The sequence below is a fragment of the Bacillus sp. FSL K6-2869 genome (assembly GCF_040869405.1).
GTDB lineage: Bacteria > Bacillota > Bacilli > Bacillales > Bacillaceae > Bacillus > Bacillus altitudinis.
The window spans coordinates 2,961,098-3,076,440 of record NZ_CP152035.1; the positions used below are offsets into that span (position 1 = coordinate 2,961,098).

121 protein-coding genes, 1 pseudogene and 1 riboswitch (2 of these 123 running past the window's edge) are annotated in these 115,343 nt (G+C 41.3%); of the genes and pseudogenes, 32 read left to right on the plus strand and 90 right to left on the minus strand.

Annotated elements, in window-relative coordinates; genetic code table 11:
* The 4 genes from MHI58_RS15415 to degQ all read right to left on the minus strand — a co-directional run.
* Positions 1-1,663 carry the 5' portion of an ATP-binding protein gene (locus MHI58_RS15415; protein ID WP_041507704.1) on the minus strand. The gene continues 650 nt to the left of window position 1, outside the view, so 1,663 of the gene's 2,313 nt are visible here — the first part of the coding sequence; its start codon is at positions 1,661-1,663; the stop codon falls past the left edge of the window.
* A gap of 53 nt (positions 1,664-1,716) precedes the next feature.
* On the minus strand, positions 1,717-1,887 hold the full coding sequence (comX, locus tag MHI58_RS15420) for a competence pheromone ComX (protein ID WP_074041927.1): 171 nt from the start codon (positions 1,885-1,887) through the stop codon (positions 1,717-1,719).
* The gene (locus tag MHI58_RS15425) at positions 1,884-2,798 is read right to left on the minus strand and encodes a polyprenyl synthetase family protein (RefSeq protein WP_168948551.1); all 915 of its coding nucleotides are present in this window, start codon (positions 2,796-2,798) and stop codon (positions 1,884-1,886) included. Before MHI58_RS15425 ends, comX begins: the two co-directional genes overlap by 4 nt.
* Before the next feature lie 151 nt (positions 2,799-2,949).
* Positions 2,950-3,090 (minus strand): degradation enzyme regulation protein DegQ, encoded by a 141-nt coding sequence (degQ, locus tag MHI58_RS15430; protein WP_003213123.1) that lies wholly within the window; start codon positions 3,088-3,090, stop codon positions 2,950-2,952.
* Positions 3,091-3,595: 505 nt separating this feature from the next.
* On the opposite strand from degQ, the gene MHI58_RS15435 reads away from it, so the two are divergent.
* On the plus strand, positions 3,596-3,949 hold the full coding sequence (locus MHI58_RS15435) for a hypothetical protein (RefSeq protein ID WP_017367963.1): 354 nt from the start codon (positions 3,596-3,598) through the stop codon (positions 3,947-3,949).
* Positions 3,950-3,985: 36 nt separating this feature from the next.
* Here the strand turns inward: MHI58_RS15435 and MHI58_RS15440 are convergent, their stop codons facing one another.
* The 9 genes from MHI58_RS15440 to MHI58_RS15480 form a co-directional block, all read right to left on the minus strand.
* Positions 3,986-5,212, minus strand: coding sequence for an EAL and HDOD domain-containing protein (locus MHI58_RS15440; RefSeq protein WP_035701209.1), 1,227 nt, complete (start codon positions 5,210-5,212; stop codon positions 3,986-3,988).
* A 140-nt stretch (positions 5,213-5,352) separates the two neighbouring features.
* Positions 5,353-6,822, minus strand: coding sequence for a nicotinate phosphoribosyltransferase (locus MHI58_RS15445; protein ID WP_007500472.1), 1,470 nt, complete (start codon positions 6,820-6,822; stop codon positions 5,353-5,355).
* Between the two features lie 17 nt (positions 6,823-6,839).
* Positions 6,840-7,391 (minus strand): cysteine hydrolase family protein, encoded by a 552-nt coding sequence (locus MHI58_RS15450; protein ID WP_025207909.1) that lies wholly within the window; start codon positions 7,389-7,391, stop codon positions 6,840-6,842.
* Between the two features lie 60 nt (positions 7,392-7,451).
* Positions 7,452-7,859, minus strand: a complete 408-nt coding sequence (locus tag MHI58_RS15455) for a YueI family protein (RefSeq protein WP_007500468.1) — start codon at positions 7,857-7,859, stop codon at positions 7,452-7,454.
* A 27-nt stretch (positions 7,860-7,886) separates the two neighbouring features.
* On the minus strand, positions 7,887-8,135 hold the full coding sequence (locus MHI58_RS15460) for a YueH family protein (protein WP_110487405.1): 249 nt from the start codon (positions 8,133-8,135) through the stop codon (positions 7,887-7,889).
* A 94-nt stretch (positions 8,136-8,229) separates the two neighbouring features.
* A complete protein-coding gene (locus MHI58_RS15465) occupies positions 8,230-8,451 on the minus strand; it encodes a spore germination protein (protein WP_008345878.1) in 222 nt (73 codons plus the stop codon).
* A gap of 101 nt (positions 8,452-8,552) precedes the next feature.
* Positions 8,553-8,774, minus strand: coding sequence for a spore germination protein (locus MHI58_RS15470; RefSeq protein ID WP_008345880.1), 222 nt, complete (start codon positions 8,772-8,774; stop codon positions 8,553-8,555).
* Between the two features lie 68 nt (positions 8,775-8,842).
* Positions 8,843-9,946 (minus strand): AI-2E family transporter, encoded by a 1,104-nt coding sequence (locus MHI58_RS15475; protein ID WP_008345881.1) that lies wholly within the window; start codon positions 9,944-9,946, stop codon positions 8,843-8,845.
* A gap of 184 nt (positions 9,947-10,130) precedes the next feature.
* Positions 10,131-10,367 (minus strand): YuzF family protein, encoded by a 237-nt coding sequence (locus MHI58_RS15480; protein WP_003213721.1) that lies wholly within the window; start codon positions 10,365-10,367, stop codon positions 10,131-10,133.
* A 180-nt stretch (positions 10,368-10,547) separates the two neighbouring features.
* On the opposite strand from MHI58_RS15480, the gene MHI58_RS15485 reads away from it, so the two are divergent.
* Complete coding sequence (locus tag MHI58_RS15485; protein WP_045034544.1) at positions 10,548-12,032, plus strand: triacylglycerol lipase; 1,485 nt, start codon at positions 10,548-10,550, stop codon at positions 12,030-12,032.
* Here MHI58_RS15485 and MHI58_RS15490 read toward each other — a convergent pair.
* From MHI58_RS15490 to MHI58_RS15525, 8 genes are all read right to left on the minus strand, one after another.
* Positions 12,029-12,562, minus strand: coding sequence for an HD domain-containing protein (locus tag MHI58_RS15490; protein ID WP_007500462.1), 534 nt, complete (start codon positions 12,560-12,562; stop codon positions 12,029-12,031). The genes MHI58_RS15485 and MHI58_RS15490 overlap by 4 nt on opposite strands.
* 144 nt (positions 12,563-12,706) lie before the next feature.
* Entirely contained in the window at positions 12,707-13,450 is a 744-nt protein-coding gene (locus MHI58_RS15495) for a (S)-benzoin forming benzil reductase (protein WP_041508103.1), read from the minus strand.
* A 103-nt stretch (positions 13,451-13,553) separates the two neighbouring features.
* On the minus strand, positions 13,554-14,051 hold the full coding sequence (gene essA, locus MHI58_RS15500) for a type VII secretion protein EssA (protein ID WP_041507707.1): 498 nt from the start codon (positions 14,049-14,051) through the stop codon (positions 13,554-13,556).
* A complete protein-coding gene (gene esaA, locus MHI58_RS15505; RefSeq protein ID WP_045034545.1) occupies positions 14,032-16,929 on the minus strand; it encodes a type VII secretion protein EsaA in 2,898 nt (965 codons plus the stop codon). The genes essA and esaA overlap by 20 nt, the downstream gene beginning before the upstream one ends.
* On the minus strand, positions 16,926-21,401 hold the full coding sequence (gene essC / locus MHI58_RS15510) for a type VII secretion protein EssC (RefSeq protein WP_045034546.1): 4,476 nt from the start codon (positions 21,399-21,401) through the stop codon (positions 16,926-16,928). The genes esaA and essC overlap by 4 nt, the downstream gene beginning before the upstream one ends.
* 51 nt (positions 21,402-21,452) lie before the next feature.
* Positions 21,453-22,766, minus strand: a complete 1,314-nt coding sequence (essB, locus tag MHI58_RS15515; protein ID WP_045034547.1) for a type VII secretion protein EssB — start codon at positions 22,764-22,766, stop codon at positions 21,453-21,455.
* Positions 22,767-22,780: 14 nt separating this feature from the next.
* Positions 22,781-23,020, minus strand: coding sequence for an EsaB/YukD family protein (locus tag MHI58_RS15520; RefSeq protein ID WP_008345897.1), 240 nt, complete (start codon positions 23,018-23,020; stop codon positions 22,781-22,783).
* A 95-nt stretch (positions 23,021-23,115) separates the two neighbouring features.
* A complete protein-coding gene (locus tag MHI58_RS15525) occupies positions 23,116-23,409 on the minus strand; it encodes a WXG100 family type VII secretion target (RefSeq protein WP_003213769.1) in 294 nt (97 codons plus the stop codon).
* Positions 23,410-23,816: 407 nt separating this feature from the next.
* On the opposite strand from MHI58_RS15525, the gene MHI58_RS15530 reads away from it, so the two are divergent.
* From MHI58_RS15530 to MHI58_RS15540, 3 genes are all read left to right on the plus strand, one after another.
* Complete coding sequence (locus MHI58_RS15530; protein ID WP_007500450.1) at positions 23,817-25,046, plus strand: CdaR family transcriptional regulator; 1,230 nt, start codon at positions 23,817-23,819, stop codon at positions 25,044-25,046.
* 110 nt (positions 25,047-25,156) lie between these two features.
* Positions 25,157-26,293, plus strand: a complete 1,137-nt coding sequence (ald, locus tag MHI58_RS15535; RefSeq protein ID WP_008345903.1) for an alanine dehydrogenase — start codon at positions 25,157-25,159, stop codon at positions 26,291-26,293.
* A 116-nt stretch (positions 26,294-26,409) separates the two neighbouring features.
* On the plus strand, positions 26,410-27,006 hold the full coding sequence (locus MHI58_RS15540; RefSeq protein WP_045034548.1) for a biotin transporter BioY: 597 nt from the start codon (positions 26,410-26,412) through the stop codon (positions 27,004-27,006).
* Between the two features lie 47 nt (positions 27,007-27,053).
* On the opposite strand, the gene MHI58_RS15545 is transcribed toward MHI58_RS15540, so the two are convergent.
* On the minus strand, positions 27,054-28,382 hold the full coding sequence (locus tag MHI58_RS15545; RefSeq protein WP_045034549.1) for a Na+/H+ antiporter family protein: 1,329 nt from the start codon (positions 28,380-28,382) through the stop codon (positions 27,054-27,056).
* Positions 28,383-28,521: 139 nt separating this feature from the next.
* A complete protein-coding gene (locus tag MHI58_RS15550; protein WP_041507711.1) occupies positions 28,522-30,012 on the minus strand; it encodes a leucyl aminopeptidase in 1,491 nt (496 codons plus the stop codon).
* 326 nt (positions 30,013-30,338) lie between these two features.
* On the opposite strand from MHI58_RS15550, the gene MHI58_RS15555 reads away from it, so the two are divergent.
* On the plus strand, positions 30,339-30,815 hold the full coding sequence (locus MHI58_RS15555; RefSeq protein WP_024719744.1) for a divergent PAP2 family protein: 477 nt from the start codon (positions 30,339-30,341) through the stop codon (positions 30,813-30,815).
* 40 nt (positions 30,816-30,855) lie between these two features.
* On the opposite strand, the gene MHI58_RS15560 is transcribed toward MHI58_RS15555, so the two are convergent.
* The 4 genes from MHI58_RS15560 to MHI58_RS15575 form a co-directional block, all read right to left on the minus strand.
* Complete coding sequence (locus tag MHI58_RS15560) at positions 30,856-31,500, minus strand: 3D domain-containing protein (protein WP_041507712.1); 645 nt, start codon at positions 31,498-31,500, stop codon at positions 30,856-30,858.
* 98 nt (positions 31,501-31,598) lie between these two features.
* Positions 31,599-31,919 carry a YuiB family protein gene (locus MHI58_RS15565; RefSeq protein ID WP_003212933.1) on the minus strand — a complete coding sequence of 107 codons (321 nt, stop codon included), beginning with the start codon at positions 31,917-31,919 and terminating at the stop codon, positions 31,599-31,601.
* An 81-nt stretch (positions 31,920-32,000) separates the two neighbouring features.
* A complete protein-coding gene (locus MHI58_RS15570; protein ID WP_008346797.1) occupies positions 32,001-32,126 on the minus strand; it encodes a YuiA family protein in 126 nt (41 codons plus the stop codon).
* A gap of 135 nt (positions 32,127-32,261) precedes the next feature.
* Entirely contained in the window at positions 32,262-33,479 is a 1,218-nt protein-coding gene (locus MHI58_RS15575) for an NAD(P)/FAD-dependent oxidoreductase (RefSeq protein ID WP_160758061.1), read from the minus strand.
* A gap of 390 nt (positions 33,480-33,869) precedes the next feature.
* Between MHI58_RS15575 and yumC the strand changes: the two genes are divergently transcribed.
* Positions 33,870-34,868: a ferredoxin--NADP reductase 2 gene (yumC, locus tag MHI58_RS15580; protein WP_039181175.1), complete on the plus strand. Its 999-nt coding sequence runs from the start codon at positions 33,870-33,872 to the stop codon at positions 34,866-34,868.
* A gap of 46 nt (positions 34,869-34,914) precedes the next feature.
* Here yumC and MHI58_RS15585 read toward each other — a convergent pair whose 3' ends face one another.
* Positions 34,915-35,121 (minus strand): hypothetical protein, encoded by a 207-nt coding sequence (locus tag MHI58_RS15585; RefSeq protein ID WP_008346803.1) that lies wholly within the window; start codon positions 35,119-35,121, stop codon positions 34,915-34,917.
* Positions 35,122-35,323: 202 nt separating this feature from the next.
* Here MHI58_RS15585 and MHI58_RS15590 point away from each other — a divergent pair, with 202 nt between their 5' ends.
* The 3 genes from MHI58_RS15590 to MHI58_RS15600 all read left to right on the plus strand — a co-directional run bounded on the left by MHI58_RS15590 (position 35,324) and on the right by MHI58_RS15600 (position 37,506).
* On the plus strand, positions 35,324-35,740 hold the full coding sequence (locus MHI58_RS15590; RefSeq protein ID WP_041507713.1) for a hypothetical protein: 417 nt from the start codon (positions 35,324-35,326) through the stop codon (positions 35,738-35,740).
* A 117-nt stretch (positions 35,741-35,857) separates the two neighbouring features.
* Positions 35,858-36,610, plus strand: coding sequence for a MerR family transcriptional regulator (locus MHI58_RS15595; RefSeq protein WP_193803825.1), 753 nt, complete (start codon positions 35,858-35,860; stop codon positions 36,608-36,610).
* Positions 36,610-37,506: a DUF2268 domain-containing protein gene (locus MHI58_RS15600; protein ID WP_041507715.1), complete on the plus strand. Its 897-nt coding sequence runs from the start codon at positions 36,610-36,612 to the stop codon at positions 37,504-37,506. The genes MHI58_RS15595 and MHI58_RS15600 overlap by 1 nt, the downstream gene beginning before the upstream one ends.
* A gap of 231 nt (positions 37,507-37,737) precedes the next feature.
* Here the strand turns inward: MHI58_RS15600 and erpA are convergent, their stop codons facing one another.
* The 3 genes from erpA to MHI58_RS15615 all read right to left on the minus strand — a co-directional run bounded on the left by erpA (position 37,738) and on the right by MHI58_RS15615 (position 39,535).
* Positions 37,738-38,100 (minus strand): iron-sulfur cluster insertion protein ErpA, encoded by a 363-nt coding sequence (gene erpA / locus MHI58_RS15605; protein WP_008357254.1) that lies wholly within the window; start codon positions 38,098-38,100, stop codon positions 37,738-37,740.
* Positions 38,101-38,173: 73 nt separating this feature from the next.
* Entirely contained in the window at positions 38,174-39,028 is an 855-nt protein-coding gene (gene dapF, locus MHI58_RS15610) for a diaminopimelate epimerase (RefSeq protein ID WP_041507716.1), read from the minus strand.
* A gap of 270 nt (positions 39,029-39,298) precedes the next feature.
* Complete coding sequence (locus MHI58_RS15615; protein WP_041507717.1) at positions 39,299-39,535, minus strand: YuzB family protein; 237 nt, start codon at positions 39,533-39,535, stop codon at positions 39,299-39,301.
* Positions 39,536-39,790: 255 nt separating this feature from the next.
* Between MHI58_RS15615 and MHI58_RS15620 the strand changes: the two genes are divergently transcribed.
* Positions 39,791-40,858 (plus strand): NAD(P)/FAD-dependent oxidoreductase, encoded by a 1,068-nt coding sequence (locus MHI58_RS15620; RefSeq protein ID WP_045034551.1) that lies wholly within the window; start codon positions 39,791-39,793, stop codon positions 40,856-40,858.
* A 48-nt stretch (positions 40,859-40,906) separates the two neighbouring features.
* Here MHI58_RS15620 and MHI58_RS15625 read toward each other — a convergent pair whose 3' ends face one another.
* Together MHI58_RS15625 and MHI58_RS15630 are read right to left on the minus strand one after the other, a co-directional pair.
* Positions 40,907-41,137 carry a hypothetical protein gene (locus tag MHI58_RS15625; RefSeq protein WP_008346816.1) on the minus strand — a complete coding sequence of 77 codons (231 nt, stop codon included), beginning with the start codon at positions 41,135-41,137 and terminating at the stop codon, positions 40,907-40,909.
* Positions 41,138-41,237: 100 nt separating this feature from the next.
* Positions 41,238-41,567, minus strand: coding sequence for a YuzD family protein (locus MHI58_RS15630; protein ID WP_008346819.1), 330 nt, complete (start codon positions 41,565-41,567; stop codon positions 41,238-41,240).
* Between the two features lie 121 nt (positions 41,568-41,688).
* On the opposite strand from MHI58_RS15630, the pseudogene MHI58_RS15635 reads away from it, so the two are divergent.
* Positions 41,689-41,988: pseudogene (locus MHI58_RS15635) on the plus strand (NifU family protein).
* Between the two features lie 44 nt (positions 41,989-42,032).
* On the opposite strand, the gene MHI58_RS15640 reads toward MHI58_RS15635, so the two are convergent.
* The 6 genes from MHI58_RS15640 to yutH all read right to left on the minus strand — a co-directional run bounded on the left by MHI58_RS15640 (position 42,033) and on the right by yutH (position 49,706).
* Entirely contained in the window at positions 42,033-44,003 is a 1,971-nt protein-coding gene (locus MHI58_RS15640) for a S9 family peptidase (RefSeq protein WP_041507719.1), read from the minus strand.
* Between the two features lie 102 nt (positions 44,004-44,105).
* Positions 44,106-45,038 carry a homoserine kinase gene (gene thrB / locus MHI58_RS15645; protein ID WP_041507720.1) on the minus strand — a complete coding sequence of 311 codons (933 nt, stop codon included), beginning with the start codon at positions 45,036-45,038 and terminating at the stop codon, positions 44,106-44,108.
* Positions 45,035-46,099 carry a threonine synthase gene (gene thrC, locus MHI58_RS15650; RefSeq protein ID WP_041507721.1) on the minus strand — a complete coding sequence of 355 codons (1,065 nt, stop codon included), beginning with the start codon at positions 46,097-46,099 and terminating at the stop codon, positions 45,035-45,037. Before thrC ends, thrB begins: the two co-directional genes overlap by 4 nt.
* The gene (locus MHI58_RS15655) at positions 46,099-47,400 is read right to left on the minus strand and encodes a homoserine dehydrogenase (RefSeq protein WP_041507722.1); all 1,302 of its coding nucleotides are present in this window, start codon (positions 47,398-47,400) and stop codon (positions 46,099-46,101) included. The genes thrC and MHI58_RS15655 overlap by 1 nt, the downstream gene beginning before the upstream one ends.
* A 222-nt stretch (positions 47,401-47,622) precedes the next feature.
* On the minus strand, positions 47,623-48,591 hold the full coding sequence (locus MHI58_RS15660; protein WP_041507723.1) for a D-glycerate dehydrogenase: 969 nt from the start codon (positions 48,589-48,591) through the stop codon (positions 47,623-47,625).
* Between the two features lie 74 nt (positions 48,592-48,665).
* Positions 48,666-49,706: a spore coat putative kinase YutH gene (gene yutH / locus MHI58_RS15665; protein ID WP_035389301.1), complete on the minus strand. Its 1,041-nt coding sequence runs from the start codon at positions 49,704-49,706 to the stop codon at positions 48,666-48,668.
* A gap of 113 nt (positions 49,707-49,819) precedes the next feature.
* Here yutH and MHI58_RS15670 point away from each other — a divergent pair, with 113 nt between their 5' ends.
* Positions 49,820-50,320: a phosphatidylglycerophosphatase A gene (locus MHI58_RS15670; protein ID WP_024719755.1), complete on the plus strand. Its 501-nt coding sequence runs from the start codon at positions 49,820-49,822 to the stop codon at positions 50,318-50,320.
* Between the two features lie 42 nt (positions 50,321-50,362).
* Here MHI58_RS15670 and MHI58_RS15675 read toward each other — a convergent pair whose 3' ends face one another.
* Genes MHI58_RS15675 through MHI58_RS15685 form a run of 3 tightly spaced genes read right to left on the minus strand, consistent with a single transcriptional unit; the run spans position 50,363 to position 51,884 of the window.
* Positions 50,363-51,133 (minus strand): TIGR01457 family HAD-type hydrolase, encoded by a 771-nt coding sequence (locus MHI58_RS15675; protein ID WP_045034552.1) that lies wholly within the window; start codon positions 51,131-51,133, stop codon positions 50,363-50,365.
* Between the two features lie 21 nt (positions 51,134-51,154).
* A complete protein-coding gene (locus tag MHI58_RS15680) occupies positions 51,155-51,589 on the minus strand; it encodes a DUF86 domain-containing protein (RefSeq protein ID WP_017367989.1) in 435 nt (144 codons plus the stop codon).
* Between the two features lie 19 nt (positions 51,590-51,608).
* The gene (locus MHI58_RS15685; protein ID WP_008346837.1) at positions 51,609-51,884 is read right to left on the minus strand and encodes a YutD-like domain-containing protein; all 276 of its coding nucleotides are present in this window, start codon (positions 51,882-51,884) and stop codon (positions 51,609-51,611) included.
* Between the two features lie 120 nt (positions 51,885-52,004).
* On the opposite strand from MHI58_RS15685, the gene MHI58_RS15690 reads away from it, so the two are divergent.
* On the plus strand, positions 52,005-52,640 hold the full coding sequence (locus MHI58_RS15690) for a YhcN/YlaJ family sporulation lipoprotein (RefSeq protein WP_007500413.1): 636 nt from the start codon (positions 52,005-52,007) through the stop codon (positions 52,638-52,640).
* Between the two features lie 39 nt (positions 52,641-52,679).
* Here MHI58_RS15690 and lipA read toward each other — a convergent pair whose 3' ends face one another.
* The gene (lipA, locus tag MHI58_RS15695) at positions 52,680-53,576 is read right to left on the minus strand and encodes a lipoyl synthase (protein WP_008360456.1); all 897 of its coding nucleotides are present in this window, start codon (positions 53,574-53,576) and stop codon (positions 52,680-52,682) included.
* Positions 53,577-53,898: 322 nt separating this feature from the next.
* On the opposite strand from lipA, the gene MHI58_RS15700 reads away from it, so the two are divergent.
* Complete coding sequence (locus MHI58_RS15700) at positions 53,899-54,843, plus strand: M23 family metallopeptidase (protein WP_234710308.1); 945 nt, start codon at positions 53,899-53,901, stop codon at positions 54,841-54,843.
* An 81-nt stretch (positions 54,844-54,924) separates the two neighbouring features.
* Here the strand turns inward: MHI58_RS15700 and MHI58_RS15705 are convergent, their stop codons facing one another.
* Positions 54,925-55,155, minus strand: coding sequence for a hypothetical protein (locus tag MHI58_RS15705; protein WP_008346846.1), 231 nt, complete (start codon positions 55,153-55,155; stop codon positions 54,925-54,927).
* Positions 55,156-55,379: 224 nt separating this feature from the next.
* Here MHI58_RS15705 and MHI58_RS15710 point away from each other — a divergent pair, with 224 nt between their 5' ends.
* The gene (locus tag MHI58_RS15710; RefSeq protein WP_008346848.1) at positions 55,380-55,844 is read left to right on the plus strand and encodes a DUF2691 family protein; all 465 of its coding nucleotides are present in this window, start codon (positions 55,380-55,382) and stop codon (positions 55,842-55,844) included.
* A gap of 79 nt (positions 55,845-55,923) precedes the next feature.
* On the opposite strand, the gene yunB is transcribed toward MHI58_RS15710, so the two are convergent.
* The 4 genes from yunB to MHI58_RS15730 form a co-directional block, all read right to left on the minus strand.
* Positions 55,924-56,694 carry a sporulation protein YunB gene (gene yunB / locus MHI58_RS15715; RefSeq protein ID WP_216896130.1) on the minus strand — a complete coding sequence of 257 codons (771 nt, stop codon included), beginning with the start codon at positions 56,692-56,694 and terminating at the stop codon, positions 55,924-55,926.
* 69 nt (positions 56,695-56,763) lie between these two features.
* Complete coding sequence (locus tag MHI58_RS15720) at positions 56,764-57,069, minus strand: YunC family protein (RefSeq protein ID WP_007500404.1); 306 nt, start codon at positions 57,067-57,069, stop codon at positions 56,764-56,766.
* 67 nt (positions 57,070-57,136) lie between these two features.
* A complete protein-coding gene (locus MHI58_RS15725; RefSeq protein WP_041507727.1) occupies positions 57,137-58,510 on the minus strand; it encodes a bifunctional UDP-sugar hydrolase/5'-nucleotidase in 1,374 nt (457 codons plus the stop codon).
* Between the two features lie 63 nt (positions 58,511-58,573).
* Complete coding sequence (locus MHI58_RS15730) at positions 58,574-59,425, minus strand: DUF72 domain-containing protein (RefSeq protein ID WP_008346854.1); 852 nt, start codon at positions 59,423-59,425, stop codon at positions 58,574-58,576.
* A gap of 317 nt (positions 59,426-59,742) precedes the next feature.
* On the opposite strand from MHI58_RS15730, the gene MHI58_RS15735 reads away from it, so the two are divergent.
* Positions 59,743-60,915: a PucR family transcriptional regulator gene (locus MHI58_RS15735; protein ID WP_368004336.1), complete on the plus strand. Its 1,173-nt coding sequence runs from the start codon at positions 59,743-59,745 to the stop codon at positions 60,913-60,915.
* A 64-nt stretch (positions 60,916-60,979) separates the two neighbouring features.
* Positions 60,980-62,137, plus strand: coding sequence for an oxalate decarboxylase family bicupin (locus MHI58_RS15740; RefSeq protein WP_007500396.1), 1,158 nt, complete (start codon positions 60,980-60,982; stop codon positions 62,135-62,137).
* A gap of 48 nt (positions 62,138-62,185) precedes the next feature.
* Here the strand turns inward: MHI58_RS15740 and MHI58_RS15745 are convergent, their stop codons facing one another.
* Positions 62,186-63,379, minus strand: coding sequence for a tetracycline resistance MFS efflux pump (locus MHI58_RS15745; RefSeq protein WP_008346860.1), 1,194 nt, complete (start codon positions 63,377-63,379; stop codon positions 62,186-62,188).
* Positions 63,380-63,542: 163 nt separating this feature from the next.
* Positions 63,543-64,778, minus strand: a complete 1,236-nt coding sequence (locus tag MHI58_RS15750) for an alanine--glyoxylate aminotransferase family protein (RefSeq protein WP_045034592.1) — start codon at positions 64,776-64,778, stop codon at positions 63,543-63,545.
* Between the two features lie 173 nt (positions 64,779-64,951).
* Between MHI58_RS15750 and MHI58_RS15755 the strand changes: the two genes are divergently transcribed.
* On the plus strand, positions 64,952-65,830 hold the full coding sequence (locus MHI58_RS15755; protein WP_045034557.1) for an endonuclease I family protein: 879 nt from the start codon (positions 64,952-64,954) through the stop codon (positions 65,828-65,830).
* A gap of 15 nt (positions 65,831-65,845) precedes the next feature.
* Here the strand turns inward: MHI58_RS15755 and MHI58_RS15760 are convergent, their stop codons facing one another.
* The 9 genes from MHI58_RS15760 to MHI58_RS15800 form a co-directional block, all read right to left on the minus strand.
* Positions 65,846-66,589, minus strand: a complete 744-nt coding sequence (locus MHI58_RS15760; protein ID WP_045034558.1) for an IucA/IucC family C-terminal-domain containing protein — start codon at positions 66,587-66,589, stop codon at positions 65,846-65,848.
* Between the two features lie 21 nt (positions 66,590-66,610).
* Positions 66,611-67,648 carry an iron chelate uptake ABC transporter family permease subunit gene (locus MHI58_RS15765; protein WP_039168968.1) on the minus strand — a complete coding sequence of 346 codons (1,038 nt, stop codon included), beginning with the start codon at positions 67,646-67,648 and terminating at the stop codon, positions 66,611-66,613.
* Positions 67,641-68,657, minus strand: coding sequence for an iron ABC transporter permease (locus tag MHI58_RS15770; RefSeq protein ID WP_008346988.1), 1,017 nt, complete (start codon positions 68,655-68,657; stop codon positions 67,641-67,643). The genes MHI58_RS15765 and MHI58_RS15770 overlap by 8 nt, the downstream gene beginning before the upstream one ends.
* A gap of 70 nt (positions 68,658-68,727) precedes the next feature.
* Positions 68,728-69,681, minus strand: a complete 954-nt coding sequence (locus MHI58_RS15775) for an ABC transporter substrate-binding protein (protein WP_045034559.1) — start codon at positions 69,679-69,681, stop codon at positions 68,728-68,730.
* Positions 69,682-69,820: 139 nt separating this feature from the next.
* On the minus strand, positions 69,821-70,723 hold the full coding sequence (locus MHI58_RS15780) for an alpha/beta hydrolase (protein ID WP_045034560.1): 903 nt from the start codon (positions 70,721-70,723) through the stop codon (positions 69,821-69,823).
* Positions 70,724-70,794: 71 nt separating this feature from the next.
* Positions 70,795-71,706, minus strand: coding sequence for an alpha/beta hydrolase (locus MHI58_RS15785; RefSeq protein ID WP_045034561.1), 912 nt, complete (start codon positions 71,704-71,706; stop codon positions 70,795-70,797).
* Between the two features lie 291 nt (positions 71,707-71,997).
* Entirely contained in the window at positions 71,998-72,426 is a 429-nt protein-coding gene (gene psiE, locus MHI58_RS15790; protein ID WP_024719769.1) for a phosphate-starvation-inducible protein PsiE, read from the minus strand.
* Positions 72,427-72,463: 37 nt separating this feature from the next.
* The gene (locus MHI58_RS15795; protein WP_045034562.1) at positions 72,464-73,771 is read right to left on the minus strand and encodes a HAMP domain-containing sensor histidine kinase; all 1,308 of its coding nucleotides are present in this window, start codon (positions 73,769-73,771) and stop codon (positions 72,464-72,466) included.
* Positions 73,758-74,453 (minus strand): response regulator transcription factor, encoded by a 696-nt coding sequence (locus MHI58_RS15800; RefSeq protein WP_024719771.1) that lies wholly within the window; start codon positions 74,451-74,453, stop codon positions 73,758-73,760. Before MHI58_RS15800 ends, MHI58_RS15795 begins: the two co-directional genes overlap by 14 nt.
* A gap of 237 nt (positions 74,454-74,690) precedes the next feature.
* Here MHI58_RS15800 and MHI58_RS15805 point away from each other — a divergent pair, with 237 nt between their 5' ends.
* Positions 74,691-75,896 carry a DUF418 domain-containing protein gene (locus MHI58_RS15805; protein ID WP_045034563.1) on the plus strand — a complete coding sequence of 402 codons (1,206 nt, stop codon included), beginning with the start codon at positions 74,691-74,693 and terminating at the stop codon, positions 75,894-75,896.
* Between the two features lie 78 nt (positions 75,897-75,974).
* On the opposite strand, the gene MHI58_RS15810 is transcribed toward MHI58_RS15805, so the two are convergent.
* Entirely contained in the window at positions 75,975-76,913 is a 939-nt protein-coding gene (locus MHI58_RS15810; protein ID WP_045034593.1) for a YafY family protein, read from the minus strand.
* 83 nt (positions 76,914-76,996) lie between these two features.
* Here MHI58_RS15810 and MHI58_RS15815 point away from each other — a divergent pair, with 83 nt between their 5' ends.
* Positions 76,997-77,641 (plus strand): FMN-dependent NADH-azoreductase, encoded by a 645-nt coding sequence (locus MHI58_RS15815; RefSeq protein ID WP_041507737.1) that lies wholly within the window; start codon positions 76,997-76,999, stop codon positions 77,639-77,641.
* 1,368 nt (positions 77,642-79,009) lie between these two features.
* On the opposite strand, the gene MHI58_RS15820 is transcribed toward MHI58_RS15815, so the two are convergent.
* The 21 genes from MHI58_RS15820 to MHI58_RS15920 form a co-directional block, all read right to left on the minus strand.
* Complete coding sequence (locus tag MHI58_RS15820) at positions 79,010-80,878, minus strand: alpha/beta fold hydrolase (RefSeq protein WP_045034564.1); 1,869 nt, start codon at positions 80,876-80,878, stop codon at positions 79,010-79,012.
* 57 nt (positions 80,879-80,935) lie between these two features.
* Positions 80,936-81,502 carry a TetR/AcrR family transcriptional regulator gene (locus MHI58_RS15825; protein WP_045034565.1) on the minus strand — a complete coding sequence of 189 codons (567 nt, stop codon included), beginning with the start codon at positions 81,500-81,502 and terminating at the stop codon, positions 80,936-80,938.
* A 417-nt stretch (positions 81,503-81,919) separates the two neighbouring features.
* Complete coding sequence (sufB, locus tag MHI58_RS15830) at positions 81,920-83,317, minus strand: Fe-S cluster assembly protein SufB (protein ID WP_007500362.1); 1,398 nt, start codon at positions 83,315-83,317, stop codon at positions 81,920-81,922.
* Between the two features lie 17 nt (positions 83,318-83,334).
* On the minus strand, positions 83,335-83,781 hold the full coding sequence (sufU, locus tag MHI58_RS15835; protein ID WP_008347017.1) for a Fe-S cluster assembly sulfur transfer protein SufU: 447 nt from the start codon (positions 83,779-83,781) through the stop codon (positions 83,335-83,337).
* On the minus strand, positions 83,771-84,991 hold the full coding sequence (locus tag MHI58_RS15840) for a cysteine desulfurase (RefSeq protein ID WP_045034566.1): 1,221 nt from the start codon (positions 84,989-84,991) through the stop codon (positions 83,771-83,773). Before MHI58_RS15840 ends, sufU begins: the two co-directional genes overlap by 11 nt.
* Positions 84,991-86,304, minus strand: coding sequence for a Fe-S cluster assembly protein SufD (sufD, locus tag MHI58_RS15845; RefSeq protein WP_045034567.1), 1,314 nt, complete (start codon positions 86,302-86,304; stop codon positions 84,991-84,993). The genes MHI58_RS15840 and sufD overlap by 1 nt, the downstream gene beginning before the upstream one ends.
* 18 nt (positions 86,305-86,322) lie before the next feature.
* Positions 86,323-87,108, minus strand: coding sequence for a Fe-S cluster assembly ATPase SufC (sufC, locus tag MHI58_RS15850; protein WP_007500355.1), 786 nt, complete (start codon positions 87,106-87,108; stop codon positions 86,323-86,325).
* A gap of 211 nt (positions 87,109-87,319) precedes the next feature.
* Positions 87,320-87,457 (minus strand): hypothetical protein, encoded by a 138-nt coding sequence (locus MHI58_RS15855; protein WP_162835676.1) that lies wholly within the window; start codon positions 87,455-87,457, stop codon positions 87,320-87,322.
* Between the two features lie 215 nt (positions 87,458-87,672).
* Positions 87,673-88,041, minus strand: a complete 369-nt coding sequence (locus MHI58_RS15860; RefSeq protein WP_024719777.1) for a carboxymuconolactone decarboxylase family protein — start codon at positions 88,039-88,041, stop codon at positions 87,673-87,675.
* Between the two features lie 309 nt (positions 88,042-88,350).
* On the minus strand, positions 88,351-89,172 hold the full coding sequence (metQ, locus tag MHI58_RS15865; protein ID WP_007500351.1) for a methionine ABC transporter substrate-binding lipoprotein MetQ: 822 nt from the start codon (positions 89,170-89,172) through the stop codon (positions 88,351-88,353).
* 14 nt (positions 89,173-89,186) lie between these two features.
* The gene (locus MHI58_RS15870) at positions 89,187-89,855 is read right to left on the minus strand and encodes a methionine ABC transporter permease (RefSeq protein WP_008347031.1); all 669 of its coding nucleotides are present in this window, start codon (positions 89,853-89,855) and stop codon (positions 89,187-89,189) included.
* A complete protein-coding gene (locus MHI58_RS15875) occupies positions 89,848-90,873 on the minus strand; it encodes a methionine ABC transporter ATP-binding protein (protein WP_041508106.1) in 1,026 nt (341 codons plus the stop codon). The genes MHI58_RS15870 and MHI58_RS15875 overlap by 8 nt, the downstream gene beginning before the upstream one ends.
* A gap of 155 nt (positions 90,874-91,028) precedes the next feature.
* Positions 91,029-91,137, minus strand: a riboswitch (SAM riboswitch).
* Between the two features lie 102 nt (positions 91,138-91,239).
* Complete coding sequence (locus tag MHI58_RS15880) at positions 91,240-91,581, minus strand: SCP2 sterol-binding domain-containing protein (RefSeq protein WP_008347033.1); 342 nt, start codon at positions 91,579-91,581, stop codon at positions 91,240-91,242.
* Between the two features lie 120 nt (positions 91,582-91,701).
* A complete protein-coding gene (locus MHI58_RS15885) occupies positions 91,702-92,004 on the minus strand; it encodes a thioredoxin family protein (protein WP_007500346.1) in 303 nt (100 codons plus the stop codon).
* Between the two features lie 11 nt (positions 92,005-92,015).
* The gene (locus MHI58_RS15890) at positions 92,016-92,360 is read right to left on the minus strand and encodes a toprim domain-containing protein (protein ID WP_008347035.1); all 345 of its coding nucleotides are present in this window, start codon (positions 92,358-92,360) and stop codon (positions 92,016-92,018) included.
* A 127-nt stretch (positions 92,361-92,487) separates the two neighbouring features.
* Positions 92,488-92,724 (minus strand): YusG family protein, encoded by a 237-nt coding sequence (locus MHI58_RS15895; RefSeq protein ID WP_008347037.1) that lies wholly within the window; start codon positions 92,722-92,724, stop codon positions 92,488-92,490.
* A gap of 44 nt (positions 92,725-92,768) precedes the next feature.
* Positions 92,769-93,152 (minus strand): glycine cleavage system protein GcvH, encoded by a 384-nt coding sequence (gene gcvH, locus MHI58_RS15900; protein ID WP_008347039.1) that lies wholly within the window; start codon positions 93,150-93,152, stop codon positions 92,769-92,771.
* Between the two features lie 66 nt (positions 93,153-93,218).
* Positions 93,219-93,575 carry an arsenate reductase family protein gene (locus tag MHI58_RS15905; RefSeq protein ID WP_008356673.1) on the minus strand — a complete coding sequence of 119 codons (357 nt, stop codon included), beginning with the start codon at positions 93,573-93,575 and terminating at the stop codon, positions 93,219-93,221.
* A gap of 110 nt (positions 93,576-93,685) precedes the next feature.
* Positions 93,686-95,467 (minus strand): acyl-CoA dehydrogenase family protein, encoded by a 1,782-nt coding sequence (locus tag MHI58_RS15910; protein WP_144665976.1) that lies wholly within the window; start codon positions 95,465-95,467, stop codon positions 93,686-93,688.
* Positions 95,468-95,481: 14 nt separating this feature from the next.
* Complete coding sequence (locus MHI58_RS15915; protein WP_058336902.1) at positions 95,482-96,657, minus strand: acetyl-CoA C-acetyltransferase; 1,176 nt, start codon at positions 96,655-96,657, stop codon at positions 95,482-95,484.
* A 12-nt stretch (positions 96,658-96,669) separates the two neighbouring features.
* Positions 96,670-99,057: a 3-hydroxyacyl-CoA dehydrogenase/enoyl-CoA hydratase family protein gene (locus MHI58_RS15920; RefSeq protein WP_045034570.1), complete on the minus strand. Its 2,388-nt coding sequence runs from the start codon at positions 99,055-99,057 to the stop codon at positions 96,670-96,672.
* A 199-nt stretch (positions 99,058-99,256) separates the two neighbouring features.
* Between MHI58_RS15920 and MHI58_RS15925 the strand changes: the two genes are divergently transcribed.
* The 3 genes from MHI58_RS15925 to MHI58_RS15935 are packed head-to-tail and all read left to right on the plus strand — an operon-like array spanning position 99,257 to position 100,016.
* On the plus strand, positions 99,257-99,394 hold the full coding sequence (locus MHI58_RS15925) for a YuzL family protein (protein ID WP_008347049.1): 138 nt from the start codon (positions 99,257-99,259) through the stop codon (positions 99,392-99,394).
* Positions 99,395-99,404: 10 nt separating this feature from the next.
* Positions 99,405-99,656: a hypothetical protein gene (locus tag MHI58_RS15930; RefSeq protein WP_060698253.1), complete on the plus strand. Its 252-nt coding sequence runs from the start codon at positions 99,405-99,407 to the stop codon at positions 99,654-99,656.
* 12 nt (positions 99,657-99,668) lie between these two features.
* Positions 99,669-100,016 (plus strand): spore coat protein, encoded by a 348-nt coding sequence (locus MHI58_RS15935; RefSeq protein ID WP_007500333.1) that lies wholly within the window; start codon positions 99,669-99,671, stop codon positions 100,014-100,016.
* 31 nt (positions 100,017-100,047) lie between these two features.
* Here the strand turns inward: MHI58_RS15935 and MHI58_RS15940 are convergent, their stop codons facing one another.
* From MHI58_RS15940 to MHI58_RS15950, 3 genes are all read right to left on the minus strand, one after another.
* Complete coding sequence (locus MHI58_RS15940; RefSeq protein ID WP_017359282.1) at positions 100,048-100,299, minus strand: YusU family protein; 252 nt, start codon at positions 100,297-100,299, stop codon at positions 100,048-100,050.
* A 72-nt stretch (positions 100,300-100,371) separates the two neighbouring features.
* Complete coding sequence (locus MHI58_RS15945; protein WP_008347057.1) at positions 100,372-101,202, minus strand: ABC transporter ATP-binding protein; 831 nt, start codon at positions 101,200-101,202, stop codon at positions 100,372-100,374.
* 145 nt (positions 101,203-101,347) lie between these two features.
* The gene (locus MHI58_RS15950; protein WP_268363618.1) at positions 101,348-101,794 is read right to left on the minus strand and encodes a YusW family protein; all 447 of its coding nucleotides are present in this window, start codon (positions 101,792-101,794) and stop codon (positions 101,348-101,350) included.
* Positions 101,795-101,907: 113 nt separating this feature from the next.
* Here MHI58_RS15950 and MHI58_RS15955 point away from each other — a divergent pair, with 113 nt between their 5' ends.
* The gene (locus tag MHI58_RS15955; protein ID WP_082708285.1) at positions 101,908-102,750 is read left to right on the plus strand and encodes an SDR family oxidoreductase; all 843 of its coding nucleotides are present in this window, start codon (positions 101,908-101,910) and stop codon (positions 102,748-102,750) included.
* A 243-nt stretch (positions 102,751-102,993) separates the two neighbouring features.
* Here the strand turns inward: MHI58_RS15955 and MHI58_RS15960 are convergent, their stop codons facing one another.
* On the minus strand, positions 102,994-104,364 hold the full coding sequence (locus MHI58_RS15960) for a S1C family serine protease (protein ID WP_007500327.1): 1,371 nt from the start codon (positions 104,362-104,364) through the stop codon (positions 102,994-102,996).
* Positions 104,365-104,701: 337 nt separating this feature from the next.
* Here MHI58_RS15960 and MHI58_RS15965 point away from each other — a divergent pair, with 337 nt between their 5' ends.
* Both MHI58_RS15965 and MHI58_RS15970 read left to right on the plus strand, forming a co-directional pair.
* Positions 104,702-105,376, plus strand: a complete 675-nt coding sequence (locus MHI58_RS15965; protein WP_017359278.1) for a response regulator transcription factor — start codon at positions 104,702-104,704, stop codon at positions 105,374-105,376.
* A complete protein-coding gene (locus MHI58_RS15970; protein ID WP_017359277.1) occupies positions 105,373-106,704 on the plus strand; it encodes a HAMP domain-containing sensor histidine kinase in 1,332 nt (443 codons plus the stop codon). Before MHI58_RS15965 ends, MHI58_RS15970 begins: the two co-directional genes overlap by 4 nt.
* Positions 106,705-106,724: 20 nt before the next feature.
* Here MHI58_RS15970 and spxO read toward each other — a convergent pair whose 3' ends face one another.
* The gene (spxO, locus tag MHI58_RS15975) at positions 106,725-106,889 is read right to left on the minus strand and encodes an anti-adapter protein SpxO (RefSeq protein ID WP_096881830.1); all 165 of its coding nucleotides are present in this window, start codon (positions 106,887-106,889) and stop codon (positions 106,725-106,727) included.
* A 192-nt stretch (positions 106,890-107,081) separates the two neighbouring features.
* Between spxO and MHI58_RS15980 the strand changes: the two genes are divergently transcribed.
* Positions 107,082-107,960 carry a TetR/AcrR family transcriptional regulator gene (locus tag MHI58_RS15980; RefSeq protein ID WP_017359276.1) on the plus strand — a complete coding sequence of 293 codons (879 nt, stop codon included), beginning with the start codon at positions 107,082-107,084 and terminating at the stop codon, positions 107,958-107,960.
* A 113-nt stretch (positions 107,961-108,073) separates the two neighbouring features.
* Here MHI58_RS15980 and fumC read toward each other — a convergent pair whose 3' ends face one another.
* The gene (gene fumC, locus MHI58_RS15985) at positions 108,074-109,468 is read right to left on the minus strand and encodes a class II fumarate hydratase (RefSeq protein WP_008347076.1); all 1,395 of its coding nucleotides are present in this window, start codon (positions 109,466-109,468) and stop codon (positions 108,074-108,076) included.
* An 87-nt stretch (positions 109,469-109,555) separates the two neighbouring features.
* Positions 109,556-109,723: a YvzF family protein gene (locus MHI58_RS15990; protein ID WP_017359274.1), complete on the minus strand. Its 168-nt coding sequence runs from the start codon at positions 109,721-109,723 to the stop codon at positions 109,556-109,558.
* 113 nt (positions 109,724-109,836) lie between these two features.
* On the opposite strand from MHI58_RS15990, the gene MHI58_RS15995 reads away from it, so the two are divergent.
* From MHI58_RS15995 to MHI58_RS16010, 4 genes are read left to right on the plus strand one after another with little or no spacing between them, the layout of a single operon-like run.
* Positions 109,837-111,261 (plus strand): spore germination protein, encoded by a 1,425-nt coding sequence (locus tag MHI58_RS15995; RefSeq protein WP_368004337.1) that lies wholly within the window; start codon positions 109,837-109,839, stop codon positions 111,259-111,261.
* Complete coding sequence (locus MHI58_RS16000) at positions 111,248-112,342, plus strand: endospore germination permease (RefSeq protein WP_008347081.1); 1,095 nt, start codon at positions 111,248-111,250, stop codon at positions 112,340-112,342. The genes MHI58_RS15995 and MHI58_RS16000 overlap by 14 nt, the downstream gene beginning before the upstream one ends.
* The gene (locus tag MHI58_RS16005; RefSeq protein ID WP_368004338.1) at positions 112,339-113,460 is read left to right on the plus strand and encodes a Ger(x)C family spore germination protein; all 1,122 of its coding nucleotides are present in this window, start codon (positions 112,339-112,341) and stop codon (positions 113,458-113,460) included. The genes MHI58_RS16000 and MHI58_RS16005 overlap by 4 nt, the downstream gene beginning before the upstream one ends.
* 37 nt (positions 113,461-113,497) lie before the next feature.
* Positions 113,498-113,866, plus strand: a complete 369-nt coding sequence (locus MHI58_RS16010) for a hypothetical protein (protein WP_007500307.1) — start codon at positions 113,498-113,500, stop codon at positions 113,864-113,866.
* 42 nt (positions 113,867-113,908) lie between these two features.
* On the opposite strand, the gene MHI58_RS16015 is transcribed toward MHI58_RS16010, so the two are convergent.
* Positions 113,909-114,544 (minus strand): response regulator transcription factor, encoded by a 636-nt coding sequence (locus MHI58_RS16015; protein ID WP_007500305.1) that lies wholly within the window; start codon positions 114,542-114,544, stop codon positions 113,909-113,911.
* Positions 114,541-115,343, minus strand: the 3' portion of a protein-coding gene (gene liaS, locus MHI58_RS16020) for a two-component system sensor histidine kinase LiaS (RefSeq protein ID WP_007500303.1). The gene runs 262 nt beyond the window's last position; 803 of the gene's 1,065 nt are visible here — the last part of the coding sequence; its start codon lies off the right edge, out of view; the stop codon is at positions 114,541-114,543. The genes MHI58_RS16015 and liaS overlap by 4 nt, the downstream gene beginning before the upstream one ends.

The window sequence follows — 115,343 nt, forward strand, 5'->3', positions numbered from 1 at the left end:
CTGGATTGGCTTCCCGCTGTTTCAAATCCTCAAGATGCTCCATCAGTTCTTCGATCTTGACGACATTTTCTAAACTGACACTTGTGTAAAATGCCAATGTTTTCAGCCATGAGATTTCATCGCGGGTCAATTTCGGCGTCTGTATATTGGATAAGCAGCAAATCATAAACGAGTGACCGCCCCGCTCTCCAATTTTCATCATAAACCCTTTATCAAGCTCGATGATTTTCCCAACTTCACCTAAAATATCTTGAAATTGATCCACGTATTCTTTCCATAACTTACTATCATTTGTTGATTCATCAATTTCAATCATTTCTCCATTAGCCTTCACCTCTAGCACAAAGGCTTTATTCACAACGAGCACTTCTAAAATGGTGTATTTCAAATGATACAGTACTTGATGAAGTGATGACGCCTCACGAATAAGCTGCGTAAATTTAAACACGCTGTCTTGGTAATTATACTTCTCTGAAAAACGTTTCAAACGAAAACGGAAATCTAAAATTTCTTTAAAATAGAAAACAGCCAACATGAGTGTATATGTGATGAATGCGAGCTTCAGTGTGTACTTTAAATCTTCTGGTTTTTGCAGAATATAAAACGTGACAACAACTAAAATGGTCGGTGTAATAGCAATAAATCCATAGTATTTAAGTCTACTAATCAAGAAATCCATATTGTAAAGTTTGTTCGTCATGAATTGATACACGAGTGAAAAAGGAATGAGCAATACAAAAGAAGTTAAGAAAAAGGGATCTACAACATAAATACGAAACAAAACATATGGAATTGCAAATAAAAATATAAACGGACAAAATGCTATGATATTAATCATGACAAAAAACTTTAAAACAGACCCCTGCTCTGTCTCTTTATATTTCTGCATTCCATTAATAATGACTTTGAATGACATGATAATAGAAGCAAAAAAGAATAAAAGATTTAAACTCGGCATGTATCTGGCTATCGCCGAATCAATTGGAACAAACAGCTCTATTACTAGATTAGTTATAGGAAGACTATATAAAATATAAATTGTTTTTCGAGTCGTTATATGCAGGTCAAACTCTTTGAAATATTGATAAATGAAATGAATATAAAAGATAAATACACTTGATAAACAAAATGTGATGACATAATGGCTAAATCTATCACCAATACCCGAAGTACCTGCACTAAGATATCCGATACAAATCGTTAATAAAAATAAAACTAAAAGAAATGCTGATTTTCGTTGGACCTCTTTGTTAATACGAATGATAAAGAAGATACAAAATAAACATATTGAATACAGGATGAGAGGAATTATATAGACAAATAAACTTTCTTGACCAATCAATGTCTTATTTTTTAGGGTGATCATTTGGTTGCCTCTTTGAATATCAATTCTTTGCACATTCCTAAGCTCACCATTGATCAAATGATCTTTATTGTTAGCAGATTCTCCATTGATTTTAAGTATAATATCTCCTTCTTCTAATCCTGATGTGTAGGCTAAAGAAAGATATTCGACTTTGACAACTTCTGCTTGACCATTCTTGTTCTCCGCAACACGTGCTCCATTAAAAATATCAAATACATAAATATATGAAACATAGATCACAAATAAAAAAGACAGAAAAACCAAAAAAGCAGATAGTTTCGTATAAGTTATCTTCATGTATAAAACATCCTTAACTGGAGAACTTTTAAATCATTTTTAAATGAATAGTATCATTTATAGTACCATATATAATCTGCAGACATTTGCCCTTTTTTTATGCCTTGAATGATTGCTTTCATCGTTTCCTCATCTGTGTGAATTAAACTTGCATTCCCTAAGTCCAATTCATTCACAACACTAGGATTTTTCACTAAATATGCAATAACATTTTGAATGTTCAATCATTGCCCTCCTTTGTCATATATGCATATAATTGTTCCTTTTTCGTTTTAGGCAAATCAAGTTGTGCAATTCCTTGCTTCATTTTTAACAGCATAATCTCTCTCATCGATACCATGTACTGAGTCAAACCAGCTTCAAGTAACTTTTGCTTCAGTTGAAACGGCTTTTGCTCTGACTCATCCAGCCGGTTAGAAAAGAAGGAAAGAAGCTCTAGACTGACATCGTTAAAATGTCTTTGTAAATAACTAAATGCCAGCGTTTGTTTTTTTTGAAAATCTCCGTTTGTTTTTGAAAATAACGCAAAAAAATCGTTACTGATTTGTTCAGCAACACCATAATATATCGAATAAGATTCTACAGTGGCATTCATTTTTCTTGTCGCTAAATAAACACCTAGTACGCTAGAAAGAGCTGTTAAAGATCCAGATTTTTTCCTTAAAACCTCTACACACTCTTCTTCTGTTCCATACAAATGACTTAAATCCTCATGCTGCCCTTCCATAGACATTTTGATGAAGTGGAACAGTTTCTCTATTAGTTGAGAATTATTTTCACAAATTGATGTGATGAATTGGATACTCACCGTATACAAATACGTAGAAGCATTGATGGCCACTCCTTGGTTGACGTTCATCCAAGGATACGAATCATTATCCTGATCTTCAATATCATCTAATATATCGGCAGATAAGATGAGAAGTTCAATCCCTGCTGCCAGTTTTGTAATCGCTTGCTTGTCTTGTCCGCCAAATGCCTCATAATGTTGGTAAGCCAATTGCCCAAAAGGAAATTCATTCTTTATATCTGTAAATTCGAGAAGCAGCTTTTGTAAATCATTTTGCCTGACTGCATGTTGAATAAAATCAGACATTTTCTGCTTGATTTTTGTATTCTCTAGATAGTTTAGCATACTCGATCTTGATCCTCACCCTCTCGCCTCTTATTTTACTAAAAAGAAATAAGCAAATGTCCACTGACATCACTATTTAACAATTATATAATAATATATCCTTTTTTTGTATGTATTTGGATAAAAAAAAGACTTGATGGTTATCAAGTCTTTAAGAAATTTTCACATATTCATATTTGTCGTATTGATCAATGCTTTTGTTAATGTTATGAAGAGAAGCCGTTGTTTCTCTAATTTCGTTTTCAAGTTTCCATAATAGTTGTTTAAGTTCTTCGATTTCATACTTTTCCATCGATTCCACTCTCCTTTTTTGGAAGATCAATGTATTTGTGTATGTTGATTGGGTCATAAGTATTTGATCTGTTACTAACAGTGTAAATGCTATTGAGTATTTTTTCACCGAAAAGTATGCACAAAATGTGTGCGTGATACCGCAAAATTCAATAGGTCTTTTTTCATCATTTTCAGACTTTTCAAATGATACTTTTATCTCAATTTCAAAGGAAATACGTCATTTTTGCGACATGAACAGGCATCATTCGTCACAATTCTCACGATGAAGAACATACGATCCCCTCTATTTCCTCGGTTTTTCATGTTATAGGTCAGACGACAGGCTCTACTGTAGACACCGCAATTTTTTGGCGACATTCACCGAAATTGACCGCAAAAGTACCTATTTTTATGATGAATATGCAAAGGTAGAAAGATCATTTTGATTCTTTATTCGGATTTTCTTCATACATTTAGAACAGATATCCGTCCAAATTCACTTCAATGAGAGAAGAGGTGACCATGTGTTTTACTATGTTCCTTATCCGCCTTTGCAGGTTCCCGCAATAGGGAACGCATACCCGCGAACACCCATGACTTTTCCTCCAGTAGATGCTCATGCGTTTCAAAAGGCTGCAAAGGAATCAACCCGTCTCGTGGCTGATGCATCCCTCATTACACAGCAGATTTCCGGTTCGCTTTCGTTTGGACAGCGAATCATGGAAGCTGCTGAACGTGCTGACACCGCAAGTGTGATTCGAATGCTGAAGCAGATTGGGGTGAAAAGCAATATCGATATCCGCTTTAGTCCAGAAGGCATCCGTATCTACTTATCCCTCTCTTCCAGCAGGCTTTTTCTACTTTTACAGTGGGGATAACAAAGAAAGAAGCCGCTCTAGTGGGAGCGGCTTTTCTTAAGATTCAAACATTTTATGACACCATTCAATGGCTTCTATATAACAGCCGTAGGCTTCCTGCTTAGGGAGACTTCCACCTAACATCTCATCATCCCATTCATTTCGTTCAATACGTTTGGCAACGTCTAACACAAGGAAATAGTCATTTTCATAGCCAAGCAGTGCCTCACCTACTTCATCCGAAAGAGGCAGTTCTTTCACAAGTTCAGTAATGTCCGCCCTGACAAGCGTATCAATGAGTGAAAACATACCTGTTAGCATATAAGAAGCGGGATGCTCTCGTTCAGTCCGACTAGCAATGAGTTCACACGTTTTGGCACGAATGAACGACATTTTGATGATTTCCTTTTGGCTTGAGTTGGCTTGGACATTCAGTTCTTTAAATGAAAGGATAAAGATCCATCGCCGTATTTCATTAAATCCAAGCAGGATAATCGCCTGACGAATGCTCTTGATTTGATAAAGACGTCTCATGCCGCCAGAATTAAGCATTTTTAATAATTGATATGAAAGGGAAAGATCACTTTCTATAAAGTGCGTCACGGTCTGAATATTCGGCTGCTCCTTGCTCAGCTCATTCAATAGCTGATGGTATGCGTGGAAGCTAGTCGATAAGGCTCGTCCCGAAATGACGTGCGGCTCACTAAAGAAATATCCTTGAAACAAATGGAAGCCAGCTTCTAACGCTTCTTCATATTCTTTTCGCGTTTCTACCTTTTCAGCAAGGAATCGAAGTCGATACTTTTTATATGTATGTAAAATGTCTCTTCGTTCTTCACATGTTGTTTTCAGAAAATCAATTTTTAAAATATCAATGCAATAGAGGAGTTCATCGAGTAACTTGTCATGAAAATGTGTTCCGCTCAGAAAGAAATCATCGAGCGCAATCGTGTATCCCCACTTTTTTAATTGCTTACATCTCATAATAAGTGCCGGGGTAATCGGTACATTTTCTAATATTTCGATCACAAGCTGATGTGGATCAAAATAAGTGAGCAGATCAGACGAAAGCAAGCTTTCGGTGAAATTGATGTAGCATCGTTTTCCTTCTGTCAGTGTTTCGATGCCAATGTTTAAAAAACTATTGATAATGAGGTCCGTTGTCGCTTGATCACCATCTTCAGCGCTATATGTATTGGTTTCACTATCTCTATAAAGCAGCTCGTATGATACGACTTGTTCTTTTCTGTTAAAAATAGGCTGCCTTGCAACAAACACCCTCAACTGCTCCATTCCTCCTTTATGCAATGACAAACAAGATGTGCTTTCAGTATACCAAATGATTGCCCATAAGGTTCATTTTGAATCGTCCAACATGAAAAAAAAGAGACCATCTGGCTTGATGATCTCCTTTCCCGGGGTAATCAGCTTTCATAAAGCTCTTTTTTGATTTTATTTTTCACATCATGGATAAACTGCATCTTATTATCCCAGCATTTTTGACTCAAATCGACTGGGTATTCTTCTGGTTTGCTGATTCGTTTGTATTCCTCCCAGAAGAGTCCGAGACTGTCCTGCACATATGCTTGAATCGTTTGGATATCTGGATTATCATACACCAGCTTCCCTTGTTCAAAAATTGGGACATGAAGGTCCTTTGCCACAAAATTTGTCACAAATTTGCTGATAAATGTATGAACTGGATGGAACATTTTCAGCTTATCTTCACTTTGAACATCTTCTTCTTCAAGGGCAATGTAGTCTCCCTCAGAGTGATGATTCAATTGATTGATAATGCGATACACTCGTTTACGGCCTGGTGTTGTCACTTTCTCTGGATTAGAAGAAATTTTGATCGTGTCATTCATCTGACCGTTTTCTTCAATCGATACAAGCTTATATACAGCACCAAGAGCTGGCTGATCGAACGCGGTAATCAGTTTCGTTCCAACACCCCATACATCAATTTTTGCACCTTGTGCTTTTAAGTTCATAATGGTGTGTTCATCAAGATCGCTTGATGCAATGACTTTGGCGTCATGGAAGCCAGCTTCATCCAGCATCGTTCTCGCCTTTTTAGACAAGTAGGCAAGGTCTCCGCTATCAAGTCTGACCCCAATAAAGTTGATTTTATCACCGAATTCTTTCGCTACCTTAATCGCATTTGGAATGCCTGATCTGACCGTATCATATGTATCCACTAAAAAGACACAGTCTGTATGTGTTTCGGCATATTTTCTAAATGCAGTATATTCGTCGCGATATGCTTGTACAAGGGCATGGGCATGTGTGCCTGATACGGGAATATTGAAGCGTTTCCCTGCACGGACATTACTTGTTGCCTGAAATCCGCCGATCAGTGCTGCTCTTGCTCCCCACATGGCTGCATCCATTTCATGCGCACGTCTTGTTCCGAATTCTAATGCTGTCTCATCTTCAATGATTCCTTTAATACGAGCCGCCTTTGTTGCAATTAGCGTCTGGAAGTTCACGATGTTGAGCAGTGCCGTTTCAATTAGCTGCGCTTCAACAAGTGTTGCCTCGATGCGCATAATAGGTTCATTCGCAAAGACAATTTCTCCTTCTCGCATTGAATGAAGTGTCCCTGTAAAAGACAATCCGCTTAAGTATTCAATGAAATCGCTTTTATAACCGAGTTCATCTTTTAAATATGCAAGGTCGCTCTCGGTGAAGGAGAAGTCCGATAAATATTCAATCGCTTTCTCTAAACCAGCAAATACAGCGAAGCCGTTGTCAAATGGAAGCTTTCTAAAGAAGAGTTCGAAGACTGCCTTCTTCTCATGAATGCCGTCTCTCCAATACGTTTCTGCCATGTTAATTTGATAAAGATCTGTATGTAGTGATAAACTGTCGTCAATAAACCGATGCTCCAACTTCCATTCTCCTTCCCTTACTTAACCACTTTCGCACCAAGCGTATGCTCAAAGTGAGAAAGTGCCCACTCGTGCCCCGCTTCATTAAAACTCGCTACGGCATTCTCATGAATCACAAGTTCAAAGCCTTTATTGTACGCATCAACAGCTGTATGAAGTACACAAATATCGGTACACACTCCGGCTAGGTGAAGTTCAGTGATGCCACGCTCGCGCAGTTTCATTTCTAATTGAGTGCCTGCAAAAGCAGAGTATCTTGTTTTTTCCATATAATAGACATGTTTTAAATGTGTTGACGTGTGAAATAGTGAACTTAGTTTTCCGTAAAGTTCAATTCCTTCTGTCCCGCGAATATTATGGGGCGGAAATAACTTTGTCTCTGGATGATATGGATCTTGCTCTTCATGATGATCGACGGCAAAAACAACAAAGTGTCCTTCATCAATAAATGAAGAAGTGATCTCTGTGATCTTCGACTCAATCGCCTGTCCAGGCTTTCCGCACGTCAGTTTTCCATCGTCTGCAACAAAATCAACTGTATAATCAATACAAATCAATGCTTTGCCCATCCGCATCTCTCCCATATGCTCTTTTGAATCATTATAGCTTATTCATTTCACTAGGGAAACCTATTCAACAGATTCACGAGAAAAAGCTTTTTGAAAAAGCTCATCTTCTATATAGATATGCTCTTGATTGATCGCATGCGGCACCTCTATCACAAGCCCAAACGGTGAATGTGACTCGTGATGGTTGACCACTTTAAAAGAACAACCAGCGGCATTTGCCATTTTGACATATGGAGAATAAGAAGCATATGACAATTCACCATTTAAAAGAACAGTGGCCTCTCGGTTTGCCTTCAATACTTGCTCTACCTCTTGATACGATTTATGTCTCGATACTTGCCCTTTTGTCAGAGCGAGAAGAGCACGTTCTCTTAATGAGCCGAGAAACATTCTTCGTTCATCGGGTTTTGTTTCAGCATGTCCAAATATCCCTTGCTGCAAATAAAAGTCTACGGATTCTTCTTTCATTGCTGTGTTCACTCCTGGTTTCTGAATTTACATTTCTGTGACCCAGTGCACAATTTTTTGTGCAAGTTCACAGGCTTCGTCTATTTCTACTCTTTTGTTTAAAGATTGTTCTAGTGCTTGCTCAAGCTGCGTTTTTTCGTCTTCATACGCAATAGAAATACTCCATTCTATGTCAGGTACAGCGACAAGCGTTTTATATTCTTTTTTATTTTCATGTAAATATACATTGTAGGTTGTTGGTTGCCCGCTTGTCAGATGCGCTTTTCTTATTTTCATTTGAGGTGTTTTCCCCCCTTTTTCTTTTTCCTTCTTCTATCCATTGTACCATAAAAAAAGACAGCTTCTGAAAAGGAGACCCTTTCAAAGCTGGCTATGCGTTAAAGCTCTTTTGCTGGCTGATCAGGTTTGAATCCCAAACAAATGTGACGTTCGGATTGTTGAAAAATTGAACAAAGTCTCCTGCATTATAGGTGCCTGAACCACCAGCGGAATGATCCACACTTTTTGGCGAAATGGCAAACACATCGCCGAAATGTGCAGAACCGTTTCCTATGACACGGTCAATATGAATGGGTCCAACAATTGCTGGCATCTTTCCACCACCTTTACTACCCTCATCATATGCCTAGCGGAACAATACGTGTCTATCCAACATAAAAAAGACAGCTGATATGTCATATGATCAGCTGTCTTTTATGCATTAAATGATTGAGGCTGGCCAAACAGTGTAAAGTCCCAAAGCATGGTGGCATTCGGATCGCTTGTCAGGGACATATAATCACCTGAATTAAAAGCTCCCGCTCCACCGGTCGAGTGATCTACAGCCAAAGGGGCAATGGCGAGAACGTCACCAAAAGTAGCCGAGCCGTTTCCGCCTAAAGACTCAATATGAATGGGTCCAACAATCGCAGGCATCTTCCTTCTCCTCCCTATTCGCTTATGTGAGTTATGTTATGCAAAAAGGGAAAAGTGGTGCATCTGCCCTAAACGTTTAAATGCTGTTCTTTTCGAGAGCGCTGACGCAGCTGAACCAATCTGACAATATTGAGTGTGATGGCTTTCAGCAGCGCATAGACAGGGACGGCAAAAATCATACCAAGGATTCCGCCAAAACTTCCTGCCCCAATTAATAGCAAGATAATTGTTAACGGATGTGTGTTGAGACGTTTTCCAATGATCAATGGAGAAATGACGTTTCCATCGATCTGCTGAACAACAAGAATGACAATAACAGTCACAACCGCTTTTCCAGGCGAATCAAGAAAAGCAATGAGCACAGCTGGTGCAGCACCAAGATATGGCCCAAGATATGGAATGACGTTTGTCACCGCAATAATGATGCCGAGAATGAGCGCATATTTCACACCAATTAATAAGTATCCGATAAAACAAGCAACTCCGACAAATAAACAAACAACGATTTGCCCTTGTATGTAAGCAGCAAGCGTATCGTTTAATTCTTTAAAAATCTTCAATCCTTCCTTACGGTAAGGCATTGGCAAAAATTGAACGAGCTTGTCCGGAAACTTATGTCCGTCTTTTAGCATGTAAAATAAAATGAATGGAACGGTAATGACAGCGAGGGCAATATTCGCAATCACACCAAACACCGCCGACATACTGGAAGCAATATTTTCCGGTAAATCTTTTAATGTCGAAACGATCGACTGTTCAAACTTTGAAACAGACACATAATCTTGGTTCATCATCCACGTAAATGTTTTAGAATGCGAGAAGTCGTTGATAAATTTCTGCATGTCCGTGACATACCCCGGGAAGCTTTTGACAAGTCCACCCACCTGCGTGACAATGACAGGTCCAGCAGCATTGACAACAAACGTGATAAGCCCGATGAATAGAAGATAAATAATCAGAATGGCGAGCGTCCTAGGTATCTTCTTCGACAAAAATCGCACAATCGGATTAAAGATGAAAAAGAGAATACCTGCCAGTAAAATAGGAACAAACAACGTTGAAGCAAATAAAATGATCGGCTGAAATAAAAACGAAACTTTTGTTGATACGTACACAATTAGTAAAACCAGTAATATTTGGAATGTCCAAAAATGAACTTTAGATTTTAACAAAGATGCTCCTCCTGTTACGTATTGACCTTATTAAAAAACTACTATTCAACCCACCTTCTGTCAACTGCTTCTTGTTTTAGAACCATATTTTTTGAAAAAAAAAGAACAATTGGTATATCATGCACTTTTTCCAGATATACATTCTGTAAGCATTGAAAAAAGCAGACACCTGTGCGTCTGCTTGTTACACTCTTTCACTGTGATCAGGCATCACCGACACGATTTGCTGGATCCGCACATAAAACACTGATTTTGCCCCCGCCTCAATCACAATATGATCCGGCATCACTTCCTTCAACTTTCCACGTACTGTATCTTTCACTGTTTGAACAATCAATCTCATACCGACTACTTTCTGCAATGTTTGATAAACATATGGATCAACTAATGAAACAAGCTGTGGACTTCCTTGTTGTGCCATGCTACCTGCCCCTTTACTTGTGTATTTACCCACAGCGTATGCAATGACCCATGTGAGTGTCACTCAGCAAACCCACAACATTATTACCGTATTTTTACATTTCATATTTTTTTACAATTTTTAGAAGTATAATAGATTGGTGCTGCCAACATCTTAAATTATTTGAAGAGGTGAATGATCTTGAAAAAATTAATCTGTATCGTTGCTGTCATGCTCTTACTATCCTCTGCAAGTTATGCGCACGCAGGCACAATTGGAGATGCACCTGGTACACCAGGGAAGTGGTTTAAAGGAGAAGAACCGGTACAAAAAGACCTGTCAAAACCCCCACTTGTTTTTGTTCATGGCATAAACAGTTCTTCCTCCACATGGTCTGATCGAAACGATATGGCAAAACAAGCTGTTCTGAACGGATACGAAAGCGCGTTCATAGATTTATATCCAGATCAGGACATGAAAAAGAATGGGAAACTATTAGCAGAAAAGTTAAAAGAAATCTATGAATTTTTCGGCAGAAAACTGATCATAATCGGTCATAGTAAAGGCGGAGTGGATACGCAGGCTGCACTCGTGTATTACAACGCTCATCCATATGTAGAGAAAGTCATCACACTTGGCTCTCCACATTATGGGACGCCGCTTGCGGATTTAGCCTATAGCAAAGGCGGAAGCTGGCTTGCGCAAATCCTTGGACAAAAGAGCGACGCGCTCTATTCTCTGCAAACCGGGATGATGGCAGCTTTTCGAAGTGAAACCGACCGGTTGGAGACGTTTCCTCATAAATATGTGACCTATTCTGGTTCAGAATGGGGAACCTTTGGCGGAGTGCTTTATTTAGGCGGCATGTATTTAAAAAGCTTTGGTGCAAACGATGGCGCTGTGACGGTCAGCAGCACAAAGCTAGCATATGCAAACAATATTTTAACAGGAAAGTGGGATCACTTTTCGATTAAAAACGGCACAAGCATGTTCCCCGTATTTCAGGCACAGCTGCGTGCAAGTACCGCAAGCGCTGAAAGTGAAGACGAACAAGAGCAAGAACCAGTCTCTTCGGAGCTAAATACAAACGTTTATGTGAAAGGTGGAGAAAGTGAAAAGGATAAAACAGAAGCGTTCTATGTAGAGGAAGGAACGAATGGCCTATCGATTCAGTGGTTAAATGAAAGACAGGAAGCCAATCCGGAAATCGTTGCGCCAAATGGCGATGTCTTAACCAATTTGACGACATCCGAAGCATCATTCCCATATGAAGGCGCCTATTCACACCATGTGCAAATCAATAAACCCGTTCCAGGAAAATGGACGATTCGATCAAATTCAGGAAAAAAAGATCCTTATTTGCTACTTGTATCCTTTGATTCACCATTAAATGAAGAAATCAAAATCGCTGCAGCGAAATCAGGAGATGCATCGACACATTCGAGCAAGCTGATTAAACGATTAAGCAAAACTGTAGAGACCATTTATTTTAAAGATGCCGAGAAGGATCATCCACTGAAAACGAGCTCTTCATCAGCCGTTCAATTGAAAAAAGAAGGTGCTTATTCCGTCACGGTTCATTACACAGGTCTCACTGCGTCAGGGACGTCTGCATTTAACCGTACTGTGATTCGCACATTGTATGTGGATCAGCACGGAACGATTCATGGAGATATTCCATATTAAACAGAGCGTTTCATGGGCTGAAGCGCCTGCTGCACCTTCTCATCCAAATCAGCAATTTTTTTGAGCGCAAGTGATTCATCTATTTGTCTGTAATGATGGTGTCCACCAGGCTCTTCGTCCATTTCATCTGCTTTCTTCACAATTTGCTGGAGTGTGTCCTTATGCAGGTCGCCCTCTGGCAAATATGAATCTGTGTGAAGCAAAATCGCAAGGGCAATCTCTTTGGCTGCTTTTGGTTCCTCGCCGAGCCGTATGAGCAGTTTATGTGCCCGCTCTGCCCCTTTAATGGCATGAATATCATTTCGTCTATATGTCTCGTAATCCCACTCTCCGCCTGCTGTATACCATTCATAGTGGCCGATGTCATGCAAGAGTGCTGCTTTCACAGCAAGATCCGGGTTAATCCCCGCCTGCATCGCCAGTTTGAATGCGTGATAAGCACAAGCAATGGCGTGGGCTTTTCCTGAACGATTTAAATATTTTTGAGCGACTGGATGGGTGTAAACATCCATTAATGTAACCTTTCTCATGGAAACCCCTCCTTATCTATATTTTTAGCATCCTAACATATTCTGAAAAGAAACTCAAATGTTCTGTCATATTTCCGATGAGTCTCAAGATTAGCTTATGCTCGATAAGCTGTCTTTGCTTGTACAATACGAAAAAAGCAGCCGTTATGACTGCTTTTTTCCATACTCACGGGCATCATATACACAACCGCTAGCTGGGTCATCTGCCAGAAGGTCGAGTAAAATACCGGCCACTTCATCTGGGCTCTTTAGCGTACCTGTTTCATATAATTGCTGAAACCGTTCAATTTGTTCAAAGTCCTGTTTGGAGGATTTCCGAATCTCTCCCTGCATCTCCGTATCAATCGTACCGGGTGAAAAGGAAAACGTGGTGACAGGATATGCTTCGTCCTGCTGTTCCTCATGTAAAGTTCTCATAAACATATCAAGCCCTGCTTTTGAACTGCAATAGGCACTCCATCCTTTGTACGGATTTTTAGCTGCTCCAGAAGAAAGATGCACGATGGTTTTCTTCCCTTCAAGAGATTGTGTCTCTCTCACAAACACATGACTGAGCAAAACAGGGATGACAAGGTTCAGCGTATAATGCTGATGAAGCGTATCTTCTCCGCCTTGCCCTGCACGCTTGATAGGAGTGACCATTCCTGCATTATTGACAAGCAAGACGTCATCAGCGTCTGCGAGAGTTTGCGAGGACAAGATGCCCTGAAGCCACTTTGCAGCCGATTCCTCATCAGTGAGATCGACCTGTGAATGCGTGAGGTGTGGATGGGATAGTGGCGACTCACTTCTTGCAGCGGTATACACGTTATCCCCGCGTGAAAGTAGCTGTTTGACAAGTGCTAAACCAAATCCTTTTGATCCGCCTGTGACGATTGAAATTCGAATGACAATCTCCTCCCTTGATAACACTATTTTAAATAGTGAATCGGTCTCACATCAAGCAATCTGCATCTGCATAAAGAAAAGCCTGCCCTTTTCAAAAGGCAGGCTATTTCTTTTCCGTCTTCACATTCACCTTTGGAATCAGAATGATCATGACAATGATGCCAAAGGCGATCAAGATGCCAAAAATGATTGGCAGAAGCGCCGATCTCTGCTTTTCATGATCATCGCCAGAAGGCGTTGATACAGCCGAATCGCTGAAAGAGATATTCATCTCTTTCATCATACGAGCTGGCGTTTTAGGCGGATTTTCTTTCAGATCACTAAAAAGCTGCGGCGCAAGTTGACCACCAGAGGTCTTAGGCGGGTCAGCAAAGTGAATGTCCGTTTTGACTTTAGATGTTGTTTTGCTTTGTTCGTATTTCGTTTGATCCCTCAATATACTCGAATTAATATTGAGGTTCTTTTCTTGATATTCATTCGGCTTGACATTCGTATCCGTATCTTCACCTGTAGCAGCAAAAGCAGCCGGACTGAGGAGAAAAAGGGATATGACACCAAGTGCCATCCCTTTGACGAATAGATTAAGCCTCATGAGTGACATCACGTTCCTCTGTTTTGTCTTTCCATAGCTTCTTCACTAGTGGAATGACCATGAACAATATCGTTAAAATCAGTAGCCCTGTGATGCCCATACCGAAGTTGTCTCCATTTCCATATTGGATGGACAGATACACGTCTGTCACTGGATTTGTAAAATGGAAGTTTGGCATGACTAAATCAATTAACGGTGCAACAAAGAAGAAAATAAGCGCCGTTGCTGCCATCCATCCGGCAATTGAACCGAAAAGGAAAGCTGTGCGAATAAAGGCAGAGCATGCCACTAGCAGCAAAATCGTAAAGATCGACCATTGAATGGCTTGGTCATCAGCTAGTTTGTAAATGTTGAGTCCAAACAGGCTGATCATGAGCCCGACTAGCAGATTTAAAATACCAAAGAGTGCACCTTTGACCAGCATTGGCGCTGACGCATAGTACGAGCTAAAAAAGCCAATCAACAAACTGCTGATCATGACAATAACCAAAATGACTACTGGGGGTACAGTCTGCGTTTTTTCTTCTGGCACATCGCCGCTAATTTTCAGCGGATTAGCTAAATGGTTATACACATAGTTGCTGTTGCCTTGATCGTCTAAAGTGTTGCCTAAAATACCCTTCAAATCTTGTTGAACAAGCTTCGTAGAATTGACATTCTTACTCCAGTTTTCGTTCAGCGTATCCGCTTTTTCTTGAACGGTTGTGACACTTTCTTCGATATTATTCGTATAATCTGCCACCCCTTTTTGGCGGTCGGTTAACGAACTCATATTTTCAGAAAGACGAAGCACTTCCTGACCAATTGAATCCTGTGCACTCACAACAATCGAACTGCCCGCAAGGTCCGCCGTATACACCGCATCTCCTTGATCAGCCATTTGTTCAGCTACTGTGTCCGCACTTTCAGAAATGGCATTTAACTCCTGTTCCATGCTTGCCTGCTGAGTCGAAATGTATTCTGCGTAGCCATCTGAGAATTTTTGCATCTCATCAATAAAGGTAGACACATCATCATTTGACGTCAGCATTTGATTTTTGAGTGTATCCCAGTTTTCCGTTTCTTCTTTTTTGATGGAAAGGATGGACTGGATTTCATCTCCTTTTGTGTCTAGTAGAGATGAGTTGTTTGTTGGTTGATATAGATTTCCAAGCATCATCTCTAGCTGAGACAGTTGATTGGAGTATTCCATTAACTTTTTGGTGCTTGTTGAATTTGTTTTAAACTCTTGATCAAATATTTTCGTATTCAAAGTGTTGCCAATCGGCGAGTTTACTCGTTTCAGCTCTTGCACTTTGTTTAAAATAGAGGATTCCTGATTTTTGATTTCATTCGGAATGACGTTATATCGATCTTGTAACCTCAGAATCATCTTTTCAAGCTTCTCTACTTTTTTCGTGAGGCTTTCAAGCTCCTTACTCATTTGACTTACTTTGTCTTTCAATTGGTCGTTATGAGCGGCCGCTTTTTCTTGAATCTTCTTTTTCACTTCTTCTAAACGATTAGACAGTGCTTTTAGGTCATCTTTTGATTGATTCGTGCCGCTGTTATCTGGCTGAACAGCATCCTGACCGTTTTCACCCTCTTTATCATCTTCATTAGTAGGAGGTGCAGTCTGATCTTCTAATTGATCAGCTAGATCGTTCATTTCTGATGAAATTTGCGAGAGTTCATTTGTTTCATCATCTAAGTTAATGCCAATCTCTTCTGGGTTCTCATTATCTTGATCTGATTGCCCGTCATCATCAGTATCAGCTGGCTGCTCGGGTGCGTTGATTAGCTCTTGCCTTTTTGCTTCTAGCTTATTCTGCAAGGCGATGATCTTACTTTTATAGGCCTCTAAGTATTGACCTTCATAATTCTTCAACAGCTCTTCTTGAGACGCCTTCACAAGGTCCGTTAATCCCGACGATTGCTTAGGGATTGCGTCTTCTCTTGCCTTTTGAACAGATTGAATTGCGCTGTCCGTTGTTTTAAGCTGACTTTGGACCCCATTGATATCGGTTTTGAGTCCACCCATTTGATCGCTAAAGCTGCGGGCATTTTGGTTTTGAATCTCCGCAAGCTGTTTGAGTCCTTGCTGGATTTGTTTTTTGCTTGTCGATTGCGCTTTGATCAAGAGATCCTTTTGTTTGTCTTGATACTGCTGATATTGATCGACTACTTTTACGAAATCCTTCAGCTGGCTTTTCGCTTCTTCTGTTGTACTTAAACCGTCTTTATACTGTTTTTGTGAATCGGCCATCGCATTTTTTAGTTCTTCTATTTGTTTCTTCTGCTGCTGGACGGCATCAGATAGTTTGTTTGAATTTGGCTTATAGAAGTTGTACATCGTGTTTTGGAATTCGACCTCTTTGCCAACAATATGCTCAAACTCTTCTCTGACATTGCCGATTTCCTGTGATACAAAACTCCAATATAAAGTCGACATTTGTTCATTCATTTTCTTTTGAGCATTTTCTAGCTCTCTTTGTACTTTTTCTTTATTTACTGCATTCAGCTGATCTTGGATTGAGAATTGGATAGATGCCTTCTCAGGATGATCCTTATCATAGCTCAGCACATTTTTAGAGAAGTCAGATGGAATATAGAGAACTGCATCGTACTTTCTATTTTTCAGGCCATTTTCTGCCGCACTTCGATTGACGACTGTCCATGTGTAATCTGGACGCTCTGATAATGCCGCCACCACATCCTGTCCGAAACGAGCGGTATTTTCACTTTCGCTCGCCCCCATATCCTCATTGACCACTGCAATGTTACGTGTGGCATTCTTTTTCTGTTTTGCCGGATCATCCCCAATGAGATGGAAAAATAGAACCGGCAAGACGAGAATCAGTATCATGGTCGACACGATTTTGATGGAGCTTTTTTGCTGCTCTGTCATTGAACACTCTTCCTTTCTACCGCACATAAAGGAACCTGGATTTTCTTCTCTTTCCCGTTTTCAACCAAATATCCGAATCCTGGCTGAATCTCTGGTTCTTGTCTTGCATACGGAAGCGGTATGATGTTTTGTTCTGATTTTTTCATGAGTAACATGGCATGACGAACTTGTTTGATTTCGTTTGTGAGTGCATCATAGCCTTTGCTAAATTCGGTATGATTCCCTGATGCGATCAGGCTAAAGCCTAGATGTGCATATGACTTCATGAAATCAGCCAATTGGTCTTGAAGACGCGGATCGATCGTCTGCTGAAAACGTGTAATGCCATCAATCACAAGCACAATTTGAGAAAACGACAACTGATCAGTCTCTCCACGGCGCACAGCTTCGACGTACACCTCTTCACGTCCCTTGAATAAGCGGTCTATTTCCTCTGCCCATTCGGTGATATCATCCTTTGTTTCAAGGTAATCAATGTTCTCTTCTTTTGCGTAATGAGAGAGACCCCGATCTATCGAATCAAAGACGGCTAGCTTCTCAGGTTTTGCTGCTAATAGCTGATCAAGCATCAGTTTTGTCACATTTGTCTTTCCTCGCTGCGTTTGACCGATGATGAGGCAGTGTTTATTCTTCTTCAAGTCAAAGTAAACAGGTGCAACAGATTCCTCATCTAGTCCGACTGGAATGTCATACGGCTGTTTTTGTTCTTCTAAGCGACTCTCTAGCTCCCAAATGGTTAGTTTATCAGGAAGCATTGGTACAGGTTTTGGTTTTTCAGCTGATGCAAAGCGATCATGAAGAAGCTGGATCTCTTGTTTTAAATGCTCAAACAATTCGAGATCGTTCTCTCCTTCAACTGGCAGGAACATTTGGGCAAAGTAAAGCTCTTCTTTGTTGATAATGACTCGTCCTGGAATCGGCTCTAAGCTGAATTTCGGTCTGCCAATAATGGAGTATGCCTCTCCTTGATCCATTAAGTAATGGACAATCTTTGTTTTCAAGTTGTTCATAAGCGATTGACGGACTGCGTTGACACGAGTCGCTGTGATTAAGAAATAAATGCCTAACGATTGTCCATCACGGCTTAACTGAATAAATTCAGATTCGAGTTCATGCATTTCGTCTTTCACAATGTCAAAGTTGTCAATCACGATAAATATGAATGGAAGCTTTTTCTCATTCAGCGCATTGTACATTTTGATATGACTCATTTCCTGCTGTCTAAATAAACGCTTGCGATATTCAACCTCTTCACGAAGACGCTTCATCGACTTTTGAATCTTTCTCATTTGATCCATTAAGAAATAATCAGCCGTATGCGGAAGTTTGGCAAGCGGTAGCAAGGTGCCGTTACCGAAGTCATAAATATATGCATGCCATTCTTCAGGTGAATATCTTTCTGCGAAGCTCATAAGCAGTGTGGTTGCAGCAAGTGATTTGCCGTAGCCGGATGAACCGAAGATGCCAATATTTCCATCCTCCATCATTTGATAAGAAAGTGGATGCTGGCTTTGCTGATCTGGCTCATCGACAAGAGCGAAATGGAAGACGTGCTCTTCACTTGATGCATAACGTGTTTTTGGAATCCGTTCTTCAAGCGGTGGAAGCCATGGACTCGGAAGCTTTTCAATTCCAAGCTCCTGCTGCATACGTTCAATTTCATCCACAACAGCGGAAATTTCCGTCACTGTCTCTTTTTTCACAGCCGGCTCTGTACTTACCCCTGATAATGGGATCAGTCCAGTGTCCGTTACAATGGCGATGTCATCTTCTGATCCGTAGCCATCTTCCATATACGGTGCACCGCTCCACGCTGATTGGAATAATTCATAGATTTCATTGTTCCCCACTTGTAAATATCCACGACCTGTCACGGTAATCGACGCTGCATCACTATTTTTCAAAATTTCCTTACTGTCTGATGCATCTTGTACCTTTAATGCGACTTTAAAGCGGGAGTTACTCCAAATTTGATCATCAATGACCCCGCCAGGCTTTTGTGTCGCTAAAATGAGATGGACACCGAGACTTCGTCCAATCCGCGCGGCACTGACAAGCTCTCTAATAAAATCTGGCTCTTCACTTTTTAATTCAGCAAACTCATCAGAGATTAAGAACAAATGAGGCATCGCCTGTTCCGCCTTTTTCTCTTTATAGAGTTTCGTATAGTCATTGATATGATTCACATGATACTGATCAAACAAGCGCTGTCTTTTCTTCAGTTCACTTTTAATAGAGGCAAGCGCTCTTTCACTAAAGTTTTTGCTGCCTTCAATGTTTGTGATCGTACCAAGTAAGTGCGGAATATTTCGGAACGGCTGCGCCATTCCGCCTCCTTTGTAATCAATGAGCAGGAAGGCCACTTCATGCGGGTGAAAGTGTACAGCCAAGGATAAAATATACGTCTGTAAAAACTCACTTTTTCCTGATCCCGTTGTTCCCGCTAACAGACCATGTGGGCCATGTGCTTTTTCATGCAGATTCAGATCGACAATATCGTTTTTTCCTTTATAACCGATAGGCACAGATAATGACTTTGCTGTTTCAGATGTCAGCCATTTTTCACGAATGCCAATGTCATCTACCTGTTTGGCATGAAACAGATCAAGGAAGGAAACCGTTTCTGGAATCGAGTTGGTCATCCCGACTTGATGATCTAATGTTCTTAAGGTTCTGGCAAACAACTCATTGTCCGCTCGCTCATGTGCATCCAGCTGAAATGGAATTCGTACGGCCTTCTTATGCTGAATGAGAATATCTCCTTCTTCTTCGTTAATGTAACGAACAAGCGTTGAAATATTTTCAGCCAAGCTTTCCTTTGTTTCTGCCGCAAAGATAATTGAGATGCCTAAATCCGTCCGGCTGCCTTCTAGGTATTCTAAAATCACATGTTCCGCAATGAGTTCATGGTTTGTCACGATAAACACAAAGTGAGGCGTAAAGATTTTTTTCTCTTTTTCCTCTTCCAGATCACGCTCTCGTAAAATTTCATAAATAGAAGACAAGAGCTGATCACGTGTTTGTTCGTTATATATAAACCCTTTCCCGTATGTATGAGGAAGTTGGAAGTGCGGCAGCCATTTCATCCATTCCCAGTTCTCATACTCCTGTTCATTAAAGATAAAAACAAATCTCAAATCATGATAGCTGTGCGAGAAAGCAAGCTGGCCGACAAGCTGGTGAAGCTCATTTTTGACAATTGCCGGTTTTCCTATTAATCCGGTTGGACCGTCCGCAAGACCGAACGTAATCGGTACATCTTTTACCTCGCGATAGACGTTTTGCATATGCTGTGTTTGTTCCATTAAGTCATCGATGTCACGATTGGCCATATCGCCGCCGCTCGTCGATAATTCATAACTTGAAGGAACTGCACCTGTCCCTAGACGCAGCTGTAAAAAATCATCACTGACAAGTGTCTTTTCCCAAATACGCCCGCTGATTTCTGACGTCAAATATTTCATTTGTTCAAAGGACGGATAATGATACGTTAAAATAAATTGTTGACGGTCATACAGCTCTTGCAGCTCTTTCCGCTTATTTTCTAAGTAAAGAGAGTAAACGCGTTGCCGCTTCTCTTCTCGTCTTTTGCGCTGTGATTTCTCTTTAAAATATTGAACGGACGAAGTAATTAACGTCATAATAAACATCGCCATCGACACGACAATAAAGATACCTCGCGGCTGTACAAGGGCCACGATCCCCATGACAATCAGCATGACAAGCGGCGGAAGAACCACGAGCCAAAGTCCTCTGCCGTTATTTTCACTCTCCTGTGAAGGAAAACTGAAAGACACCCGGTCATCTGGCAGATCGTAAATCAAACGTGGTGTTCGTCTATATAAAGGATATTTTTGTTTCGTTTCGGTACTCGGCGGCCTTGTTTTTTCTAAACGTGTTTGAAATGGTTCAAATGCTGTTACTTGCAATAAATCATCATCTTTCAATGACAGCGTCAAAAAGTTCCAAAACAGCTCATCCCCAGCAAGAAGCTGCTGTGGACCGTGCAGCTGTTTCCCGTTCACATAGATCGTTTCATCTTGGGGAATGACATACCAAGTGCCTTCTATTTTTTCCAACGTGAAGGATTTGGCATCTTGAAACATTGAATGGGCTTGTTCTTTCCACACATCCGCTTCATCTATTTCTTCACTTGAAATAGTCACTTCGACTCTATTTCCTAGGTAATAAATGATTTGATCATGATGTGAATCCATCAACATGAGTGTGAGTGAACCAACCTGATATGGTTCATGTGGAAGTAAGTGACCTTTCTTTTTTTCGCCCTGATAAAGAGAAAAACCGCCATTCGTTTCATCTGGAGATAAACGAATCAATCCTTCATCAAACGAAAGGGAAGGAATCGTTACTGTATGCTCTATTTCAGGTCCAATCACAGCTTCCCGGTTGAACTGCTCATCTAAACGGACGGTTTGATAATCTTCCTCATAAAAAACCCATAGAAGACTCAAACGCTCCACCTCCTCATCGGACAGCACCAACTGTCAGTTGTATCGAAAGAATTATTTTTTCTCATCTTTTTTCGTCTGAGAGGTTTTCTTTTTTGCATCAGATTCTTTCTCTTTTTTCTCCTGATCGGCTTTTGACTGCTCTTTTTGTTCAGCTGTTTCATCTGTTTGGCTTGCATCTGAGGAGTCATTGGTGCTCGTCTCCGTTGTTTCTTTTTCTTCATACTTCGCCATTTCCTTAATGATTGGATCTAGCTGTTTTTGTTTTTCTTCAGCAGATAGGCTGTCGTCATTTTGAATTTCATTGCGGTAGGCGACGAGTGCTGTGAATATGTATCGGTCGTCCCCGAGCACCCTTGCAATATCCAGAGCTTCCTTGCTATTGCCTTGTCCAATATGAATCCAGAACAGGAAGTATTGCGGGTCTGTCTGCAATGTGTACGTATCCGTGATTTCTTTTTTGTGCTGGTCAAGCAATAGATTTCCTTGATTCGTTTGCACATACGAAATGGCCAGTTCATATTGAAGAGAGACTGGCATTTGATCGGCTTTGTATTTTTCGAGCGTATCCACCACTTGGCTGTACTGTTTGTTGAGATAATATTTGTTCGCTTCCACATACGCTTCTTGTTTCGGCATGGCGAAAAAGAACGTGTAAATGGTATACACCAATGCAGGAATCAAAAGAACAAGGAGACCAAGTCCAATGTATCGCTCGATCTTCCATTTCTTTTTTGGAATGGTTAACAGCGTCTTTTCTTTTGCTTCGATGGCTTCTATTTTTTGTTGAATCAAAGCAGACAATTCTTCCAGTGACTGTGTATCACTTATTTCCTTTGCCTGCTCAGATAATTTCAACGTATCATGATAAGCCAAATATTCTTGAAACTGATATTCATGGTCCACCACTCGAAGAATGACGGCTTTGACCTCTTTTAACAGACGATGTTGGTCGGTTTCATATGGCGGGATGCTTTCTTTGACCCCGTAATGCAAAAATGCAGGCGCTAAGCCTTGATGAAAAACAATGTTTTCAGGAGAAACAATAGGATGCAGCCGCTTCACGTCGTGTTTGCACACTGCATCGACAAGCTGGTATGAAAAAATCCATTTGCTTTTTTCATCCTTTGCATGGATGAAACGAAATTCCTGATAGGCAGGAGGCGGTTGAATCGAAATGATGACCTCACCTTCGGTTAATTGGATCTCTTTTTTAAATGAAGGATTGATGTCTTTAATCGGTGCCGCTTCTAAACCGTCTAAGAGTTTAATTGTCTCTCTTTGAAAAATGAAGGTGTAAGTGCCTTCCTCTTTTTTCATGACTGCTTCTAATTGTTCTTCTAAATAGGAACTCTTTTTATCTGCCATTTACAAAAGTCCTTTCATAGTATTTCCAGCCTGTCTCCTGTGGTGATTCCACAGTCTGACAGCTTATATTCGCCTGAAAACACAGCTTTCTTATTGACTACACGCACCCATCCGCCATCACGTTTAGGGAGTGAGATTTGTTTTGCCTGCCAGGCGATATGGATGACTTGTTTAATATGTAAATAATTTGATAGTCTCAAATCAAACACACTGCCATCATAGTTTTTTAAGTCGATGGTAATATCGATATACACAAATTTCCACCTCACAAAATAGAAAGAGCGCCGGCATCAACTGACAGACTCGGCGCTTTTTCTGCTTTTCACACTTAGAAAGGAAATCCCTTTGATTAGCCGCGGATTTGGCTAGCGATGTCTTGGTCAGTGCTTTCAAGTGTATTTGCAGTTTGATCAAGCTGATTGCTGACATCTGTTAATAGATCAGACATTTTGATGAATGAAGGTTTAAGCTGTTCGTATTGATCAGCGAATGCTTCACTAGAAGCACCTTCCCACATTCCTTTTAGGTCAGAGATCATTCTATTTAGACGATCAACTTGGTTTAACACTTCTTGACTTTCAACACCATATTGCTTAGCGGTCGCTCTTAGTTCTTCTGGGGTTACGCGAATAATTCCTGACATATTCCTCATTACCTCCCGTGCATAGCCGCCATATAATGGGCTAATCCACTTATTTTTTGACGTTATTATTATAAAAACAGAAATGATACACAGTCAAACAAATCTGTTTTTATTTTACAAAATGAGTCTATGGAATTACTGTTTTTTCGCTCTTTATCTAGTATTTAACATTTTTTTGGTCATATATTCTTAATAAAAGGGCGTGCACTTCGATGAATCTTTCCGCCTATTGATTTTTTACTACATTATTATTGTACTATTTCTTTTTGTGATCAACGCATGACCAATGTGCTCATTTCTCAAGCTTTTTGTTTTTTTAATGATTATGGCATTTTTTTATTGATTTACGTACCTGATTCTCTTCATAATGTAAGTACGTGAAATATTCGAAAAAGCAGGGGTTTTTTATGACAAAAAAGACAGATCCATTTAAGTATAGCCTTGATCGTTTAGAGGATGTGGCAGACCAAATAAGTGATGTGCTCAATTGCCCTATTACTATAGAAGATACTCATCATCGATTATTAGCCTATAGCACACATAATGATTTCACTGATCCCGCCAGAACTTCAACCATTATCTCCCGCCGTGTACCGGAAAAAGTCATTAATCGGCTTTGGAAAGACGGTATCATTCCTACACTCCTTAAAACAGATGAACCGCTTCGCGTACCTCAAATTGCAGAAGTCGGTCTATCCAGCAGGGTTGCCATTTCCATATGGAAAGACAAAGAGGTGCTCGGCTTTATCTGGGCAATTGAATCCACGCAGCCTTTTTCAGATGAAGAAATGGACCTTCTCAAGATGGCAGCACATGCCGTGAAAAACAAATTACTCAATTTACAAATTCGAAAAACGAAAACAGAAGAACGCAATCAGGAGCTATTTTGGAAGATGCTCACAGGACATATTCATGAAAAGGATGAGATGCTTGATCTCTTCTTGAGACTTGGGATGAGGTGTCCAGACACGTATGCCATTATTATTTTTCGCCTTCGTGATGAACTCACAGAAGATACGGAAAAGAAGCTCTCCTATCTGCTTGAAACAACGCAGCAAGTGCAGGTGCTGTTAACGACTGTTGATTTTAACGAATTCATTATTCTTGTCTCGCCAAAAACAGAACATCCGCTTCAAGATATTAAACAATTCACAAGCGGCATGCTAAAGCAGTTGTCTGATCGGTATCAGCTCCATGACGTTCAAGCGGCCATTGGTGGAATTTACGATCACATTACTCATATTCAGCCATCCTATAAAGAAGCACTGGCCGTCTTAAAAACAAAAGAACGCTTTCCTGTGGAAACAGAACGTTTAAACAGCTTTTCTGAACTGGGTATTTATCAATACTTAGATGTGCTTGCAGAAAAAAGAAAGGGATCGTCTTATTCCAGTTACTCTTTATCAAAGCTTGAGGATTACGATCTCAGGCATCATTCCAACCTCGTCGAGACCCTTGAACGATTTATTGATTGTGACAGCAACGCCAATATCGCCGCAAAGCAGTTAAATATTCATATCAACACACTGAATTATAGACTGAAGCGGATTACGGACATTGCAGAAATTGATTTAAAAAACATGAATGAGAAAATGACCATTTATCTTGATATGAAGCTAAAAAACGTCCCTTTGTGAAATTTCACAAAGAGGCGTTTTTTAATTTTTTCATTCAACCGAAGAATTTTCTAAACTTTCAGGATACACTAGACATACAATATCAATAGATAAGCATAGGAGGAATTGATATGATCATCGGCATTCCGAAAGAGATTAAGAACAATGAAAACCGGGTCGCATTAACACCAGGAGCAGCATCTCAATTGCTTTCAGCTGGACACCAGATTTTAATTGAAACGAACGCTGGTTTTGGAAGCGGATTCACTGATGACGATTATGTATCTGTTGGTGCAGAGATTCTTGATCAAGCGAAAGATGTGTGGGCATCTTCTGATATGATTATGAAGGTAAAAGAACCATTACCAGAAGAATATTCATATTTCAGAGAAGGTCTGATCTTATTTACGTACTTGCACCTTGCAGCAGAACCCTCCTTGGCTGAAGCATTAAAACAAAAAGGTGTAACAGCCATTGCTTATGAAACGGTAACGGATGGAAAATCACTCCCTCTATTAACCCCAATGTCTGAAGTAGCAGGTAGAATGGCTGCTCAAATTGGTGCTCAATTTTTAGAAAAGCCAAAAGGCGGAAAAGGCATTTTGCTCGCCGGCGTGCCAGGGGTATCGAGAGGGAAAGTCACCATTATTGGTGGCGGTGTCGTTGGAACAAATGCAGCGAAAATGGCGATCGGACTTGGCGCAGATGTCACCCTTATTGATGTAAATGCGGAACGATTACGTCAGCTGGACGATCAGTTTGGTCATCAAATGAAAACGTTAATGTCTAATCCTGTTAACATTGCAGATTCAGTGAGCGAGGCAGACCTGCTCATTTGTGCGGTTCTCATCCCAGGTGCTAAAGCTCCAACCCTTGTCACAGAAGAAATGGTGAAACAAATGAAGCCTGGTTCTGTCATTGTCGATGTAGCCATTGACCAAGGCGGGATTGTGGAAACAATCGATCATATCACAACACATGATCAGCCTACTTATGAAAAGCACGGCATTTTACATTATGCTGTTGCCAATATGCCAGGAGCGGTTCCGAGAACATCGACCGTTGCTTTAACAAATGTCACGGTCCCATACGCACTGCAGATTGCAAATAAAGGCGCTGCAAAAGCGATCAAAGAAAACAAGGCGATTGCTGAAGGCGTCAATGTGATGAACGGACATATCACCTATGAAGCTGTCGCTCGTGATCTCGGCTATGATTATGTGCCTGTTAGTAAAGCCCTTGAAACCTCTTCCATGACCGAAGCTTAATATCTAACCCGCCCTTTTCAGGGGCGGGTTTTATTGTTAACCTAAAATAAAAATAAGTTGACAAAAGAACCTCTTCCCCTTAATCTATTTGTACAGATAAGACAGGGGGAAATATCATGCAAAAGAAGACAAGAACAGCTGACTTTGTGCTCGTCGGGATGTTTGCTGCACTCATGGCTATTGGAGCCAATATCACATCCATTGTGCCATTTTTACAGGTCGGCGGAATCCCACTTACGATGCAGCCGTTTTTTTGTGTGCTTGCTGGTCTTTTGCTGGGCAGACGACTTGGCGCATTGGCTATGATTGTCTATGCTCTTGTTGGGATCGCTGGTGCACCTGTATTCGCACAGTTCTCGGCGGGTCTCGGCGTTATTTTAGGAAAAAGCGGTGGCTTTGTGTTATCATACATTCCTGCTGCATGGCTTGCCGGATTCATTCTTGAAAAAAGACAAAACCCTGGTTTTAGCCGCTTTTTATTTGCAGCCATTGCAGGAACGACCGTGATGTATGTGATCGGGACAACTTATACGTACATCGCATTAAATGTATGGCTGAATGCACCAATCTCTTATCAAACCACATGGTTCTTCATGATTTGGTTTATGGTAAAAGACTACGCGCTGACCATCCTCCTTGCGATGCTGGCACCTAAAATTTATCGATCAGTTTCAAAAGCCACATCCTTTCGAAAAGAACAAACAGCTTCCTAATATCAGAAAAGGTTCCTTTACTCTATGAGTAAGGAACCTTTTTTCATTTATAGCATAATTGCCGCAAGCCAGCCGAACAAGACGAGCGGGATATTATAAAAGGCGAATGTTGGGACACATGTACCCCAAATGTGGTGATGCTGTCCATCCATATTCAGTCCAGATGTTGGTCCGAGTGTGCTGTCGCTTGCAGGTGAACCTGCATCTCCTACCGCCGCAGCTGAACCAATAATCGCAATAGTCGCCATCGGGCTGAATCCTAAGTGTAAACAAAGCGGGACAAAGATCGTCGTAATAATCGGAATCGTTGCAAATGATGAGCCAATGCCCATTGTCACTAGCAGACCCACCAATAGCATGAGAATAGCTGCTAAGCTTTGGTTGTTTCCGATTAATTGGGATGATGCCTTGACGAGAGATTCAATATCTCCTGTTTTTGTTAAAACATTGGCAAATCCAGCTGCAACAAGCATGACAAATCCAATAAATGCCATCATGTTCATGCCAGATGTAATCAGCGCATCTGCTTCGTCACGTTTCATCATTCCCGTTACAAACAAGACAAGCAAGCCTGCAAGCGCACCGAAGATCATCCCTTCGACTCCAAGGCTTTGAGAGAGATATAACTGAACAATAAGTGATACAAGGATCGCAAGCCCAGCAAAGAATAAGCTCTTTTTTGTATATGCTGATTTTTCTACATCCGTAATGTCACGATTTTCATATGCTTTTGGCTTACGGAATACAAAGAGTGAAACGATCAAGCCAAGAACCATGCCGCCTACAGGAATCAGCATCGCATACGGAATGTCTGCTAAATTCACTGTTAAACCTGCATCTTTCATGTTGTCACGAAGCATTCCGTGAAAAATCTGTCCAAAACCGACCGGAAGTAAAATATATGGTGCAGTAAGTCCGAAAGTCATCACACATGCTAGCAGTCTGCGGTCAATTTGAAGCTCGTTAAACACCTTTAATAATGGCGGGATTAAGACCGGAATAAAGGCAATATGAACAGGAACAACGTTTTGAGAAAAACAAGATACAATCAAAATGACCAGAATAATGAGCACTTTTGATAATGTTTTTCTTCTTGAATCGCCTTCTTTTCCAAGAAGCTTCACAGCTCCTTCGACCATGGCATCAGGAAGACCCGTTTTCGTCAGTGCGGCTGCGAATGCACCTAATAGTGCGTAACTAATCGCCACTGTCGCATTTCCGCCAAGACCGTCAGTGAACGCTTGAACTGTTCCCCCTAGACCTAATCCACCTGCAAGTCCGCCCGCTAAAGCGCCAAGTGCCAACGCAATCACGACATTGACCCGCAGCAAGCTTAATATCAACATTAAAACAACCGCTAAAACAACTGCATTCATGGTGAAACCTCCGAAATCCTTTAGTTTACTAATGTAGTAGATAATTAAAGTACCAACGTATGTTACCATAGAAAATTTACTTCGTCAAATGGCGTATGTCCTACATAAAAAGCTCTGCCAACTGGCAGAGCTTCTGTCTTTATTTCTTCGGTTCAAATCGTTCCACAAATGTTGCTAATGATCTGACCATCACACCTGTTGCTCCTGTTGGTCCAAAGCATGAAGGCTTTTCTGTCGTGGCTGTTCCTGCAATATCTAAGTGCACCCAAGGGGTGTCTTCAGCGAATTCTCCGATAAATGCACCTGCCATGATCGCATGGCCATCACGGCCTGGTGAGTTATTCAGATCAGCCATTTTGCTGTTTCTTACTCGTTTTTTATCTTTTTCGGTGATTGGCAGCTGCCAAATCATTTCCCCACATTCTTCTGATGCCTCTTTAAACTGGGCATACAGTTCATCGTTATTTGTCATCACGCCTGTTGTCTCATTCCCAAGTGCCACAATGACACCGCCTGTTAATGTCGCAACATCCACAAGCACAGAGGCACCATGCTGCTTCGCATAGGTCACACCATCTGCTAAAACAAGACGACCTTCTGCATCCGTGTTAAGCACTTCGATTGTTTTACCGCTTAGTGAGACAATGACGTCATCTGGCTTCATCGCATCTGCTGAGATCATATTATCGGTTGAGGCAATGACCGCAATGACATTTTGCTCTGGGCGCAGTTCTCCGATGATTTCCATTGCGCCTAAAACAGAGGCTGAGCCGCCCATATCTGTTTTCATCCCCACCATACTTGCTCTTGGCTTTAAGGAATACCCACCTGTATCATACGTAATCCCTTTACCGACAAGGCCGATGACGTCTGTCCATTCTTCCTTGCCTTGATATTTCAATACAATTAGCTTTGGTGGTTCTGTTGAGCCTCTATTAACGGCTAGAATACCGCCCATTCCGAGCTCTTCCATTTGTTCTTTATCTAAAATTTCAATCTCGAATTCATATTTATAAGCAAGCTCTGCCGCATAGGATGCAAGATCAGAGGACGTAAGCATGTTCGGCGGCATGTTCACAAGTGTACGAGCCGAATTGACCGATTGTCCGTAGACTTCGCCCACTTTCAAACTTGCCTGAATTTCGGCAGCATCATGATCCGTTGTTGCATAAACAAATTCGATAAAGCGATCCGGTTCATTCGTTTTATGTTTAAAATCTTGTAATTCATATGTAGCTAAAAGGCAGCTTTCAGAAAGGGCATGGGCTGCATCTTGAACAGGCAGATCCTTTCCTGTGAATGTATCAAGCAAAACCGAAACTGCTTGCTTTTTATCTTGATGAAGCTTTTTAAATAAATGCGCAAACACTTCCTTTGCCTCTTCAAACGTGTAATCTGACTCCTTCCCAAGCCCGACAAAATAAATGCGTTTAATGCCGGTTTCAGGGGATGGGAAAAATTTCGAAAGCTGATTTCGCTTGGACGAAATATCGCCTTCTTTTAATAATTCAGTGATTCTTCCTCCATGTAACTCATCCATTTCTTTTGCTTTTCCTGATAATTGGCTCTTTTGAAAAAGTCCGATGGCCAGTGTATCTTTATGTTGCAACTCATTTGTCGAGAAAAACATATTTATCACACGCTCCTTCAATGAACTCCATATTTCACATTGGAACTTCTATTATATCAAAATTTATGTGCTGATACGATCATTGCCAGCCTGTCTTCCCTTGAAGAACATTTATATTTTGGCACGCGGAAGGGCATCATGAAAAAGCGGCAGCGATCAATAGCAACCTGTCCATGGTCTCCTCGTTCCACATCTACTTTCTTTAATGTTATAATGAACATGGACTTGGCAACAGTTCTTACTGCCATCATTTTTTTATCTTACTAGGGTAAATACTTTATCATTTCGCACGTTATTTTTTCTTAAAGAGAGGATGTTTCTTGTTCATGAGCGTACTGACGAATTTTCCGCTGCTTGCCAGCCTTGCAGCCATCTTTTTTGCACAATTTGTAAAAGTACCGATTCAATTTATCATTTCTAGACGACTAGATTGGTCGCTCATTACAAGCACAGGCGGAATGCCAAGTTCACACTCCGCAGCAGTAACAGCACTCTCAACAGCAGTTGCTTTAGAGCACGGGCTAGGAACATCTATTTTTGCCATTTCCGCCATCTTTGCCATTATTACGATGTTTGATGCGACAGGTGTTCGCAGACAGGCGGGAGAACAGGCAACTGTCCTAAACAAACTGGTCACAGATTTTAACCGGTTTGTTGCCGAGGCAAAGAACTTCCCAAGTGCGGAAGAAAAAGAGAAGCAAAAGAAATTGAAAGAGCTTCTTGGGCATAAGCCGATTGAAGTTTTCTTCGGCGGCTTAACAGGAATCTTGCTCACACTCATCTTAGATTATTACTTCATGTAGAAACGAAAAAGCTTTGGACCTTTTGAGATCCAAAGCTTTTTTATTCTTTATTGGCTTGAAACTGCTGCCGGAACACTTGCATCGATTCCGCTTCATTCAACTGATTTAAGTCTTTTTCTGTCAGCGTCCCTTCACCCTTTTTAATCACATAAACGTCCAGCACTTTTTTACCCCATTCTCTATACACATCATCAACCGTTTCATAATATAAATCAAGCTTATGACCTTTAATCGCTTTCCCAGTATCTGCGACTACACCATAGCCATAATTGGGGATAAACAGGACAGTTCCTATCGGAAAGACAGATGGGTCCGCTGCCACGGTTGAATATAAATCACGTTTTACTTTGACGCCTGAATATGTAATGCCATATGCATGATGTTCTTTCGTCTTACCTGTTGATTCTACACCTGCTGTATAACCTGTGGCGACAACTTTTTGCTTCGGATAATCGTTCCAATTAAATGCTTCTTCGAGAGAAACAGCACGCAAATCGTCACTTTTCACCGCCATCGTCTGCTTTTTTGGATGCTTTAAAAAAGAAGATACGTGCTTACCGGCATCGGTCTCTTTCACCCATGCAGCTAAATCACTTGGTTCTACGCCAGATATGCCCGTAAAGCTTGTCATCAAGGCAAGCATAAACAGAACTGTCATGAACAATCGTTTCATCCATGTTTTCATTTCTATTTGTCACTCCTCTACCCATCTATTTGTTTCCAAACAAAATGGAAACTATGCAAAGGAGAAACAAAAAAACCCACTTGCGTATGACAAGTGAGTTAAAACATTTGATAGCCTCTTTTACGAAGGGCATTGATGACAAAACCTGAGGCAATGGCACCAATCAGACCACTTAATAAAATAATGATATCTGCCGCAGCAAGAGAAACGATGCGGTCTCCTATCCCGGAAAAAGCAATGCCTGGTTCTCTTACATAAGCAATCATCTTTTGATTATTGATAATGAAAAGGCATACAATTGGATATAAAATTGCCATAATCCATGACATTCTCAGCAGCATATTCAGCAAAAAGCCAATGCCGAAGAATAACACGAAAAATAAAATAACTGAAATGATAACGACTGGTAAACTGATCACTTCATCTCCACCCCCAAATATCCCATCATTAGTTTAACTTGGAAATAGAGATGAAGTCAATCAATGGAAAAAGCCGTAAGATTAATGCTTCTTTCCTGTCCCTTTACATTCCTCACATGTTTCTGATCCGCCGAGCAATAACTGAAAATACCCTTTTCCTGAACAATACTGACAAGTTGACTTTTTTTCTTTCGTTTGTGCATTCATATTGCTCACTCCTTAATCTAAATTTTCTGATAATTCATCATAACATATTTTTCTGTCCAGTACCAAGTGAGAAAATATTCCGTCAAACATTAAAAAACGTGTACCACAAGGATACACGTTTTTGTCTATATCGATTTAGAAGAACTTGAATTTTCCTTTTTTCAGAACAAGTCCTGGTCCGCCAACCATGAATAATGAACGGTTGTCGATGATTTTTTTCATTGCAGAAGCTTTTGTTCCTTGAAGTTTTTTACCAAACGCAACACCTACAGCGTCGTGTTCACCAAGAGAAGCAACTGTTCCTTTGATGTCTGGCTTAAAGCTTTCAAGCGTGCCACCTTTTACTAGTGCTGCAAGGTTTTTCGCTACTGTTTCACCTTGCTGCATCGCAATTTGTGCAGTAGGTGGGTATGGACGATTAATTTCTTCATTGATGATTAATGAGCAGTCACCGATGATGAATACATCTTCATTTTCTGGTACTCGAAGATCTGGAGACACTTTTACGCGGCCGCGCATGTTTTCAAATCCAGCTTCTTCAACGATTGGGTTACCACGTACACCAGCAGCCCAAACAACTGTTTCTGCTTTGATTTCTTCTGTATCATCGTCTTTTCCAACAATGATGCCTTCAGGCGTACATTCTTTGATCGCTGTACCGATTTTGAACTCAACACCTTTACCTTGAAGGTAGTTCATCGCATAGTCGATCAATTCAGGATCAAATCCTGGAAGAGCTGTTGGTGCAGCTTCTACACAGATAATACGCACGTCTTTTTGATCAATATCATACTCTTTGCAAAGCTCAGGTACACGGTTTCCAAGCTCACCAAGGAACTCAATACCTGTGAAGCCTGCACCGCCGACAACGATTGTCAGACGCTCTGGACGCTTTTCAGCTTCCGTATTATATGTCGCAAATTGAAGTTCAATGTGCTCACGAAGCTGACGAGCAGAGTTGATGTTAGAGATTGAGAATGCATATTCTTTCAGTCCTGCAATACCAAATGTTTCAGGAACAGCACCCAGCGCAACAACAAGGTAGTCATAAGAAAGTTCGCCATCTGATGTCACAACTTTCTTCTCTTCCTTATTAATGCTTTCAACTGTTGCTTGTACAAAGTTGACACGGGAACTGTTAATCACATCTTTGATTTGATAACGACAACGGTCATGATGAAGAGTACCTGCACTTGCTTCATGTAACCATGTTGTTTCGTAATGATAATTATGCTTGTTCACAAGAGTAATGTCCGCATCATTTGTGCCAAGCTGTTTTGTTAATCTTGTTACAGTCATTAATCCGCCATAACCTGCACCTAATACAACGATTTTCGGTTTATTCACTGGAATCACATCCACCTTTTTTAAATTTGCTGTAAAACGGATAAAGAATTACATATCGTTATTCTCAACCGCTTTGCGGCATTTTATGAAATTTAAACAAAAAAATAAGTATGTGAAAATCTGAACTTTCACCTACAAAAAACGAAAGCATTTGACCGTATCCGACAAAAATTCATAAAAAATTAATATTTAGTTCCCTTAACAATAATAGCGAGTTCTGCTCCTTTTTTCAAGGCTTTAAACTGAAAATCCTTAGGATAAACGGTCTTTCTCTCTTTTTTCCCCTTTTCACAGCATCGGCATCAAAAAACGACAAGTTTTTCAAAACAAGTCAAACGACGATATGTGGTATGATATGATATAGTGATAACAATTTTCATTTGGGAGGATTAAGGAATGCAAGAAGATTCTAAGGTATATGACATTACCGTTATCGGGGGCGGCCCAGTCGGATTGTTTACTGCGTTTTACGGAGGCATGAGACAGGCAAGTGTGAAAATCATTGAAAGCCTTCCTCAGCTCGGCGGTCAACTATCCGCTCTTTACCCTGAAAAATACATTTATGATGTGGCTGGTTTCCCAAAAATCCGCGCACAAGAATTAGTTGATAATTTAAAGGAACAAATGGATAAATTTGATCAAACCATTTGCTTAGAGCAAGCTGTGGAAACAGTTGAAAAACAAGCAGACGGTATCTTCAAACTCGTTACGAACCAAGAAGTTCATTATTCAAAAACGATCATCATTACAGCTGGTAACGGTGCATTCCAACCGAGAAAGCTTGAGCTAGATACAGCAGAATCATTTGAAGGAAGCAACCTGCATTACTTCATCAATGACTTGAATCAATTCGCTGGCAGACGTGTCGCTGTTCTTGGCGGCGGAGACTCTGCGGTCGACTGGGCACTGATGCTTGAGCCAATCGCAAAAGAAGTATCGATTATTCACCGTCGTGATAAATTCCGTGCACATGAGCACAGTGTAGAAAACTTGCACAACTCGAAAGTCAATGTGCTGACACCATTTGTGCCAACTGAGCTCATTGGGGAAGACCGCATTGAACAAATTGTGCTTGAAGAAGTGAAAGGCGATAAAAAGCAAGTACTAGATGTGGACGACGTGATCGTCAACTTCGGTTTTGTTTCCTCCCTTGGACCAATCAAACAATGGGGCCTTGAAATCGAAAAGAACTCTATCGTGGTCAAATCCACAATGGAAACCAATATCGAAGGCTTCTATGCGGCAGGAGACATCTGTACGTATGAAGGAAAAGTCAAATTAATCGCAAGCGGATTTGGTGAAGCACCAACTGCTGTGAACAACGCGAAAGCTTACATGGACCCGAAAGCTCGTGTACAGCCGCTTCATTCCACAAGCTTATTTGAAAATAAATAAGAACGGATCAAAAAAAGGAGTTCCATCTGCGGAACTCCTTTTATGTTTATTTAAAAATCCCAATATAGGCATTCGCCATTCCAAGTACCATTGCAGCGAGTAACACCACAACAATTCCTGCCACAACCAAAATCACCCGATCCTTCACACGTTCCTTTTTCGGAAGCGGCTTGTCTATCCCGCAAGATGGACATGTTTTTGAACGATACGGAATCAGTTCATGACAGTTCCTGCAATTGATTTGTTCACTCAAACCTCAGCAACCTCTTTTCTGATGACAGTTTATGTTTGGTTCTCATGATACTCTTTTCGAGTGGAAATAGCCAGTTGTGAGGACAAGCTGTAACAAAATTGAGCGATTTATGAATTGTTTGAGAAGAAATCGAATCAATGAAGATTTGATCTGTTCAACCGATATAAGAAGGAGAAGATCGTCATGAAGGATAGGTGGAAAGATGATAAAGCGTTTCATGATTAGTTTGAGCTTGTTACTGATAATTGGCGGCTCAGTAGAAGTGTTTGCAAAAGACTATAACAAACACTATGCTCAATTCGCTGCAGGATTGAATATGGATGTTGATCAGCTAGAACCTTTTTTAACACATGTGTCTACTTCGATTTTAGATGCTGGTTTGAGTGATCAAGAAATCAAACAGATACTCACCAACGTTCAAAAAATGAATAAAAACAATGAAACAAAAAGAATGGGCACTTTTGAAGTGGTGTACCATGAAAAAACAGCAAAGATTAAAATTGAAATTGAAGTCCATGTGGAAGATGGCAATAAAGAAGTGGTGATCTATATGTTTAGCACCCAAGAGTTGGTGGATGTCTTGGATAAAGAACTATTGAAAATAGAAGAAACAATTTGAGAAAGAGACGCTGAATGAGTGTCTTTTTTTCATTTTTACACCTTCATTGATCCCTTTCTATTGACCCTCACGTAACGTCATACTTTATAGTGAATATCATAAGGAGATGTGTTGAATATGAAAGTAAAAGAAGTCGCTGAATTGTTTGATATTAGTATTCGTACACTTCATCATTATGATCAAATTGGTTTGTTGACCCCAAAAGAAGTCACGGATGCTGGTTACCGGCTTTATTCAGAAGAAAACCTTGAAACACTACAGCAAATATTATTTTTCAGAGAACTGGGATTTAACTTAAAGGAAATAAAAGAAATCCTAAACAATCCGTCATTTGATAAACATGAAGCATTTATATTACAACGAAAAATGTTGATGGAAAAACGAAATACACTCGATAGAATGATTGAAAATATTGATAAGACGCTAAAACATATAACGGGAGAAATTCACCTAACAAATAAAGAGAGGTTCAAGGGAATGAACATGAAATTCAACCAATATGAAGAAGAAGCTCGCTGTCGCTGGGGGAATCAGTCCATTGATAACGTGAACTTCAAATTAAGTCGATTGTCGAAAGATGAACAACATGATTTATCTTTAAGATGGGATAGAGTTTTTCATAACTTAGCATCCCTCCGCAACCTCACTCCTCAATCCAAAGAGGTACAAGCCGCCATCAAAGAATGGTATGAATTTTTAAATAATCACTTTACTCAATACTCCCTCGAGGCATTTTATGGATTAGGTCAACTTTATATTCAAGATGAACGATTTACAAAAAATATAGATCAATATGGTGAGGGCTTGGCTTCATTCATGAGTGAAGCCATGAAAGTATTTGCTGATCAACAGAAAATAGGTCCAAGCTGATGAACATCATCATTGAAGATACAATCGCTCAATACGAAAAATTGTTTTCGCTAAAAGAAAATAAAGAACACTTTTTTCGATACAACATGATGAGGCCTTTTGAAAAGATGTGGAATATGATAAACGTTCCGTTAAAAGCTACACAAAAAAATGGCTATGATGTCATCATGGCAACCAATATGCTTGGCTATCTTGATGTATCACAAACACAAACTGGTAAACAAGCGTTAAAAAAACTACAAGAAATTCAAGCTCTTCAAATGGCAAATACCACCTTGAACTATTGTATGAATTTTATCAAAAAACACAACCTTCATATAAATTCTGATGAATTGAGATTTGGTCTATATATAGCTGATCCGAAAAAGCTAGAACAACAAAAAGGGTATTGTGGCTTTGGAGGAATTCCGGGATTTATCCAATGCTCAATATATCCGAACTCTTATAACATCCCACGGATCCCCGCTCTAATTGCGCATGAATTCCATCATAATATTCGTTTTTCCTATTTTGAATGGGATTACGGAAATGTAACGGTTGGAGATTACTTAATTATAGAAGGTTTAGCTGAATCATTTGCAAAAGAACTTTATGGTGAAAAGATGCTAGGACCTTGGGTCACTTCTTTTGATCAACAGGACTTAGAATATTCAAAAGAAGTGATTAATGACGCTTTATATACGAAAGGGTTTGCTGAGGTCAGTAGTTATATGTTTGGTGATAACATTGCAAAAGAACAAGGATATCAACCTGTCGGATTATCACCCTTTGCAGGCTATGCAGTAGGTTATCAAGCTGTACAATCTTTTATGAAAATGAATAATGTAGGAATTGAAGAAGCAACCGTACTTGATACAAATGAAATTTTAAAAAATTGCGGATTATTTTTCACCTAAACATTTTAATGAATTTCAAAGCAAATCGGTGTAATAATGAATTCTAATTATCGTACGAAACATACTGTATGCTCATGCTATATCTAATCATTTCAAATAGACTTGTTGAAAACCTTGTTAGAATTTTAAGCACCTTTAAAAAAGAACATAAAAAAACCTCCTCAAATTTATAATCTAATTGAGGAGGTTTTTATTCAAAATGGATTTACAGAATTCATTGATACTGAAATTCTAACACTCTTCCGGCGTACCGGTATTGGTAGCTGTTCTGAACGAAGAACCGCATCCGCATGACGCAATCGCGTTCGGATTGTCAATCGTGAAACCGCCGCCCATTAGTGATTGTTTGAAATCAATGATGGTGCCGTTCATGATGTCAAGGCTTTCGGAGTCGACAAGGACCTTGATGCCGTGCTGTTCGAACTGCGTGTCTTTCTCAGAAACTTCATGGTCAAAGCCCATTCCGTATGAAAGACCGCTGCAGCCGCCGCCTTTTACGCCCACTCGCAGGAACGCATTTTCTTCTTCATGTTCTTTCATCATATCTTTAATCTGCAATGCAGCAGCTTCTGTAATCGTTACTGGTGTACTCACGATCATCCCTCCTTTTGACTGGATGTTTCTTTTCAATTATAAACGTGATGTTGCCTTTTCTCAAATAAATGGTTTAGAGATAGAATGTGCCGTCACAAATTGTTTCAGCAGGTCCTGTCATCAGCACATGGTCATTGTCTTTCCAGCGAATGATGAGGTCTCCGCCAGCTAGATGAACGGTCATATCCGTTTCTTTTTTCGCATGTCCATTCACAATCGTTGATACAGCCGCAGCACATGCTCCTGTTCCGCACGCTTGCGTAATCCCTGATCCTCTTTCCCACACGCGAAAATGCAGTTCTGTTTCACTGACACGTTCCACAAATTCTACATTGACGCCTTCTGGAAACATGTCATGCTTTTCAATGATTGGCCCAAGCGAATCGAGGGGCGCCTGTTCAATGTCTTCTAAATAGAAAACGATATGGGGATTCCCCATTGAAACAGCTGTTCCATTTAAGGTCGTCGTGCCAAAATCAAGCGGTTCATTAATCGTTGTACTGGCCGGTTCACCAAGCATCGGCATCGCTTCTTTTTCAAAACGAGGTTTACCCATATCTACTGTCACTGACTGAACTTGACCATCCTGCACATGAACCGTCGCCTCAACGAGTCCTGACAATGTCTCAATCTTAAACGTTGTGTCCGTCACAATTTGATGCTCATATACATATTTAGCCACGCAGCGAAGACCGTTACCACAGTTTTTCCCCTCTGATCCATCATTGTTGAAAATGCGCATCTTCACAGGCGCAACATCTGATGGGCAAATGAGGATCATTCCGTCTGAACCGATACCTGTATAAACAGAAGAAACGCGGATCGCTATCTCTGACAGCTGCTCTTCTGGAAGCTGTTCCTTCATCTGATTGACGTATATATAATTGTTTCCTAGTCCGTGCATTTTCGTGAATTGAAATGATGTCATGAGCGTCCTCCAAAAATGTTGTTTCTTTATAGTATAAAAGGAGTCGATTCAGGAGACAATCTTATCATCCCCCGTTTTTCATACATAGAAGCTCTTTGCTGCCATGGCAAAGGGCTTTTATTATGCATATGCCTCTTTTTCTCTCGTGTGATGCTTCATTTTGATGATATTTTATTAGCATAACATATTGGATGCGCTTTCTACATTTTCCCCTAAAAAACGGAAACTGAATATATGAAAAAAATGCACCTCATGACCCATGTGGTACATTTAAAACATGTCGTTTTCCTCTATAAAAACATAAATACGCTCGACTAGCTGCTCTGCATTTTCTCCAGAAACAAATTCTCCATTCACAAGGGCAAATGGGGAGTCCATACATTTGCCGCAGTAGCTTAAACAACCGTATTCCATTACATCTAAGTTTGGGTCTTTTTCAAGTTTCTCTTTTGCTTCTTGAGACCCTTGTGCAAGATTACTTACACAAAATTCGATCAGTGGAAACACTGTGCTTCACCTCACATTTGCCTTACTATCCTACCGAAATTCCTTCTATTAGTCAAAACATGAGCTTCAATAAATCGTTACGCCTATTCCCCGTAAAATGTTTTACTATTTAGGACTAAGTAATGAATATGTAGGTTATTTTGAAACAATTATTGTGGTTTCACAGTAAATTCGATATAATTTTATTTGGTATTTTAACTTAAAGTTTTTTAGTATAAGTGTTTTTCAATGTCTAGGGGGAAAAGGAGAATCGTCATGAAAAATTTAGTCTTGATCGGCGGAGGTTACGGGAATATGCGGGTTCTCCACCGCTTATTGCCAAATCAATTACCTGATGATGTTACTATCACATTAATTGATCGAAATCCTTACCACTGTTTAAAAACAGAATATTATGCACTTGCTGCTGGAACGATCTCTGATCATCACATTCGAGTATCTTTTCCAGAGCATCCAAAGCTGGATATTCAATACGGGGAAGTAGAAAAAATTGATATTGAAAACAAACAGATCTTATTTAGCGACCGTGAACCGATTCCATATGATGATACGGTAATCGGACTCGGCTGTGAGGACAAGTATCACAATGTCCCTGGCGCGAAAGAACATACATACAGCATTCAAACCATTGATCAGTCAAGACATACGTATAACAAATTAAACAATTTGAGTGCAGGTGCAACGGTTGGTATCGTCGGTGCTGGACTTAGCGGGGTAGAGCTGGCCAGTGAACTGCGTGAAAGCCGTTCTGATTTAAACATTATTCTTTTTGATCGCGGAGAACTGATTCTTTCCAGTTTCCCAAAAAGATTAAGTTTATATGTACAAAAATGGTTTGAAGAAAATGATGTAAAGATCATTAATTGCGCCAATATTACGAAGGTTGAAGAAGGAGTTGTGTACAACCATGACGATGCGATTGAAGCAGATGTCATCGTGTGGACAGCAGGAATTCAGCCAAGTAAAGTCGTGCGAGATATGAATGTTGAAAAAGACGCCCAAGGCCGTGTCGTCTTAACTCCTCATCACAATCTCCCTGGAGATGAGCATGTCTATGTCGTAGGTGACTGCGCAAGCTTGCCGCACGCACCAAGTGCACAGCTTGCCGAGGCACAGGCAGAGCAAATTGTGCAATCTCTACAGAAACGCTGGAAGAACGAGCCGCTTCCTGAGACTTACCCGCAGTTTAAGTTAAAAGGCGTACTCGGCTCTTTAGGGAAAAAAGCCGGCTTTGGCTTAGTAGCGGATCGCCCGCTTGTTGGTCGTGTTCCAAGACTCTTAAAATCTGGACTTCTTTGGATGTACAAGCATCACAATGGATAAAATGATGTGAATTTTTTCTCAAAGCTCCTTCTAATGAAGGAGCTTTTATTATGAAACGGCATGTGCCGATGGATGGTTCACTTTGATAGGAGCAAGCGCAAGGATGCAGTCTTTACGAAACGTTCTGATCGTCTTCTTCGATAAACAATACGCTTGTATGAACTGTTCAGTTTGACGATGTACAATGATTTTTCGTTTCGAGCACTCTCCATTTTTCTTCATATAAATCATATCAATCGGTATTTGTTGATGAAGAGATTGTTTTAGTAAATAATTCATGATGCTCACGCTCCTTTCATCTCATTATATACGAACAAACGTTCTAAATCAACCTAAAAAGGAACGTTTGTTCGATTTATTTTTCTAAAAAAAGAACAGCTCATTCACTGCTCTCTTCGTACCCGTATTTCTCCATTTCTTGATAAATATCTTTTAATTTCGGATTGCCCTCTCCTACAATTTGATCCTCAACAAGGACAAGCGGATAAAAGAATTCATCATCAAGAATTCGTTCAGATAATTCTTTTTGGCGTTCGTTTTCAGGCGGGTGCTCAATATCGATATATGTGATGCGAAACGGCTGATTTGGATATTTTCGTTTTAATGCTGCATCTAGCCACTCAAATGTATCTTTTGAAGAAGGCAGATTCACGCAACTAGCGCACAGGACATCTCTTCCATATACATAAAGGTCAACGGTTTTGTTCATTTGACAAGCCCCCCATTCTTTCTTTATTTTAGCTGAATTTTCTGTATGAAAAAAGTCAAAATCACTTTTTGTTTCAAGATGAGATTGTGCTATAATGAGAAGGAAACTTTGAAACCAATCAATAGATTTTTATCGTCCAGATGAATATAATGGTGATATGTTGTGAAAGGAGCGATTATATCTAATGACTGAAGTCGAAATGAAAGACCAAGTACAGGAAGTACTGGACAAACTTCGTCCATTTCTATTACGTGATGGTGGAGACTGTGAGCTTGTAGACATTGAAGATGGCATTGTGAAATTACGCCTTCTTGGTGCATGCGGCAGTTGCCCAAGTTCAACCATTACATTGAAAGCCGGTATTGAGCGCGCATTATTAGAAGAAGTACCTGGCGTCGTAGAAGTTGAACAGGTTTTCTAATTCATATATGACATGAAAACGGCCCATACTGGGCCGTTTTTTAATTAGGATAACTTCTCTCTAAACCATTCTTGAATAAAGGTCAGTCTTTGAATACGCTGCTCAGGGTGGCCGCTTCTCGATAAATCATGAGAAGCCTTCGGGAATTTGACTAATCTCGTGTCTTTTCCAAGCTCCTTCAATGCCACAAAAAGCTGTTCTCCTTGATCGACTGGGCAGCGGTAGTCTTCATCACTGTGCAGGATCAGAAGCGGTGTATTCACCTGTTTTACATACTTTAGCGGCGAACGATCCCATAGCTTATCAACAGAGTCATAAATATCCCCATCAATCTGCCATTTTGTAAAGAAATAGCCGATATCACTGATGCCATAAAAGCTAATCCAGTTCGAGATGGAACGCTGTGTAACAGCTGCACGGAAACGGTCTGTCTGTCCGACAATCCAGTTGGTCATAAAACCGCCATAGCTGCCGCCCGTTACGCCAAGCCTTGTTTCATCAAGAAAGTCATAGGCTTCGAGCACATGATCAACAGCCAGCATGACATCCTCATAATCAACGTCACCATAGCTGCCTCTTACCCGGTCTGTAAACATCTGTCCGTATCCATGACTGCCATGAGGATTGATGTACACAATCGCATACCCTTCAGCCGCGAGCATTTGAAATTCATGAAAATACGTATGACCGTACATCGCATGCGGCCCGCCATGAATTTCTAAGATTAGTGGATATGTCTTCCCCTCTTCCATCTGAGCAGGCTTCATCAACCAGCCATGTACAACGTCTCCTTCTTTTGACTGGAAAGAAATTGGTTCAGGTTCGGAAATGACATGTTCCTTTAGAAAGTTATCATGCTCAAACGTGATTTGCTTGAGTGAGGATTCCCCTAAAGTCAGCTCATACAGCTCACTAGGCGAGACAGGTGAAAGACGGCTGATCAGCATTTTTGATTCGTCTGGATGAAGACTGAAATTCGTCACATGTTCTGCCTCTAAACGAACGGGATAGGCTAAACCTTCAATAGAGAAATAATAAATTCCGGTACTCCCTTGATCAGAAACAAGCACATAAAACCCCTGACTATCCTTTGTCCATTGTGGAAGCTGATTGGCCTCACCCATAACACTATCCCCTGCCATACAATTTCCTACATACATATCGAGCATTTCTGACAATTGAACGGTCTTTTTCTCCTTCAGGTCATGCAGCCACAATGACAGGATGGTCGCATTTTCAAATTCACGTTCGTGTCCAATGTACAAAAGGCTTTCTCCATTTGGAGAAAATGATACAGTCGTGTAAGCGCCTGTTGATTGGGTGATTTTCTTGGATGTACCGTCCTCTAAGGAAAGGAGACAGATATCACTTATGTAAAACGTCTGAGGATTTGATTGAATATACGCAAGCCACTTCCCGCAAGGAGAGATGACATGATTCACATGATGATGCGGCTCACTCGTAACCATCTCTACCTCGCCGGAACGGACATCGATTTTTACAATTTGCGTCAGACGCCCATCTAAAAAGCCTCTGCCATCTGCTTTATAAGTCAAATCATCATATACGGCCGGAGCAAAGTCATCGCACTCTTCCTTTTTTTCATCATGAACAGATTCTTCTTGTTTTAATGAGACCGCTGCATAAATGAACGCTCCATCCGGTGAAAATACAGGTTGAGAGACGCCGTAAGGAATATTCGTTAAGGTACGTATGCCGCCGCCATCGCTCTGAATGAGTGCGAGCTGGGGGACTTCCTTTGGCTTCTGCAAAATAAACGCAAGCTGCTTTCCGTCTTTTGACCATGCTGGTTGATGATGCTTTCCATCATCAAATGTCCATTGAGACAGCTCCCCTGTCTCTTCATCTCGAACCCATAAATGAATATTGTAATCAGCCTTTTTTTCATTCACCGTTACTTTTGTAAAAACAGCCTTTTTTCCATCTGGTGAATAAACTGGATGAGAAACAGACACGATTTGTGTTAAATCCTCTGCTGTTATCAATTTCTTCATCAATTGATCTCCTCCTTTTATGTATCAAAAATAGTTCGCTTCTCTAAATAATAATCCCTGCTTTTGTTATGAAAAACAAGGATAAAAAAAGAACGTGCGTCTTCACAGCACGTTCTTCATTTGATTCACAGAATGATGCTCGACGACGACACCTTCTACCGGCACCGTCAGCACATCCACTTCACAATGAGGGAAATTTTGAGCAAGCTGCTTTTTCAGCGCTTCTCCCTTCCCTTTTTCCACTAAGGTCAAAATAGTCGGCCCAGCACCACTTAATGCCGTTCCATACGCGCCTTTTAATGAAGCAACGTGCTCCACCTTGGACAACTCTGGGACAAGCATCGTGCGGTATGGCTGATGAAATAAATCTTTATTCATCATTTCCCCTACAAGCGGCCAGTTCTGCGTCATTAAGGCGGCGACAAGGACGTTACTCACTGCACTCGCACTCACGGCCTGTTTATAGGAAAAATCCTCTGGCAGGACATCACGGGCATCCTTTGTGAGCACTTCATAAAAAGGAATCACGACGACGACATCTACATCCACATGCTGCAATTTAACGGCATGTGTCTTGTCTTCTTCATGAAGACCGATGAGTAAACCACCGAATAAAGAGGCACCCGCATTATCTGGATGACCTTCTACCTCACTTGCAAAAAAGAGCTTCTGATCATCGGTCATCTTTAATTCAAGCAACTGATTGGCGAGCTCAATAGCGGCGACAATAGCAGCAGCGCTGCTGCCCAGCCCCCTTGCTAATGGAATATCACTCCACACTTTGACATGAACAGGCGGGAGTGTTTTTCCAAAGTCATCTGCGACCTTTTTAGCTGTTTGGTAGATCAGGTTATCGGTGCCTGATGGAATACCAGACACGACATCTGTTTCTGCTTCAAACAGCCAGCTATCATGGTCATAGACCGATAGCTTTAAATAGCGGCTGAGCGCCATTCCGACTGAGTCAAAGCCTGGTCCTAAGTTGGCAGTGCTTCCCGGTACTGTGATTGAAAAAAGCATGGAGGCGTTACTCATACGCGTGCGGCCTTTTCTAAATGTTCCAGAATTTGATCTTCATCTGCATCCAGCGTGACCGGTTTGATGTGTGAAATATCAATCGCCGTATTCGGATCTTTTAATCCGTTTCCTGTCAGTACAGCGACGACTTTACTGCCTGGCTTAATTTCTCCAGATTTCACTTGTTTGAGTACACCTGCAATTGATGCACAAGAGCCTGGCTCTGCAAACACACCTTCTTCACGTGCGATCAATTGATAGGCATGAAGAATTTCTTCATCTGTCACTTCATCAATTTTCCCGTTTGATTCATCTGCCGCTGCTACAGCTTGCTTCCAGCTTGCAGGGTTTCCGATGCGAATGGCTGTTGCGACTGTTTCTGGCTGCTCAATGACTTCATTTCTAACGATGGCTGCAGCTCCTTCTGCTTCAAAACCACGCATGACTGGCAGTCCCGTGCCTTTTTTCTCATGATATTCTTTGAAGCCTTTCCAGTACGCTGTAATATTCCCCGCATTTCCAACAGGAATCGCCAGTACGTCCGGCGCAGCGCCGCCTAGCTGCTCACAGATTTCAAATGCCGCTGTTTTTTGTCCTTCAATTCGGTATGGATTGACGGAGTTAACAAGTGCAATCGGTGCTTTTTCACAGATGCTGCGGACAATTTTCAGCGCATCATCAAAGTTGCCGTCAATGGCAATGATCTCTGCTCCGTACATGACAGCCTGCGCCAGCTTACCGAAAGCAATTTTTCCATCTGGAATGATGACAATACATTTCATATCAGCGCGCGCCGCATAAGCTGCTGCTGCTGCAGACGTATTCCCTGTCGATGCACACATGATCGTATCATTGCCTTCTTCTTTTGCCTTTGCGACGGCCATGACCATCCCGCGATCCTTAAAAGAACCTGTAGGGTTGACGCCTTCTGTTTTCACATGAAGTTCAATCCCAAGCTTTTCAGATAGCTTTGCGAGATGAATCAGCGGTGTGTTTCCTTCATTTAATGTTAGTTTAGGTGTTTGTTCGTTTACTGGTAAGAATTCTTGAAATTCTTCAATGAGTCCATTCCACTTCATCAGCTTAAACCGTTCCCTTCTACTCGGTACGTGCTCTTCACTTGAACCACCACTTCGAGATCGTTTAATGTTTGCAGGATATTTGAGAAATCTTCTTCTGATGTCTGATGTGTAATAATCACAATTTCAGCAAGCTCATCATGCCCTTTGACAGGAAGCTGAAGGATCTTTTCAAAGCTGATGCCTCTTTCAGAAAAAATCGATGTAATGCGGGAGAAAGCTCCGACTTGATCTCTCACATGTATTCTTAAGAATTGCTGAGCAAATACTTCGGATGATGATTTGATTTTCTTCTCAAATTGCGGTGCAATAAATCCACTGCCATTCACACCAAGACGCATGTTTTTCATAACAGCGACTAAATCTGAGACTACAGCTGTTGCCGTTGGCAGGCTGCCTGCTCCAGGCCCGTAAAACATCGTTTCTCCGACAGCACTTCCGTAAACATAGACTGCATTAAATTCATTGTTGACGGAAGATAACGGGTGATGATCAGGAAGTAAAGTTGGCTGTACGCTGACCTCCACTTTCTCTCCGTCCCTTTGGGCAATTCCAATCAGCTTCATTGTATAGCCAAAACGTTTACTGAAATTAATGTCCTCATCCGAGATGTCCGAGATGCCTTTCACTTTCACATCCTCTAAGTCTACATTCATGGAAAAGCCGAGTCTTGCCAGGATGGCCATCTTTCTTGCCGCATCTAGCCCTTCTACGTCCGCCGTCGGATCTGCTTCTGCAAAGCCAAGATCCTGCGCTTCTTTTAATACATCTTCATACGCACTTTTATCGACATTCATTTTTGTTAAAATAAAGTTCGTTGTCCCGTTCACGATTCCCATCATTTTTGTGATGCGGTCAGAGGCTAAACCTTCCTCTAGTGTACGCAAAATCGGAATCCCACCTGCGACACTCGCTTCATAGTAAAGGTCACAGCCGTTTTCTTTTGCTACATGTAAAAGCTCTGTGCCATATAGCGCCATTAAATCCTTATTGGCTGTAATCACATGCTTCTTCTCATTTAGTGCATCTATTAAATATTGTTTTGTCTCTTCAATGCCGCCCATCACTTCAATAATGACGTCGATCTCTGGATCTCGAATCACATCGTATACTTCAGTTGTGAAGACCTCTCTTGCCACATCCACATCTCTTTTTTTATCGGGATTGCTCACAAGCACTTTTTGTATTAATACCGGACAGCCGATCTGGTGCATTAATTTATCCTGATGATCTTGAATAATCTTAACGACACCGCTCCCCACTGTTCCTAATCCTAGTAGTCCAACTCGAATTGCCTTCACCTGAAATTCCACCTTTCTCCGTAAATGTCCTCTCTAAAAAGACATTTGTTAACCTAACACAGACATTCAATGTACACACATTATAAAGGGGTATCCTCATTTTGACAAGGTAATAAAATAAGAGAATATGAGAATGAAACCGCTTAACAGCTATTTATATCAAGATTCTATATTTTCAAAATATTTTTGTGAGAAAAGCTCCCGAAGCCGGGAAGCTTGAGATTACGCCTGAACTGGCGTTTTGGCTTGCTGATCTTGCAGGACAAGCGCAATATTTTCAGCACATAATTGCATCATGTTTTTTCTCGTTTCAACACTTGCACTTCCGATATGAGGAAGCACTGTCACATTTGGTAATGTCGTTAACGGGTGATCTGGGCTGACTGGTTCTTTGCTAAATACATCCAGACCTGCTCCTGCAATTTTTCCTGTCGTGACAGCATCATATAAAGCATCTTCGTCTACCGTCTGCCCTCTGGAAACGTTGATGAAGTAAGCCGTGTTCTTCATCTGCTCAAATGCTTTCTTATTAAACATTTCTTTCGTTTCAGGCGTTAAAGGCGTCAAACAAACGATGAAATCAGACTGCGTAAGCAGCTCATCAAATGCGGCATAGGCCACACCTAGCTGCGCTTCTGCTTCTGGCTTTCTTGAACGATTATGATAAAGAACATGCATATCAAAACCTTTTGCCCGTTTGGCAAGTGCGGTTCCAATACTGCCCATTCCGACAATCCCTAACGTTTTATGATGCACATCAGCACCGGCTAGAAGAAGCGGCCCCCAGCCTGTCCAGTTCCCATCCTTAATCCAATCACTCGCTTCGACAATTCGTCTTGCTGACGCCATCAAAAGCGCAAAAGCTAAATCAGCCGTCGATTCTGTTAAAACGTCCGGTGTATGACATACCGTGATCCCGTGCTTTTTAGCTGCCTTTAGATCAATATTGTCATAGCCGACCGCGAGATTCGCGACCACTTTTAGATTTGGAGCATTTGATAAAAGTGCCTCATCTACTTGATCTGACAGCATCGTGAGCAGCCCATCTGCTTGAGCCGCTTGTTTTTCTAACTCTTCTCTTGGACACGGCTCATCCTCGCTCGTCCACATGTCAATATGAGCGACTTCTTTTAATGGTGTAAGTGTTGTTTCATCAAGCTTTCTTGTGATATAAACATAAGGTTTCGTCAAGAAGAACACTCCTTTGGTTGATTTCTTTAAGCATAACGAAAAACGCCTCAAGAGAAAAGAGACGTTTCGTCTGTTCACTGAAACTTCAAATCAGCGGATTGATGAATCCATCCAACAGGAGGAATGAGATGCCCACCGCTGCGCATGGCACTCAATTCTTGAAACACCTTGAGAAAATATTCGTAGCGGTTCGCATCATTTAAAACGTAATCTAATCGTTCTTCATAATAAGATTTTTCATTTTCTCCTGACATATAATAACCTTCGACAATTTCAAAATAATGAAGCGGAAACAGAAGACGGCTGTACAGCAGACGCTTTGAAAATGATGAAAGAGGCGTAACCTGCTCATATTGCTGCAAAAAGGAAAATCCCTCTTCAATTAAATCCTCCTTATGCTGGACAAAGGTTTCTCTTAAATATTCCGCGATATCTCTTGTTGGATGGTCAAATACCCAGTCAACAGGTAAACGAAGCGGCTGCTCATGTGGCCAGGTCATACGTGAAAAGCGCTGATGACAAACAGTACCTGAATCACATTCTTTTGGTTCATCATCAAGCTCTGTATCCACTAAATATTGAATGGCATTTTCCGTTAATCCGAGATAATACGGAAAGGATTCAATAAATTTCTTTTCAAATCGTTCAAGTGGTTTTTGATGCATTTGCTGCATCCAAAAGCCTTCCAGCTGGTCTAACCGTTTTGCCCATAATTCCTTCCAAGCTCCGACACGTTTTGTTTCAGACACCTCATAAGGAAACCCTCTCCCCCTGACATGAAAGGCCGCCAGCTCTGATGCGTGCTGAAATGAGCGGCTTGTAACCCGCGGTGCTGCCTTTAATAGAGCGTACAGTTCTTTTCCATGGGTAAAAGTCGGTTTCTCTTCGTTTGTTAATTCAAACACGGCAACGTATGGGTCACCGTCATTCAGTAAATACTGACTGATATGATAAAGCTCTGTGAGTTCTTCTTCTCGCAAATGAGACACGGGAACAATGATGAAGAGAGCTTTCGCCGTTTGAAAGCTCTGATAACTGCCATATGGCATAAATTGACGCACATCAATACCAAATGTGTGATAAATGGTTTCTTTCATGATTTCACCTGCGTTCATAAAATCAGTCTCTTATCATATCGTAGTCGCAGGTTGAGGGATTTATGAATACTATTTACTATCCGAAGCTTTTTCACACGTTGTGGACAAATTACGAGGATTGGGTGAGGAACATGCCGCATCATCATGAGATGAACGAAGTAGAAAAAACAGCAAGACGCCGTTTACAAGAACGAGGCGTAACCATTCAAGATATAGCAGACCTTGTCTTCTTTTTACAGGAAAAATATCATCCTGGCTTAGACATGACAGAGTGCATCCACAATGTGGAACGTGTCATCGCAAAACGTGAAGTCCAAAATGCCATCTTAACAGGCGTTGAACTAGATGTTCTCGCTGAGCAAAAAAAGCTGACAGAACCGCTGCAATCTATTCTTGAAACAGATGAAAGTCTATATGGTGTGGATGAAATTTTATCCTTTGCCATCGTTAATATTTATGGCTCCATCGGCTTTACGAATTACGGATATATCGATAAAGAAAAACCAGGGATTCTTGGGAAACTCAACGATAAATCCTCAGGCGAATGCCACACCTTTTTAGATGACATTGTCGGTGCTATTGCTGCGGCAGCATCAAGTAGACTGGCACATAGTGCGAGAAATGCAGAATAAAACACAAAAGAGGACGTGCGTCTGACGCTTGTCCTCTTTTCATTAAGATAATCGTTCAATCCACTCAGATAATGAATCAATGACATAGGTTGGCTGTTTGTCATATTTCTGAAGCAGCTCTTTTGTCGTGACGCCTGTATGGACAAGCAGTGTATCCATCCCTGCATTCATCCCTGCCATAATATCGGTATCATAGTTATCGCCCACCATGAGCGTCTCTGACACATCTGTCCCGAGCACCCGCATGGCCTGTTCCATAATGATAGACTCTGGCTTCCCGATAAATGTTGGCTGCACTGTTGTCGTAACCGTCAGCACAGATGTTAACGATCCATTTCCAGGTAACAGCCCTCTTTCTGTCGGAATGGCAATATCTCCATTTGTTGAAACAAATTGTGCACCTTGACGGATCGCAATGGCTCCTACCGCTAGTTTTTCATATGTAATACCGCGGTCTATTCCAACGACAACGAAATCAGCGTCTTCTTGACCAAACGACAAGCCTTTTTCTTCGATGGCCTGCTGAATTCCTTCTTCTCCGATCACATACACCGAGGCATCTTTCTTTTGTTCTGCGATATAGTTTGCCGTCGCCATACTTGTTGTAAAGACTTGGTCTTCCGTTGCTGGAATATCGAATGAAACCAGTTTCTCTGCTACTTGCTTCGGCGTGCGTGAAGAGTTATTCGTGACAAACAAATAAGGGATGTTCAACTCATTTAACTTGTGAACAAATTGCCCCGCCTCTTCGATCTTTTCTGTTCCTTTATACATCGTCCCGTCTAAATCAATTAAATAGCCTTTGTATTTCATGCTGCTTACAACTCCAATGGTTTATTTAAACGCTGATACTGGTCCAAGCTCCTGCTCCAAGTAAGTGCGAATTCGATTCGGGAAGACTTGCAGCGCCTGTTCTACCTCACTGATGACCTGCAACAAATCGTGATGAACCACTTCTTGGTATTGCTGAACAAGTGTTTTACGGCACGAGACCAGTTTTTTCAGGTGAGTGCCTTCTTCTGTTGGTACAACCTTTTCGTCCACAAGAATATCCATGATGTCGTCATAGCTTCCTGGGTCCCGCATGATAAAGCCGTCAATCATATCATTTCCTGTATCAAGAATACATTCGACGAGCAAATGAACAATTCGTTCCAGCGCTTTTTTTTCTAAAGGGCTTGACCATGTTTGATGACTGCGCATCAAATTATATTGCTCCTCAAAAAAACGTAATGTCTCTTCAATCTTCTTTCTGTCTACGAAATACATCATGACGCTCCCCTTTGCGTTATTTTCTAATCCGCTTTAAGACAAAATAGGCACAGCCAAAATTACAGTATTCATAAATGTATTCATCGAGTGTACTGATTTTTGTATCGAATGTGGCCTTTTGGTTTTGGTCATCAAAGAACCCCTTCAGCCTAAGCTGGTTGTAGCCCCAATCCCCCACAATATAATCATACTTATTTAAAATATCTGAGTACCTTGCTTTAAACGCTTCCTCATCAAAGCCGTCTTTGATTTCTCTGACAAGATCAAAGGTAGCATTCTGAATGACGATCATCTTCTCACCTCTTTTTAAACGATCCACCTTTAATGATAATTCATTGGAACAACTCCATCAATTGCTAAAGCATGTTTTTTCCGATTTAGCCGAAGCTAAAGAAAAAAGGAGGTCACATTTATGATGAAACAACTGACAGCCACTATTCTCCTATGCATGCTTTTAGGCGGGTGCGGCTTTCAATCAGGCATGAACCGGCAAGTGGATGAAGATTCTTCCAGCAAGACAATCCGCCTGTCTGATCGTCATGAAGGAAATAATTCCAACATGCCAGAAGCAGATACGAATCGAGCAGGCTATGTTCGTTATCAGCGCCAGCAAGTAACCGATCAGAAGGAAAGAACCCCTGCTTTAAATCGTGAGCACCTTGCCCACGTGATTACAAGTTTAGCCATCCAGCTGCCAAATATAAAGGATGCAGCAACACTTGTCACAGACGAGGATGCCCTCATTGTGTATCGAACAGGCAACAAAAACCGAGATGAATCAGCCGATCAAGTGAAAAAAACAGCGGTTTCTGTTCTCCCTCGTTATTATCATGTGTACGTCTCTGATAACCCAGAGCACTTTCAATCCATTGCCAATTTTTCACGTCTTCAAACCAATTCACGTGATTTTGATCAAATTTTAACGAAAACGATTCAACAAATGAAATACTCTCCTCAAGGCGGAGATATTTCAACGAAAGAAGATGCCAATGGCATGACGAATTCCGATCGGACCATGAGACGAAACGCACCTTACGGCCAAAATTAATACGAGAAAAAACGCCAGAGAGCTCTGGCGTTTTCTTTGTTATGCTTGCGCTTGACGCTTCTTAGACGCTTCGTTTACTTGTTCGTCTGCATGATAAGAAGAACGGACAAGCGGTCCAGCTTCACAGTGGCTAAAGCCTTTTGACATGGCAATTTCCTTCAGCTCTGCAAACTCATCTGGATGGTAGTATTTTTGCACTTTCAAATGCTTTTTCGAAGGTTGTAAATACTGACCAATTGCCATGATGTCGACGTTATTGGCAAGAAGATCATCCATAACTTCAATGATTTCTTCCTTCGTTTCACCGAGTCCAATCATAATGCTTGATTTCGTTGGAATGTCAGGCTGCATTTCTTTTGCACGACGCAAGAATTCCAATGAACGATCGTATGTAGCCCGTGCACGAACTCTTGGTGTTAACCTGCGTACTGTTTCAATATTGTGATTTAAAATATCAGGGCGTGTATCCATTAACGTTTTCAAATTATCATAATTGCCACCCATGTCTGAAGGGAGAACTTCAATTGTTGTGAATGGACTTTTTCTTCTAATGGCACGAACAGTTTCAGCAAATACGCCTGCTCCGCCATCTTTTTGGTCATCCCTTGCAACCGCTGTTATAACAGCGTGCTTTAAATTCATCAAAGCCACTGAATCTGCCACGCGTTCTGGCTCTTGCAAGTCTAACTCAGTAGGAAGTCCGGTTTTCACCGCACAGAAACGGCATGCGCGCGTACAAACAGATCCGAGGATCATAAATGTAGCAGTTCTTCTCACTGCCCAGCATTCGTGAATATTCGGACATTTCGCTTCCTCACAAACGGTATGCAGGTTGTTTTCCCGCATCATTTTTTTCAAACCGGTATAGTTTTCATTCGTATTCAGCTTAATTTTAAGCCAGTCCGGTTTTCTTACGTGCTCTTCCTTCTTTGCCAATTCCATCATCTCCATATGAATTCGTTAAAGGTGCATATACAATCATCTTCCTGCTATATACGATGGATGCAGCTGTTGCCGCAAAAATTGAATCTTCGGCCTAAGGCCTTTTCTTTAGACACTTTAACATAGTACAGATTGAACAACAAGGGAATGAGCTGCAAAAATACCCAAAAGACTCCTAAAATAACAGAAGAAAATTACTAACATTTTCTTCTTATGAAATAACGTGATCAAACCACACTAAACGGTAGAAGGTAAGTTCGAAGAAAGGAGATGGACGTTTGTGAAAGTGGTTTTAGCGATCATCATCGCTCTTTCAATGATTCCCGCATCAGTCCATGCACAAGGGGCAAACAAACAGCCCGATGAATTAAAACAGCGAATGGCACTGTATGAAAAGATCGCCATCACCACACAGGTCCCGTGGTATGTACTTGCTGCGGTTGATCAGTATGAACACAATATCCGCAAAAGCAGAAGAGATTTACCAAAACAAACAGGTGTGATTGGTATCTACATTCCCCGGGAAATGTGGATAGGACCAGAAAATCCCAATAAGCAGGATACCTCTCCATTAAGCATTAAAGTGTTCGACGGTATTGGGCTTGATGGTAATGGGGATGGAAAAGCGGAAATCGATAACGATGAAGATGTCCTGTTCACGTTTGCTCAATACTTGCTCCATTACGGCAGCAGCATCGACCAATTAAAAATCGCGCTGTGGGATTATTACGGACGTGATCAAACCGTTGGAATCATTTCATCTTTTATGAAGCTCTATAAGCATTACGGCCATCTTGACCTTGGAAAGCATGCGTTTCCTCTTCCGGTTGGCGCTGACTACAGCTACAGGAGTACATGGGGTGATGCGAGAGGCTTTGGAGGCAGAAGAATTCATGAGGGCACTGATCTTTTTGCTCATTACGGTCTTCCTGTTCGTGCGACATCGTACGGCGTGATTGAAATGAAAGGCTGGAATCGCTTTGGCGGCTGGCGGATCGGCATTCGAGATATTCATAATCATTATCATTATTTTGCCCACTTAAATGGCTTTGCAAAAGGACTCAAAGCTGGGCAGATTGTAGAACCTGGTCAAGTCATCGGATCAGTCGGAAGCTCCGGTTACGGTCCACCTGGCACAGCAGGAAAATTCCCGCCACACCTTCATTACGGCATGTATAAAGACAATGGACGAACTGAATGGTCGTTTGATCCTTACCCTCATTTAAGGGCATGGGAAAGAGCCGAACGGAAACGTCGTTAAATAAAAGGAGAAGTTTAGCGATACCGCTTGCTTCTCCTTTTGATATGTATCAACATTTCCCCGGTCATCACTTGTCTACTGTTACTGCTTATGCTTCTCTTTCAATCCTAAAACTAAAAAAAGAATACCCATGATGAAAAAAAGGAGATACACAACTGTTACTTCAAGTGGAATCATGTCAAACATCCCTCTAAATAAGTCGACACTCAAACTGTCACTCCCAGCTAATAATATCGATGCTGACATATATTTAGCACTAAATACAATGGCAAATACCAAAAAACAAAATCCGCTTACATGAATTTTCTTCATATCAATCAAATCCTCCTCTCACTTTCATAACTGACGATCGTGAAAAATCAGCCTTCAGGATAGCTACAATATTCAAAAAAGGAAAACAATGAACATTTATCATGGCACGTGATCCGTATGGAATCAAGTGGTTAATTAGGATAAGATGAACAGATCACATGAAAAAAAGTCTAAGCATGGCAGCCAATGAAAGATTACTTCACAAAGAGTTAGGAGGTTGTTTTTTGAAAAGAGGAATGACTTTTACCATTCCAAATGAATACGGAGTCTTCCTTGGAGAAGTGCTAAAACCGATCGACATCACCAAATTCAGCTGGCGAATCGATACCGAAGACTCGAATATACTAGTGGATGGCGAAAAAGATGAAGAACTTTTTCCTGAAGGTAAAACAGAAATGGACGGTATAGAACTCAAACACCTTATTGAAAACAAGACGTATTATATGATTTTCGCCGATTTACAAGCATATCCAAAAGGGACATTGTCTCATATTAAGACCTATGAAGAATTTATTGAAAGCCAATGCGAGCTTGTTCTTTTAGTGGCCGATTGCTCCTATGTCACGATCTATTGCAAAAATAAGGGAACACTCGAATGGCTATACAAGAATGCAGTTGAATGTGGATTTGAAGACGTGACCTATATCACCGATGAAAATGATGCAAGGACAAGACTGTCTGTTTCGTAACAGCAAAACGTTCATCACAAAAACACTATATGCAATCACAGTGTATGAAAAAAAACAGCCCAATGGACGAATTGGGCTGTTATTCTTTCTTCTCCTTTTTTTCTGGCAGAACAATCGATGGAGCGCCTGAATTTGTTCCGCTGCCATTATAATAATCTGGGACATCTCCTTGAACGGCCTGGATGGAGACAGGCACGGAATTTTTGACGACGATGGTTTCTGAGGCGAATGGGATGATGACTCTCACCTTCACCTCAATGAGCACACTAATATCAATCAAGGCATTGTTAATGCCATATGGCTTGATGTTTTTTTCAACGTCCGTATGCGGGTCACCAATGACACTGAATCGTACAGGCACTTTTGGTCCTAGGTTGGCGATAAGTGCATTTCCGGACGCTTGCCCAAGCGGAATGTTATATATAATGCCGTCATGTCCATCTGTTTGATCCTTTAATGCTTCTTTTGCATCCTTTTGAAAATTCCCCTTTTCAATGTCCTCTAGATTTTTTTGAAGGTGACGTGACAGGTCAGCCATTGCTTTCGATGTTGCTTGCGCATTGAAGTCGATGGTTGTCACTTTTCCGTTCTCACTTGTATTCATCACAACCATATCCTTCATATTCTCCTGATCATCTGCAAAATCCTGAACAGAATATTGGATAAGATGATTGGCGATTCGTTCTGTTTCTAGTTCAGCAATGTGAATCAACGTTGGTTTAATGGAACGATTGATGAAGAATAGGCTAATGACAGTTGAGAGCACAAAAAATAATATGGCAAGCAGCATGACATAACGAAATGGCAGAGGGCCCTTTTTATAGGGGCGATAACGGCGGTTCAATCTCAATAAAAAATCCCCCCTTCTCCATTACAAGTGTATGCAGACAGGCGGGGGGATAGGAATCATCTGTTCATTTTATTTCACCATTTTTAATAATGCATCTCTTCCAATTGTGCCAGCATGAATGCCGAGCGACTCAGCGGCATATGTCACAGATTCTAAAGGTGCATCCAGCAATTGCTCGATGGTTCTTACACCGACTGCTCTTCCTGCGATGATTCCTCTATCTGCAAGCTTTTCATTTAGGAGCCCGACATCAAGTGCACCGCACATAATATAACCATGCTCATTTGTCACTGCCATGAAATTGGTCTTTGGCAGTTTGACGGTGACGGCTGTAAAGGAATGGCCATCAATTGTAATAGGTGTTAAATTCACCATATCCCTTCACTCCCTTCAACACAATCTATGTGAAGGGAGGGCAAGTGTTGTTAGGCTGGAGCGGATTTCACTTTGCATCCTTCAATCGCCAGCTCAGGACATCACGTAAAAATTCCGGCATGAAATATTCAATGTGTTCATGATCACGTATATGAGGAAAAAGAGAGCCAAGTGTATACATATCCACTGTGCCAACTGTATAGGACACGTCCTCTTGGATCAGCTCGCCGTTTACATAAACCTCTTTTACTCGTTTGGCTTCACCCTCTTCTAATGAATAAGTCAAACCGCTGTATAGCATTTTCCCCATCAGTTCGCCTCTAAACCCAAAGCCTTTGATGCGTAGCTGTTCCATTTTTTCTTCACAGCCACGAGACACTGTTTCGATCAATTGCTTCCCAGTAAGCGTCACCCTGATTGGATTAATGGGATGCGGGCATATCCGGTGAATGTCTTCTCTTGTGACGATGCCAGCCTCTAATGAATCAAGCACCATCCCAGCATTCATCATGCCGATATCTGCCTCGCACCATTCTTTAATGGCATCTGTTAAAAGTTGCGGAAGCTGGGAATCATCAAACCACTTTGTTTCGAGCTTTGATTTAATGGATGTCACTTTTTCCTGCATGAGTGACTTCGCTCTTCTTTCTGCTTTCTGTAAAGTCGTGATCGCTTCATCGGATTCACTGATCAGCTGGTCCACCGATTGCACCGTCGCTTTTTTCTCGATGAGCTCGCTACTCGCTGTGTCAATGGTCAGCTCGACACAGCCAATATAATGCCCATACTTTTCAGCACATGCAAGAAGAACGCCATTATCCATCTCGCCCTGTTCTAAAAGATGATGCGTATGTGAGCCTAAGATGATGTCGATTTCTGGGAAGTCATGGGCTACCTCTCGATCATGAATGATGCCAAGATGGGAAAGAAGGACAATGACATCGGCTTGTCCTTTCACTTCTTGCAGCATCTCCCGTATGCTCTCAAATGGGTCTGTAATGTCCCAACCCAGCTTTTCATAGACAGGTGTATACGCAATGGTCACCCCTAAGACGGCGATCTTCAGTCCATTTTTCAACGTGATCACATCATAAGGCTTTGCCCACGATGGTCTTTTGCCTTTTTCAAATAAATTAGATAAAATCACCGGGAATTGCGCGTCTTTGTACAATTGGTCGAGCTGCTCATGAGGCAACGTAATGCCTTCATTATTACCAATTGTGACTCCATCATAGCCAAGCTGATTGAGAAGTTTGACATTCACTTTTCCATAATCCGCTTCTGATACAAGGTTTACTCGATCCATATGATCGCCAATATCAAATAAGAGCATCTGATCGTGAACTTGACGCTTTTCTTCAATATAAGCTGCGATTTTTGGCCAGTTTTCAAAGTGGCTGTGCAAGTCGTTTGTATGATATAACCATAGCTTCTGCAGCATGTTGATCTCTCCCTCAAGTTGTCACTGAACCGTCTCGTTCAAATTGAAAGCCACAGCTCTCGTTTAACTAAATAAATCTAACTGCTTCGGGGATAAGCTTGAATACGTCAAATCCAGCAAATCAATCATTTGCTGGCCATTCGCTGCCGCATCTCCGCCTGAGTTATTATTAAATACGACATATACATCTTTCGATTGTTGATGCAGGATGTCGAGGTTCTTTTTCCATTCCTTTAGTTCAGCTTCATTATATAAATATAAGTAACGAACTTCACGCCAGTTCTCATGATCTGCCGGGTGAAGCCAGCCTTGTTTATTTCTTCCGTGGAAACGGACCAATGTTTTGTCACGGTGTGTGGCTTTTATGACTGGCGGTATAGACCCTTCTCCGACTTGCGGTTCATCACAGACGGAATGAATCCACCCTTCTTTCTCCATAAAGGATAAGGTTTGTTCATAAAACTCGTCTGAAAACCAAGTTCGGTTTCGGAATTCGAGTGCACAAGGAATGTCCCCCATCTTCTCCTTACACCATCTTAAATAGTGGACGTGCTCCTTTTTGCAATCAAACCATGGTGGAAATTGAAACAGAACCATCGCCAGTTTCCCTGCTCGAATGAGAGGAGTCAGTGAAAGAATAAAGGCGTCAAACATTTCTTCCTTTGAAGCAAACGGGATCTCGCCTCTTTGATGCCCGGTCATTCCTTGATATGCTTTCACAACAAATTGAAAGGCGTCTGGCGTATCTTTTATCCATTTTTCATGGTTCCGCTCAGGCTGAACAGCATAAAAGCTTGCATCCAGTTCCACAATGGGAAACGTTGATGCGTAGTGAAACAGCTTTTGAGAGCTGCCGATTCTCGGCGGGTACAGACTGTCATGATCTCCCCAGCCAGTTAATCCGATATAAATCATCTATCTCACCTCTTGCCACTTGCTTGTCTAAACGGATTTTCCCATTGAAAGTCTTTGTTTCTTGGGATACCCATCTTTCTGAAAGAAATTCTTATGTCTACAACATATCATATTTACCCATTTTTCTGAATGAAGATGACTGATGTGACGTGATTTTGCCCTGCCATCTTTTTTGTGATATTACATCACAACTTTCTATCTAAAGTGAATGGAGCTGATAACATAAAATTGATATCAGAGACTTTGACAGCGATTGTCCATTTTTTTATTCATCTTCACCAAAGGCTTCAGCTCTAAAAAAAGGAGAATGAGTGGATATGAACATTGTCGATCATCATGTTGAAGCATTGCAAAAAGTGGCCCAAAGAATTCATCAGCCTGTCTATTTGATCAATCAGTATGGACGTATTCTTTTCACCTCACCCCAAGGTATGACAAATCCAGATTGGATACAAATGCTCCGCTTGTTTCACAGTACGCAGCAGCATTATTTTTCTATGGTTCATTCAAAAGAAAGCGTTTCTGTTTTTCCTATCTATATAAACGAGCAATCTTATGATTATTTAGTCGTTCCCGCCTTCATTCATCCTCAAGACGACATGGAGCTACATTTGACCATTGTACAAGCTGTAAATGCCATATCCATTTCACGCATCAAACAACATGCCATCAAGCAATCGACAGAGCGAGCCAAAAATGAATGGTTTCGCAAATGGATGGAGGGCACGATTTCCTCAGAGCAAGATGTTGCCTGCCTGGCACGCATGTTTGGATTAAACACAACGATTCCCTATTTATGTATCGTCTGTCAACTTGATCAGAGCAGTCATTTCTCTTGTTTCCTTAAGCAGCAAACCCTTGTAGATGATGTGTTTGCTTTACTTGAAAGCACCCTTTCGCACTGTCCATTTCCCGCCTTTCTTTTTGTCAAAGGAGATATCGGCATCTTCCTTATAGAAGAGACTGGCGGCTGGCAGGCAATGAACAAATCGATCTGCTCTTTTTTAAAACAAATGCAGATCCTTATTAAACAGCATGTGAATGCCACCATTTCCTTTGGTGTAAGCTTAAGCGGTTATCTCATCACCGATCTGCCAAAAGGATTCAGTGAAGCTGCCCATGCTCTGCAATCAGGCCAGCTCTCATTACGAGCTGAATATATTCAGTTCTATCAAGCAAAAGATGTGTCAGATTTACTGAAGCTCATCCCACCAAAAGATTTAACAACATTCTATGAGCGGTATCTCCACCCATTATATGAACAATCACAAGTCGATCCAAACCTTCTCCACACCTTATCTGTTTATGTCGAAACACATTGCCATATTTCAGAAACAGCCAAACGTTTATCTGTTCATCGCAACACCGTGATATATCGACTGGAGAAATGTGAAGAACTGCTCCAGATCAGCCTAAAAGATCCTGACGCAACATTGCGCTTGCGATTAGCTTTGCGGATTCAAAAGCACCTTTCAGCCGATTCCAATTGAATCTTTTTTTCTTACGCCTCATATATTTTGGAGGAGAAATGTGAATGACAAGGAGTGGTGTCAAATGGATGAGGAGATTCGTCACATCCCGCAACCGATTCGAGACGATGGGGCCGGCGCAACCGATTTAGGCCCGCGAGACGTTCTGCGCGATATGGAGAACCCAGATATGTTCGTTCCCCCTAAAACGGATGCGGGGACGATTCCTAATTTAAAATTTTCATATTCTGATACACATATGCACTTGAATCATGGCGGCTGGTCGAGGGAAATTACCGAGCGAGAGCTGCCTGTTTCAACAACGATTGCTGGTGTGAACATGCGGCTTACGCGCGGAGGTGTTCGTGAGCTTCATTGGCATAAGCAGGCGGAATGGGCATATATGATTTTAGGCAAAGCCCGGATTACATCTGTAGATGCAGAAGGACGGAATATGATCGCTGATGTAGAAGAAGGAGACTTGTGGTATTTCCCGCCCGGTATTCCGCACTCCATTCAAGGTCTTGAGGATGGCTGTGAGTTTCTCCTTGTGTTTGATGATGGTGCTTTTTCTGAATTTGATACGTTCACCATCACAGACTGGTTTGCTCATACACCAAAAGACATTCTTTCTGCTAATTTCGGCGTGCCAATCAAGCTGTTTGACCGCATTCCACATAAACAACGCTATATGTTTCAAGGCTCTTCACCGGCATCCATTGAAAGCCAAACCGTCTCTGATCCATACGGCGGCATCAAACCGCCATTTACCCACCAGCTCCTTCGTCAAAAACCAATCGTGACCTCTGGTGGAACCGTGCGAATCGTCGACTCACGCAATTTTCCAGTATCTAAAACCATTGCTGCTGCACTTGTGGAGGTAAAACCTGGCGGGATGAGAGAAATGCACTGGCACCCGAATAATGATGAGTGGCAATACTATTTAACCGGTACAGCCAAAATGACGGTTTTTGGAGCAGGCGGGACAGCTCGCACCTTTAATTACAGAGCAGGTGATGTTGGTTATGTTCCTTTCGGGATGGGGCATTACATACAAAATATCGGGCAAACGAGCCTTTGGTTTCTAGAAATGTTTAAAAGCGATCGATTTGCTGATATTTCATTGAACCAATGGATGGCCTTAACCCCTCCTCAATTAGTGAAGGAGCATTTGCATGTGGACGATGCATTGATTCATGCGCTGCATAAAGAAAAATCACCAGTCGTGAAGTATGAGCGATGACGAAAAAAACCGATCCATTTGTGCTGATCGGTTTTTTCTATGCTGCCTTTACGATACGGCATGGGAATGTTGCTGCGCTTTTTTCGCCCATAAAATAGAAGCAATGAAACTCATACAAAGCACCAGCGTTCCAAACATAAATGGCAGCTCAATATTCACATCAAATAAAATACCCGCAAGACTTGGCCCGACGATATTCGCAAGGCTCATAAAGGATGTATTGAGGCCGCCTGCTACCCCCTGCTGATTCCCTGCCATTTTAGAAAGTAATGTATTGAGAGCTGGACGAACAAACGAGGTGGCTGATAAAAATAAAATGGAGCCCGTAAAAATTAGCCAAAAGGAAGGGGCAAAGCGGCAGGCGATCAGCATAAACGCCGCAGCTAAAAGGGCATAACGGACGACACGCATTTCGCCAAATCGTTTCACAAAGGTATTTACTAAAGCACCTTGAACGATGACACCGGCAAGTCCAGCTACCGTAATGACAAATGCAATATCCTTCGGTGTAAAGCCATGTTTTTGGTCCACATATAAGCCAAAGATCGATTCAAAATGAATGATTCCGAAATTCAAAACAAAGGCCAAGATAAACAAAAAACCGTATGGTGTTTTTAAAGCCTGAATCATCTGCGTAAAAGGATTGAAATGAAGCTCTTTATTCAATCGTGCTTCTTCCTGCTTTTCCTTTGTTAAAGTTTCAGGTAAGAACAAGAAAGACAACAGCGTCGACAGGGCTGCAAAGGAACCAGCGATGAGGAAAGGAAAAGCAATCCCAAACTCAACCAAATAACCGCCTACGCCTGGTCCAATGACAAAGCCTAACGTCATTGCTGCACTAAATAGCCCCATTCCTTTCCCTCGATCCTTCTCACTTGTGATATCAGCGATGTATGCAAACATGGCGGGCATGAGTAAAGCTCCGGCAGCACCACCAAAAAACCGAGACACAAACAGCATCCAAAGCTGATCCGCAAATGCAAAAATAAACTGGGCAATCGTAAAGCCGGCAATCCCGGCAATAATCAATTTTCTGCGTCCAAATCGATCAGTCAGCGCTCCAGCGACGGGTGATAAGGCAAATTGTGTGAGGCCAGTTGCAGCAACGAGGAAACCAAGTGTTTTCCCAGTTGCACCAAAGGCTTCAATATAACTTGGCATGACAGGAACGATCAGACCAAATCCAAGCATGGCGATAAAAATATTGAGCATCAAAATGTACAATCTGCCCATTTTTTTCATATCAAAACCTCTTTCTTCAAAATAAATGAAAATGATGACAAAAATGATAAGAACTTCTTCAGTATAGCGATATCACTCTCTATAAGTCTAGTTTTTCAAAAAACAGCGTTTTTTCCCAAATAAAAAATACCCGCTGGTGGCGAGTATTTTGAGTATCCCTTTTTTATTCAGCTTGTTCATAGATGGAGAGAGCCGCCTGTAACCCAGCGCCACAATTGATGGCTGCGCCGTATTTCATCAAGATGGCTTCAAGGCCTGCTAAAACAAATAGAATATTTTCCTTTCGGCAGCTATAACCCATTGAGCCAATTCTCCATATCCGTCCTGCAAGCGGCCCAAATGAACTCGCAATTTCAATTCCAAAATGATGAAGAAGATCAGCCCGGACCGCTTCTCCGTCGATATCACTTGGAATGACGATACACGTCACGACCGGCATTTTGCAGTCTGGATCACCAAATAATTCAAGCCCCATCGCTTCAAGTCCTGCCATTAAAGCCTTTTCATGAAACAAGTGGCGTTGAAAACGTTCCTCCAGACCTTCTTCTAGCACAAGTCGAACCCCTTCTCTCAGTGCATAAAGCATCGTTGTCGCTTCTGTATGATGATTTAACCGCCTCGGGCTCCAATAATCTTGCAGCTGGCTTAGATCAAAGTAATTGCTTTTGATTGGAGAAATGTCTACCTGTTTTTGCAGTTCGTCCTGTGTTGCAATCCCTTTTTCTACTTTCTTTCTCGATTGTACGACGTCTGCCACTCGTTCATTATATGTGATCGGTGACATCCCTGATGGAACAGACAAGCATTTCTGCGAGCCCCCAATTGCCGCATCGATTTTCCATTCGTCTACCTTGACCTCGACACCACCAATTGTCGCCACAGCGTCTACAATAAAAAGCGCATCAAGCGCTCGGCATGCTTCACCAATTTTCTCAAGCGGCTGTATTCTTCCGGTAGATGTTTCACCATGAACCATCGCAACAATTTTCGGCTTGACTTGATGCATCTCTGCGATGATGTCGTCTTGCTTAAAAACCGTTCCCCATTCACATTCCATTGTATGTACCTCAGCACCATAGCGCTGTCCAATTTCAATCAGCAAATGACCGAAGCGTCCAAAGACCGGAACGAGCATGACATCTCCGGGCTCGATCACACTGGCAAGCACAGCTTCAAGTCCTGAGCGGGACGTCCCATCAATTGGATAAGCCCATTCATTTTCTGTTTGAAAAAGTGATCGTAATAAGGTCATCGTTTCATTCATGATCTCTGTAAATGCAGGGTCAAATTGACCAAGAATTGGTGTACTCATCACCCGAAGGACTCTCGGATCTACTTCGACAGGTCCTGGTGTCATAATGGTTCTAGTAGGTGTATGCAGTTCTTTCACGTTATCCATCCTCTCCCTTGCTGTGTCCATCCTTATATGCCCACTTATACAGCAATGCTGATAAAATAGCAATCTCTTTTCTTACGAATTGGTTACATAAAATTTACGATAAATCCATTTATTTCTTTATGGCAATATGATAGAACTAAAGAGTATACATTCCCTATGAAGGAGGAAATAGAATGAAAAGATCTTTATTTGGAACTGTGGCCGCCGGAATCATGATTTTCGGTACATTTGCCGCTCCGCTGCCTCCCGCTGCAAATGCTCAAGGCTTTACTCTGAATGAACCGAGTCAAACCATCACCTTTTCCCCGTTACAGCTACAAACCGAAACATCTGCTCAACATGCGAAAACAACCGCTTCAAGTCAAATTGATTCCTATTACCAATCTGCTGCTGGCAAATCTGGACCTGCTCTTAAGAAAGCATTACACGATATTATTGATGATCATACGCAGCTATCCTACAGCCAGGTTTGGGATGCATTAAAGAAAACGGATGAAGATCCAAAAAATCCAAGCAATGTGCTTTTGCTCTATAGCGGTATCTCCAGGTCAAAGCAAGCAAATGGAGGAAACGTGGGACAGTGGAACCGGGAGCATGTGTGGGCTAAATCTCACGGCAATTTTGGGACGAGCCAGGGACCTGGTACAGATCTCCATCACCTTCGGGCAACAGACGTACAAACGAATAGCACACGAGGAAATTTAGATTTTGATATAGGCGGAAATGAATACAAGGGAGCGCCGGGCAACTTCTACGACAGCGACTCATTTGAACCTCATAGCCGGGTGAAAGGAGATGTAGCAAGAATGCTCTTTTATATGGCCGTCCGATATGAAGGCGATGACCGTTTCCTAGATTTAGAATTGAACAACAAAGTGAATAATGGAAGCGCCCCTCTTCACGGCAAAATGTCTGTCCTATTGAAATGGCACAAGCAAGATCCAGTCGATCAAATCGAACGGAATCGTAACGAAATCATCTATCAAACGTACCAGCACAATCGCAATCCTTTTATTGATCACCCTGAATGGGTAAGCGATATTTGGGAATAAAAAAGAGAGGCACTGCTATGAACAAGCAGTGCCTTTCTTTTTTTCAAGCGGACAGACGAGACAATAATCAAGACTTTCCGATTTTTTCTCAAGCTTATAATACATACAGCAAGTCTTTCGATTTGATGTGTCTAGCAAACTTTCATCTAAATTTAAGCTGTGCTGGAACGGATTTTGCTTCGCTCCGAAAAGATCACCCGATGCCTTCTTCAGAAACAAATAATCCTCCCGTACGCGCTCTTTCATTTTAGGCTCTTCCGTTTCTCGCATCATGCTACGGTAAAGAGAATTGATACGTACCGCTACATTTTCCCATAAAATCGAATACGGAAGTCTTGAAGTACGTTTCAATACATCTAAAAGAGGTGTGACACACTGAGTAAATAGCATGCGGACGACCTGCTCTCTCCACTCATGACGATCTCCTTCTAACTGAACAAATGAACAGAGCATTTCATCTAGCTCAATTTTGCGATCTTCTCTAAAGACACACGCCTCTGGTGAAAACCGGTAGACAGCATCATACATCGTCATCAAGTACAAAGTAGAACTAACAGCTAAATAGGCATAGCGTTTTGAAAACATGGACGCCGCCACTGCTATATTCGGTGCATGCATCGCTTCCTTTTCAGCTTCTAATAAACGTCTGATAGATGCTTCTGAAAAAAGCGCAGCAAGTGTGCGATCAGATGTCATTGGTCCATTTGTGATGTGTACCCCGAAATCAAGTAATTCTCTCTCAACCCACTCTGGCTTCATATCAAAACCCCCATCTTTCGTTTAACGATTTCGCTGTTGATATAACAAATAAATAAAGAACGGTGCACCAATTGCCGCCGTAAACACACCTGCCGGGACATCTAACGGGAGAAAAGCCGTTCTCGCAACTAAGTCTGCCAGCATCACGAGAATACTTCCAACAAGCGCAGATGCTGGAACAAGCGCAATAAAGGAACGACCGATGATCATCCTTGCCACATGTGGCGCCATCAGTCCAACAAATTCAATACCACCTGCGAATGCAACGGCAATACCGGCTAATGTCACACTCATCAGTAGAAAGAATAACCTTTTTGCCTGTACTTTCACCCCGAGACCTGTTGCAAGATCATCTCCAAGCTCCTTTACATTCATCGTTCTTGCCAGCACCATGACAATCGGTAAAATAATCAATACCCAAGGAAGCATTGCGATGACGTCCTTCATTGTAGAACCATATAAACTGCCCGTCAGCCAGATGTATGACTTGGTCGTGGTCATCGTATCGCTGAGCACAAGAGTAAACGTCACACACGCCTTCATAATGGCGGAAATCCCAATCCCCATCAAGACGAGCGTGATCGGCTTGACTCCTTTTTTCCATGAAAGCAAATAGATGAGGCATGATACCGCAAAAGCGCCTGCAATGGCCCACAACGACTGATAAGCAATAGGCACAGTGCCCATCCAAAAGACGATGAACATAATGGCGCCAAACGACGCACCGCTCGTAATTCCTATGATGTCAGGCGATGCAAGCGGATTTCGAATGAGACCTTGTAAAATAAGCCCCGATACCGCAAGTGCCGCTCCCACTAAAACCGCAAGCAGGGTCCTTGGAATCCTCAACGTATTTAATACAAACGTATTTCCCTCGCCTTGTCCGAAGATATGTAGCAGCACATCAGTAGGCGGAATAAAGCGGCTGCCCATACAAAGGCTCAGAATAAATAAACCAAAGGCAACGCCTGTCAATAATAGTAAAATCAAAAACGTCCGCTTTGAAAATTGAAATGAAATGCGCCCGCCCTTTGAACGCACTGTATATGTTTTAGCCACCTGTCTTCAACCCCTTGCGCACGAGATAAACAAATAGAGGCGCTCCTGCAATTGCCGTCATGACACCAATCGGTACTTCCTGCGGCATGATCAGAAAACGAGCGGCAAGATCTGCGACAAGTAAAAGCGACGCCCCTACAACGGCACAATACGGCAGTACCCAGCGGTGGTCAGGTCCAACAAGCTTTTTCACAATATGCGGCACAAGAAAACCAACAAATCCAATGGATCCTGCGACAGCGACGGAACCTCCTGCTAAAAAGACGACAAGTACCCCCATCGTCATCTTCAAAAGCAACGTACGCTGACCAAGCCCTTTCGCAATATCATCACCCGATAAAAGGACATTGATCGAGCGGCCAAGAAGCAGCGCCACCACAGTCGCCCCAAGAATATAAGGCAGCACAGGCAGCAGCATATCTATACTTCTTCCTGACACTGAACCAGCCATCCAGAACAAGATGCTTTGAATGGACTGTTCATTCACGATTAAAAGTCCTTGAGTAAAGGACGCAAACAGAGCAGATATCGCAGCACCTGCGAGTACAATTTTGACCGGTGTCAGTCCGTCTCTTCCAATGGAGCCTAGAAGAAAGACGAGCATACCTGCAATGGCAGCGCCTAAAAAGGCCGTCCACATATAACCTGTTAACGACTCGGTAGAAAAGAAAACAATCGAAATCACAATAAAAAAGAGTCCACCTGCATTAATACCTAAAAGATCTGGTGCAGCCAGCGGATTTCTCGTCAATGCCTGCATGAGTGCACCTGAAATCGCTAGACTTGATCCAACAACCGTCGCAATTAAAGCTCTTGATAATCTGGATGTCATGACAATCACACTGTTTGGATCTGACTCATCAAACTGAAGAAACGCATGGATGGTGGCTTTGAGGGAAATTGAGGTTTGCCCAAGAGAAATACTGAGCATAAAAAAGACCAACATCAACACGATGAATCCAGCAAATAGCAGTGCCTTGCTCGAATCCTTTTTTAATAAACTTCTCATCTGATTCCCGCTTTCAATCTGTTATGGAAAAAGGAGAAAATGGTTTTTCACATTTTCTCCTCTGCTACACTTATTTATCAAGCCCTAGACGATCATAAATATCATCAAGCATCATGTTTGCAGCGGTGATACCGCCAGCCATGTTCCAAGTGATTTCATCAACTTTATGCACTTGTTTCGCTTTCACTGCATCAAGCTGCTTCCATAAAGGATGACTTGTCCACTCTTTATATGCTTTTTCAACTGCTTTATCCTGATCATCCATGAAGTAATAGAGCACATCTGCATCCATTTGTGGAATGCTCTCTTTGTCTGTAAGTGTAATGATATCTTGCTTTTTATCTTTGACATTTTTAGGACCTTCAAAGCCTAGCTCTGTTAAAATTGAACCTGCAAACCCAGTTTGATAGATTCTTGCATGATCTGCACGGAAGTTCACCACAGACACACTCATTGGCCAGTTTTTAATGTCTTTCTTTGCTTTTTCTTTGAAGTCAGCGACACGGTCATCCCACTTCGTCAGCAATTCTTTTGATTTGTCTTGCTTGTTTAACGCTTCACCCATTAAATTCACTGTGTCTTTAAAAGTGAACACTGTTTCTGTTGCAACAGTTGGAGCGATTTCTTTCAGCTGATCAAAAATTTGCTCGTGACGGATTTTTGATGCAATGATCAAATCTGGCTTCAGCTTTTCAATTTCTTCTAAGTTTGGTTGTGTTTCCTGCCCAACAATTTTGACACCCTTTAAATCATCTCTTAAATATTTATACGTAGGTGCTTCAAGCCAAGATTCTACAACACCCACTGGTTTAATGCCCATAGCGACGGCTGCATCAGTTGCTCCTTGATACAACGTCACTACACGTTTAGGCGATCCTTTAATTTCAGTTGAACCGATAGCGCTTTCAACGGTTCTTGTTTTCTCATTACTATCTGACTTGCCTTCGCTGCTATTACTGCCACAAGCCGCAAGTAATACGATGGAGAGCACAACTAATAGCGACCAAAAAGATTTTTTGAACATGTACCTCACCTATCCATTCTATATGTAGTCATATCGTTTGATAACGATTCTCATTATCACACTATGATTTTATCATAGAAAAGGATGGTGTCAATGTAAATTTTTAAGAAAAAGGTAGAGTGTTGACTAGTTGTTCAGGTTAAATGGAACTTTTCCACATTTGGATGGTACGCCCAATCTTTTTTCCCGATTCTAGTAAAATGGACAAATGAGTATGGTTTTCTATCACTTGGTAAACAGATTGATTTTTCACCTGCTGATTTGGAAGCGCCAGATATGGATGAAATTTGTCTACGTCGTATAACTCATCCTCGCTTCCAACAAACATGCCATAAGGCTGGTCCAGCCTTGCAAATTGTTTTTGAGGTGCAGATGGCGTTAAGGCAAGAGACATATTGATGGTAATGCCTGTTAAAAGAAGTGGATCTTGTGCAATTACCCATGCTGGGTAGTGAAATCGTACAGCTTCTGAATGCCCCATCAGCCTTCCTTTTGTCATCGCAGATAGCACGAATTTCCAAACTTGAACTGTGGCAAAAGGGACTTGATTAGACTTCGCTGTGTCAGATTTGTAGCCAAATTCAGGAGCAATAAAAAAGTAACCGTCTACTTTTCTTTTTTCATCCCAAGATAGATATTGAAGCAGCAATCCAGCTCCAGAGGAATGACCACAAAGATAAAGTGCTCCTTCGTGCTGCTGTTTGATGACATCCACAACTTGCGAAATATCTTGCCACACGTCAGTGACTTTGGGTGTATCCCCCTTCTTTCCTTCAGAATATCCGTGGCCTCTCAAATCCAGCAAAAACACATTCACGTGAAAATCATGTTGCAATGTATAGGCGATATGCTCATAACCAGCCAAGCTGTGAGCGCCTCCGCCATGAATGATGATCACATTGGTCTGCGTGTTTGTTTCTGATAAAAACGGATAATAAGCAAGACGTATGCCGTCATGTGATTGAATGAACTGTCTTTCTGGAATAGCTACAGGAGCTACTTCCTGCATACTTGTAAATGAGAACGGTTCTGTTTCGTTCATAATTAACTTTTGATCCTCCAATTAGAAACGAGAATGGCTAGAGCATTGCTGGCCATCCTCATGTTCGCATCCTATTTTGTCATATCCCTCAAAGGGAACGTCTTACTCTCAATAATGGCGACAATTTGTTTTAACGCTTGGTTCGCTTCGGGAATAGGGAAGACAGGAAAGACGTGATTCATTTTTGGGTATTCGATATAGTTGATGGGAACACCCTGCTTGTCCGCCATCTCTTTGAATTTCCGGGCATCTGGGAGAAAGAATTCATGAGTGCCAATAAAAACAGAAATTCGTCCTAACGATTTGATTTCTCCATAGATTGGACTGATCAAATGATGTGTTTCATCTGTATCACCTGCATAGGCTTTGCCCGATTCGATTAGTAAATCTAGGTTGAGCATTGGCTCTTTTGGAACCATTTTAGCGATATCAGGATTACTTAATGTCACATCAAGCCAAGGTGATAATAGAATCAAGTTTCCAGGCTGCGGAAGACCTTTTTTTGCTAAGTATTGAGCAAAGGCCAACGATAAACCGCCGCCAGCAGAATCACCCATGATGACGATTTTTTCTGGTGTTCCTTTTTCTAAAAGAGCTTGGTAAACTGGGAGAACACTCTCGATTGCATCCATATACTGATGATTCGGTGCTTTAGGATAAACTGGCACATACACCGTACTATTTAATTGCTTCGTCAATCGATCCAAGAAACGCCAATGCCATACGAGCGGCTGCTCAATATAGCCTCCTCCATGTAAAAATAGCACCTGATGATCATCTGGCTGCACATCTGATTTCAACATGTACGTATCGACTGAAAACGCGCTGCTTTTGGTGATGTGATATTTCTTTTTCAACTTCTCAGGCAGCACATAAGGTAATTGATTCGCCATTCTTCGTTCTTCTAAATACCCCTCAACATTCAGTTTCTTCTTTGTAAGTACAAGTAACCATTCAACAAACAAACTTTGAATACTTCGCATACGATCGACCCCTATAGATAGAATGATGACAATCAATGTCTAGGAAATGAATGGTTTCTCTTTTTCTAAAGCATAACATAAGAACTTGTGAATCCGTTAACTGCTTTGGACAGAATACTTTTTATATACATCTATTCATTTATGAACACCTGTCTATTTATATTATATTTTCTAGATACATCATCATCAATTGTCAATCTTTCAATCAATGTTCATTAATCAACACATATTCAAAAACTGTTCATTTAAACACAAAAAAGACGAGTGTTGACCACTCGTCCTTCTTCTTCCTCACTTCACTTCCTCATGCTCATGAGCAGTATCTCTTTTGCTCGCGATAAAGAGCGCACAGGTCATCGCAAGAATGGCCAGTGCCCACCAGAATGTCGATACGGCCTGTTCATGATCAATGATAATCAAACGGATGACAGCTGTGATGCCAATATAAATAAAATAGCGCAGCGGAAAATGAAAATTGGATTTAAAGTATTTAATAATTAAGGCAATAAACTCAAAATACATAAAGAAGATCAGCAGCTCGCCAAGCATTCCATAATAGCTTTCTCCTTTGTTAAACACTGTTTTATAGACGAATTGTACGATGTACCATGTTTCACTAATTAAGAGTACGCTTAGCGCAATCGCTAGAAAGAACAGGCAGATATTCAGAAGGGCTTGCAGAAGATCAGGTACCTTTTGGAAATTGTTGAATCGTTTCATCAGATTGTTCCCCATTCCATGATGTTGTTTTTGCTCTCTACATTTTGGTATTCCAAAATCGCAGCACGATGTAGTAGGTATCGTTCTTTTCTACACTTTCAAACTGTCCATGCATTCGGGACATCATCCGCTTGATGCTTCGTTCTCCGAGTCCATTGCTTTCCGGGATGATGTCTGTCTTTTTTATCGCATTGCTCACATGGATTTCAAAGACATCTTGGTCGGATAAAAAAGTGATCTGAATGTTCTTTTCAGGATCTGCGTATTTACGTAAATTTGACATCACATTATCAAACACTCTGCCAAGTTCCTCGACGTTTACGTTCATATAGCTATCCGGCATTTCGCCTACAATATGGACCGTGAAATTCTCCTGATGCAGCAGGGCGACCTGATCTGATAGAAGATCATAAATCACTTCTTTCACTGCAACGGTTTCAAGCTCTGACTCGTGCTCTTTATCTAGCAGGAAATAGGCAAATAGATTGTCAGACAGATTCTTTAATTGCAGGGCTTTTCCATACGCACTCGCTATATATTGCTCCTTGCGGGTATCCGTTAGGGCCCCCTCTTTTTTCGCAAATTCCAAATTCATGATGAGTGATGTCAGCGGGGTCCTCATATCATGCGACATTTCGGTCACCAAACTGCGGCTCTCTTCCTGCAGATCATCAATGGCGTGAAGCTTGTCCAAAAAGGCTGTTCTTAAATCCTCAATGCTCTTTGCAATCATGGCCAACTCATCATGCCCCTTCACTGTCATCTCATAATCGAGCTCACCGCCTTCAAGAATATGAATCTCTTCACGGATCGTTTGCAAGTAACGCAGACTTCGGCGAATGCCAACAAGCACAATCAGGAGAAAAATGAGTGTTGCACCAAGCAGTTCTAGTGTAAAGGCGAGATCGTGATATCGAGAGGAGTAAAACCCTTCTACCATAACCCTACCTTCTCCATCGCTAAATTGAACCGGGTAAGAATGACGCTTTGCGTAGTCGGTCACCTTTTCTTTCCCATAGGCCGATTCGTCAGCGGCAGAGTAAATCGAGTCATATTGAAGCACTTCATCCTTGTAAACAGTGAGATTAATATAATCTTCTTTTTTCACCCACTCACCGAATGCTTTTCGATCCGTTGAAGTCAGCTCATGTTCTGAAACGTAGCGGCTGAAGGTTTGAATGTATCTGGCTGACTCTGCCTGATCATACTCATCTGAACTCAAATATCCTTCGATCAGGTGATCGGTGATCTTTTGCAGTGTCAAAAAGACAACACCACTTACGATAGCAGCGACCAAAATGAGCAGTGACAGCTTTTTGGTCAGCGTATATTTACGATGTGCCAAACCGGTATCCTCTCCCCCATTCTGTTTTGATATACACGGGACGAGCCGGGTCATCTTCAATTTTGGCACGCAGCTTTCGGATATGCACCATGACCGTATTGTTTGAACAATAAAAATAAGGCTGGCCCCACACGCTTTCATAAATATTTTGAGCAGAAAATATTTTGTTTCGTTTGTTCATGAGCAGTTTTAATATCCGATATTCTAAATCAGATAACTTGATTTGCTGCCCATTTTTCCACACTTCATTAAATTCTTCACTCACCTTCAGGCTACCGCCAACTAAATAGGTTTCTTCCTGTTCTTTTTTTTCCTGATAGATGGTATATCTGCGCAATTGCGCCATGACCCTAGCGTGAAGCTCCTCTTCTGAAAAAGGTTTTGTCATATAATCATCTCCGCCAGCGAGTAATCCTTCGGTTTTATCCCATGTACTAGATCTGGCGGTCAAAAATAAAATTGGCACATTTGAGGTGGCTCTTATTTGCTGGCACGTTTCGATCCCAGAGATACCTGGCATCATAACATCCAAAATCACCAAATCAAGCGAATCATCTACAACATACAATGCCTGCTTGCCATTCATGGCTCTCAGCACCTCATACCCTGCACGTGTCAGAGATTCCTGCAAAAGATCACCGATCTCCTGATCATCCTCTACAACTAATATTCGATGGGTCATGTCTCAATCACCTCATCCTTCATGATGTTCATTCTTATATGTTATTACTATATATCATCTAGCTATGTGAAAAGATACACCATAAATCTTAAGTGTTTATGAATATGATCAATTGCCATCAAGTTGTCACATTTATTTTCAAAAAATTGGATCTTCATAAATGATTAAGAATTGACCTGTATATTGATTCATTGAAGGATCTATCTTTAGATCCAATACACGAAAAGGAGCATAGATATGAATGTAAGCAAGGTAGAACACGGACAACCAATGAGTCTCAAAGAACGGGTGCATTTCTTGGACATCGTACGAGGATTCGCCTTAATGGGGATTATTTTGGTCAACTATTTTTTGATTGTGGATTCGGTCAAGGGATTTGAGATGGAGTCTAATGATGGTTTTCACCACATTGTGAATTGGTTTGCCTCGGGGAAATTCATTACGTTATTTTCTTTTCTATTCGGGGTTGGTTTTATGATATTTATGGATCGAGCCGCTCAAAAGGTGGACAGCCCGAACAAGTTGTTTGCTCGCAGATTAACCATTCTCTTAGGGATTGGTCTTCTGCATGTCACGTTTGTATGGATTGGAGATATTTTAACCTATTATGCTGTCGCGGGCTTTTTACTGCTTTTCTTTTACAAACGCACAGCCAAAACCATCCAGTACTGGCTCATCACACTCTTTGTGATTCAATTGCTCACGCCTCTTTTCACCATGCTGCTCAATACCATCAGTACAGGATCATCAGGCAAGCCGGATTTTGCCGATTTTGAATTGAACAGTCACAACAGTCTGACTTATTTAGCATCGATAGGTGACCGGTGGACGGATATGTTCACGATGGCTTCGAGCTCATTTTCCACCGTCTATTCCATGTTCTTCATGTTTTTACTTGGTGTGTATTTTGTGAAAATGTCGTTTTTCAAAAACATGGAGACGAAAAAAGCGCTTTGGAATCGTATTTGGATGATTTGTACAATTGCTTTTCTTATCACACTAGCCAGTACGATTATGACAGCGGTCACCCCTTTTGAACATACGCCATGGATGAACATTGTCTCTGCACTTGAGCAAAATGGGGGATTGACTGGCAGTATGTTTTATATGAGTTCACTTGCGATGCTGTTTCTGCACATTCCTCAGCTGCGAGGTGCTTTAATGGTGTTCACCAAAGTCGGCCGAATGTCCCTGACCTGTTATTTGCTTCACTCCATTATTGGCACAATGCTATTTCTCAAGTACGGAGCTGGACTTGCCGATCATCTTTCACCGGCTGGCACGTTCTTCATGGCAATTGGCGTGTATACCTTCCTTGTCCTTTTCAGTACGTTATGGTTAAAGCGATTTAAGTCTGGACCGATGGAATTTATCTGGCGTCAGCTGACGTATGGGAAGGTCAATGACCAATCGAAAACAAATACATTTCAGGCAGCGAAGTAGAAGTAATAGAAAAAGGGCGAATTACGACAGTTCGCCTTTTTTCATGTGTTGAGTTTTTGTGATTCAGATACAATCCGTTCATTTTATATATTGATCCATCATTTCTTGCAATTGAGTCAGATAACTTTCTTTTAATTCATCGGGGTATTCAATTTTCACATGTTTCCCAAATGAGATCAAATAGTGAGTCATATACGATAATTCTTCTTGGTTGTACCCACCCACTATATAAGGCGTATCATCAATGGTCTCCAATCTCATATTCGGATAATGATTCTTCAAAAACTTCTCTTTCCCTTGTTCCGTTAATCGACATTTAAAAGAGATATCATGATAAGTTTTTTCGTACTCGAGCTGCAGTGCTTTTAATTCTTCCTTCGTAAAAGTGTCTTTCGTTTCTTCTTCGATCATCATGTCCATCATACAATCACATCTGTAGATGCCCCACTTTTTATTCTGAACATCATATGCTTCGGTAAACCAAATCCCATTTCGATAAAACAACTCAAGAAATTGTAGCCTGATCCTTTTATGTTCATATTGAGTGTATGTCATCTTCACGATTTGATCTTCCATCATTGCCTGCAATATCAAATCCAAATGATTTTGTTCACTTACTGGCGCAACATGATAGTAATGAATGACATCCAACGTCTCCGTGATCCTTTGTTTTCTCTCATCAGACATTGTAGCAAACAGTTTTTGGCGAATCTGTGAGTATGACTTTTTAAACGGTGTTGCTGACAACAGATCTAAGGCTTTAAGAGCGAAAAAAATGGCTTGAACTTCATCTATTTGAAAATAGATCGGAACCAATGGAGATTGATTCACGAGCCGATATCCTCCATGTCTGCCATTTTCAACATAAAAAGCTAAGCCCATGGACTCTAGCTCTTCCATATCTCTTAAAGCCGTACGTTTAGAAATGCCAAATTCAGTTTCTAAATCTTTTAATTGAAATGAATATTTATCACTTAAAAAAATAAGCTCTTGGTTTAAGCGTTCTGATTTTTTCATTTGATTTTCCTTCTGAAAAAGGTGACATGTATTGTCACCTTTATATTTTATACTCAGTTTATCAAAAGAAAAGGAGCATGCATATGAAAACATTCATTATTAACGCGCACCCTGATTTCACTCATCAAGAAAGTTATTCAAACAAACTGCAAACACTATTTTTAGAACAGTTTAAAAAAAGATTCCCTCATAAGGAGCCAACAATTTTACATTTATATGGAACTGAAATTCCTCGTATCGAAAAAGAACAGCTACTAGGTATTTGGGATAAGCAAGCATCTGAACAATCATTAACAGCTGCGGAGGAAAAAATCGCCGCTTCTTCTGCTGCTTTATTGGCTCAATTCAAAGCACATCATCGAATCGTGATTGTATCACCTGTTCATAATTTCAATGTGACATCACGTATGAAAGATTATATAGATAATATTTTGATTGCTAGAGAAACGTTTAAGTATACAGAAAATGGTTCAGTTGGTCTGATGACTGACGATTATCGTGTTCTTTTGCTACAAGCAAGTGGCTCAATTTTCACAAATAACGATCGGTACACACCACTGGAATTTTCATATTATTATCTAAAGGAAATATTCCAAAACTTGATGGGTTTTCATCAATTTCATATTGTCCGGGCACAAGGAACAGCGATTTTAGATCAAAAAACTATCTTACAATCTGCATCTGATGATATGACGAAAACCTTAGATGCGTTTTATGCACCTCGTTAACCTCTATTTTTTCAAAAACAAAAAGACCCAAAACGTATGTTGTCAACGTTTTGGGTCCTTTTTTACAATTATCCATTTCGACCAAATTGTTTGTTATTCACGTTCATACTTTTATTCTTGATTCACACAGTGATAACATTATCCTTCCCACAATGCCATATTCATATCACCCTAAGCTATTTCATTTCCAACCAGTCATTTGAACATTCTCTCAAAAATTGTTTGTTTTCTATCATTTCAAGTGCCAATGCTCTAAACGGACGATCATCAATCCCTTGTCGAGCCTAATGCCACAGGTGCTTTTAGCAATATTACATAAAACACACCAATTGATGGATGTTTTAAGGTATAATCAAAAAAGAGCCTAGGCTATGCCAGTAGCCCAAGCTCGTTCCACCTCAAAGGAGGTGAATAATATGAAGCTATCCACTATTATACTGATCGTGATAGCTTTGGCTCACTTGATTGTGAGTTTAATCACTCTAATCAAGTAAGCTAGTCTTCATAAAATGGTCCTTAATTGGGCCATTTTTTTGTTTGTCCTCCGCCTTCTCTAATTAGAAGACATCATCGGATAAGACTCGCAAGTCTCAATATATGTTATTTGTTGTTTATTAACGCCTTGATTACGCCTTCTCTTCGTCTTTAACTCAAAAAACAAACTGTAAAGGCATCATTTTGTAATTATTTGTTGCGCCTAGAGTATATCTTTCGTTTATTACCGCCATGCTCGCGCCTTCTCCCCGCCCTTTATCGATGAAAAACGACCAGAAATACAAGAGCAGATGTGTATTAATTGCAATACTTTTGTTTAATCTATTATGCTGTGCTTTATGGATAATTTTTATTTAATGCTCTAATTCATTGCAATGGTTTTGTTTAATAAAATACAGTATGAGTCATTTAACATAATTCCAGATTAACGAGTATTATGTTAAATCACTTATATTTGGATTATAACACAAAAACACAAATAACATATCTCTATATACATGTATACTGACATATGTTATTTTTTTAATTCGTGACCACTTAGGCTCTTCAACTCGAGGATTACAAATACATCTCTTCTGCAAATGCCACTTCATTTTTGTTAATTGTTTCAAATGCCCCCATCCACTCATCAAACAAGCATTCAATGGAGTTTTATATTTGTTATACGTCTTATAACATATTAAGCCGTCAGAAGCTTGGTAGTGTTTTGAAGGTTGCGCCCACATCACCATCAAGCTAAGAACAACTCCCCCAAAAACATAAATTGTGATTACTTGTCATATAAATCTCATTTTTCGTTTTGGGGTGTTTTACAAAACCTTTCAGTTGATGGGCAAAGGATACGATTGATCTGAATGACTACAAACTTTTTATTTATCCTACACTCTCATCTGCTAGTATTCTATTTTTTATAACTAATGCTGCCGTTTCACTCGGATGGCTAAGAGGGAAATGATGGCCATACGGAACAAAATCAACCTTCCCAAGATGCGATGGCGCAGAATAGCCTCTGTCATACTCCCCCCAAATCATGTGAAGATGATCCTTTGTGACTTCTTTAAAGTCACCTTGATCGGTTTTCAGTAATAAATGGTTAAGCTGAACCGTTGTATTTAAAATTCTAGGAGAAGTAAAGCTGTTTCTGATTTTTTCAATATAATGTTTAGGAATGCTCTCCGTGCTTTCAAACAAACCATTTCTTAACAAATAACGCTCTATCATTTTAGGAGTTGCTAATTTTAATGACCATTTGTTCATCCATTGTGGAACATTTAGCGATTTAGCATTTTTTTTAGCAACAGGCGGCTGAAGTAAAGTGATGGAATACTCCTTTTCTATGTACCCTTGTTCCAATGCTTCCAATAAGATAAACGCACCGAATGAATGACCGATTAGATGTGCACCATTCGTCGCTTTCTCTATTACTTTTTTCACTACATTTAAATAGATATCTAGAAGATGTTTCTCTCGTTTAAAAGGAGAACGCCCCAAACCAGGAAGGTCCAAGATCCATACAGGTTGACCTGTTTTCTCATGAAGCTCCTGTGCTAAAGGAAATAAATCTTCTCCATCACTCAATAAACCATGTAATAAAATAAACGGCTTCCCTTCTCCTTGTAATTGGTAAAGGGTGTTATTATCGCATAATGTTCGTTTAAATAAATGTTGGTGCTCACCATTTTGAGCCATCATTCGATAATCTAGATCCGCTACTACAGCAGGGAAAAATGTCATGACACTCGTCTTCTTAAACCAATCTTCTCCCATTATTTTTTTCGCTGAAATATTTGAAAACGTTCGTTTTGTCATAAAATTCAATCCGTCAGAAGGAATGTTTGTGAGTTTACTTACACCACTATTCATGACAGCTTTCATCAGTGGCATTGGGACAGAGATGCTAGGTGCCTTCATATTCATACTTTCTGACATCATACTTAATAGTCCAGCAACGTTCTGATCGTGCTCTTTGTCTTCAACAAGTGTATATGTTTGAATAGCCGGCTGCTCCAACTTGAAAACCTGTACAATAAACTTCGCAAACTCATCGTTTGAAATAAGTGGTAACCGATAGTCCTTACCTCCAGGAATCACCGGCATGAGCCCTCTTCGCATACTCTTTACAAGCAAACCCAATCCTGCAATTTGCTCTGTACTCCCTGTTTGACTACTACCAACGACAGTTGGCGGATTAATGACAGAAAGAGGATAACCTACTGAAGATGCCTGTTGACGAATAAAAAGATCTGCTAAAAACTTTGTTCTCTCATAAGGATTTTTTATTTTCAAGTAATCGTTTCCTTCTTCAAACACGTCGATGGCAATCTTGCTATTTTGATCATCAAAGGGACTCATATAACCGACAACATGGATAAATTGCTGCAAGCCTTTCAATTGATGAATACTTTTAGCTAATTCACCAATATATTTGGCGCCATTTAAAAAGACGGAAGCTGCCTCTTTACTTGTCGCTTGAATATCCATAGGGCCTCCTGCGTGAATGATCACATCCGTTTTCAATACCCTCTCCTGATCTTCAGGACTTAGACCCAAATCGACTTTTGTCAAATCACCTTCAACAAAGTGCATCACTGCCTCTTTTAAAATACCTCTTTCTTGAAAAGTGCGTGTTGCTTTACTTTTCGATCTTACTAAAAGAAGAATGTTCACATCCTCTTTCGCTAATTCCTCGACTAATTGCTTCCCAATAAAGCCCGTTCCACCAATTAAAAGTACTGTTTTCATATGAGGTCTCCTTTTTAGTACTAATCAGTACTAATTTGATGTAAAAAAAATGCTTCTTTATCGAAGCAAGTTAAATAAATGATCTGCTGTTTTTGTGATGACAGTGGCATCTTTCAATGTTTCTGAAATAAATAACGCTCCTTCAAGATTTGTCATAAAAAGTGATGCCACCTCATCAATCTGAATCGTATCTCTGAATTCCCCATTCTCTACCCCTTGTTTCAGTAATAGAGAAACTTTCTCTTGTAATCCTGTGAAAAAAAGTCCTATTTTTTCTTTTATTTGTGTGGCCTTTGCAGGACTTTGAATATAAAGAGTAATAAATGGACAGCCACCCTTATACTCTCTCGACTGAACTCCTTGTGATAATTGCTTTAAAAACAGTTGAATACGATCTTCAACTGAAAATTGGGTCTGAGACAGTACGTCATCCATTGCAGATTGATACATGTCAATCCAATAATCAACGACCCCTTCTAATAATTCTTCCTTATTAGAAAAGTGATAATACACATTAGACTTTGATACTTTGCTTACACGTACCAATTCATCCATACTCGTATAAGCAAACCCTTTTTCCAAAAATAATGTTGCAGCTACTTCAAGTACACGTTTTTGATTCATTAATTTTGCCTTTGTCATATTTAGAACTATACAGTACTAATTTGAATGTGGCAAGTATTTATTTTGAATAAAGTTGATCTGAACCTCGAAGTTGTTAGCGGCCTTAAAGGTAAAATCATTTCTCCTTTAAAAGGTTCAAAACAAATGTTGTGAGAAAGTATTTCAGAGAAGTTTATAAAAGACATGCATTGAGCATAGCCATGCTGTAAACGTTTTGAATAAGAACTATGTATGGGAAAGGTTAAGACATTCTAGTATAAAAAACAACCGCAGACACGTATCTCCATGTCACCCAAAAATTGAGGACCAAAGGAATTGTATCTGCGGTATGTTCAATAATTAAATTTTGTGGGCGCTTTGTGGGTGCTTAATATAAATATAACGTCTAAACACCTTTAATCCCCTCTATATCAACGGTTAACCGATCGAACCTTCCATCTCAAACTTAATCAAACGGTTCATTTCAACGGCGTATTCCATTGGCAGTTCTTTTGTGAATGGTTCGATGAAGCCCATGACGATCATTTCTGTTGCTTCTTCTTCAGAAATTCCGCGGCTCATCAAGTAGAATAGCTGCTCTTCTGATACTTTCGATACCTTGGCTTCGTGCTCTAATGAAATGTTGTCGTTTAAGATTTCATTGTAAGGAATCGTATCAGATGTTGATTTGTTATCCATGATGAGTGTGTCACACTCGATGTTTGAGCGTGCACCCTCTGCTTTGCGTCCGAAGTGAACGATTCCACGGTATGTGACTTTACCGCCTTGTTTGGAAATCGATTTCGATACGATCGTTGAAGATGTGTTTGGTGCAAGGTGAATCATTTTTGCACCTGCATCTTGGTGCTGACCTTTACCTGCTAGGGCAATACTTAATGTCATACCACGAGCGCCTTCACCTTTTAAGATGACAGCTGGGTATTTCATTGTCAGCTTAGAACCGATGTTTCCATCAATCCATTCCATTGTTGCATTCTCTTCACATACTGTACGTTTTGTCACAAGGTTGAAGACGTTGTTTGCCCAGTTTTGAATCGTTGTATAACGGCAGTAGCCGCCTTTTTTCACGATAATTTCAACAACCGCACTATGAAGTGAGTTTGTTGTGTAAACTGGAGCTGTACAACCTTCTACGTAATGCACGTGTGCGCCTTCATCAACGATGATCAGTGTACGTTCGAACTGACCCATGTTCTCAGAGTTGATTCGGAAGTATGCTTGAAGTGGTGTATCTACTTTTACGCCTTTTGGTACGTAGATGAATGAACCACCAGACCATACAGCCGAGTTAAGCGCAGCAAATTTGTTGTCAGTCGGAGGAATGACTTTTGCCCAGTGCTCACGGAAGATGTCTTCGTTCTCTTTTAATGCGCTGTCTGTATCTTTAAACACAATGCCTAGATCTTCAAGATCTTGCTTCATGTTGTGATACACAACTTCAGATTCATACTGAGCAGATACACCTGCTAAGTACTTTTGCTCTGCTTCAGGGATTCCAAGCTTATCAAAGGTTTGTTTGATTTCTTCTGGTACTTCATCCCAAGAACGCTCAGAGCGTTCTGATGGTTTTACGTAGTACGTAATTTCATCAAAGTTTAATGCATTTAAATCTCCGCCCCATTGTGGCATCGGCATGTTGTAAAAGTGCTCAAGAGATTTCAAACGGAAGTCGAGCATCCACTGAGGCTCTTCTTTCATACGAGAAATTTCTTCAACGATCTCTTTTGTCAGTCCGCGCTCTGAACGGAAAATGGAAACGTCTTTATCAGAAAAGCCGTATTTATATTCACCAACATCTGGCATTTTTTTAGCCATCCATTTTCACTCCAATCTTATGATTTGCCGTTATCTTCGGCAGATGCGCCTTTTTCAAGCGCCTTCCAGGATAATGTTGCACATTTGATGCGCGCTGGGAATTTTGCAACTCCCTGCAGCGCCTCAATGTCACCAAGATCAATGGAATCGTCGTATTCTTTTCCTAGCATCATATCGGAGAAAATCTGAGACATTTTCAAAGCTGTTTCAATATCTTTCCCTTTAATCGCCTGCGTCATCATAGAGGCAGATGCCATCGAAATCGAGCATCCTTCTCCTTCAAATTTCGCATCGATGACTTTTTCGTCTTCGATTTTCATCGTGAGACGAATGCGGTCACCACACGTAGGGTTGTTCATATCGACGACAATGCTGTCGTTTAACACACCTTTGTTTCTCGGATTTTTATAATGATCCATAATCACTTGTCTGTACAGTGTGTCTAAGTTTACATTAAAAGACATTCGTAAAATACTCCTTTGTCTTACGGAGCGCTGCCATGAGCTCGTCAATCTCCTCTTCTGTATTGTACAGATAGAAGCTTGCTCTTGCAGTCGCTGATACACCAAGCCATTTCATGAGCGGCTGTGCACAGTGATGTCCAGCACGAATGGCGATACCTTCCGTATCTAGAACAGTTGAGGCATCATGAGGATGGACGTCGTCTAAGTTAAACGTCACAAGTCCAGCTCGGTGCTGCGGTCCGTAAACCGTGGCACCTTCAAGCTCCTTAAAGCGCTCAAGTGCATAAGTCGCAAGCTGATGCTCGTAACGGCTGACTTCCTCCATTCCGATGTCATTTAAGAAATCAATCGCTTTTCCGAGCCCAATTGCTCCTGCAATAATCGGTGTTCCCGCTTCAAATTTCCACGGCAGTTCTTTCCATGTAGAATCATATAGATCCACAAAGTCGATCATTTCACCGCCAAACTCAGCAGGCTCCATATTATTCAAAAGGTCCTTCTTCCCGTAAAGAACACCAATGCCAGTCGGTCCACACATTTTATGCCCAGAGAAGGCGAAAAAGTCGCAATCCAAGTCCTGAACATCAATTTGCATGTGCGGGGTGCTCTGGGCACCATCGACGACAATAATTGCACCGTGATCGTGAGCAATCTTTGCGATGTCTTTAATTGGGTTGATGGTTCCTAATACGTTTGAGACATGTGTGACAGCAACGATTTTCGTTTGATGTGTGATGGTTTGCTTCACATCTTCAAGCGACAGCGTGCCGTCTTCCTGTAACGGAATATATTTCAATGTGGCGCCAGTTGCTTTTGCTGCCTGCTGCCAAGGGATGATATTCGCATGATGCTCCATATGCGTAATGACGATCTCATCGCCTTCTTTGAGGTTTGCTCTTGCATAGCTGATTGCCACTGTGTTTAGTGCGGTTGTTGTACCTCTAGTAAAAATAATCTCCTGGACAGAAGAAGCACCAATGAATGCTCGAACTTTCTCTCTTGCACCCTCGTATGCGTCCGTTGCTTTTGTGCCAAGGGTATGAACACCCCGGTGGACGTTCGAGTTGTAAGACCGGTAATACTCATTCATTGCATCAATGACAACTCGTGGTTTTTGAGATGTCGCCGCACTGTCCAAATACACCAAATCATGTCCGTTCACTTGCTGATGAAGGATTGGAAACTGCTCACGAACGTCTTTGATATTCATTATTTTACTTTCCTTTCAATCACAGAAACGAGCTGCTTTTTAACTCCTTCAATCGGCAGTTCTTTGACGACTGGATTTAAGAAGCCATAAATGACAAGTCTTTCTGCATCTTCTTTGGAAATCCCACGGCTCATGAGGTAATAGAGTTGAATTGGATCAACACGCCCAACAGAAGCAGCGTGCCCTGCTGTTACATCATCTTCATCGATTAAAAGAATTGGGTTAGCGTCACCGCGTGCTTTCTCACTCAGCATGAGAACACGAGATTCTTGCTCCGCATTTGACTTCGTTGCGCCATGCTCGATTTTACCAATCCCGTTAAAGATAGAAGATGCTTGATCCTTCATGACACCATGCTTCAAGATATACCCTTCAGAGTTTTTACCAAAGTGGATGATGCTTGTTGTGAAGTTTTCCGTTTGATTCCCGCGGCCAACAACAACTGATTTTGTATCACCGAATGTACCGTCGCCCATAAGCTTCGTGATGTTTTCAGACACGACGTCTCCATCATTCATTAGGCCAAGCGCCCATTCGATTTTACTGTCACGACCATTTGCCATACCACGTCTATTCACATAGACTGTCACACCTTCTGCAAGGTTATCCACTGCACCGTAAGTGACACGTGCATTTGCACCTGTGAAGACTTCAGACACGATATTGAAGATCGCTTCTTCTGGTGCTGCCGTACTGATGTAGTTTTCAACATATGTCACAGCACTATGATCATCTGCTACAACGATGACATGGTTGAACAACGTTGTTTCGTCATTTTCATGAAGATAAACGGCTTGAATTGGTGCTTCAAGCTCTACGTTTTTCGGTACATAGAGGAAAGCTCCGCCATTCACTAAAGCAGCATGTAGAGCTGTTAATTTGTGCTCATCCACTTTCACTGCATCTGTCATGAAATATTTCTTCACTAGGTCTCCATGTTCACGAATCGCAGTATGGATATCAGTGAAGATCACGCCTTTGTCTTTCGCTTCTGTTGAAAGAGACAAGTAGGCTGGCGTTTGATCACGCTGAATGTAGACTGTCTTATCTGTGTCCTCTAAATCAATAAGAGACTTCACTTCTTCAGGAAGCTCTTCTAAATATCCAAATGGCGCACTTTCGACTGTATGCTGTTTGAAATTGGTTAAATTCCATTTAGAAATATTCGTTTTGTCAGGCTTTGGCATTGGAAGGTCTTCTGCTTTTTCAAGAGCCTGTAAGCGAAGGGAACTCATCCATGCCGGTTCCTGATGCTTCTCGGAGAAGCTTTTGACATAATCTTGATCTACTGATAATTTCGTTTCTAATGTCATCAATAATCCTCCTAACGCTTACGCTTCTTGACCAACAGTTTCGTCTTCAATTCCTAACTCTTTTTTAATCCAGTCGTAACCTTCTGCTTCTAGACGCTGCGCAAGTTCTGGTCCGCCAGATTTCACAATACGTCCTTGCATCATGACATGAACGTGATCTGGTGTGATGTAGTTCAATAAACGCTGATAGTGAGTGATCATTAAGCAGCCGAAGCTTTCGCCGCGCATTTTATTAATTCCTTTAGAAACAACTTTCAGCGCATCGATATCAAGACCAGAATCGATTTCGTCAAGAATGGCGATTTTTGGTTCAATCATCATTAATTGAAGAATTTCGTTGCGTTTTTTCTCCCCGCCTGAGAAACCTTCGTTTAGGTAGCGCTGTGCCATATCTGGGTCCATTTCAAGGAATTCCATGTTTTCGTCCATTTTGCGGATGAATTTCATGAGAGAGATTTCATCGCCTTCTTCTCTGCGTGCGTTAATAGCCGAACGAAGGAAGTCTGCATTTGTCACACCACTAATTTCAGATGGATATTGCATTGCAAGGAAAAGACCCGCTTGCGCGCGCTCATCTACTTCCATTTCAAGAACATCTTCGCCATCAAGCAAAATGCTACCTTTTGTTACTTCATATTTAGGGTGACCCATGATAGCAGCAGATAAAGTAGATTTACCTGTTCCGTTTGGTCCCATTACTGCGTGGAATTCTCCACCTTTTATTTCTAGGTTTACACCTTTTAAGATTTCTTTCCCTTCAATCTCAACGTGCAAGTCCTTAATTGTTAATGTCGAAGCAGTCATATATCGATACCTCCAAAATAATCATTATTCTCAATTTATTCTCATTCTAATTTTATAACAAATTAAAAGTGAATACAACACATTCACGACAAGCGTAAGAAGATGCTCTCAAAATTCTAACAAAAAATACAGGTAGATAAAAGGATTTATGTCGAAAAGACTGTTTTCATAAAGAAAGGACGGGAAACTATTCTCCCCGTCCCTTAGCTATTTAATAGCCTTGTATATTCATTTTTGCGAGCTGCCTTTTCTCATCTCGATAGGACTGCTCTCGTTTATATTCCACTTTCATCCTTAAGTCATGGTCTCTTTCGTACTCTGCATAGCTCATGCCATGAGCTTTATGCATGGCCTTTTCCATCTCGGCGGTATAATCCAATCCCAGTGTACTATGGTCCGAACAAATAATAAACCATTCCCTTCTTTGAGTGTATCTTCATTGTATCAAAGGCACGCGGCTTCACTCAAAAGGGATATAGCGCGCTATGCTGGCATATTTTCTCACACAACCGGCTGAGAACGACTCAACTCCCTGATATGGAAAAATACCATCTTATCCTTCCCTTAATGCGTCTGTCCTCCAAATTCATCGATACATTGCTGAACAACTGTGATGCCTTGACTTAGCGCAGCACCGCCGCCAAACGCTGTCGCCACACTGACGACCTCTAGCAAATTCTCTTCTGTTGCGCCTTGATCGAGCGCTCCCTTTGTATGATAGATCATGCAATATTCATCCTGTGCATGAATGCTGATGCCGAGGGCAATCATTTGTTTTTCTTTTTGTGTTAATGAATCGCTCTGAAAGCACTGCTCCGTAAATTCATTGAATTTCTTGCCAAACACCGGCATTTTCTTCTGAAATTCACCCATTGCCGTTTTATAATCCGTCAGTGATTGCTGCATGGATCCGCTCATATGTTGTTCATTCATCTTCATTCCATCCCTTCAGGTCATTTGTTCGTTTTTATTATGAGCGAGATTTGAAAAAATACACAAAAAAACCTCGCTTTGATGAAAGCGAGGTTGCAGATGATTGACAAAGGGCTAAAATGATCTTTATTTTTGCCCTTTGTCTTCTTTTTTCAGCGTGATAGAAAACCTTTGCAGTCTAGGAAGGGCGAGTACCGGAGCAGAGCGAATTTGACATTCGTGAGCACCGGAGCGCAGACCTGACAACGAATGCGAGGGTTTGTCTACACGTTGAAACCTCGCTTTGATGAAAGCGAGGTTTACAAGTTGTTATTCAGATACAGGCAATACTGCACCATCATACTTTTTGTCGATGAATTCTTTGATTTTATCAGAGTGAAGAACTTCCATTAATACCTTGATCTTCTCTGATTTTTCGTCACCTTTGCGAACAGCGACGATGTTTGCATACGGGTTGTTTTTCGTTTGCTCAAGTTCGATTGAATCTTTTTTCGGATTCAATTTATTTTGGATCGCATAGTTAACGTTGATAAATACTGCATCGCCTTCACTGTTTTCATAAGCTTTCGCTGTTAGTTCAGGAGCGATTTTTTTGAATTTTAGGTTCTTCGGGTTTTCTTTGATGTTTTTGACTGTTGCGTTGATTGTATCTACTTTTGGATCAAGCTTGATCACACCAGCATTTTGTAATAGGGCAAGCATACGTCCTTGCTCAGCTACGTTGTTTGTCATGATGATCGTGCCGCCGTTTGGAATATCTTTTACTGATTTGTATTTCTTAGAGTAGATACCGAAAGGCTCAAGGTGAACGGCACCAGCACTCACTAAGTTGTAATCTTTGTTTGATTTATTTTCTTCGTTTAAGTAAGGGATATGTTGGAAAAAGTTCGCATCCACTTCTTTTTCAGCTAATGCTTTGTTGTACATTTTATAATCGCTCAGTACTTTCACTTTTAGATCGTAGCCTTTTTCTTTTAGAAGTGGTTTTGCTTCTTCAAGAATCTCGGCATGTGGTGTTTTTGAAGCGGCAACCGTGATGGTTTTGTTATCGCTTGCGTTATTTGATGAACCGCACGCAGCTAAAATGCCTGCAAATGCTAGAAATAGTGCACTTAAAATCAATTTCTTCATGAATAATTCCTCCCTTAACGTTTATCAATTTTATTTGTAATCAAATCACCGATTATTTGAATGATAAAGACGATGATCAGAATAAACACAGTGGCTACAAGTGTGACATCTGTATTACCAGATTGGTATCCTTCCACATAAGCAAGGTCACCAAGTCCGCCTGCTCCAATTGCTCCTGCAATCGCAGTAGAGCCAATCAGAGCAATCGCTGTTACGGTAATACCTGAAATAAGGGCTGGCAATGATTCTGGCAGCAATACTTTGAAAATGATTGTTGACGTTTTCGCTCCCATAGATCGTGCTGCTTCAATGACTCCTTTGTCTACTTCACGCAGTGCAATTTCAACAAGACGTGCGTAGAAAGGAGCTGAGCCAATGACAAGGGCTGGTAATGCTGCATTTGGGCCTAAAATTGTATGCATTAAAAATTTCGTAAACCCTAGTAAAAGAATAATTAAAATGATAAAAGGAATCGATCTGAAAATGTTGACGACTGCGCCGATGACAGCATTGATCGGTTTATTTTCCCAAAGACCGCCTTTTCCTGTAAGGAAGAGCAGTAGGCCAAGAATAATACCGATCACAAAGGCAAATGCCAATGAAATGAGTGTCATATAGACCGTTTCACCCGTCGCGTTCCAAATAACCTCTAGATCAACGTTCGGAAACCATTTCTCAAACATGTGTCATCACCTCGATTTCAACCTGTTTGCTTTGGATATAGGCGATGGCTTTTTCAACTTCGTTCTCGTCTCCATTTATATGGATAAAGAGTGTTCCAAACGCGCCTTCCTGCGTTTGAGAAATCTTTCCTTGCAGGATGTTCACATCGACCTTGAAGGATCGAATGATTTCCGTGATCAGCGGCTGTTCGGCAGAATCTCCGATAAAGGACAACCGGACGACCTGACCTTCTTTTACTCTCTCTAGGACGTGCTCGATCGTTTCTTTTGCTTCTTCTGGTTCAGCAAGCTGTTTCACGAATCGTTTCGTCATTTCTTCTTTCGGCTGTCTGAAGACACGTAATACTTCGCCTTCTTCGACAATACGGCCATTCTCCATCACCGCCACACGGTGACAAATTTTGCGAATGACATGCATTTCATGTGTGATCAATACAATGGTGAGTCCTAGTCGTTTATTAATATCGGCTAAAAGCTCAAGGATGGAATCTGTTGTTTGTGGATCAAGAGCAGATGTCGCTTCGTCACATAGCAGAACTTTTGGGTCATTCGCTAATGCTCTCGCAATCCCTACACGCTGCTTTTGCCCGCCGCTGAGCTGAGAAGGATAGGCATTTTCTTTTCCTTCTAAACCGACCAATTTAATCAGTTCGTTTGCACGAGCTCTCCGTTTTGACGTTGGTACACCTGCGATCTCGAGCGGGAACATAATATTTTGTCTCACTGTTCTTGACCAGAGCAAGTTAAAGTGCTGGAAAATCATGCTGATTTCTTGTCTTGCTTTCCGAAGTTTCGTATTCGATACTTCATTGATTCGGTTGCCTGCCACTTCAACGATTCCTTCTGTTGGCAGCTCCAGACCGTTTAATAGGCGAATCAGGGAACTTTTCCCTGCGCCGCTATACCCGATAATTCCGAATATTTCACCTTTATCGATATCCAAGTTGACGTCTTTCACGGCATCAACATTTCCGCTTTTTGAATGATACGTTTTTGATACATTCTGTAAATGGATCACAGTCTGTTCACCTGCTTTCTTGCTGAATCTATAGGTTTCCATCACATACGTTCATTTATTCTTCCGACTGTTATGACGCTAGCCTGACGTAAGGTCAGTAAAAAAGACCTAACTGCAACGCAAGCAGAAAGGCCTTTTATATCAAATACGCCTTTCTCTCATCTTTCAAAGCGTTGCGGCTTTGAGTGAATTGGCACCAATTTCAGCTATGCTGACGGTTGCCGGGTTTCATAGGGCACGTCCCTCCACCTCTCTTAATAAGAGAAAATATGTTGTTTTATGTGATGTTCATGTTTTTACTAACGTAGAATATCATGCTATCTGAGATATGTCAACGCTGTAAATCGCTAATTTCCAAGTAAACGACTACGTTATCATTTTTCGAAAAAAACCGTTCGTCAGCCAAAGTACTGCTTCTAGTCGAAGAAGTGCTCGAAATGAGCCTTTCACTTTCACTTGTCCTCTGCTGATCAGCTGCTGTAAGGACATGTCTCCATCTAATAATTGCAAAATCTCTTTTCGCTCACCATAAAAGATGAGATCCGATAACTCAATTGCAGGTAGTTTCTTCACTTCACCACGTTCATCCACAATCAATGTACAAGAGTCCGTTTCCGCCTCAAATGTAATCTTCAAGGATGATGATGAGAGCAACGGCTTTAACAATAATCGCTGCCCTGCACTTCCATGGGCTTTCACATTTTCCACATGTATAACCTCCCTGTCATTTGGTTATACATAACATTTCTCTACAAACATCGGCTTGTCCTTTATAAATAGCTCGACAAATTTTCAAATGAATTGCTTGAAATATGACAAAAAACCGCTTTATTTAGCGGTTTCAATCATTTCATGAAGATATGGAACGGAGTGAAAGGCATAGCCTTTTTGCACGATTTCACCCTTTTTAAACAGGAGAAAGCAAGGGACACTTTCGATCTCAAATGCTTTCGCAAAACTTGGCGAGTAATTTAAGTTATTCTCATAAAAAGGAACTTCCGGCTGCATGGCATCAACCACTGCCAGCATCTTCTTTGCCAGCTGGCATGTTCCGCAAAATGGTGTATATAAGTACAAAAGAAATAAATCGTCCTCTATCTCCTTGAATTCATGCTCTTCAATCTCTTTCATATACGTCACCCTTATAAATATTTCGAATGAACATCAATGTTTGCAGCTAATAGAATAGATGCAATATGGGCTGACGGTGAAGCGGCCACTTCGCGGTACGTTCTGTCGACAAAAAGATGCAGTGCTTCAGGGAATTCTTTTCGAAATTGCTTCCGCAGTTTGTCGCCAGCATCGTCACTGTCTGCTAATATGTAAACGTCTTTCCCGAATAAATCGTCCACAAGCTGATCCAGCTTCGATGTACTGATCGTGCCATTGGTGCAAATGATGGTAACAGGTTCACTTATGACTTCTTTTAGCTTCTGTTTATCTGATTTACCTTCTACAATGATGACCTTTTCTATCTCGACATTCATCACGATCACCCGGCCCTTTTGACGTTGATTCACTTCTTCCTTAGATTACAATCTTTCATTCAGGTTGTAAAGATTGGGCAATTGATCAACAAAAAGACTGCAGCACTCACTGCAGCCTTATCTGTGATCAGCACCAGCCATTTTCATCGTCACAGTCTACATATTTTTCAGTCCCATGGGTCAATGTATCTGACAGACGATAAAAACGGTTTTGATCATAGGAATAACCTGATTTTAATTCATATTGATTTTCACTAATCATCGTACCAATCTCTTCGTTTTGATGGTAAAGCACCATGCCACTCTCTTTGAATCGTCCAGTGACATGCTCTGTTATATCCACCTGTTCTTTTTGAAAAGACAAATTGGACACCCCCCATATAGGTAGAGTGTCCAATTTCACATGAATTAGTCTTCTTTTGTCATTTCTTCATATTGCTCAGCTGTCATTAGGTTCTCGATTTCAGATGCATCCGCTGGCTCTACTACGATCATCCAAGCTTTTTCGTATGGAGAGTCGTTGACGAACTCTGGGCTGTCATCAAGTTCATCGTTTACTTCAACGATTGTGCCGTTAATCGGTGCGTATAGTTCAGAAACTGTTTTGACTGATTCTACACTTCCGAAAGGCTCGTCCGCTGTAATTTTGTCTCCTACTTCAGGAAGCTCAACGAACACGATATCGCCTAGCTCAGATTGAGCAAAATGCGTAATACCGATACGCACCTTATCTCCTTCTACTTTGACCCATTCGTGTTCTTCTGAATAACGTAAATCTTTTGGTGTGCTCATTTCATACCCCTCCAGTCTTTTCTTACAATCTATATTGAAGATACCACAATCTGAATGAAAGTTACATCATTTCCAGACGCTTTTAAATGTATCTTCATTAAATCCAACTGTCACTCGTTTGCCGTCTGTTGTAATTGGACGCTTGATCAGCATTCCGTTAGACGCAAGTAATTCAAGCTGCTCGTCCTCTGACATTGCAGGAAGTTTATCTTTCAGCTGCAGCTCTCTGTATTTCTGACCGCTCGTATTAAAAAATTTCTTCAGCTCTAAACCGCTTTTTTCGTAAAGGGCTTTTAATGTTTCTTTATCAGGCGTCTCTTCGACGATATGTATGCTGTTGATGTCTTTATTGTGTTCTTCCAGCCATTTCTTTGCTTTTCGGCATGTACCGCAAGATGGGTATTCGTAAAAATCTAAAGCCACCATTTTCACCTCCTGCAAATAGTGACAACATTTTATCACAAAACATATGAAAAACCTAAATGTATGCTTACAAAAAGGTGCGGCATGATATCCGCACCTTTTCAGCCGTCTTATACGATATATTTCTCTGCTTCAAAGATTCGTTTCGCCACCTCACGCTTTTTCGCAATGACATTCATTGGCGTGAATCTTGTCAGCTTGCGAAGGGCTGACAGACTCATACGGAGTGAATCTCCTTCTTCCATGGCAATCAATGATTCTTTCGCATGAGCTTCAATTTTTAAAAAGGCTTCCTGCGTGAAAATTTGTGTATACGCAAGCTTTTGTGCATTTTTTTCTGTGCCTGATGCTGCGATTGCTTTTTCCGTACGCAAGACCGCCGACTCAGCAGCAAAGAGTTCATTGACGATATCTGCTATATTCACAAGGATTTCTTGCTCTTTGTCTAATGCTTTCCCATATTTCATCGCCGCCATTCCAGATACCATCAAGGCGATCTTTTTCGCATGGGCAAGTAAGTATTTCTCTTGATCAAGCGGCTGATCACCCGGCTCTTCCGGCATCATCATCATTAGCTCTTCCTGTAGGGTTTGCGCTTTTTGAAGAAGCGGAAGCTCTCCTTTCATCGCTTTCTTCAAGAAGGTGCCTGGCACAAGCAATCGGTTAATTTCATTCGTTCCTTCAAAAATACGGTTAATTCGTGAGTCGCGATAGGCTCTTTCGACTTCGTATTCTTGCATGAAACCATATCCGCCGTGAATCTGCACACCTTCATCCACAATATAATCGAGCGTTTCAGAGCCAAGCACTTTACAAAGAGAGCATTCAATCGCATATTCTGCAATGGATTGCGCAATTTGTTTCCCATCCTTTTGCTCCTCGTCACTTAACAGACCCATTCTTTGTTCAAATAACCCGACTGTGCGGTATACAGCACTTTCCATGGCATAAAGCTTTGCCGACATGTTGGCTGCTTTTTCGCCAATTAAGCTAAATTGAGAAATTGGTGTTTTAAACTGCTTGCGCTGATTAGCATACTCTGCCGATAATTGAATGACTCGTTTTGATGCACCGATTGTCCCTACAGCCAGTTTATAGCGTCCAATGTTCAAAATGTTAAAGGCAATGACATGACCTCTGCCTGCTTCACCAAGCAAATTCTCCTTTGGCACTTCGGCATCTTCAAGGATTAACGTTCTCGTCGAGGACCCTTTAATGCCCATCTTTTTCTCTTCAGGTCCTGTTTTGACTCCAGGAAAATCCTTTTCTACGATGAAAGCAGAGAAGTGTTCACCATCAATCTTCGCATACACGACAAACACATCGGCAAATGCGGAGTTTGTGATCCATTGTTTTTCCCCATTGAGGACATAATGTGTTCCAGCTTCATTCAGGACTGCCGTTGTTTTCGCACCTAGCGCATCAGAACCTGACCCTGGCTCTGTTAGGGCATAGGCCGCAATTGTTTCTCCAGAGGCGAGTCCTGGCAGGTACTTTTCCTTTTGCGCTTGATTGCCAAACAGCACGATCGGCAAAGAACCGATCCCGACATGGGCGCCGTAAGAAAGAGAGAAGCTGCCTGCTCTTGCAAATTTTTCAGTAATGATGGCTGAGCTGATTTTATCTAACCCAAGCCCGCCAAATTCCTCAGGAACATCCGCACCAAGCAGGCCAAGCTCTCCAGCCTTTTTCAAGAGACGAACAGAATGCTCGAATTCATGATTTTCAATTTGATCGATGTGCGGAACGACATCTTGTAAAATGTAATCTTCTGTTGTTTTCCCGATCATTTGATGTTCATCAGAGAAATCCTCTGGTGTAAAGATATGCTCATAATTCGTCTCATCTATTAAGAAACTGCCACCCTTTTTTACATCTTCCATTGCTTTCATCCTGTTTTCCCCCTTTAGATCAATTCAAAAATGCCTGCTGCTCCCATGCCCCCGCCGATACACATCGTCACAATACCAAATTGTTCATTTCGCCGTTTCATTTCATGAATGAGGGACAGCGTGAGTTTCGTTCCTGTACAGCCTAGCGGATGTCCTAATGCAATGGCGCCGCCGTTGACATTTACCTTCTCTTCATCGATCCCTAAATGACGAATGACTTGAATCGCCTGAGAAGCAAATGCTTCATTTAATTCAAACAGCCCGATGTCCTTCAGCTCTAGACCAGCGATTTTCAGCGCACGCGGAATGGCTTCAACCGGCCCAATTCCCATGACTTCAGGTGGTACACCACCAACAGCAAACGCTCTGAACTTGGCGAGTGGCTGAAGAGAAAGAGAAGATGCTTTTTCGCGATCCATCATCATGACACATGCCGCTCCATCACTCGTCTGCGAAGAGTTTCCTGCAGTCACTGTGCCTTTTGTTGAGAAGGCAGGTCGTAACGTTGAGAGAACCTCCTCTGTTGTGCCCGCTCTGACACCTTCATCTTGTGAGAACGTAAATTGGCGTTCTTCTAGTTGATTCTGCTCTCCTACCCGTCTTTCTGTCACATCAACGGGAACAATTTCATCTGAAAATTTCCCTTCTTGAAGTGCCTTTGCTGCCTTTTGATGGCTCCTCACCGCAAAAGCATCTTGATCTTGCCTTGTGACCTGATACTTTTGCGCCACTTGCTCCGCTGTGTGGCCCATGCTCATATAGTATTCAGGCGCTTGCTCTGCCAAAAGAGCGTTTGGACGAATGGAGTGACCCATCATTGGGACTTGCGACATCGATTCGACGCCTCCGGCCAAAATGGTTTCTGCCTGCCCAAGCATAATTCGTTCACCTGCATAAGCAATTGACTGCAGACCAGAAGAGCAATAGCGGTTAATGGTGATAGCAGGTACTGTATATGGCAAACCTGCTAACGCCCCAATATTCCGGGCCACATTCAGCCCTTGCTCTGCTTCTGGTGTCGCACATCCGATGATTAAATCATCGATTGTTCCATCATAATCACCGGCACGCTTTAGCGTTTCTTTTACACACAATGCGCCCATATCATCAGGTCTGACATATTTTAATGATCCCTTTTTGGCTTTCCCTACTGGTGTTCTTGCGCCAGCTACAATCACTGCTTCTCTCATTTTGACTCCCCCCTAGTTACGTAAAGGTTTTCCTTTAACGAGCATGTGCTGCATGCGTGCCTGAGATTTGACTTCCCCTACAAGACTTAAAAAGGCTTCTCTTTCAAGCTCTAATAAGTATTGTTCATCCACCTCTGTACCAAATGGCAATTTGCCGCCAGAAATGACATGCGCTAGTTTTTTCGCAATGGTCATGTCATGGTCTGAAATGTATCCAGACAATCTCATGTTTTCAGCAGCCAGCACCATTGCTGCGTAGCCTGTTTCCCCCATCACGGGCACCTTTCGCTTCAGAGGTGCACGATAACCCGCTTCATCAAGAGAAAGAACGAGTTGTTTCGCATCATGGATTAAATGATCACCATTCATGCTGATCCGGTCATTCACTCGGAGCATCTTCATATCACGCGCTTCCTCTGCTGATGTAGATACCTTTGCCATCGCAATGGCTTCAAAGGTTTGTAGCGTAGCATCTTGGATTGCAGTTGCTGATGGCTTTTCCGCTCCTTGCAGATGGCGAATATAGAGTTCTTTGTTTCCGCCTCCGCCCGGTATGAGCCCGACCCCCGCTTCGACAAGCCCCATATACGTTTCACTGGACGCTTGGATAGCGGCTGCTGGTAGACAAAGCTCCGTCCCTCCGCCAAGTGTCATACCAAATGGTGCAGCCACAACTGGACGGTCACTATACTTCACCTTCATCATCGCCTGCTGGAACCTGCGAATGACAAAATCAATTTCAAAGAAGTTGTCGTCCTGTGCTTCCATTAAAATTAAGGCGAGATTCGCACCAACACAGAAGTTCTTTCCTTGGTTACCGATGACCAGCCCTTTATAATTCTTTTCCGTTTCATCTACAGCACGATTGATCATATCAATGACATCAAGCCCAATGGCATTACTTTTCGAATGAAATTCAAGCAAGGCAACATCATCCCCGATATCGATCAAGCTTGCACCCGTATTTTTAAAAATGACATCGTGTTTCTTTTTCAATCTAGCTAACGAAATATTCTTGTCGTTTCCCTTTTCCTGTTCATAAGCACCATTCTGATAAAATGCACGGTCTCCTTCGGCATTTTCTTGATAGAATGTGTCATGTCCTTGTGAAAGCATATCTCGCACCCAGGTCGGGATGCTGTGCCCTTCCGCTTCCATTCGACTGACGGCTTTTTTCACGCCAATCGCATCCCACAGCTCGAACGGGCCATGCTGCCAGCCAAATCCCCATTTCATGGCGTTATCGATGGACTGAATATCATCCGCAATGTCGCCTTTTAGATGAGCTGAATAAAGAAGAACAGGTGCGGTCATATTCCAAAGCAATTGCCCAGCACGGCCATCTTGATAAATAAGCGCTTTCAATTTCGCTTTTGTCCCCTTTTGCTGCTTGGCAATGTCAATGCCCGGATCCTTTAGCTTTGTCCGTTCTCCGTATGTGAGTGTGACAGGATCAAGCTCTAAAATGGTCTTTCCGTTTTTTTGATAAAATCCTTGCCCTGCTTTGCTGCCGATCCACCCTTTTTCGAGCATTCTTTCCATAAACTCAGGCAGCTGAAAAATATCTTTTTCCTTTCCTTCTACCTGTTCATACACATTGCGGGCTACATGAGAAAATGTGTCGAGCCCCACCACATCAAGTGTGCGGAAGGTCGCACTTTTCGGTCTGCCAATAAGAGGACCTGTGACAGAATCGACCTCTCCGATCGTGTATTTGTTCTCAAGCATTTCACGCACTGTGACAAGAAGCCCATAAGTGCCAATTCGGTTGGCAATAAAGTTCGGTGTATCTTTTGCTTCGACCACACCCTTGCCAAGTACATCTTCACCAAATGTTTTCATATATGAGAGTACTTCTGGATCTGTTTCTTGAATAGGAATTACTTCTAACAGCTTTAAATAACGAGCTGGGTTAAAAAAGTGAGTGCCTAAAAAGTGGCGTTTAAAATCAGCTGATCGGCCTTCTGCCATTTTTTCAACAGAAATACCGGATGTATTGCTGGATACGATGCTGCCTTCTTTGCGGTGTTCGTCGATGAGAGAGAATACGTGTTGTTTAATGCTGAGCTTTTCAGTGACGACTTCAATGATCCAGTCAGCATCGTGTAATAAGGAAAGGTGATCTGTGAGATTTCCGGGTGTGATGTATGATAGGTTTTTGGCTGAAGTAAGAGGTGCTGGCTTTTGCTTTAACAATTTTTTCATTGCGTCTTGGCTTAATCTATTCCGAACACTAGGGTGATCAAGCGTTAGCTTTTTTGCCGTTTCTTCCTTTGTCAGTTCATGTGGCACAATATCTAGCAATGTTACTGGTATCCCGATATTGGCTAGATGTGCAGCAATGCCTGAGCCCATGACACCTGAACCAATGACAGCCGCCTTGCGAATATGTTTGCCCATAAATATCCCCCTAAACATTTTGAATGAACAGTCATTCATTTTTTGTCCAAAAAAAAGCAATGCCTCTTTCTTTATCTTAAAAGATTTTCCGAAACAGTTCAATAGCAGATTTCAAAAATTTACACATTCTCATGCGTCTTTCTTTACAGCGTATGAATTAAAGACGAGGGGGAATTGTAAGAATGGAGGTGATGTCCACATGTCTCGTTTGCAAAAGAACCCATCAAAAGCAGGCGTAAGTGCTGCAAGTGTGAAAGGAAACGCAGGTCCATCACAAGAAGCAGACCTAGGCGGTAAAAAGACCAGTCAAAATCAGCAATATAAAAAGAAATCGTAAGGAGGAACACATCTTGAACAACCAGCAAATGAATATGCCCCCACAGGTAATTTCAGTAAAGGATTCCTTGTACCTAGAGGATATGCTGAACTGGAATTTGATCGCGATGAAAAAGGCCCACTTTATGGCCGAGCATTGTCAGGATCAAACATTGAAACAAGAACTCAATCAAGTTGGTCAAATGCACCATCAGCATTACACACAAATACTTCAACATTTAGGCAGCTCAGGGCAAGGCCAGTCTTCTGGCTTTATGCAATAGGAGGTAACAGACATGGAACAGCAAAACCAACAAAAAATCGGGAATCCACAAACGCCGGTTCCAACAACGACAAACATGAACGATCGCGACTTTGTCACAGACCTTTTGTCGACTGAAAAATATATGACAAGCGGATATAACACAGCGCTCAATGAATTCAGCCATGAATCTCTTTACCAAGATATTCAGCGAATTGCGCTAGAAACACAAAAAACGCAAAGACATTTATATGATGTCATGTTCAAATATGGCTGGTACTCTGTCGAAGCCGCTGACCAGCAGAAGCTCCAGCAGGCACATCAGAAGTTCCAGCAAACACTGACAGATCAATCACCGTACGGATCATCACCCATGTCATAAAGAAAAACTGCCAGCTCGTACTGGCAGTTTTTTAACGGTCTTTATTGGCACGATGAGCTTCATTTAATTGCTTGATCCGCTGAATCGTTTCTTTGATGTCTTCTTTTGCCTCTGGATACGTGTCATTAAAATGCTTGGCTAAAGGCGGCATGCTTTTGGCAATATGAGAATAGATGATCCACTGCGAGACATCTCTTTTCAGTTCCTCATTCGTTTCACCAAGCAGCAGCTCTGTATATTTATCAAGCAGGCCTTCGAGCTTTTCATCTAATTCATTTCCCATTTGTATTCCGCTCCTTTTTTCAGAAAAAAGCCTGACTCTGCGTGTAACAGATGTCAGGCTTTTCACATACGATTATCTTGCAGCAAGAAATGTCTCAGCTTGTGCCTGTTGGACAATACAGCGTCCTCTGCCGTGCGGAATACATAACGGTGTTCCGAATAAAGGATCTGTTGTTACTTGGCAGTTCATATCAAAGACATTTTTCACAAGATCACAGTTAATGACAGTTTCCGGTCTTCCTTCTGCATAAATTGACTTGTCTTTAATGGCCACAAGGTGATGCGCATATCTGCAAGCGAGATTGAGGTCATGCAGAACCATGACAATCGTGCGCTGCTCTTTTTCATTTAAATCAAAAAGAAGATCCAGGATTTCAATTTGGTGCGTCATGTCTAAATACGTTGTTGGCTCATCTAATAGAATAATATCCGTCTCCTGTGCCAATGTCATCGCAATCCATGCACGCTGCCTTTGTCCACCTGATAATGAATCAACCGTTCGATCAGCAAGGTCTTCCATCTTCGTTGACTTCAGTGCACGATTTACCGCTTCTTCATCTTGCTTTGACCATTGCTTCAGCCAATTTTGATAAGGATATCGCCCTTGCTTGACGAGTTGATGTACCGTTAATCCTTCTGGCGCTTCTGGCCCTTGCGGAAGAATGGCGAGCTGTTTCGCCACTTCCTTTGTTGGTAATTTGGCAATGGAATGACCTTCAAGCAGGACAGAACCACCCATTGGCTTCATGAGACGGGCCAAAGAGCGAAGTAGCGTGGATTTACCGCATCCATTGCTGCCAATAAATACTGTGATTTCACCCTTAGGGATCGATACATTTAGTTCGTCTATGATCATTGTTTCTCCGTAGCCTAAGCTTAAACCTTCAGTAGAAATGGCACTCATTCCGCTCAAACGCTCCTTTTCTCATCCAAATTTTTTATATTGAATATCGTCTATGTAGACGTCAAAGATCACTTATCTCAATTTAGTGTATCAGATTTAAGTGATCTTGAAAATCATTTTCAATTAAAAAATGAGAAAGTCTCGTTTACTTTTTCTTTTCGAATGCACGTTTTGTCCCATCTTCGAGCTTGATATCGACTCGTATCCGCTGATAATCATCATCTAAATTAAAAGCAGATAATAATTCATTGACATATGTTTCATTCAGCTTTGCACTAGGAATCGACATATCATTGAGCTTCATCTTCATTTCACGTAAAGCTTCTTCTCCTTCATAGCGTACACCATTCATATGATCTCGAATTAGTGCTTCTTCTCTTCCACCAGCTTGACGATAGGTAGCTTCATATAATTCGCTATTTTGTCCATATTGTACATGCAATTGCAAATGCTGAAATGGCAGTTCCTTCATTTGAACAGCTGACAGACTTTCAGCTTCTGCTTCATGTGGATGTTGTATTGGTTCGATTGAACGACAGCCAGACAGCATAAAGAACAGCACTCCTAGCAGTCCCGCCTTCTTCCAGCACATCATGTGTTTCCTCCTATTTCATAGCATCGTTTTTTATTCTTCTCCAAGCCCCTTTTCGTTATTCAATAAAACAGCAGACTATGGTAGATTAAAACAAAAAGGAGAACCGGATGATGAATAAAACAGCCATTGTGACTGGTGCCAACAGCGGTTTCGGAAAGCTCATCACACTGCGTCTTGCTCAGCAAGGGTACACTGTGATTGCTGGCGTAAGACAAGAAACCAATGCGAAAAAGCTTGCCGAAGAAGTAAAGAACGCCGCTTTATCCGAATCGATACATATTGAAGCATTAGATGTGACAAATACACAGTCCATTCAAGCATTTCAGAAAAGGCTTAATGCCTATGCTCCCATTCACCTGCTTGTGAACAATGCGGGAACGGCCTATGCTGGTTTTGCTGAAGAGGTGCCTGTTGATCAGTACCGAGAGCAATTTGAAGTGAATGTCTTTGGTGTGATGGAAATGACACAAGCAGTCCTTCCGTTGATGACGAGCGGTGCAAAAATATTCAATATGAGCAGTATCAGCGGACTCATGGGAATGCCCGCACTCTCTCCATATGTATCGTCAAAGTTTGCGCTAGAGGGCTATACAGAGAGTTTGCGAATTGAGCTGGCTGCGTTTGGCATTCAGGCCGCTTTGATTGAGCCGGGTTCTTTCCAAACGAACATTTGGAACACCTCCATGAATGAGCAAATGACACCACCCGCAGCAGGTTCTAAATACACAACTATTTATGAAAACATGATGTCCTATATAGAGACGCAAAAAAACAACTATGGTGATCCCGGCGAAGTTGCAGAGCTTGTGGTTTCGCTTGCAGAGAAGAAGCGGCTAAAGAAGCTAAGGTATCTTGTCGGGAAAGGTGTTCGGCTTTCATTCATAGCAAAGCAGCTCCTGCCTTGGAATGTATGGGAAAACATTATTTTACGGACACTATCTTCAAAAAAATAGGCACAAAAAAACAGGTGGATCTTTTATCCACCTGTCAGCGTGTAGACAACCCCTCGCATTCGTTGTCAGTCCTGCGCGCTGGTGCTCACGAATGTCAAATTCGCTCCGCGCCAGTACTCGTCCTTCCTAGACTGCAAAGGCTTTCTATCACGCTGAAAAAAGAAGACAAAGGGCTAAAATAAAGTTCATTTTAGCCCTTTGTCAACAATCTAACAGGTGGATCGTTTATCCACCTGTTTTCTTTTATTCGTTATCAGACTGCCCAAGGGTAATATCAAGATTTTTGTTCTTTCCATCACGAATGACAGTCATAGTCGTTTTATCGCCAATTTTTGTTTCTTTATAAAGGATTTCTTTCAGCTGTGAGCTGTTCGCTACATCTTTTCCTTTGAACTTGATGATGACATCTCCAGACTTCAAGCCTGCTTTTTGTGCAGGAGATCCTTTTGAAACATCTTTTACATAAATGCCTTTACCGATTTGTTTATCAAATAGGCCAAGTGTATTTTCCTGATACGTTTCAGGCACTTGCTCAAGGTCAATCATTTGTACGCCAAGATAAGGACGTTCGACTTTTCCATTTTTCAACAGCTGATCTACGATCGGTTTTACATCGTTACTTGGGATCGCAAATCCGAGTGATTCTACTCCGCTTTCGCTAATTTTCAAACTGTTGATGCCGATGACTTGACCGTCTGTATTGATCAGCGGACCGCCACTGTTTCCAGGGTTAATGGCTGCATCTGTTTGAAGCACATTCATCTCAACAGTTCCAGATGATGTATTGGCTTCAACGGTACGATCGAGACCACTAATAATCCCTTCTGTTACTGTACCAGAGAACTGCGCACCAAGCGGGTTCCCGATTGCGATGACTTTGTCTCCAGCACGAAGCTTAGAAGAATCTCCAAAACTTGCAACTTTATCAATGCCGTCAGCATTTATTTCCACGACAGCTAAATCTGTCATTACGTCACTGCCGACAAGCTTCGCATCTTTTGTTTTTCCATCGTATAGTGTGACCTTTAATTTATTGGCACCCTCGACTACATGGTTATTTGTGATAATGTATGCTTTTTTGCCATCTTTTTTGAAGATGACACCAGAACCCGTTCCAGCTTCTGCTTCAGTTGAATCACCGCTAAGACCGAACGAGTTTTGTGTAGATTGATAGTTTGAAACCCCTACAATCGTCGGCTCTAAATCTTCTACCATATCAGCAACATTCGTCGCATTGGTGATTTGTTTTGTTGAGAAATTTTCAGATGAAGCCGGTTCGCTTGATGCTGTTTGGGTTTGAGTGTTTGCCGCTGTATCTTGTGACTGCGGTAAAAGCGGTGTAATGCCAAGCACAAGACCGCCTCCAATAATCCCTCCAAGAATCGGACTTAGCCATGCAGCCTTTCGTTTTTTCTCCTTTTTAGACGAACGGTCATCAATCACTTGAGGAGACCCGTTTGTCACCCTCTCCTGAGAGGCAGATGCTTCGTTTTCATGATGGTGAAAAACGAGTTCTTTCTCTTTTTCTGGTTCTTCTATTTGTTTCTCATTCTCTTGATGTGCGTGTTCTTGATCATTCATCTTTTTCTCTTCATCTTCTCTTCGGAAATCCATCGCTTGCACTCCTTTGCATCATTTTCATGAAATGCTTCATTCATATGTCTAGACAGGACTCATGTCCTCTTAATGGCAATATCATTGAAAAATTCTTTATGACAATATGTCAAATTATATAATACTTATTCATAGAAAAAAAGCAAGGTGTGCACATTGGTGAAAAGCACCTATTCATTAGCCTTTTGTCTATGCCCTTTTTTCCCTTGAGCTTATCATAAACAAACATTATGGGATAATGATGAGAAGAATATGTGAAATTGTGAAAAAAGCGTGTGATTGTTGACATGCCGCCTTTGTATCCCGTTATAATGACGTTGAGAGGATGTGGAAGACTTTGTCGTACACCATTTATTTAGTTGAAGATGAGCAGAATTTAAATGAACTGTTAACCAAATATTTAGAGAGTGAAAATTGGAATGTGTCCTCTTTTTTAACCGGAGAAGCGGCACGCGAAGCAATGAACAAGCCCCCGCATCTATGGATTTTAGATATTATGCTGCCTGATACAGACGGCTACACACTCATTAAAGAAATCAAAGCAGCCTCGCCTGACGTACCGGTCATTTTTATTTCGGCACGTGATGCAGATATTGATCGTGTGCTTGGCTTAGAACTCGGGAGCAGTGATTATATTGCGAAACCCTTTCTTCCGCGCGAGCTGATCATCCGCGTGCAAAAGCTGCTGGAGCTTGTATATAAAAACAGTGACACACCGCAGCAAAGCGTCACACCCGTTTCTTCCTATATCATTCATGAGGACGTAAGAGAGGTGTATGAAGGAGATCAGCTGATTAACTTAACGTCTAAGGAATTTGATTTGCTGCTCTTATTTACCCATCATCAAGGACATGCCTTTTCCCGGGAAGATATCCTCGTCAAGATCTGGGGGCACGATTACTTCGGGACAGATCGTGTGGTCGATGATCTTGTCAGACGGCTGCGCAAAAAAATGCCTGACTTAAAAGTCGAGACCATTTATGGATTTGGCTATAGGATGCTAAAAGGATGAAGAACAAACCACTCGCTTTTCAAATTTGGGTTGTCATCTCTGGCATTTTACTCACCATCTCGATTGTCCTGATCATTTTATTTTCAAATACATTACGCAGCTTCTTTACGAATGAAATTTATAAAAACATCGAAAACGAGCAGCAAGTGTTAACAGAATACCCTCTGAATCGAGACGGCTCACCAAAGTCGACACCAGAAAACCGCTCGGTTCAGCACATTCTGATTCCGTCAGATGAATTAAATCAAATGGCTCAGTTTTTCCCGCATGCCTTTATTGAAAAAGTGCAGTCCTTTGTTAAAAAACAAAAAAGCGCAACAAAACGCTATTCTGAAGAAGTGAATGGTCAGCATATCTTTTTTGTGATCAAAAAAGTCTCAACAGGCAATACACAATATATTCTCTTGTCATATGCACCCGATTCTTATCGAGATGACTTGTCCTTTACACTGTTTAAACAGCTGATTTTCATCTTAGGAACGGTTATTTTACTAAGCTGGATTCCATCGATTTGGCTTGCCCGCTACTTATCACGTCCAATCGTCGCGTTTGAAAAGCACGTCAAGCGCATTGCACAAGAAGACTGGGACGATCCTGTGATTGTTGACCGGCAAGATGAAATTGGCAAACTGGGGCATACGATTGAAGAAATGAGACAAAAGCTCATTCAAAAGGATGAAACAGAACGAACGCTTTTGCAAAATATATCACACGACTTAAAAACACCTGTGATGGTCATCCGCGGTTATACGCAGTCTATTAAAGATGGAATTTTCCCTAAAGGAGATCTTGAACAAACGGTGGAAGTGATTGAAGGCGAAGCGGAAAAGCTTGAGAAGAAAATCAAAGATTTGCTGTATTTAACAAAGCTTGATTATTTATCAAAACAACATCCGGCGCATTCTCCCTTCCTTGTGAGTAATACAATGCTGGAAGTGGTTGACCGTTTACGCTGGTCGAAAAATGAATTGCAGTGGAACGTGGACTTAGATGATGAGGCTGCACTTGAAGGCGATCCAGAACAATGGAGCAAATTATTTGAAAATGTATTAGAAAATCAACTGCGTTACGCAAAAAGTAAAATTGATATTCATATGAAGCAGGAAGAGGATCAAATTCGCATCGTCATTCGTAATGATGGCCCTCCAATTGAAGAACACATGCTATCCAGCCTATACGAACCTTTTAGTAAGGGAAAAAAGGGCGAATTCGGCATTGGATTAAGCATTGTCAAACGAATTCTTTCAATGCATCAAGCGTCCATATCAATTGAAAATGATGAACTAGGTGTACGCTATACGATCACTGTTCCAAAGAAGAGGCTGTAGGTTTTACACCGCAGTCTTTTTTAGATGAATGAATACCCATTGAAATCACGGTATGTGGCTTTGATTTTCTTGCCAGCTTGATACATCCATTTCTTTTCAATGGTTGTCTCTTTCGGCATTTTGACTTTTTCTACTTGAATTCCTTTTGTTTTCAAGCGTCTAATCATATCATCAATTTCTCTCATGGAACATCATCCTTTCACATTTTTTGACCGGTTGGTCACCTTACTTTATAATATAAAGAATTACACTGTAAAAAACAAGTTACAATCTGATTAATTTTTGAAAAGTTTTGTCGTTTATGACCGATAAGTCACATCTCTTTGCGCACGTTTCCTAAGACATTTGTCTCTCGGTAAGAAAGGATGACATTCATATTGAAAAAGAAAGAAAAAATGATTATTGAGGCTGGTATGAAGTTATTTGCCAGCAAAGGCTATAATACAACGTCTGTTCAGGAAATTGCAGATGAATGCCACATGTCAAAGGGTGCGTTTTACCTTTATTTCAAATCGAAGGAAGCACTGCTTATTTCGATCTTGCATTACTATTACGATAAGGTATTTACCCGGATTCACGAGGTTCAAACAGAGGGCGGCACACCAAAAGAGGCCTACCGGAAACAGCTCACTGTCTATTACGATAATATTTTGCAGCAAAAAGATTTTATTAAAATGCAGCTAAGCGACAGGGCGCTCCCATTGAACGAAGAAACGCAGCAGCTCGCAAAGCAAATTCGACTTGCGACGATTCAGTTGCACATTGATAACATTAAGCAAGTGTATGGAGATGCAGCCATTCCTTATATGGCTGATCTATGTTTAACGATTGAGGGCATGAGTCACGTTTACTTTGAGCTTGCCATTTTATATGATTTTCAGCTCGAAGCAGAGGAGCTTGCCGCAACAATGATTCACCGTATCGATGATCTAATGGGCGGTATGATGAAGCGCAATGACCATCCACTCATTTCTGTGGACCAAGCAAGCGACTGGTTCGGCCCGATTTATGAACGATCATTTGACCCGCTCACAGAATCACTATTAAAAGAATTAAGAGAACTGGCAGAAGCACATTATGAAGTAAAAGACGAGCCAGATTTATTTGAAGCGCTTGGCATTTTAGAAAATGAGTTAAACAAACAAAAACCAAGACAAGTCATCGTCAAAGGCATGCTTTACCAATTGAAATTATACACACCACTTCAGCCGGTCTCAGGCTCCTTATTACGCATTCTAAAAGAAGATCATTTATAAAACCCAGGGCTTGGTTGCCCTGGGTTTATGATTGTGACAAACAATCAAACTTCTTTTCTGTGATTTCAGGGAGTTTCCATAAAAAAACCAGAGGCACAGAAGCCTCTGGTGTCTTATTTTGCTTTCGGTGTCACCATTTCTTCTGGTTTCACAAACTCTTCAAACTGCTCTTCTGTTAATAGTTCTAATTGAAGGGCAGCTTCTTTTAGTGTTAATCCTTCTTTGTGCGCAAGCTTCGCAATTTTCGCTGCATTTTCATATCCGATGTGCGGGTTGAGTGCCGTCACAAGCATCAATGAATTGTTTAGGTTTTTCTCGATCGTTTCTAGGTTTGGTTCAATTCCAATAGCACACTTGTCATGGAATGAGTTCATACCGTCAGCAAGCAATTCAACTGACTGCAGGAAGTTATAGATGATGACCGGCTTAAATACGTTCAGCTCGAAGTTTCCTTGGCTTGCGGCAAAACCGATTGTTGCATCATTCCCCATGATTTGTGCGGCAATCATTGTTAAAGCTTCACTTTGAGTTGGGTTGACTTTTCCTGGCATAATGGAGCTGCCTGGCTCATTTTCAGGAATGATCAATTCACCAATTCCGCAGCGAGGACCACTTGCAAGCCATCTCACATCATTGGCAATTTTCATTAAGTCAGCTGCAAGTGCTTTAAGCGCACCGTGTGCATATGTGATTTCATCATGACTTGTCAGCGCATGGAATTTGTTTGGTGAAGAATTGAACGTTTGACCTGTTAACTGGCTGATTTCTTCTGCCACGTATTTACCAAACTCAGGATGTGCGTTAATTCCCGTACCAACAGCTGTGCCGCCAATGGCAAGTTCTCTCATTTTTTCAGTAGATTCTAAAATCATTTCTTTTGAACGATCAAGCATGTACACCCAGCCGCTAATCTCTTGGCCCACTGTAAGAGGTGTTGCATCTTGCAAATGCGTACGGCCAATTTTCACGATCTCTTGGTATGCTTTTGCTTTCTCATCAAGAGTCGCTCTTAACTGGTCAATCGCAGGCAATAGCTTTTTGTACACAGCTAAAACAGCTGCCACGTGCATAGCCGTTGGGAATGTATCATTTGAGCTTTGGCTACGGTTAACATCGTCATTCGGGTGAATGCTGAATTCACTATTTTTATCTTTCAAGTAAGCAGTTGCTCTATTTGCAACGACTTCGTTCATGTTCATGTTACTTTGTGTTCCACTTCCTGTTTGCCATACAACAAGCGGGAAATGCTCGTCATATTTTCCACTGATGATGTCATCACATACAGCAGCAATCGCTTCTGCTTTTTCACTTTCTAAGTTGCCTAGACGTTCGTTCGCAATCGCTGTGCTACGTTTCAAAATTGCAAACGCATTCACAACTTCCTTTGGCATTTTCTCAGAACCGATTTTGAAATTTTCTTTGCTTCGTTGTGTTTGTGCACCCCAGAACTTGTCCTGTGGCACCTTGATTTCGCCCATTGTATCTTTTTCGATTCTAAATTCTGTCATTATGTATCCCTCCATAGCTTCATCACTCAACTCTATTCTATACAAAAAACGAAAATCCTTTAAGCGTTTTCAATTAAAATTTTATCTTTATTTTAATTTTAGTTCAATATAAACACGAACATCTTTGGAATATTTGTATTTTGGATTTGTTTTTCCGTAATCTTTTGACGTATAAGTCACCTCATAATGCTTGTCAAACGACTGTAGAATAAGGTCGATCTCCTCTTTTGTTCCTGCTAAACGAATTTGCGCCATCTTCTTTCCTCCAACACCGTGATTCTTTCATATACCACAAAATAATGTAACACAGAATATTGTTTTTTCAAGCAGGTAATGCTAAGAAAAAGAAATTGAGGTGGGTGATCCATTTGAATCAAACTCCATTGAAAGAGCACTTATACGATAATCTCTCTGTCATTCTCCCTCAGTTAAAGGACATGGATGATTTGATCCATGAGAAAAAAACATTGCCTCATGGACAGGTTGTCTACTATTTATACATTAAAGAAATGAACGAAGCGATGCAGATTCAAACCTTCTTAAAGCTGCTATTGCAAGATCATGCCTCTCTAACAAAAGAGAAGCTAGAATCCAATTTATCGATGATGACTACCCGTACGGTAAAAACCTCTGAAGAACTAGTAGATGCTATTTTTCAAGGACATTGTGTCGTACTGATTAATGGATTTCAGCACGCTTATATTTTAGAAACGCACGGAACGAAGAAACGCAGTTTAGGAGATGCTACGTCTGAAACCGTCGCAAGGGGGCCAAAAATTGGCTTCATTGAAGATATCAACACGAACTTAGCTCTCGTCAGACAACGTTTGAAAAACCCTGATCTCAAAACAGTTGACATGAAGATCGGCGAAAAGAAATACACCCAAGTATCGATCATGTACATTGACGGTATCGTTGAGCCCTCTGTTTTAAAAGAGGTAAAAAAGCGTCTCAAACAAGTCACCATTGATGATATTCAAGACTCAGGCGTTCTTGAGGAGCTCATTGAAGACAATGTGTATTCTCCTTTTCCGCAAATTCAAAACACAGAACGGCCTGATAAAGTCGCATCTGCTTTAAACAATGGGCGCGTCGCCATCTTTGTCGATCATTCGCCTTTTATCTTAATTGTGCCTGCTTCCCTCGCGACGATTATGCAGTCACCTGATGATTATTATGAAAGATGGATCGCCGCCTCTCTTATTCGTTTGCTACGTTTTACGTCCATCTTTCTCACATTGTTTTTATCAGCCATTTATATTGCCCTTGTGTCCTTCCATCAAGGTCTTTTGCCCACAACTTTAGCTATTTCCATCTCAAGCACACGAGAGAATGTCCCCTTTCCTCCTATTGTGGAAGCACTCATCATGGAAATGACCATTGAGCTGCTGCGAGAGGCTGGGTTAAGGCTTCCTAATCCACTTGGACAAACAATCGGACTTGTGGGCGGTGTTGTCATTGGGCAGGCAGCCGTACAAGCCCATATCGTCAGCTCCATTATGGTCATTATTGTCAGCGTCATTGCACTTGCATCCTTTACCTTTCCTCAATATGGAATGGGGATATCATTTCGTGTCCTTCGCTTTGTATCCATGTTTACTGCAGCTGCATTCGGTTTATATGGACTTGTCCTGTTTATGCTCGTCTTACTCACTCATTTGACAAGACAAAAAAGCTTTGGCACCCCATATTTTTCACCAGATTTTGTGTTCAGTTATAAAAATGAGGACAATTCCATCATCAGATTGCCTTTGAAAAATCAAAAGAAAGGGGAACGACATGGTCAATCATAAAGAGTCGATCACAAGCTATCAGGCAAGTGCCATTATCGCCAATACCACGCTAGGCGCAAGTATGATGATTCTGCCAAGATCAATGGCTCAAGCTGCGCCTACACCTGACGGCTGGATTGCACTCTTACTCATGAGTGTGATATACATTGTGTTCATTTTTGTCAATGTGCTCATGATGAAAAAGGTCTCCTTTTCTTCCTACTATGACTATACAAAAGAAGGACTTGGGAAATGGATTGGCTCACTTGCCAACCTGTTGATTATTATTTACTTTCTCGGCGTTGCCAGCTATGAAGTGCGAGCCATGTCTGAGATGGTGAAATTCTTTCTACTTCAAAACACACCTGTAGCCGTGACGATGATCAGCTTTATTTTGGTTGGTTTTTACCTTGTGATTGGAGGGATTGGTGATTTTGCCCGACTGTGCCCTTTTTTTCTGATTGTCACACTCATCATCTTATTTGTAGCCTACGGACTTAGTGTACAAGAGTTTAAGCTCGATAACCTACGGCCAGTTTTAGGAGAGGGCATTTCCCCTGTTTTCAATTCCTTGAATGCTTCGGCCATTTCGTTTGTCGGCATTGAAATGATGCTTTTCATGCCTGCCTATATGAATACGCAAAAACACACTTTTGCATATGGCTCCATCGGCTTTTTGATTCCTGCGATCATCTATATTTTCACCTATATTCTTGTGGTTGGTGCGCTCACGGTGAAAGAAACGGCGACTCTGACGTGGCCGACCATTGCCTTATTTCAATCATTTGATATTCAGGGGATTTTTATTGAACGGATTGAATCCTTTTTGCTGATTGTTTGGCTTGTCCAGCTTTATACGAGCTTTGTAGGATATACGTTTTTTGCTACGATAGGAGTCATCAAATTGACTAAATTCCCTAAAAAAATCGCGCTCGCCTTGATGGGCATTGTGATCTTCTTTGCCGCTCTTTTCCCAAAAGATGTTGATACGGTCCGAGACTATTTAACCTACGTAAACAACTTGTTCTTTCTTCTATTTGGTATACTCCCGTTTCTTTTATTTATCATCGTATTTTTCAAAAGGAGGCGGAAAACAGCATGAAAAAGAAAGCGGTTCTTGCGCTCTTCTCACTGATTCTATTATGCGGGTGCTGGGATAGTACAAATATCGAGGAGCTCAACATGGCAATTGGATTTGCTGTAGATAAAGGAGATGACGGACATAAATTGAAGCTGTCTATGCAGGTGCTCGTTCCACAAAAAATTGAGCAAGAATCAAGCGTGAAAGATCCGACGAAGATTATTGAGACAAGCGGTGATTCCATACACCAAATTTTTCGTACGACGGCCCTAAAAACACACCGCATTTTTGCTCAGCAGCTGAGGGTTTATTTGTTTTCTCAAGACCTTATCAATGAAAATAATTTCGATTTGGTCATCAATCAATTCATTCGGGACAATGAAACACGAAGAGGAAGCCTTGTCTTTATGGCTTCTGAGAAGCCTGGAGATATGTTGAAAATCAATGACGACGGGCAGCCTGCCGCTTCCACCTTATACGATATTTCTTCGAATACAAAAACGACCATTCGTATGTTCAAGCCCGTTTCCTTAGGAGATATTTCTTCTGCCATGCAAAACAACGTATCTTTTGCCATTCCTAAAGTCAGTGTCAGTCAGGGAAAATTAATGCTGGATGGTGCCTCGATTATTCAGAACAAACGATTTCTCACCAACATCTCTCCTTTAGCGGTGCAGTTCTACAACCTGCTGACTGGAGACGCTAAAGGCGGAGTGATTGAATTCCAATATGAACATAGCATTTATTCTTTTGAGATCTTTAAAATCAAACACAACATTGACACCCATAAAACAGCCAGTGGCAAATATGAATTTGATGTGTCAGTTGAACTCGATGGAAGATTGTCTGAAGATTGGAATGAACGAGAAAACGCATTTAATGAAAAATACCTCCAAGAAATTGAGAAAGTCGTGGCACATCGACTTGAGGAAAATGTGAAAGATTTTATCGGGGAATTACAGCATGAGATCAAAGCAGATATTTGTGGATTTTATCAAAAAGCGAGTATTGCCTATCCGAAGGAATTCCGAAAAGAAGCAAAACATTGGGATGACATTTTTAGTGAATCCGATATTCGTTACAAGGTAAATGTGAAAATCCGTGACTTCGGGACTAAGGGCGCAACACAATCCTTATAGAGTATGTTAAAATGGTAAGAAAAAAAGGGTGTCAATCATGAAACGAGCTTTACTTTCGGCCGGCATTCTATTTTTGATTCTAGGAATACTTCTGTTAGTCGTGGTATTCATGCAATCAAAAGAAGATTTCTTCATTGAAGCCGACAGCTTTTCAAGCACATTTTTGATCGTGATTTATTATGGACAAACCCCTGCGCTCCTTCTGATTGGAGGCGGTTTATTTGTTGGACTTTCACAGATCATTGATTTGCAAGAGAAAAAAGCGGCAGTGGCAAAGGAAAGCGTCAAACTGCTTTCCGAGATGAAGAAAACCCTGGAAGACAAATCGGCCGAGGAGCAGGAGGCTTTTCCAGTTCCTGAGCTCCATCAACTATCCGAACGTCCAATCACAGGACAGAAGGACTAATTTTGCGCATGTTCCAGCAGCTTTCATTTGAAAGCTGTTTTTTTATTGAATCAGCTTATGGCGATGTGCATACACGGCTGCTTGTGTGCGGTCTTCTACATCAAGCTTGGAAAGAATGTTGGTAATATGCGTCTTGACTGTTTTGATGGTAATAAACAATTCCTCAGCAATGACCTTATTCGATTTCCCATCGGCAATCAGCTTTAATATTTCCATTTCTCTTGCGGTTAACGAATCGTGCAAAATGGACCCATTTGATGAATGGCGGAGTTTGTTCATGACCTTTCCAGCTACTTTTGATTCAAGTCTTGGTTCGCCGATACTCGCAGACCTGATGGCATCAGCAATTTCTCCTGCTTTCGATGTTTTTAAAAGATAGCTTAATGCACCAGCCTCAATAACTGGATACACTTTATCATCATCAATAAAGCTCGTCAGTACAATAATCCGAGCATCCTCTATTTCCTGACAAATTCTTTTCGTTGCTTCGATGCCATCCATGCCTTCCATAACAAGGTCCATTAAAATCACGTCTGGCTTTAATTCAACCGCTAGTTCTACACCTTTTTGTCCATCTGACGCTTCACCGATGACTTCAATATCCGCCTGTGCCTCTAAAAAAGCAGCAAGACCCATTCTCACCATTTCGTGATCGTCAATTAAAAGCACTCGAATCATCGAACGTTCTCTCCTTTTCCTTCATCAAAAATGGGAACCTTCACATCAATTTGTGTGCCTTTTCCCTCAAATGACATAATCTCTGCGACACCGCCTACTTCACTTGTTCTTTCTCGTATCGATTCAAGTCCGTAGGAAGCAGTCTTCACATGATCTGTTTGAAAACCAATCCCGTTGTCGATAATTTTCAACTGAACTTGACGGTTCCGAATAAGCAGACGTACTGTCACCTTTGTCGCCTTTGCATGCCTAAACACATTAGAAAGGGCTTCTTGCACAATTCGGAACAGATGGTCCTCCACCCCTTTAGACAGCGGAGCATCATCTTCTATTTCCCAATCAATATCAATTGGCTGCTTTGCCTGAAATTCATTGAGTAGCTCAATCAAGCCTTTTTTCAAGTCTTTTCCTTCAAGGGTGATCGGTCTTAAATGCAGAAGGAGTGCACGCATCTCATTTTGTGCATCGCCAGCCATTCGTTCCACAAGACGCATTTGCTTTAAAATCTTTTCATCCTTTTCCTTCATCCCTTCAAGAATCGCAGACGTCATCATCGAAATGGCGAATAGCTGCTGGCTGACTGCATCATGCAGCTCACGCGCTAGACGCTGACGCTCTTCTGAGACAACCGATTTTTTCATTTGAACCTGCCATTCAGCTCGCTCATTTGAAAGCTTTTGTAAGGAGGCTACTTGCCCTTCCACTCGTTTCGCCATTTCATTTAATTGATCTGCCGCCAAACCAATTTCATCATCACCTAGAGAAGGCAGTCTATAGGCAAAATTCCCATTTTCAAACT

Coding starts and splice junctions, on each gene's coding strand:
- MHI58_RS15680 (WP_017367989.1), bottom strand. CDS start 51,589: ATGTATTTCGTAGACAGAAAGAAGATTGAAGAGACATTACGTTTTTTT.
- ald (WP_008345903.1), top strand. CDS start 25,157: ATGATCATCGGCATTCCGAAAGAGATTAAGAACAATGAAAACCGGGTC.
- MHI58_RS15640 (WP_041507719.1), bottom strand. CDS start 44,003: ATGAAGAAATTGATAACAGCAGAGGATTTAACACAAATCGTGTCTGTT.
- MHI58_RS16010 (WP_007500307.1), top strand. CDS start 113,498: ATGAAACGAGCTTTACTTTCGGCCGGCATTCTATTTTTGATTCTAGGA.
- MHI58_RS15685 (WP_008346837.1), bottom strand. CDS start 51,884: ATGATCGTCATTCAGAATGCTACCTTTGATCTTGTCAGAGAAATCAAA.
- metQ (WP_007500351.1), bottom strand. CDS start 89,172: ATGAAGAAATTGATTTTAAGTGCACTATTTCTAGCATTTGCAGGCATT.
- MHI58_RS15770 (WP_008346988.1), bottom strand. CDS start 68,657: ATGAGAAGTTTATTAAAAAAGGATTCGAGCAAGGCACTGCTATTTGCT.
- thrB (WP_041507720.1), bottom strand. CDS start 45,038: ATGAGTAACGCCTCCATGCTTTTTTCAATCACAGTACCGGGAAGCACT.
- MHI58_RS15560 (WP_041507712.1), bottom strand. CDS start 31,500: ATGAAAACATGGATGAAACGATTGTTCATGACAGTTCTGTTTATGCTT.
- essB (WP_045034547.1), bottom strand. CDS start 22,766: ATGGCAGATAAAAAGAGTTCCTATTTAGAAGAACAATTAGAAGCAGTC.
- MHI58_RS15545 (WP_045034549.1), bottom strand. CDS start 28,382: ATGAATGCAGTTGTTTTAGCGGTTGTTTTAATGTTGATATTAAGCTTG.
- MHI58_RS15720 (WP_007500404.1), bottom strand. CDS start 57,069: ATGGTGAATTTAACACCTATTACAATTGATGGCCATTCCTTTACAGCC.
- fumC (WP_008347076.1), bottom strand. CDS start 109,468: ATGACAGAATTTAGAATCGAAAAAGATACAATGGGCGAAATCAAGGTG.
- MHI58_RS15750 (WP_045034592.1), bottom strand. CDS start 64,778: ATGGATAACGTGAAAGAACTGCATACACCTACTAGAACCATTATGACA.
- MHI58_RS15990 (WP_017359274.1), bottom strand. CDS start 109,723: ATGGCGCAAATTCGTTTAGCAGGAACAAAAGAGGAGATCGACCTTATT.
- MHI58_RS15595 (WP_193803825.1), top strand. CDS start 35,858: ATGAAAGTAAAAGAAGTCGCTGAATTGTTTGATATTAGTATTCGTACA.
- MHI58_RS16015 (WP_007500305.1), bottom strand. CDS start 114,544: ATGATTCGAGTGCTTTTAATTGACGATCACGAAATGGTGAGAATGGGT.
- MHI58_RS15775 (WP_045034559.1), bottom strand. CDS start 69,681: ATGTTCAAAAAATCTTTTTGGTCGCTATTAGTTGTGCTCTCCATCGTA.
- MHI58_RS15970 (WP_017359277.1), top strand. CDS start 105,373: ATGAAGAACAAACCACTCGCTTTTCAAATTTGGGTTGTCATCTCTGGC.
- MHI58_RS15815 (WP_041507737.1), top strand. CDS start 76,997: ATGAAAACATTCATTATTAACGCGCACCCTGATTTCACTCATCAAGAA.
- MHI58_RS15730 (WP_008346854.1), bottom strand. CDS start 59,425: ATGATTTATATCGGATTAACTGGCTGGGGAGATCATGACAGTCTGTAC.
- MHI58_RS15530 (WP_007500450.1), top strand. CDS start 23,817: ATGACAAAAAAGACAGATCCATTTAAGTATAGCCTTGATCGTTTAGAG.
- MHI58_RS15955 (WP_082708285.1), top strand. CDS start 101,908: ATGAATAAAACAGCCATTGTGACTGGTGCCAACAGCGGTTTCGGAAAG.
- MHI58_RS15820 (WP_045034564.1), bottom strand. CDS start 80,878: ATGAAAACAGTACTTTTAATTGGTGGAACGGGCTTTATTGGGAAGCAA.
- MHI58_RS15785 (WP_045034561.1), bottom strand. CDS start 71,706: ATGCGAAGTATTCAAAGTTTGTTTGTTGAATGGTTACTTGTACTTACA.
- MHI58_RS15890 (WP_008347035.1), bottom strand. CDS start 92,360: ATGAATGTCGAGATAGAAAAGGTCATCATTGTAGAAGGTAAATCAGAT.
- MHI58_RS15920 (WP_045034570.1), bottom strand. CDS start 99,057: ATGGGCAAACATATTCGCAAGGCGGCTGTCATTGGTTCAGGTGTCATG.
- MHI58_RS15745 (WP_008346860.1), bottom strand. CDS start 63,379: ATGAAAAAAATGGGCAGATTGTACATTTTGATGCTCAATATTTTTATC.
- esaA (WP_045034545.1), bottom strand. CDS start 16,929: ATGACAGAGCAGCAAAAAAGCTCCATCAAAATCGTGTCGACCATGATA.
- MHI58_RS15810 (WP_045034593.1), bottom strand. CDS start 76,913: ATGAAAAAATCAGAACGCTTAAACCAAGAGCTTATTTTTTTAAGTGAT.
- sufU (WP_008347017.1), bottom strand. CDS start 83,781: ATGTCTTTTAATGTAAACTTAGACACACTGTACAGACAAGTGATTATG.
- MHI58_RS15805 (WP_045034563.1), top strand. CDS start 74,691: ATGAATGTAAGCAAGGTAGAACACGGACAACCAATGAGTCTCAAAGAA.
- degQ (WP_003213123.1), bottom strand. CDS start 3,090: ATGGAAAAGTATGAAATCGAAGAACTTAAACAACTATTATGGAAACTT.
- MHI58_RS15915 (WP_058336902.1), bottom strand. CDS start 96,657: ATGAGAGAAGCAGTGATTGTAGCTGGCGCAAGAACACCAGTAGGGAAA.
- MHI58_RS15925 (WP_008347049.1), top strand. CDS start 99,257: ATGTCTCGTTTGCAAAAGAACCCATCAAAAGCAGGCGTAAGTGCTGCA.
- MHI58_RS15950 (WP_268363618.1), bottom strand. CDS start 101,794: ATGTGCTGGAAGAAGGCGGGACTGCTAGGAGTGCTGTTCTTTATGCTG.
- essA (WP_041507707.1), bottom strand. CDS start 14,051: ATGTCACTCATGAGGCTTAATCTATTCGTCAAAGGGATGGCACTTGGT.
- yutH (WP_035389301.1), bottom strand. CDS start 49,706: ATGAACGCAGGTGAAATCATGAAAGAAACCATTTATCACACATTTGGT.
- MHI58_RS15780 (WP_045034560.1), bottom strand. CDS start 70,723: ATGAACGAAACAGAACCGTTCTCATTTACAAGTATGCAGGAAGTAGCT.
- MHI58_RS15540 (WP_045034548.1), top strand. CDS start 26,410: ATGCAAAAGAAGACAAGAACAGCTGACTTTGTGCTCGTCGGGATGTTT.
- gcvH (WP_008347039.1), bottom strand. CDS start 93,152: ATGAGCACACCAAAAGATTTACGTTATTCAGAAGAACACGAATGGGTC.
- MHI58_RS15570 (WP_008346797.1), bottom strand. CDS start 32,126: ATGAATGCACAAACGAAAGAAAAAAAGTCAACTTGTCAGTATTGTTCA.
- MHI58_RS15620 (WP_045034551.1), top strand. CDS start 39,791: ATGAAAAATTTAGTCTTGATCGGCGGAGGTTACGGGAATATGCGGGTT.
- MHI58_RS15700 (WP_234710308.1), top strand. CDS start 53,899: ATGATTCCCGCATCAGTCCATGCACAAGGGGCAAACAAACAGCCCGAT.
- MHI58_RS15735 (WP_368004336.1), top strand. CDS start 59,743: ATGAACATTGTCGATCATCATGTTGAAGCATTGCAAAAAGTGGCCCAA.
- spxO (WP_096881830.1), bottom strand. CDS start 106,889: ATGAGAGAAATTGATGATATGATTAGACGCTTGAAAACAAAAGGAATT.
- MHI58_RS15755 (WP_045034557.1), top strand. CDS start 64,952: ATGAAAAGATCTTTATTTGGAACTGTGGCCGCCGGAATCATGATTTTC.
- MHI58_RS15935 (WP_007500333.1), top strand. CDS start 99,669: ATGGAACAGCAAAACCAACAAAAAATCGGGAATCCACAAACGCCGGTT.
- yumC (WP_039181175.1), top strand. CDS start 33,870: ATGCAAGAAGATTCTAAGGTATATGACATTACCGTTATCGGGGGCGGC.
- MHI58_RS15825 (WP_045034565.1), bottom strand. CDS start 81,502: ATGAATCAAAAACGTGTACTTGAAGTAGCTGCAACATTATTTTTGGAA.
- MHI58_RS15725 (WP_041507727.1), bottom strand. CDS start 58,510: ATGCTGCAGAAGCTATGGTTATATCATACAAACGACTTGCACAGCCAC.
- MHI58_RS15705 (WP_008346846.1), bottom strand. CDS start 55,155: ATGAAGAAAATTCATGTAAGCGGATTTTGTTTTTTGGTATTTGCCATT.
- MHI58_RS15460 (WP_110487405.1), bottom strand. CDS start 8,135: ATGAAAATAAGAAAAGCGCATCTGACAAGCGGGCAACCAACAACCTAC.
- MHI58_RS15470 (WP_008345880.1), bottom strand. CDS start 8,774: ATGCCTGCGATTGTTGGACCCATTCATATTGAGTCTTTAGGCGGAAAC.
- MHI58_RS15675 (WP_045034552.1), bottom strand. CDS start 51,133: ATGAAATACAAAGGCTATTTAATTGATTTAGACGGGACGATGTATAAA.
- MHI58_RS15840 (WP_045034566.1), bottom strand. CDS start 84,991: ATGAATATCAAAGACGTTCGTGAGCAGTTTCCAATCCTTCATCAGCAA.
- MHI58_RS15940 (WP_017359282.1), bottom strand. CDS start 100,299: ATGGGAAATGAATTAGATGAAAAGCTCGAAGGCCTGCTTGATAAATAT.
- MHI58_RS15670 (WP_024719755.1), top strand. CDS start 49,820: ATGCCGCATCATCATGAGATGAACGAAGTAGAAAAAACAGCAAGACGC.
- MHI58_RS15450 (WP_025207909.1), bottom strand. CDS start 7,391: ATGGGCAAAGCATTGATTTGTATTGATTATACAGTTGATTTTGTTGCA.
- MHI58_RS15960 (WP_007500327.1), bottom strand. CDS start 104,364: ATGGATTTCCGAAGAGAAGATGAAGAGAAAAAGATGAATGATCAAGAA.
- MHI58_RS15740 (WP_007500396.1), top strand. CDS start 60,980: ATGGATGAGGAGATTCGTCACATCCCGCAACCGATTCGAGACGATGGG.
- MHI58_RS15600 (WP_041507715.1), top strand. CDS start 36,610: ATGAACATCATCATTGAAGATACAATCGCTCAATACGAAAAATTGTTT.
- MHI58_RS15525 (WP_003213769.1), bottom strand. CDS start 23,409: ATGTCAGGAATTATTCGCGTAACCCCAGAAGAACTAAGAGCGACCGCT.
- sufD (WP_045034567.1), bottom strand. CDS start 86,304: ATGACATTAGAAACGAAATTATCAGTAGATCAAGATTATGTCAAAAGC.
- MHI58_RS15480 (WP_003213721.1), bottom strand. CDS start 10,367: ATGGCACAACAAGGAAGTCCACAGCTTGTTTCATTAGTTGATCCATAT.
- dapF (WP_041507716.1), bottom strand. CDS start 39,028: ATGACATCATTTCAATTCACGAAAATGCACGGACTAGGAAACAATTAT.
- sufC (WP_007500355.1), bottom strand. CDS start 87,108: ATGACTGCTTCGACATTAACAATTAAGGACTTGCACGTTGAGATTGAA.
- MHI58_RS15625 (WP_008346816.1), bottom strand. CDS start 41,137: ATGAATTATTTACTAAAACAATCTCTTCATCAACAAATACCGATTGAT.
- MHI58_RS15630 (WP_008346819.1), bottom strand. CDS start 41,567: ATGAACAAAACCGTTGACCTTTATGTATATGGAAGAGATGTCCTGTGC.
- MHI58_RS16005 (WP_368004338.1), top strand. CDS start 112,339: ATGAAAAAGAAAGCGGTTCTTGCGCTCTTCTCACTGATTCTATTATGC.
- MHI58_RS15690 (WP_007500413.1), top strand. CDS start 52,005: ATGATGAAACAACTGACAGCCACTATTCTCCTATGCATGCTTTTAGGC.
- MHI58_RS15860 (WP_024719777.1), bottom strand. CDS start 88,041: ATGAATGAACAACATATGAGCGGATCCATGCAGCAATCACTGACGGAT.
- MHI58_RS15760 (WP_045034558.1), bottom strand. CDS start 66,589: ATGAAGCCAGAGTGGGTTGAGAGAGAATTACTTGATTTCGGGGTACAC.
- MHI58_RS15490 (WP_007500462.1), bottom strand. CDS start 12,562: ATGAGAAAGGTTACATTAATGGATGTTTACACCCATCCAGTCGCTCAA.
- thrC (WP_041507721.1), bottom strand. CDS start 46,099: ATGAAGTGGAATGGACTCATTGAAGAATTTCAAGAATTCTTACCAGTA.
- MHI58_RS15455 (WP_007500468.1), bottom strand. CDS start 7,859: ATGAAAGAAGAATCCGTAGACTTTTATTTGCAGCAAGGGATATTTGGA.
- MHI58_RS15855 (WP_162835676.1), bottom strand. CDS start 87,457: ATGCATAAAGCTCATGGCATGAGCTATGCAGAGTACGAAAGAGACCAT.
- MHI58_RS15590 (WP_041507713.1), top strand. CDS start 35,324: ATGATAAAGCGTTTCATGATTAGTTTGAGCTTGTTACTGATAATTGGC.
- MHI58_RS15870 (WP_008347031.1), bottom strand. CDS start 89,855: ATGTTTGAGAAATGGTTTCCGAACGTTGATCTAGAGGTTATTTGGAAC.
- MHI58_RS15555 (WP_024719744.1), top strand. CDS start 30,339: ATGAGCGTACTGACGAATTTTCCGCTGCTTGCCAGCCTTGCAGCCATC.
- MHI58_RS15425 (WP_168948551.1), bottom strand. CDS start 2,798: ATGCTAAACTATCTAGAGAATACAAAAATCAAGCAGAAAATGTCTGAT.
- MHI58_RS15800 (WP_024719771.1), bottom strand. CDS start 74,453: ATGACCCATCGAATATTAGTTGTAGAGGATGATCAGGAGATCGGTGAT.
- MHI58_RS16000 (WP_008347081.1), top strand. CDS start 111,248: ATGGTCAATCATAAAGAGTCGATCACAAGCTATCAGGCAAGTGCCATT.
- sufB (WP_007500362.1), bottom strand. CDS start 83,317: ATGGCTAAAAAAATGCCAGATGTTGGTGAATATAAATACGGCTTTTCT.
- MHI58_RS15550 (WP_041507711.1), bottom strand. CDS start 30,012: ATGTTTTTCTCGACAAATGAGTTGCAACATAAAGATACACTGGCCATC.
- psiE (WP_024719769.1), bottom strand. CDS start 72,426: ATGAAACGATTCAACAATTTCCAAAAGGTACCTGATCTTCTGCAAGCC.
- MHI58_RS15465 (WP_008345878.1), bottom strand. CDS start 8,451: ATGCCAGCAATTGTTGGACCCATTCATATTGACCGTGTCATAGGAAAC.
- MHI58_RS15910 (WP_144665976.1), bottom strand. CDS start 95,467: ATGAAAGCAATGGAAGATGTAAAAAAGGGTGGCAGTTTCTTAATAGAT.
- MHI58_RS15945 (WP_008347057.1), bottom strand. CDS start 101,202: ATGAGTGCCATTTCTACTGAAGGTTTAAGCTTAGGCTACGGAGAAACA.
- MHI58_RS15885 (WP_007500346.1), bottom strand. CDS start 92,004: ATGAAAGAGATTGAAGAGCATGAATTCAAGGAGATAGAGGACGATTTA.